Origin of the sequence: Luteolibacter sp. SL250, assembly GCF_026625605.1 — a bacterium.
GTDB lineage: Bacteria > Verrucomicrobiota > Verrucomicrobiia > Verrucomicrobiales > Akkermansiaceae > Luteolibacter.
In genome coordinates this window covers 1,196,589-1,311,931 of sequence record NZ_CP113054.1, presented here as the reverse complement: position 1 = coordinate 1,311,931, position 115,343 = coordinate 1,196,589, and the positions used below count along the sequence as shown (strand labels likewise).

General features: G+C 62.2%; 94 protein-coding genes (2 of these 94 cut by a window edge). 46 read left to right on the top strand and 48 right to left on the bottom strand.

Annotated features, from left to right (window positions below; all coding sequences use genetic code 11):
- From OVA24_RS05775 to OVA24_RS05760, 4 genes are all read right to left on the bottom strand, one after another.
- Window positions 1-3,131 carry the 5' portion of a right-handed parallel beta-helix repeat-containing protein gene (locus OVA24_RS05775; protein ID WP_267674242.1) on the bottom strand. Its footprint begins 85 nt before the window's first position, so only the first 3,131 of its 3,216 coding nucleotides appear in the window; its start codon is at window positions 3,129-3,131; its stop codon lies beyond the left edge, outside the window.
- A gap of 364 nt (window positions 3,132-3,495) precedes the next feature.
- On the bottom strand, window positions 3,496-4,749 hold the full coding sequence (locus tag OVA24_RS05770; protein ID WP_267674241.1) for a hypothetical protein: 1,254 nt from the start codon (window positions 4,747-4,749) through the stop codon (window positions 3,496-3,498).
- 5 nt (window positions 4,750-4,754) lie between these two features.
- Complete coding sequence (locus tag OVA24_RS05765) at window positions 4,755-5,390, bottom strand: response regulator (protein ID WP_267674240.1); 636 nt, start codon at window positions 5,388-5,390, stop codon at window positions 4,755-4,757.
- A complete protein-coding gene (locus OVA24_RS05760) occupies window positions 5,387-7,423 on the bottom strand; it encodes a histidine kinase (RefSeq protein ID WP_267674239.1) in 2,037 nt (678 codons plus the stop codon). The genes OVA24_RS05765 and OVA24_RS05760 overlap by 4 nt, the downstream gene beginning before the upstream one ends.
- Before the next feature lie 274 nt (window positions 7,424-7,697).
- Between OVA24_RS05760 and OVA24_RS05755 the strand changes: the two genes are divergently transcribed.
- The 5 genes from OVA24_RS05755 (at window position 7,698) to OVA24_RS05735 (ending at window position 16,195) form a co-directional block, all read left to right on the top strand.
- The gene (locus OVA24_RS05755) at window positions 7,698-9,137 is read left to right on the top strand and encodes a beta-galactosidase (protein WP_267674238.1); all 1,440 of its coding nucleotides are present in this window, start codon (window positions 7,698-7,700) and stop codon (window positions 9,135-9,137) included.
- Between the two features lie 50 nt (window positions 9,138-9,187).
- Window positions 9,188-10,033: a PEP-CTERM sorting domain-containing protein gene (locus tag OVA24_RS05750; RefSeq protein WP_267674237.1), complete on the top strand. Its 846-nt coding sequence runs from the start codon at window positions 9,188-9,190 to the stop codon at window positions 10,031-10,033.
- A gap of 111 nt (window positions 10,034-10,144) precedes the next feature.
- A complete protein-coding gene (locus OVA24_RS05745; protein WP_267674236.1) occupies window positions 10,145-12,019 on the top strand; it encodes a PSD1 and planctomycete cytochrome C domain-containing protein in 1,875 nt (624 codons plus the stop codon).
- Window positions 12,020-12,035: 16 nt separating this feature from the next.
- Window positions 12,036-13,499 (top strand): DUF1501 domain-containing protein, encoded by a 1,464-nt coding sequence (locus OVA24_RS05740; protein ID WP_267674235.1) that lies wholly within the window; start codon window positions 12,036-12,038, stop codon window positions 13,497-13,499.
- A 1,124-nt stretch (window positions 13,500-14,623) separates the two neighbouring features.
- Complete coding sequence (locus tag OVA24_RS05735; RefSeq protein WP_267675272.1) at window positions 14,624-16,195, top strand: sensor histidine kinase; 1,572 nt, start codon at window positions 14,624-14,626, stop codon at window positions 16,193-16,195.
- Between the two features lie 6 nt (window positions 16,196-16,201).
- Here the strand turns inward: OVA24_RS05735 and OVA24_RS05730 are convergent, their stop codons facing one another.
- A complete protein-coding gene (locus OVA24_RS05730) occupies window positions 16,202-16,834 on the bottom strand; it encodes a response regulator (protein WP_267674234.1) in 633 nt (210 codons plus the stop codon).
- 131 nt (window positions 16,835-16,965) lie between these two features.
- Between OVA24_RS05730 and OVA24_RS05725 the strand changes: the two genes are divergently transcribed.
- Window positions 16,966-19,533 carry a DUF7133 domain-containing protein gene (locus tag OVA24_RS05725; protein ID WP_267674233.1) on the top strand — a complete coding sequence of 856 codons (2,568 nt, stop codon included), beginning with the start codon at window positions 16,966-16,968 and terminating at the stop codon, window positions 19,531-19,533.
- A gap of 145 nt (window positions 19,534-19,678) precedes the next feature.
- Here OVA24_RS05725 and OVA24_RS05720 read toward each other — a convergent pair whose 3' ends face one another.
- Complete coding sequence (locus OVA24_RS05720) at window positions 19,679-20,380, bottom strand: PEP-CTERM sorting domain-containing protein (protein WP_267674232.1); 702 nt, start codon at window positions 20,378-20,380, stop codon at window positions 19,679-19,681.
- Window positions 20,381-20,626: 246 nt separating this feature from the next.
- On the opposite strand from OVA24_RS05720, the gene OVA24_RS05715 reads away from it, so the two are divergent.
- The 3 genes from OVA24_RS05715 (at window position 20,627) to OVA24_RS05705 (ending at window position 25,855) form a co-directional block, all read left to right on the top strand.
- A complete protein-coding gene (locus tag OVA24_RS05715) occupies window positions 20,627-22,384 on the top strand; it encodes a right-handed parallel beta-helix repeat-containing protein (protein ID WP_267674231.1) in 1,758 nt (585 codons plus the stop codon).
- Window positions 22,385-22,516: 132 nt separating this feature from the next.
- Window positions 22,517-23,167: a c-type cytochrome domain-containing protein gene (locus OVA24_RS05710; RefSeq protein WP_267674230.1), complete on the top strand. Its 651-nt coding sequence runs from the start codon at window positions 22,517-22,519 to the stop codon at window positions 23,165-23,167.
- 90 nt (window positions 23,168-23,257) lie between these two features.
- On the top strand, window positions 23,258-25,855 hold the full coding sequence (locus tag OVA24_RS05705) for an ATP-binding protein (RefSeq protein ID WP_267675271.1): 2,598 nt from the start codon (window positions 23,258-23,260) through the stop codon (window positions 25,853-25,855).
- On the opposite strand, the gene OVA24_RS05700 is transcribed toward OVA24_RS05705, so the two are convergent.
- The 7 genes from OVA24_RS05700 to OVA24_RS05670 form a co-directional block, all read right to left on the bottom strand.
- Window positions 25,839-27,269: a glycosyltransferase family 2 protein gene (locus OVA24_RS05700; RefSeq protein ID WP_267674229.1), complete on the bottom strand. Its 1,431-nt coding sequence runs from the start codon at window positions 27,267-27,269 to the stop codon at window positions 25,839-25,841. The genes OVA24_RS05705 and OVA24_RS05700 overlap by 17 nt on opposite strands.
- 4 nt (window positions 27,270-27,273) lie before the next feature.
- A complete protein-coding gene (locus OVA24_RS05695; protein ID WP_267674228.1) occupies window positions 27,274-28,320 on the bottom strand; it encodes a HEAT repeat domain-containing protein in 1,047 nt (348 codons plus the stop codon).
- A gap of 16 nt (window positions 28,321-28,336) precedes the next feature.
- Window positions 28,337-29,623 (bottom strand): tetratricopeptide repeat protein, encoded by a 1,287-nt coding sequence (locus OVA24_RS05690; RefSeq protein ID WP_267674227.1) that lies wholly within the window; start codon window positions 29,621-29,623, stop codon window positions 28,337-28,339.
- The gene (locus tag OVA24_RS05685) at window positions 29,620-30,000 is read right to left on the bottom strand and encodes a response regulator transcription factor (RefSeq protein ID WP_267674226.1); all 381 of its coding nucleotides are present in this window, start codon (window positions 29,998-30,000) and stop codon (window positions 29,620-29,622) included. Before OVA24_RS05685 ends, OVA24_RS05690 begins: the two co-directional genes overlap by 4 nt.
- Window positions 30,001-30,098: 98 nt before the next feature.
- Window positions 30,099-31,538 carry a translocation/assembly module TamB domain-containing protein gene (locus tag OVA24_RS05680; protein ID WP_267674225.1) on the bottom strand — a complete coding sequence of 480 codons (1,440 nt, stop codon included), beginning with the start codon at window positions 31,536-31,538 and terminating at the stop codon, window positions 30,099-30,101.
- A 91-nt stretch (window positions 31,539-31,629) separates the two neighbouring features.
- Complete coding sequence (locus OVA24_RS05675) at window positions 31,630-32,235, bottom strand: DUF4126 domain-containing protein (protein ID WP_267674224.1); 606 nt, start codon at window positions 32,233-32,235, stop codon at window positions 31,630-31,632.
- 126 nt (window positions 32,236-32,361) lie between these two features.
- The gene (locus OVA24_RS05670) at window positions 32,362-33,930 is read right to left on the bottom strand and encodes a thiamine pyrophosphate-binding protein (protein WP_267674223.1); all 1,569 of its coding nucleotides are present in this window, start codon (window positions 33,928-33,930) and stop codon (window positions 32,362-32,364) included.
- 132 nt (window positions 33,931-34,062) lie between these two features.
- Between OVA24_RS05670 and OVA24_RS05665 the strand changes: the two genes are divergently transcribed.
- From OVA24_RS05665 to OVA24_RS05650, 4 genes are all read left to right on the top strand, one after another.
- Window positions 34,063-36,543, top strand: a complete 2,481-nt coding sequence (locus OVA24_RS05665; protein WP_267674222.1) for a heavy metal translocating P-type ATPase — start codon at window positions 34,063-34,065, stop codon at window positions 36,541-36,543.
- Window positions 36,540-37,022, top strand: a complete 483-nt coding sequence (gene cueR, locus OVA24_RS05660; protein WP_267674221.1) for a Cu(I)-responsive transcriptional regulator — start codon at window positions 36,540-36,542, stop codon at window positions 37,020-37,022. The genes OVA24_RS05665 and cueR overlap by 4 nt, the downstream gene beginning before the upstream one ends.
- Before the next feature lie 134 nt (window positions 37,023-37,156).
- The gene (locus tag OVA24_RS05655) at window positions 37,157-37,807 is read left to right on the top strand and encodes a lamin tail domain-containing protein (protein ID WP_267674220.1); all 651 of its coding nucleotides are present in this window, start codon (window positions 37,157-37,159) and stop codon (window positions 37,805-37,807) included.
- 77 nt (window positions 37,808-37,884) lie between these two features.
- Window positions 37,885-40,650, top strand: a complete 2,766-nt coding sequence (locus tag OVA24_RS05650) for a phosphoenolpyruvate carboxylase (RefSeq protein ID WP_267674219.1) — start codon at window positions 37,885-37,887, stop codon at window positions 40,648-40,650.
- Between the two features lie 216 nt (window positions 40,651-40,866).
- Here the strand turns inward: OVA24_RS05650 and OVA24_RS05645 are convergent, their stop codons facing one another.
- The 5 genes from OVA24_RS05645 to OVA24_RS05625 form a co-directional block, all read right to left on the bottom strand.
- Window positions 40,867-41,595 carry a superoxide dismutase gene (locus OVA24_RS05645; protein WP_267674218.1) on the bottom strand — a complete coding sequence of 243 codons (729 nt, stop codon included), beginning with the start codon at window positions 41,593-41,595 and terminating at the stop codon, window positions 40,867-40,869.
- Window positions 41,596-41,652: 57 nt separating this feature from the next.
- On the bottom strand, window positions 41,653-42,600 hold the full coding sequence (locus OVA24_RS05640) for an ROK family protein (protein WP_267674217.1): 948 nt from the start codon (window positions 42,598-42,600) through the stop codon (window positions 41,653-41,655).
- A gap of 50 nt (window positions 42,601-42,650) precedes the next feature.
- On the bottom strand, window positions 42,651-43,388 hold the full coding sequence (locus OVA24_RS05635; RefSeq protein WP_267674216.1) for a type III pantothenate kinase: 738 nt from the start codon (window positions 43,386-43,388) through the stop codon (window positions 42,651-42,653).
- A 6-nt stretch (window positions 43,389-43,394) separates the two neighbouring features.
- Window positions 43,395-43,844 (bottom strand): hypothetical protein, encoded by a 450-nt coding sequence (locus OVA24_RS05630; protein WP_267674215.1) that lies wholly within the window; start codon window positions 43,842-43,844, stop codon window positions 43,395-43,397.
- A gap of 98 nt (window positions 43,845-43,942) precedes the next feature.
- On the bottom strand, window positions 43,943-45,445 hold the full coding sequence (locus OVA24_RS05625) for an ammonium transporter (protein ID WP_267674214.1): 1,503 nt from the start codon (window positions 45,443-45,445) through the stop codon (window positions 43,943-43,945).
- 351 nt (window positions 45,446-45,796) lie between these two features.
- Here OVA24_RS05625 and OVA24_RS05620 point away from each other — a divergent pair, with 351 nt between their 5' ends.
- Window positions 45,797-46,507, top strand: a complete 711-nt coding sequence (locus OVA24_RS05620; RefSeq protein ID WP_267674213.1) for a TorF family putative porin — start codon at window positions 45,797-45,799, stop codon at window positions 46,505-46,507.
- Window positions 46,508-46,644: 137 nt separating this feature from the next.
- On the top strand, window positions 46,645-48,192 hold the full coding sequence (locus tag OVA24_RS05615; RefSeq protein WP_267674212.1) for a xylulokinase: 1,548 nt from the start codon (window positions 46,645-46,647) through the stop codon (window positions 48,190-48,192).
- A 3-nt stretch (window positions 48,193-48,195) separates the two neighbouring features.
- Here OVA24_RS05615 and OVA24_RS05610 read toward each other — a convergent pair whose 3' ends face one another.
- Entirely contained in the window at window positions 48,196-48,990 is a 795-nt protein-coding gene (locus OVA24_RS05610; RefSeq protein WP_267674211.1) for a histidinol-phosphatase, read from the bottom strand.
- A gap of 91 nt (window positions 48,991-49,081) precedes the next feature.
- Here OVA24_RS05610 and OVA24_RS05605 point away from each other — a divergent pair, with 91 nt between their 5' ends.
- The 4 genes from OVA24_RS05605 (at window position 49,082) to OVA24_RS05590 (ending at window position 53,356) form a co-directional block, all read left to right on the top strand.
- The gene (locus OVA24_RS05605) at window positions 49,082-50,155 is read left to right on the top strand and encodes a phosphate acyltransferase (RefSeq protein WP_267674210.1); all 1,074 of its coding nucleotides are present in this window, start codon (window positions 49,082-49,084) and stop codon (window positions 50,153-50,155) included.
- Between the two features lie 65 nt (window positions 50,156-50,220).
- The gene (locus OVA24_RS05600; RefSeq protein ID WP_267674209.1) at window positions 50,221-51,087 is read left to right on the top strand and encodes a hypothetical protein; all 867 of its coding nucleotides are present in this window, start codon (window positions 50,221-50,223) and stop codon (window positions 51,085-51,087) included.
- Window positions 51,088-51,230: 143 nt separating this feature from the next.
- Window positions 51,231-51,824: an N-acetylmuramoyl-L-alanine amidase family protein gene (locus OVA24_RS05595; protein WP_267674208.1), complete on the top strand. Its 594-nt coding sequence runs from the start codon at window positions 51,231-51,233 to the stop codon at window positions 51,822-51,824.
- Window positions 51,825-51,844: 20 nt separating this feature from the next.
- Entirely contained in the window at window positions 51,845-53,356 is a 1,512-nt protein-coding gene (locus OVA24_RS05590; protein ID WP_267674207.1) for an NAD(P)H-hydrate dehydratase, read from the top strand.
- A 55-nt stretch (window positions 53,357-53,411) separates the two neighbouring features.
- On the opposite strand, the gene OVA24_RS05585 is transcribed toward OVA24_RS05590, so the two are convergent.
- The gene (locus OVA24_RS05585) at window positions 53,412-53,756 is read right to left on the bottom strand and encodes a DUF3817 domain-containing protein (RefSeq protein WP_267674206.1); all 345 of its coding nucleotides are present in this window, start codon (window positions 53,754-53,756) and stop codon (window positions 53,412-53,414) included.
- Between the two features lie 151 nt (window positions 53,757-53,907).
- Entirely contained in the window at window positions 53,908-54,255 is a 348-nt protein-coding gene (locus OVA24_RS05580) for a P-II family nitrogen regulator (protein ID WP_267674205.1), read from the bottom strand.
- 238 nt (window positions 54,256-54,493) lie between these two features.
- Between OVA24_RS05580 and OVA24_RS05575 the strand changes: the two genes are divergently transcribed.
- Window positions 54,494-54,931, top strand: coding sequence for a plastocyanin/azurin family copper-binding protein (locus OVA24_RS05575; protein WP_267674204.1), 438 nt, complete (start codon window positions 54,494-54,496; stop codon window positions 54,929-54,931).
- 82 nt (window positions 54,932-55,013) lie between these two features.
- On the opposite strand, the gene OVA24_RS05570 is transcribed toward OVA24_RS05575, so the two are convergent.
- The 5 genes from OVA24_RS05570 to OVA24_RS05550 all read right to left on the bottom strand — a co-directional run bounded on the left by OVA24_RS05570 (window position 55,014) and on the right by OVA24_RS05550 (window position 61,087).
- On the bottom strand, window positions 55,014-55,472 hold the full coding sequence (locus tag OVA24_RS05570) for an ACT domain-containing protein (RefSeq protein WP_267674203.1): 459 nt from the start codon (window positions 55,470-55,472) through the stop codon (window positions 55,014-55,016).
- Between the two features lie 11 nt (window positions 55,473-55,483).
- Complete coding sequence (locus OVA24_RS05565) at window positions 55,484-57,037, bottom strand: ankyrin repeat domain-containing protein (RefSeq protein ID WP_267674202.1); 1,554 nt, start codon at window positions 57,035-57,037, stop codon at window positions 55,484-55,486.
- Window positions 57,038-57,061: 24 nt separating this feature from the next.
- Complete coding sequence (gene tsaA / locus OVA24_RS05560) at window positions 57,062-57,766, bottom strand: tRNA (N6-threonylcarbamoyladenosine(37)-N6)-methyltransferase TrmO (RefSeq protein ID WP_267674201.1); 705 nt, start codon at window positions 57,764-57,766, stop codon at window positions 57,062-57,064.
- Window positions 57,767-57,792: 26 nt separating this feature from the next.
- Window positions 57,793-60,138 (bottom strand): hypothetical protein, encoded by a 2,346-nt coding sequence (locus tag OVA24_RS05555; RefSeq protein WP_267674200.1) that lies wholly within the window; start codon window positions 60,136-60,138, stop codon window positions 57,793-57,795.
- A 154-nt stretch (window positions 60,139-60,292) separates the two neighbouring features.
- Window positions 60,293-61,087 carry a 3-keto-disaccharide hydrolase gene (locus tag OVA24_RS05550; RefSeq protein ID WP_267674199.1) on the bottom strand — a complete coding sequence of 265 codons (795 nt, stop codon included), beginning with the start codon at window positions 61,085-61,087 and terminating at the stop codon, window positions 60,293-60,295.
- A gap of 109 nt (window positions 61,088-61,196) precedes the next feature.
- On the opposite strand from OVA24_RS05550, the gene OVA24_RS05545 reads away from it, so the two are divergent.
- Both OVA24_RS05545 and OVA24_RS05540 read left to right on the top strand, forming a co-directional pair.
- Window positions 61,197-62,204: a polyprenyl synthetase family protein gene (locus OVA24_RS05545; protein WP_267674198.1), complete on the top strand. Its 1,008-nt coding sequence runs from the start codon at window positions 61,197-61,199 to the stop codon at window positions 62,202-62,204.
- 107 nt (window positions 62,205-62,311) lie between these two features.
- Window positions 62,312-63,646: an NAD(P)/FAD-dependent oxidoreductase gene (locus tag OVA24_RS05540; RefSeq protein WP_267674197.1), complete on the top strand. Its 1,335-nt coding sequence runs from the start codon at window positions 62,312-62,314 to the stop codon at window positions 63,644-63,646.
- A gap of 162 nt (window positions 63,647-63,808) precedes the next feature.
- Here OVA24_RS05540 and OVA24_RS05535 read toward each other — a convergent pair whose 3' ends face one another.
- The 4 genes from OVA24_RS05535 to OVA24_RS05520 form a co-directional block, all read right to left on the bottom strand.
- Window positions 63,809-65,248, bottom strand: a complete 1,440-nt coding sequence (locus OVA24_RS05535) for a DUF1501 domain-containing protein (protein WP_267674196.1) — start codon at window positions 65,246-65,248, stop codon at window positions 63,809-63,811.
- Entirely contained in the window at window positions 65,248-68,037 is a 2,790-nt protein-coding gene (locus OVA24_RS05530; RefSeq protein ID WP_267674195.1) for a DUF1549 and DUF1553 domain-containing protein, read from the bottom strand. The genes OVA24_RS05535 and OVA24_RS05530 overlap by 1 nt, the downstream gene beginning before the upstream one ends.
- Window positions 68,038-68,167: 130 nt before the next feature.
- Window positions 68,168-68,503: a hypothetical protein gene (locus OVA24_RS05525; RefSeq protein WP_267674194.1), complete on the bottom strand. Its 336-nt coding sequence runs from the start codon at window positions 68,501-68,503 to the stop codon at window positions 68,168-68,170.
- A gap of 3 nt (window positions 68,504-68,506) precedes the next feature.
- Complete coding sequence (locus OVA24_RS05520; RefSeq protein ID WP_267674193.1) at window positions 68,507-68,935, bottom strand: hypothetical protein; 429 nt, start codon at window positions 68,933-68,935, stop codon at window positions 68,507-68,509.
- Window positions 68,936-69,169: 234 nt separating this feature from the next.
- Between OVA24_RS05520 and OVA24_RS05515 the strand changes: the two genes are divergently transcribed.
- Genes OVA24_RS05515 through OVA24_RS05505 form a run of 3 tightly spaced genes read left to right on the top strand, consistent with a single transcriptional unit; the run spans window position 69,170 to window position 70,062 of the window.
- Entirely contained in the window at window positions 69,170-69,412 is a 243-nt protein-coding gene (locus OVA24_RS05515; protein ID WP_267674192.1) for a hypothetical protein, read from the top strand.
- Window positions 69,402-69,884 (top strand): hypothetical protein, encoded by a 483-nt coding sequence (locus tag OVA24_RS05510; protein WP_267674191.1) that lies wholly within the window; start codon window positions 69,402-69,404, stop codon window positions 69,882-69,884. The genes OVA24_RS05515 and OVA24_RS05510 overlap by 11 nt, the downstream gene beginning before the upstream one ends.
- A 25-nt stretch (window positions 69,885-69,909) precedes the next feature.
- A complete protein-coding gene (locus OVA24_RS05505) occupies window positions 69,910-70,062 on the top strand; it encodes a hypothetical protein (protein ID WP_267674190.1) in 153 nt (50 codons plus the stop codon).
- Between the two features lie 8 nt (window positions 70,063-70,070).
- Here the strand turns inward: OVA24_RS05505 and OVA24_RS05500 are convergent, their stop codons facing one another.
- The 6 genes from OVA24_RS05500 to OVA24_RS05475 all read right to left on the bottom strand — a co-directional run bounded on the left by OVA24_RS05500 (window position 70,071) and on the right by OVA24_RS05475 (window position 80,037).
- Window positions 70,071-71,762: a serine hydrolase gene (locus OVA24_RS05500; RefSeq protein WP_267674189.1), complete on the bottom strand. Its 1,692-nt coding sequence runs from the start codon at window positions 71,760-71,762 to the stop codon at window positions 70,071-70,073.
- A 269-nt stretch (window positions 71,763-72,031) separates the two neighbouring features.
- Complete coding sequence (locus OVA24_RS05495) at window positions 72,032-74,440, bottom strand: hypothetical protein (protein ID WP_267674188.1); 2,409 nt, start codon at window positions 74,438-74,440, stop codon at window positions 72,032-72,034.
- Between the two features lie 33 nt (window positions 74,441-74,473).
- Window positions 74,474-75,205 carry a hypothetical protein gene (locus OVA24_RS05490; protein ID WP_267674187.1) on the bottom strand — a complete coding sequence of 244 codons (732 nt, stop codon included), beginning with the start codon at window positions 75,203-75,205 and terminating at the stop codon, window positions 74,474-74,476.
- Window positions 75,206-75,235: 30 nt separating this feature from the next.
- A complete protein-coding gene (locus OVA24_RS05485) occupies window positions 75,236-77,641 on the bottom strand; it encodes a hypothetical protein (RefSeq protein ID WP_267674186.1) in 2,406 nt (801 codons plus the stop codon).
- Window positions 77,642-77,842: 201 nt separating this feature from the next.
- A complete protein-coding gene (locus OVA24_RS05480) occupies window positions 77,843-79,375 on the bottom strand; it encodes a LamG-like jellyroll fold domain-containing protein (protein WP_267674185.1) in 1,533 nt (510 codons plus the stop codon).
- Window positions 79,372-80,037 carry an RNA polymerase sigma factor gene (locus OVA24_RS05475; RefSeq protein ID WP_267674184.1) on the bottom strand — a complete coding sequence of 222 codons (666 nt, stop codon included), beginning with the start codon at window positions 80,035-80,037 and terminating at the stop codon, window positions 79,372-79,374. The genes OVA24_RS05480 and OVA24_RS05475 overlap by 4 nt, the downstream gene beginning before the upstream one ends.
- A gap of 194 nt (window positions 80,038-80,231) precedes the next feature.
- Between OVA24_RS05475 and ispD the strand changes: the two genes are divergently transcribed.
- The 4 genes from ispD (at window position 80,232) to OVA24_RS05455 (ending at window position 84,603) form a co-directional block, all read left to right on the top strand.
- Complete coding sequence (gene ispD / locus OVA24_RS05470) at window positions 80,232-80,912, top strand: 2-C-methyl-D-erythritol 4-phosphate cytidylyltransferase (RefSeq protein ID WP_267674183.1); 681 nt, start codon at window positions 80,232-80,234, stop codon at window positions 80,910-80,912.
- Window positions 80,913-81,261: 349 nt separating this feature from the next.
- Entirely contained in the window at window positions 81,262-82,497 is a 1,236-nt protein-coding gene (locus tag OVA24_RS05465; protein WP_267674182.1) for a M16 family metallopeptidase, read from the top strand.
- A gap of 130 nt (window positions 82,498-82,627) precedes the next feature.
- Window positions 82,628-83,326: a YwaF family protein gene (locus tag OVA24_RS05460; RefSeq protein ID WP_267674181.1), complete on the top strand. Its 699-nt coding sequence runs from the start codon at window positions 82,628-82,630 to the stop codon at window positions 83,324-83,326.
- Between the two features lie 38 nt (window positions 83,327-83,364).
- The gene (locus OVA24_RS05455) at window positions 83,365-84,603 is read left to right on the top strand and encodes a 4-hydroxy-3-methylbut-2-enyl diphosphate reductase (protein ID WP_267674180.1); all 1,239 of its coding nucleotides are present in this window, start codon (window positions 83,365-83,367) and stop codon (window positions 84,601-84,603) included.
- Between the two features lie 257 nt (window positions 84,604-84,860).
- Here the strand turns inward: OVA24_RS05455 and OVA24_RS05450 are convergent, their stop codons facing one another.
- A complete protein-coding gene (locus OVA24_RS05450) occupies window positions 84,861-86,723 on the bottom strand; it encodes an acyl-CoA thioesterase (RefSeq protein WP_267674179.1) in 1,863 nt (620 codons plus the stop codon).
- Window positions 86,724-86,909: 186 nt separating this feature from the next.
- Here OVA24_RS05450 and OVA24_RS05445 point away from each other — a divergent pair, with 186 nt between their 5' ends.
- On the top strand, window positions 86,910-87,557 hold the full coding sequence (locus tag OVA24_RS05445; protein WP_267674178.1) for an RDD family protein: 648 nt from the start codon (window positions 86,910-86,912) through the stop codon (window positions 87,555-87,557).
- 141 nt (window positions 87,558-87,698) lie between these two features.
- Here the strand turns inward: OVA24_RS05445 and OVA24_RS05440 are convergent, their stop codons facing one another.
- Window positions 87,699-88,325 carry a 3-keto-alpha-glucoside-1,2-lyase-like domain-containing protein gene (locus OVA24_RS05440; RefSeq protein ID WP_267674177.1) on the bottom strand — a complete coding sequence of 209 codons (627 nt, stop codon included), beginning with the start codon at window positions 88,323-88,325 and terminating at the stop codon, window positions 87,699-87,701.
- A 41-nt stretch (window positions 88,326-88,366) separates the two neighbouring features.
- Here OVA24_RS05440 and OVA24_RS05435 point away from each other — a divergent pair, with 41 nt between their 5' ends.
- From OVA24_RS05435 to OVA24_RS05410, 6 genes are all read left to right on the top strand, one after another.
- The gene (locus OVA24_RS05435) at window positions 88,367-89,056 is read left to right on the top strand and encodes a glycoside hydrolase family 95 protein (RefSeq protein ID WP_267674176.1); all 690 of its coding nucleotides are present in this window, start codon (window positions 88,367-88,369) and stop codon (window positions 89,054-89,056) included.
- A 105-nt stretch (window positions 89,057-89,161) separates the two neighbouring features.
- Window positions 89,162-90,823: a peptidylprolyl isomerase gene (locus tag OVA24_RS05430; RefSeq protein ID WP_267674175.1), complete on the top strand. Its 1,662-nt coding sequence runs from the start codon at window positions 89,162-89,164 to the stop codon at window positions 90,821-90,823.
- A gap of 34 nt (window positions 90,824-90,857) precedes the next feature.
- Window positions 90,858-91,202: a tetratricopeptide repeat protein gene (locus OVA24_RS05425; RefSeq protein ID WP_267674174.1), complete on the top strand. Its 345-nt coding sequence runs from the start codon at window positions 90,858-90,860 to the stop codon at window positions 91,200-91,202.
- A 27-nt stretch (window positions 91,203-91,229) separates the two neighbouring features.
- Complete coding sequence (gene metG, locus OVA24_RS05420; RefSeq protein ID WP_267674173.1) at window positions 91,230-92,822, top strand: methionine--tRNA ligase; 1,593 nt, start codon at window positions 91,230-91,232, stop codon at window positions 92,820-92,822.
- A 540-nt stretch (window positions 92,823-93,362) separates the two neighbouring features.
- A complete protein-coding gene (locus tag OVA24_RS05415; protein WP_267674172.1) occupies window positions 93,363-94,256 on the top strand; it encodes a LysR family transcriptional regulator in 894 nt (297 codons plus the stop codon).
- Window positions 94,249-95,181 carry a LysR family transcriptional regulator gene (locus tag OVA24_RS05410; RefSeq protein WP_267674171.1) on the top strand — a complete coding sequence of 311 codons (933 nt, stop codon included), beginning with the start codon at window positions 94,249-94,251 and terminating at the stop codon, window positions 95,179-95,181. Before OVA24_RS05415 ends, OVA24_RS05410 begins: the two co-directional genes overlap by 8 nt.
- Before the next feature lie 5 nt (window positions 95,182-95,186).
- Here OVA24_RS05410 and OVA24_RS05405 read toward each other — a convergent pair whose 3' ends face one another.
- From OVA24_RS05405 to cysE, 4 genes are all read right to left on the bottom strand, one after another.
- Entirely contained in the window at window positions 95,187-101,210 is a 6,024-nt protein-coding gene (locus tag OVA24_RS05405; RefSeq protein ID WP_267674170.1) for an alpha-2-macroglobulin family protein, read from the bottom strand.
- Between the two features lie 179 nt (window positions 101,211-101,389).
- Window positions 101,390-101,695 carry a type II toxin-antitoxin system RelE/ParE family toxin gene (locus tag OVA24_RS05400; RefSeq protein WP_267674169.1) on the bottom strand — a complete coding sequence of 102 codons (306 nt, stop codon included), beginning with the start codon at window positions 101,693-101,695 and terminating at the stop codon, window positions 101,390-101,392.
- A 421-nt stretch (window positions 101,696-102,116) separates the two neighbouring features.
- Entirely contained in the window at window positions 102,117-103,091 is a 975-nt protein-coding gene (locus OVA24_RS05395) for a hypothetical protein (protein WP_267674168.1), read from the bottom strand.
- Between the two features lie 4 nt (window positions 103,092-103,095).
- Entirely contained in the window at window positions 103,096-103,935 is an 840-nt protein-coding gene (cysE, locus tag OVA24_RS05390; protein WP_267674167.1) for a serine O-acetyltransferase, read from the bottom strand.
- Here cysE and OVA24_RS05385 point away from each other — a divergent pair.
- The 3 genes from OVA24_RS05385 to OVA24_RS05375 all read left to right on the top strand — a co-directional run bounded on the left by OVA24_RS05385 (window position 103,934) and on the right by OVA24_RS05375 (window position 105,428).
- The gene (locus OVA24_RS05385) at window positions 103,934-104,347 is read left to right on the top strand and encodes an RrF2 family transcriptional regulator (RefSeq protein WP_267674166.1); all 414 of its coding nucleotides are present in this window, start codon (window positions 103,934-103,936) and stop codon (window positions 104,345-104,347) included. The two genes, cysE and OVA24_RS05385, sit on opposite strands and share 2 nt — an antisense overlap.
- A 115-nt stretch (window positions 104,348-104,462) precedes the next feature.
- Entirely contained in the window at window positions 104,463-105,083 is a 621-nt protein-coding gene (locus OVA24_RS05380) for a hypothetical protein (RefSeq protein WP_267674165.1), read from the top strand.
- A gap of 12 nt (window positions 105,084-105,095) precedes the next feature.
- Entirely contained in the window at window positions 105,096-105,428 is a 333-nt protein-coding gene (locus tag OVA24_RS05375; RefSeq protein ID WP_267674164.1) for a hypothetical protein, read from the top strand.
- A 37-nt stretch (window positions 105,429-105,465) separates the two neighbouring features.
- On the opposite strand, the gene OVA24_RS05370 is transcribed toward OVA24_RS05375, so the two are convergent.
- Window positions 105,466-105,765: an MGMT family protein gene (locus OVA24_RS05370; protein WP_267674163.1), complete on the bottom strand. Its 300-nt coding sequence runs from the start codon at window positions 105,763-105,765 to the stop codon at window positions 105,466-105,468.
- A 49-nt stretch (window positions 105,766-105,814) separates the two neighbouring features.
- On the opposite strand from OVA24_RS05370, the gene OVA24_RS05365 reads away from it, so the two are divergent.
- A complete protein-coding gene (locus OVA24_RS05365; RefSeq protein WP_267674162.1) occupies window positions 105,815-106,747 on the top strand; it encodes a DUF6268 family outer membrane beta-barrel protein in 933 nt (310 codons plus the stop codon).
- Between the two features lie 83 nt (window positions 106,748-106,830).
- Window positions 106,831-107,385, top strand: coding sequence for a GNAT family N-acetyltransferase (locus OVA24_RS05360; RefSeq protein WP_267674161.1), 555 nt, complete (start codon window positions 106,831-106,833; stop codon window positions 107,383-107,385).
- 84 nt (window positions 107,386-107,469) lie between these two features.
- On the opposite strand, the gene OVA24_RS05355 is transcribed toward OVA24_RS05360, so the two are convergent.
- Together OVA24_RS05355 and OVA24_RS05350 are read right to left on the bottom strand one after the other, a co-directional pair.
- Complete coding sequence (locus tag OVA24_RS05355; protein WP_267674160.1) at window positions 107,470-108,036, bottom strand: SET domain-containing protein; 567 nt, start codon at window positions 108,034-108,036, stop codon at window positions 107,470-107,472.
- Between the two features lie 12 nt (window positions 108,037-108,048).
- Entirely contained in the window at window positions 108,049-108,675 is a 627-nt protein-coding gene (locus OVA24_RS05350) for a hypothetical protein (protein ID WP_267674159.1), read from the bottom strand.
- 131 nt (window positions 108,676-108,806) lie between these two features.
- On the opposite strand from OVA24_RS05350, the gene OVA24_RS05345 reads away from it, so the two are divergent.
- The 3 genes from OVA24_RS05345 (at window position 108,807) to OVA24_RS05335 (ending at window position 112,245) form a co-directional block, all read left to right on the top strand.
- Window positions 108,807-109,718 (top strand): ParB/RepB/Spo0J family partition protein, encoded by a 912-nt coding sequence (locus OVA24_RS05345; protein WP_267674158.1) that lies wholly within the window; start codon window positions 108,807-108,809, stop codon window positions 109,716-109,718.
- Window positions 109,719-109,817: 99 nt separating this feature from the next.
- The gene (locus OVA24_RS05340; RefSeq protein WP_267674157.1) at window positions 109,818-111,392 is read left to right on the top strand and encodes an ABC transporter permease; all 1,575 of its coding nucleotides are present in this window, start codon (window positions 109,818-109,820) and stop codon (window positions 111,390-111,392) included.
- A 4-nt stretch (window positions 111,393-111,396) separates the two neighbouring features.
- Complete coding sequence (locus OVA24_RS05335; RefSeq protein WP_267674156.1) at window positions 111,397-112,245, top strand: RDD family protein; 849 nt, start codon at window positions 111,397-111,399, stop codon at window positions 112,243-112,245.
- Here OVA24_RS05335 and OVA24_RS05330 read toward each other — a convergent pair.
- Together OVA24_RS05330 and OVA24_RS05325 are read right to left on the bottom strand one after the other, a co-directional pair.
- Window positions 112,190-112,711 (bottom strand): dihydrofolate reductase, encoded by a 522-nt coding sequence (locus OVA24_RS05330; RefSeq protein WP_267674155.1) that lies wholly within the window; start codon window positions 112,709-112,711, stop codon window positions 112,190-112,192. The two genes, OVA24_RS05335 and OVA24_RS05330, sit on opposite strands and share 56 nt — an antisense overlap.
- Window positions 112,712-112,722: 11 nt before the next feature.
- On the bottom strand, window positions 112,723-113,535 hold the full coding sequence (locus tag OVA24_RS05325; protein WP_267674154.1) for a thymidylate synthase: 813 nt from the start codon (window positions 113,533-113,535) through the stop codon (window positions 112,723-112,725).
- Window positions 113,536-113,882: 347 nt separating this feature from the next.
- On the opposite strand from OVA24_RS05325, the gene fabG reads away from it, so the two are divergent.
- Together fabG and OVA24_RS05315 are read left to right on the top strand one after the other, a co-directional pair.
- Window positions 113,883-114,629, top strand: coding sequence for a 3-oxoacyl-[acyl-carrier-protein] reductase (fabG, locus tag OVA24_RS05320; protein WP_267674153.1), 747 nt, complete (start codon window positions 113,883-113,885; stop codon window positions 114,627-114,629).
- Between the two features lie 25 nt (window positions 114,630-114,654).
- Complete coding sequence (locus tag OVA24_RS05315; RefSeq protein WP_267674152.1) at window positions 114,655-115,131, top strand: SixA phosphatase family protein; 477 nt, start codon at window positions 114,655-114,657, stop codon at window positions 115,129-115,131.
- A 6-nt stretch (window positions 115,132-115,137) separates the two neighbouring features.
- Here the strand turns inward: OVA24_RS05315 and OVA24_RS05310 are convergent, their stop codons facing one another.
- On the bottom strand, window positions 115,138-115,343 hold the final stretch of the coding sequence (locus OVA24_RS05310) for a PA14 domain-containing protein (protein ID WP_267674151.1). 586 nt of this gene lie beyond the right edge of the window; the window shows 206 of its 792 coding nt (coding positions 587-792); its start codon lies off the right edge, out of view; its stop codon occupies window positions 115,138-115,140.

The following is a 115,343-nucleotide window of genomic DNA, read 5'->3' as shown; positions in this document are numbered from 1 at the left end:
TTGAGAATTTCCTCAATTACTCCGGCATCGGTCCAACTCCCCTCGGTCAGCGTTGCACTCCATTGCACAGTGTCCGTCATTTCTCGGGCAGCGGATTTTCTTCTCGTATAGATGAATTCTACTGTCTCGTCCGAAAGACGCAGAAGCGGCAGGGTGCGGGCAGCATTTTGCCCGACAGGATCCCGTCCAAGGAAGTACTCGAGCAGATTCACCAGCCCGTCCCGGTTCGTGTCGGCGAAGGCACCGCTGACATCCGGATCGCTAAGCTGCTCGCTATCGAATACTTCGTGACGCCAAGCATCAAAGGTGGTGGCGGGAATACCAGCAAGACCGCTGGATTGCGAAGGCATTTCCCCTCCTGTCGGTGCCCTCAACATCGTCACTGACAACTGGGTATCGTCTCCTGTGGCATCTCCTTTCGAATCGATGACGAAGTCCACCGGAATGGACTCATAAACCACCCCAAGATTGACATCGAATTCGTAAACCTCCGCAGTCGTGATGTCATGGGACCATTTCAAGATTCCGCCCAAAAACAGGTAAATTTTGGTGCGGTTCCCCGTGCCTCCAAAGGTCTGCACGCGTCCTTTGGCGCGCGTGCTAGCCGTAGAGGGCGAAACCCAACGACGAACCACAGCGCGGGAATCACTCGGCTGGAGGTCGTATCTGCCCAAATTCGGAATTGTCCCCTCCCGCCAACGGCCGCCGCTTTGAGTGGCAAACTGCTGGAACATCGATGCGTAATAGATTCCGTTCCGCACCGACACACCATCCGCCGAACCGTAGCGCCATCCCTGATCCCCTTGAACTCCTTCCAACCACCAGCCGGTGTTGGAATCCGCAACGGGTTCCAACTGCTGGAGGCCGTCGATCCAGATGTTCTTACCGAGAGGGCCCACCCGAACATCCTCTCCACCGGGATTGTTCCACATAACCTTGTTACCAGCCACGTTCGCGTTCGCCACGACCGAGAGAAAAATCGCGTCACCGAAGCTGGCTCCGTATTCACTCTCGGACACTACAGGACGCGTCCAGTTGACAGGAATGTTACGGATGGAAAGGGTGTTGTTCAGGATGTTTACGCGGTCCACCTGCATCACCTTGATCGTGTTTTCCACATAGTTATTGCGGATCGTGATGTCATTGACCGGTCGGTGACGGTGAGTGCGCGGTACGCCCCTCGCATTCAATTCGACCTGGATGCCCGGCATGTCGACAAGCCTGTTGTTCTCGATCACGGTCCCGCTCGGAAACTGTCCTTCCATGTATCGCCACGTCTCCATACCCATATTGATGCCCCCACTGTGCACGCGCTCGAAGGTATTGCCGGTGATGAGCCCCGAAGGGGAACCGTTGACGAGAAACGCTCGGTTGAAAGTACTGTGAAAATAGGAGTCTTTCACGACGAAGCCCTCACAGACGTTCTGACGGTGTTCGATGAGGTCCAGATCCCCGGCGTCAACATCACCGTCAAGAATGACATCATAGACGGCTGGTGAATAATCCGACACGGTACCGCTTCTCGCCTCCGCGATCTGTGCCGGGTCTGTGACGCGAGAGGACTGTATCACCGAGGCGAACCCCAAATGTTCGAGTGAATACTCATCCCAGAAATCCAGGCGAGTTCCGACCGTGTAAGGACTTCCCAGCACCCGAAACGTGCGGCTGTTCACCCGTTCCGCCACCTGTCCAAAAGTCCCGTGTATGTTGATCAAATCATCCGAAGTATACGCTACCTCACAATCCTCGATCCGCGGGCCGATTCCAGTGTTTGTCATATGGAGTCCATCAGCCCCGAAGCAATGCAGCCGATTGGTTCCAGGGCGGCGCGTAGCCTTTAATCGACGGTAGACGTTCCCACCCTGTCCCCCATTCTCGGTCACCGCCATCCCCGCAAAACTCCACATATTGACGTCTTGCACCAACATGTTCGAGCATGACTTGAACACGAGGAACTGCGCGGTACGCTGGGATATCACCATGTAGTCCCCCACATTGACGTCGGCGAGATTTACGGTGGTTACCCGGATTGATCGACCACTTATGATTGCGGCTTTTCCGTTGATCGGGCCCCGCTTGATGAACGTCCCGTCCGGACGGTAAAAAATGGTCGCCCGGTTCGAACCCAGGGTGGGCATCTGATATCCGTCCATCACTGTCATGTCCACCGTTCCTGCTACGCGATCAAGGGCCGTGATGCGCCCCTGCGCATGTGGCTGAGGATCGCAATCGAGAGTCAAACCTATGATTTCGATGTTGCTACATCCCCAGAATTCCCATCCGTAGGTTTGGGGTGAATCCCACCAGAAGGTGGCCCCAGTCCCAACAATTCGTAGATGATGCAGATTCTGCATGACGGGGTTGCTTCCGGAGGCTCCGCTGAACCTGTAATCGCCCGGGGGGATGGTGAACGTCCCCGCTCCGTTCGAAGCTGCGGAGCGTATTTGACTGAGAATTGCGCTTCCAGCAGCCCGTTGTGAGATCTTTTCTTCGGCGGTGAACTGGGGCCCGATCGGGTCCGTCGGCGACCAACTTGTTCCGGCGGAAACCTGAATGTTATCCAACCGGAGGCTGCTGCCGGAACCCTGATCCGGAATCCTAAAACGAATTTTGACGGACCACTGGTTCTCTATCCCAGCCAGGCTTGATAGGTCCAACGAGTAGCCGAAGAAACTGTTCGTCGACGGCATCCCCGTCAGCGTGAGGTTCACCTGCGCGGGTGCAAAGGTTGCGCCGCCGTCTATGCTATAATCTATCCCTTCGAACGCCGTGGTCCGACCTGTTCCCGCCGACCGAACATCCATACGCACGGCGAGGTTTGTTAGACCGCTCATATTGAACGAAAGCGTCATTGAATTGGTCACCGATCCGGGGTTCCACGCAAAGCAGTGTCCAGGGGTCGAATTCGTTCCCGAACCTGTCCAGATCATCCCCTGGAAATCGGTGAACGAAGTCGCGCCGCCAGTGTTCGTAATTGAGGTTCCTGCGCGCTCGACCGACGGTCGCATATGAAAAGACGCGGCTGTAAGTTCACCGGATGGCTGACCGTCAAGCCCCTGACCCGACCAAAATGCATGGCGCGTCAAAGCGAACGCTTGCCCCGCCATGCAGAGCAACAGGCCCAAAGCCATATTTGCAATGCAAGAAGACCCGTTGTGGCTTGATAGATGTAACCGTTTCATGTTCGTCGTCGAGTTCTTGAAAAGTCATGACTTTAAGACCGACCGGCAACAGGGCGGTTACCTAAAGGAATGCGTGCCAACGCAGATGGCTATGTTTGGATGATATCCCTCGGCCCTCCAATGCGTCTCTCCCTCTTTGGAGGCAGGGATGGACCCGATCGACGCGTTGTCGGCCCCTTCGCTTATCCGCTACCACTGCGTCGGCCGACTTACGTTCCTCCGTTGTCCACGCGTGGCACTTAAACCAACGACCTCGGCCGCCTGATCTTCGCCACATGAATATTTTGCTCGTTTCAGGGGAAATATGGACGATCTAATTTCGTTCCCGATATACTGCCGTGACGCGGACCGATTTTCGGAGGTGGGAGGCGTTGGGAATTGTGACGGTGATACTGTCCAAAGTACCCACCTCGTTTACCGAGGAAGTCGAACCGTCCGGCCATACCTCATCTCCCGCACCCATGATATAATGCCGCTTGGCAACGCCGGAAGCATCGGCCCCTCCATCCACCGTCACCGACACCAAAAGACGCTCAACTTCGGAAGCGTCCGAGCGCCTGAAAGTGACCAGGAGATTGTTTCCATGGGTGGTGACCGAAGGCGCGACAGTCGAGCTGTCGTCGACGGTGGGGTCTCCACCGCTCACGAATTCCATCAGGTTGCTCAACCCGTCTCCATCGGAATCCGCGGTGGGATCGGTATCGGTGAAGGGGTTAACGAACGGTCCGATTGCCCACTGCAGATACGGCTGGCTGAGGATTCCAAGTTTGATCCCATAATCATCAATCCGGACTAATGCATCCTTCCCCGCCAACGAATAACAATCCGCATACCATCCGTAACCGCTGATTTCGTCCGATCCGTTGAGAGGAGTGGAGGGGTTATCGGTCAAATTGGTATCCACCGCGCCCTCCGCGGTCAACACACCGGAGATCCACTCATGGGTCGCCGGGTTAATCACGTGTTTCTCAAATGCCTCTGGATTGATTTGCTTGAAAAACAGTTTACTCGCATACCAGTTGCCATCCACCCGGATTGCGAAGCGCATGACAGTGTGAATGCTGGCCGCCCTGACGCGAAGCGATAATTCCTCAATCTCCCGCACCTTGAGGCCTACGAGAGCTCCTTTTCCGCTAACCAACCAGTCACGTTTGTTTTCCGTCCGTATGTGATCCGCAACTCCGAGATGCAGGGTATGGAGCATCATCGCCCTTGGAGTATAACCCTCCATAGGCGAAGCGAACAGAAATCCGGCACGACTGGGTTGTGTCGATGAAGTGTGTTCACCGGAGAATGACGTAGGTCCGGCATCAATTCCCACCGACAACTGTTCCCCATCTGCGGGGGCTTCCCCGACTGACTTTCCACTGGCAACTGCGGCCACCCATCGGTAATCGGACGCATGAAGCACAGTTGCCCCACCGGTCCCGGGAAGATCAAAGGACGCACGGAAATGCGTGAGTGGCTGAGCATGAGCTGAACCCGCCAAGACCCACACCCAGATTCGCGCATACCAAACGAAGTAGTTGGCGGAGGATCCCCGGAACTCGTGTGCAATGGATTTCATGAAATTCATGTTTCGGGAAGATGAATGATACCTCGACGAAGTGCCACGGTAACCGCTTCGGTCCGGTCGCGGGCTTGGAGCTTGGGAAGAATGTTGCGTAGGTGGGATTTCACCGTCTGCTCGGTGATACCCAAGCGATCCCCTATCTCCTTGTTCGCCTCGCCGAGCATGATCAGATGGACAATCTCACGCTCCCGCGAGGTGAGAACTCCCGCCGCGACCCGATGCCGCAGCTGATCGCTGACGTCCATGGGAATCCATTCGTTCCCCTCCGCGACCGAACGGATTGCCGGAACGATTTCATGAATCGAACTGTGTTTGAAAATGTAACCCATTGCGCCCGAATCCAAGGCTAGATGAATGTCCTCATCACCGATCGAGTTGCTCAGCACCAAAATTTTCGCCCCCGGGTGTTTGTTCCTGATGATGCCTATGGCTTCCACTCCACCAAGAACGGGCATCCGCAGATCCATTATCGTAACGTCTGGCAAAAGCCGATCATATGCTTCGATCGCTTCCGCTCCGTTGGATGCAGCGCCGACGACCCCGAAACCTGGTTCCGCGCAGATTATACTGATGAGCCCTTCACGGACGACCGAGTGATCGTCCACCACAAGAATGTGAATGCCTTTGGATTTCATAAAAGTGGGTCTGGTTTTGCGTCGACTGAAAGAGGCACCTCGACACTCACCGTGCAACCGCCCTCCGGATCGCGCGTGATCGTCAGGAAACCGCCAATCCGTTCCGCTCGTTCCTTCATTCCCAGCAATCCGAAATGACCCGGTTTCACCTCGAAGTCAGGGCTGACTATCCCGTCATCGGTGACCGTCAGTGTCGCCGATGTCGATGTTGTTCGGAGATGGATGGTCAGATGTGTGGGACTCGCGTGCTTAATCGCGTTGGTCAGAGCTTCTTGACCGATTCTCAATAAATTGTCCTCGATCGGCTGTGGAATTTTCACAGGGCACCGTTGCTGCGAGATCTCCACCACGGTGCTGGAACCAACTACCAGCGATTGGGCAATTCGCGCCAGGGCATCCAACAGATCAAACTCCTCCAGCGCCGGCGATCTGAGATCCCATATGGATTGCCGCATCTCGTTGTGACACTGGAGCACAAGCGAGCGCACCAGATCCAAGCGCTTGCGGTTCTCAGCGGCGGCATCCATCGCATCGGGGCGGATGCAATGCAACTGCATCTGGATGCCAGTGAGGCCTTGTTCCAGAGTATCATGGAGGTCCCGGGCGAGACGATTCCGCTCGGCGGAGACTGCCCTTCGCTCGCCGATTTCCTCTCTCAGATGCATGTTGCGGCGCGCTCCGAAGTAAGCATATACCGATGCGACCAGAAGGACGACCAACGTGAAAACAAGCAGCAGGAGAAGCCGCCGGAAGGTGAAAAAACCCGCTCCCCGCAACAAACGGATCTGAGAATTACCGGGAACCAGGATCTTGAACCCGGTGGTATCCCCGGTGGCATTGGTGGCCATCACGCACACACCACTGACTTCCAGAAGACTCCCCGGTTCCAACCCCGCAATATCATTATGGTCCGGACCACCCATGATCTCGGCGGAGAATATACCCTCCGACGAACGTAGCATGAGCATGTGGGAAGACCCTGACAGACCTGCGCTCTGCATCCGGTCGACCAACTCGCCGGTGACTGTTACATAGGCGGCATGTTGCAGTCCCTTCACCAGCTCGCCCACAGTCCGCTTCACCGGGATGATGGGAACCGCAATCGGCTGGGTTGCGATCAGTTCCGAATCGGTCAACAACGGCGCGTAGTTCTCGATGTCCATGAAGCCTATGGCCTCTGCCCAATCCCCGGGTTCGAATTCCGGGACGTTGCTCCCCCGGATGGCCAGCCCCGCCGTTCCGTCGTGAAGATAAATGGTTTCCCCCGAGCGATAGAGCACCTTGCCGGCGACATGGAGCCGGTCGCCGCGGGTCTGCCCCGGCCTGAAGCTGAAAGCCCTCGACAACGGCACCACGGGCGCAAACCAAGGGTTTCTCGCCTCACGTTCGATGATGTTGCAGAATGACGGCGACGTTAGCACCCGAACATCGACCAACTGGCGGGTTCCGCCGCGCGGCTTGACGGGCGTGGCCACCCCGATCGCCACCATCCGGGTTGCCACCAGCTCTTCCGCAATCAGCCCCCCTGAGTCAGTGATCCTTATCGTAATTCTGGCTCCCCCGGATCCAATAACCACCGATAACAAATGCGGATCGATCCGCTCCGCCGCACGCACCCAACCATCCAGCCGCACCCTTTCGCAGCTGTAGCCTCCATTGAGAAGAACATCTCCGGAAACAAACTTGGGTTCAGGCAATTCCGCCTGGCCCGATCTTTCGTAGATGGCGTCACGGATATTTGGCGAGAACTCGCCCCGGGCAAGTTTACCGGTGACGGTTACCACATCACCGATACGCGGGTGTTCGGACTCCTCAAGTGGCAAAATTTGAATCCCCCCTGTCGCGTCCTGAATGTAGAATTCCGCTCCCACGGCGGCATCCACCCACGTCACCACTCCGGTCACTTTCACGTTCATGGTTTGGAACGAGTGGGCCAGGGTCTTCCGCTTCATTTCATGGATCGGAAGCTCCCCGTACGCCATCGACGATGACACAGCAAGAAAGCCGCCGGCAGCCAGAATGCCGGCGAACAAGTGTCTGATACAGAGGGCCAAACGACTCACCATCGCACCCTAGACAACTCCATCAGCAAGTCCAGCTGTCCCTCCTTTCTGTGTCTAAAGAGGGATGGATCGCGCCATGAGCGGATGACATTGTTCACGTGATTGGCCTCCGCGACCCTCAAACTGAATCAATCCCCGCTTCCCGTCCCTTCATAGCCCGCACTCTCGGTCTTTTCATTCAATGCATCGATATTTCACAACGCTCGGCGTCCTCCTCATCACCTGCGCAACCTCCCTGGCGGAAATGCAGACCGTCACACCCAGGGAAGATCTGGAGGTGGTTCTGAGCAATCCCGACATGGGCTGGATCCTGTATGAAAACTACCCTCTCGATCCCCGTCCCGACGGATCATCGACGATGCTCAACCTCCCGGAAACAAGCTTCGATGGGTGCGATCATGTCGCAGTGATGTTCGCTTGGTCAGATGTCGAGAAATCGGAAGGTCGCTACGACTGGAGCAAGGTTGACAAGGCTTGGGACCACTGGACGGCCCGCGGTAAATCGATACAATTGAGGATGAGCACCGAGCCCCTGTTCGGGTGGTCGCGCCTCAGACCGGCGGGCGGACTTGGGATACCCGAGTGGCTTCTGGCGGGAATCCCCGAGGAGCAGAAGCAGCTCCGCAAGGACGAGCAGGGAAACTTCGGTTGGCATGTGGACGCGAGAAATGCCCTCTACCGCGAAAGACTGAAGGTCTTCCTAACGGAAACCCGCGCCCACCTCACGGGACCACGTAGGCCGACCTTGGTGGATCTCCGCGGCTTCGGCCGTTGGGGCGAGTGGCATACCGGTTTCCAGTATCCGACCGTTGAAGATCGGCGAGAGGCCCTGGCCATCCTGCTCGATCTGTGGACGGAGGTTTTCAACGACCAGATGTTGGCCTTGAGCTATTCCTACGATCCCGATGGGCCGGCCGCGCTCAACGGCGGCCCCAAGAACCGATACGATCCGGCATTCACAGCGAACTACCAGGAGTTTCTCCACTACAGCGCCTTCGATCTCGCGCTCTTGAAACCCAACATCACGCTTCGCCGGGACGGAGTTGGAGGTGCCGTCAGTTCGAATGAGCGGAAACTTTCCAAGCAAGTCTATCAGGAACTCCACCGCGCGCCGCAAGTAAGTGAATTCGTTGGCAGCTATGCAAAGACGCGCCAAGGGGGGCCGGATCATCTTTCGTGGGCCGTCGACGATGCACTGAGCCTCCACCCCAATTACATCAATCTCCTCGGTTATGGCTCCAAGGACGCCTTCAGCTTCATGCGTGACCGCCCGGATCTGGTGGCCCGAGGTATGCGGGGGATGGGCTACCGCATTGTTCCCCTCAAGATCAAATTGCCAAAGGTGATACGCGCGGGTGAGGCATTCGCAATGGACATCCAATGGACGAATCGAGCCGCAGGCAGAGCCCTTCGGGATTTCCGGATGAAAGTCCGGCTTGTCGACAAAAACAGCAACATCCTAGCAGAAACCGATGCGGGATCAGTCCCGACCAGCCGCTGGCTTCAGAACGAAAAGCACATTACCCGCGGCCGGATTATTTTTCCTGACATAAAGGGAAGCGGGACCGCCGCCCTCCAAATTTCACTCTTCGATGCCGCAACAGGCAAGGCGATCAACCTTCCTCTGGTGCCGACCGCCGGGAAGGGGTTCCACGTCATCTCGAACGTTGAGGTCGAACAGTGACCAGGTCGTAACAACGGAAAAAAACGCTAACCATCATCCAGTAAACTCTTATGAAATACCCACAACCATACAAAACCCTGATCGCATTCCTGGCACTGCCTATGTTCACCTCAATCGCATCGGCGGCTTCAATCATGTTCGACTTCGGTCCTACGACGGTAAGCGGTGGTTCATTGACCAACAGCCCCTATCACGCCCTCGGCGGCTCCTCGGCGGATAACGCGTGGAATCAAGTCCAACTGGCCGACATCAACTCCGGTTTGATTTTATCGAATGGAGCGGCCGCGGCGGGCGTAACATTGAATCTCGGTGTCAGCAGCGGCACCACCATCGGATTGTCCACGCAACCGGTCAACAGTAGCGCACTCGGGAGTGTTACGAACTTTTCCGGTGGCATCTATGCGTCACCGTCGGCAGGCAGGGACGCAATCTTCGCGTCCAGCACGACCGTGCGCTACGTCGGCTTGCAGATCGGCGGCCTCGCGAGCGGAACCTACGACATATTCATCGCCTCACGGAACACCAACACGGCCGCCGCCCACTCCCAATTCGGTTTTGTTGGAAAAAGCGCCGCCGCGGGCGATTTCGATGTCACAAGTTACCTCACGGGCCTCAGCCTCATCCCCCAAACCCCTGTGGATGGCGATATTCCTGGAAACGGCGCACAGGCTTCCTGGCAAGAGAACGTGAACTACACCCGTTTCAGCATTACCCTCGCGGAGGGCGAATTTCTGAACATCGCGGCAAATGGGGGCAACGGAATCACGGGGGCTGGCGGGCCGGAAGCGAGGGGCTTCCTGAACGCTGTCCAGATCATGCAGGTTCCGGAGCCCTCATCCGCTCTGATCCTTGCAAGTGCTCTCGCATTCGGTCTGGCGCGCAGACGGAGACCGTAACCTGAGAAGGTATACTCCAGAAACGGAGACGCCCTTTAGGAGCGGGCCGCGCAATCCCCACGCCAGGCCCGCTCCCCTTTCTAGCAATCTCAAAACGATCCAAATGATCTGATGCGTTTTATCTATCTTCAATGCTTGTTCTTTCTCGTCGCTTCGTACCGCAGCTCAGGCGAGACCGACTTTGTCCACAGGGTGGTTCCCATTTTGCACAAACACTGCGGAAAATGTCATATCGGAGAAGCTAAGAAGGGTGGATTATCTCTCAACACCCGCGAATCGATTCTCAATGGTTCCAAAGCCGGCGAGATCGTCACCCTTGGAAGGCCAGAGGAAAGTCGTCTGATGGATGTCATCCTCTCTCACGATGAGGACATAATGATGCCCCCCGAAGGCAAACGACTCAGTTCTCAGGAGGCCGCGATTATCAGTGAATGGATCAAAGAGGGCATGAAGTGGGAACCAGGTATCGCTCTTGGGACCGAGTCCTACACGCCCGCATTAAAGCCCCGCCGCCCGCCGATCCCTCCAGGCCGCGATGGACGGGACCATCCATTGGACAGGATAATTGACGAATATCACCAGGCCAGGAACATCCAACAACCACGCCTTCTGAGTGATCGCGAATTCGCCCGGCGCTTATCCCTCGATCTCATCGGGATGCTTCCCAGTCCCGAGATTCTGGAGGCATTCGCAAAAGACAGGAATCCATCCAAACGTTCAGAACTCGCAGAGCGTTTTCTCTCGGACAACATGGGATATGCGGAACACTGGATCTCATTTTGGAATGATCTTTTGAGGAACGACTATCAGGGCACCGGATACATCGATGGGGGTCGCACACCTATAACGGAGTGGCTCTACAACGCGCTACTCGAAAACAAGCCCTACAACCAGTTTGCGAAAGAACTGATCGCGCCGACAACTCGACAATCGGAGGGCTTTATTCGGGGGATAAAATGGCGTGGGCGTGTCAACGCAAGCCAGACAACTGAGATTCAGTTCGCCCAATCGATCAGCCAGACGTTCCTCGGTCTGAATATGAAATGTGCTTCCTGTCACGACAGTTTCGTGGACAACTGGAAGCTCGACGATGCTTACGGCCTCGCCGCAATTTATGCGGAGACGCCTTTGGAGATCGCACGCTGCGACAAACCAACGGATCGCATTGCGACGCCGAGATGGATTTACCCTGAACTTGGTGAGGTGGATGCAACCGCATCACGTCAAGAACGCCTGAAGCAACTATCCGGGTTGATGACACACCCCGAAAACGGACGCTTTACCCGCACGATCGTCAATCGGCTTTGGGAACGATTGCTGGGAAGGGGCATTGTCCATCCCGTGGATTCAATGGATTCGGAACCTTGGAGCGAGGACGTCCTCGATTATCTCGCGACACGCTTTGCTGATGACGGCTATGACCTAAAGAAATCGCTCTTGTTCATCGTCTCGTCGCGCACATACCAATCCGCGTCGGTGCCAAGGGACAAGGTAACCCACCGGGAATTCCGAGGCCCGATCGCCAAACGGATGACCGCAGAGCAATTCGTGGATGCCGTCTGGACACTAACCGGGACCGCGCCAGATAGCCCTCACAGGTCGATTGTCCGCCCGCGAGATCCCGGAAGGAAGGTTAGAGCATCATTGGTGGAATCAGATCCCCTCATGCGCGCGCTTGGACGGCCAAACAGAGAGCAGATCGTGAGCATGCGCCCGGACAATATTACAACACTCGAAGCTATAGACATGGCCAACGGCGAGATTCTCGCGGGACTGCTAAGTAAAGGCGCCATTAAACTGTCATCAGAGTTGCAATCTGAGAACGAGGTAATCGAATCAATCTACCTGCGGGCGCTGAGCAGAATGCCCTCGGATATCGAGCTCGAAACACTGCTCGGGCTGATCGACAAAAACCTCTCGCCTCACACCATCGAAGACTTGCTGTGGATCGTCCTCCTGTTGCCGGAGTTTCAATTTGTCCGCTAGACAATCGCCAACGCCCATGCCCGTTCATTCCTCACTACCCTTCGATGTTTCAGATACCGGGATTGCCCGGCGCTCATTTCTCAAGGCCCTCTCTGCGTCCGCCCTCGCAGCGTCGATGTCGGGCGTCCCGCGCACGATGGCCGAGAAGGTGTCCCATCCCGAATCAACTGCAGATTGTTGTATCTTGTTGTGGATGGCGGGTGGTATGGCATCGCCCGAAACTTTCGATCCGAAAGCGTATCAACCGTTTGAGAAAGGATTACCTGTCCGAAAGGTTCTCAGCACATTTCCTGCCATTAACACCTCAGTAGACGGCCTGAAAATCAGCCGCGGTCTGGACGAGATCGCCAAACTGATGGACCGGGCCACTTTGATCCGCTCCCATGTCCAACCCGATCTCGGCACGATTCTACATTCTCGCCATCAATACCACTGGCACACGGGCTACGTGCCTCCGCAGACAGTCGCTGCACCCCATATCGGGGCATGGATGGCCCGCGTGCTGGGTCCCAGGAATCCGGCCATGCCCGCATTCATCAACGTAGGTCAGCGTCTGGAGGGAATCGGCGAAAGCGAGGAACTGAAAGCTTTCACAACAGGGGGCTTCTTAGGTGCCGAGTTCGGTCCGTTCAACCTGCCCTATCCTGACGAAGCGGGGCGATCCGTGAGCCCTCCAAACGGCATGACTGCAGGCAGATTCTCAAATCGGTATGCTGCGTATAAGAGGCTGGTCGACAAAAGCCCTCACCGCGAGTTCATGAGTGATTACCAACAGGAATCGATGCTGAACGCACTTGAGAACGCTCATCGTCTGCTCGGGTCCCCGGAGAGGAAAGCCTTCGACATTTTTCAAGAATCCGGTGAAACTCTCGAAGAATATGGTCACAGCCGGTTCGGCCGCGGATGCCTGTTGGCACGACGGCTTGCGGAGAAAGGAGCGAGATTCGTGGAAGTGACCACGGAATATGTGCCGTTTCTAAACTGGGACACCCATGAGAATGGACATGAGACGGCGGCACGGCTCAAAGCTGAGATTGACCGTCCTATCGCCCGGCTGATTCGTGATCTCGAAGAGCGGAACATGTTGGAACGCACGCTTGTGGTCGTCGCCAGTGAGTTTAGCCGAGACATGATGATCGAAGGCACACCGGGGTCGGACGCGGCGGACCAGTCCCGCGCAAAATCGGAAACGTTGCAGGAGATGAAACATTTTGGCCTGCATCGTCACTTCACGGGTGGTTCTTCGGTTCTGATGTTTGGCGGAGGAATGAAAAGAGGTCACGTTCACGGTGCGACCGCTGATGACAGGCCCCTTGTTGCGGTGAAGGATCCGGTGTCGATCATGGACTTGCATGCGACTATATTCACCGCCATGGGGGTGAGCCCGAAAAGCGCTTTCAATGTGGAAAAGCGTCCTTTTTACGCCACGGAAGATGGCAAGGGAGATCCGGTCCGCACGCTCTTCCATTTGACACGTTAGATAGCCCGGACAAAGAATGGGTCCGCCATTAATATAGCTCATCTTCGTGAGTTTCGAATACAGAGCAGGCACAGAAACTTGACGAAATCCAACTCGCTCATCGAACGCTATCAGGTGTCGAATCCCGCTGGTTTTCGCTGGCTCGTCCGCCGACTTCTAAGCAGCCCGACAGGTTTGTTCTCGATCACGAAATTCTCCGCCGATCTAAAATCCCAAGGAATCGGAGTCAGCTGAGAACATCTTTGCGACTACCTCGCTCACCTTCAGAACGCATTTCTTCACCACACCGTCCCGATCGCAACCGTCTCGGGTAGACGCCACCAAGTGAATCCTAGAAAAGTATACCCCACTGATACCGCGCTCATCCCGGCATTCGACCGCAGCGGCAAGTCAAATATCGGCCATGCTCTTGAAACTTCCGTAATGATCCAGTTCCTCCGTTGTCATGCTCAAATCCCCGCCTGGCAGTGGATCCTTGCGGACGAATCTCAGCTATCTTCCCTGTAATTTCCTCAATCAGGGAATTAGGGAATTTCCCTCCTACTCCATTGAAAACTGGGGGATGAACCGACGCGAGACGTGCTCAGAACCGCGAAAATTTCGATTTCTTCCAAAATCTCCCTATTAATTCAGCAGATCAGGGAATCCCGAGAGATCAGTTCGATCTGAGATTACTCCACCGCCACTTTCAAGCTCAACCCTTCCATTCAGCCTTCAAAGGCGGCTTGAGCATCACCCACCTGCCGAGCCAACGAGAGGGATGAGAACCCTGTTGAGCGAAGCGAAACGGTTCGAGTGCCCTGCGAGCGCTAGCGAGCTTTTATCTAACCCGCGAAGCCCAATCCGCACGGGTTTGCACAGCAAACCAATCCCTCTCGTTCCGCCACTTTCGGTTCGCCCTTTCCTATCCACTTTCAAAGGCGGTTTGAGCGTTAACCACTCTGAAAGCAACGGCACGGATGGGAACCCTGTTGAGGATGGTCAAACTGTTTGAGCGCCACACGAGCATCGGTCCAAACCAGAGAGGATGAGCCGATCCCGGATTTCTTTGTTCCAACTTGCCGCTGCCCCATCCAAACGGATATCTGAATTTCCTTATGTGCCGCAACCGGGTCCAAGCCGTGATGCTCCTTCTGTCCGCCCAGGTGGGGTTCGCTTCCCCTCTGCGGACCACCATAGAAGTCGGCGTCGATGGCGGACCCTCCTCCGGGCGCCGTTCCGAGATTCCCTACGATTCGTCGCAGATCCGGTTTGAAGTGAAGCCCCGTCCGGGGTTCATCCGGCATCGCCTTGTCGGTTACGAGACGGATTGGAGCGAACGGACCGGGGAGATGTATTTTCTCGTTCGCTTCCTTGATTCCACCGGTGACCAGATCGCCCAGCAGTCGTTCCTGGTGAAAGGGAAGAGCACAGGCTGGAAAGGTTCCGAAGCCAATTCCGCCGCGACCGACCGCCGCGAATCGATCGTAGTGCCTCCAGACGCCCGCAATGTGGCTGTCACCATCTCATCGGCGGGACCTGCTGCAGCAGTTGGGATCTTCGCCATCAGCCATCTCAACGTAACGGCACGGAACGATGCTGCGGCACCGCGGGTGCTGATAGGCGCCGATGTGTCCACCGACTGGGCAAAGGGGGGAACGCGTCCTTCCATGGCATCGCTCCGCCACGACCGGGAAGGCACTCCGGTCTACTGCATCACCGATGACGACGTCAACGGACACGCGGACTGGAAGACGGTCGTCAACCCTTCCTCCCGGATCTCACCCGGCGAAACTCTCGAATTCACCTGGAAGGAAGTCTTCTGTACCGGGATGGGGGATCCCTTCAAGGTCCAGTATGGGAAACTTCCCCCGGGAGACTACCGCTTTGAGGTCGAATCGCTCGGCATCTCGGGCATTTCCCCGGATGGACTTGCCGTTTTCGAAGTCCGGGTGGCGTCGCCGTATTGGAGAAACCCCTGGTATTTGGCCGCATTCTTACTGGGTGCTGCCGGGATCTCCACTCTCGTGGCCCGACATCTCGTCCGGAAAAAGATTCAGATGCACTTGCGGGAGGCACGCATGATCGCGGACGAGCGGCTCCGGATCGCACGCGACCTCCACGACGATCTCGGGGCCCGGCTTTCGCACATTTCCCTTCTGGGCGCCCATGCGATGAGCACCGCCCCAACCCCCGAGGCAATGCGCAATTTCGGTGAGATCGCGTCCATGTCGCGGGAACTTGTCACTTCGCTTTCCGAGTCGGTCTGGATGCTCAACTCAAAAAACGACCGACTCGGTTCCCTCACCGACTATCTCTGCCGGATGGTCGGCGGGTTATGCCGTCCGCTGGACATCAGTTGCCGTATCGACGCGCCCCCACCTGCGGACGAGGATCTGCCTGTCACAGGCGAGCTCCGTCACAACGTGACCATGGCGGTCAAGGAAGCGGTGAACAATGCGCTCAAACATTCGGAAGCCACCGAGATCCGCCTCAAGGTGGACGCCGATGACCGAGATCTGGAAATACGCGTTTCAGACAATGGCAAGGGGCTTCATGAACCCATCGGCGCGGGCAATGGGCTCGAGAACATCAGGCAGAGGATGAACCAGATAGGTGGATCAGTCGAGATCGGAACAAACGGAGGATGTGGGACGGCCATCCTTCTGCGGGCGCCCCTCGAACATAAGGCCGTCCGGAAAGCTCCCTATCCGTGATCCCGATCATGAACGGTATTTGAGGATGGCTTCAACCTTGCTGCGGACCTGCAGCTTCACGCAGATTCTCTTCACATACGTGCGGACCGTTTCGACCGTTATGTCCAGCTTGTCCGCCACTTCCTTGTAGATATAGCCACCAGCCAACATTTCCAGCACCTCGCGTTCGCGGGTGGAAAGCCTCGCGTTCTCATCCTCCGTTTTTTTCTCCGCTCGGAAATATTGTACAACCTTCCGTGCAATGTGGCTGGAAAAAGGGGCACCGCCATTCTGGACGTCGCGGATCGCATCATAGATTTCCCGCGGATCGCTCGATTTGATGAGGTATCCGCTTGCTCCGGCCTTGAGCGCACGGAAGAGATTATCCTCCTCTTCGTAGGCGGTCAGCATCACGATTTCCAATCCTGGAAGCTTCCGTTTCAGTTCCGGGATGCAGTCGATGCCGGAAGCCCCGGGGAGATTGATGTCCATCAGGATGACGTCAGGGGGATGGGATGGTATTTTTTCCAGCGCCTCCTCCGCCGATGAAACGGCATAGAGGCATTCTATGTCATGGGAGCAGGACAGGATTTCGATGAGCTGCTTCTGCAGACGGACATCATCCTCCACCAGCACGACTGTTTTCGTTGGTTCGCTCATCGATGCCCTGACCATCGCAGATACCGGGATTTCAACAACCACGTTGTCCGTCGCATATCGTCCCCGTTTGCGGGGACATGCGTCCCTTTTCCTTGCGAACCCACGGCGACCGGCCCTATTCCGGAAGTTCCATGAGAATCCACCTGCTCATTCCGCCCCTCACCGCGCTCTCCGTCTGTCTCGGTCAGGACGCAAACTTCCCGGCGATGCCTCCCGTGGAAGCGCTGTCGCCCCAGGAAGCGGCAAGCTCTTTCGAAGTGCCTGATGGTTACCGGATGCAGCTCATGCTTTCCGAGCCGCAAATCGCCGAGCCGGTGGCCACCGTGTTCGATGGGAACGGGCGTATGTTCGTGGCGGAAATGCGGACCTACATGCAGGACATCGATGGCAACGGCCAGATGGAGAAAACCAGCAGGATTTCCATGCATGCCGACGAGGATGGAGACGGAACGTTCGAGAAGCACACGGTTTTCGCCGAAGGTCTGCTGCTTCCCCGCATGATGCTGCCACTCGGAAAAGGGCAGCTCGTCATCAATGAAACCAACAGCAACGATCTGTTCCTGCTCACGGACGAGAACGGCGACGGAGTGGCGGACAAAAAGGAAATCTGGTACCGGGGCGGACCCCGTGGAGGGAATCTCGAACACCAGCCGAGCGGCTTGGTCTGGGCCCTCGATAACGCCATCTATACCACGCTCAACAGCATCCGCCTCAGGTGGACTCCCGATGGAATCAAGAAAGAGGAAACGAAACCGAACGGCGGGCAATGGGGACTTGGCCAGGATGACCTGGGCAACCTCTGGTTTGTGAACGCCAGCGGTGAACGCGGTCCAAACACGTTCCAGGCATCACCTGTCTATGGAATGTTCAATCCGCCCGAGCAATTCGACATTGGTTTCAAGGAGGTCTTCCCCTTGGTCGGGGCGCGCGACTTCCAAGGTGGGCCCAGCCGGGTCCGGGAGCCGGATGGAACTCTCACCGGCTTCACAGCTTGCGCGGGCATCGACGTTTATCGCGGCGATCAGCTTCCAAGGGAGCTTCTGGGCAATGTCTTCTTCGGCGAGCCGGTGGGGCGTCTCGTCCGCCGGACTGTCGTCACCAACGATGGCGGCTTGAAAGTCCTCTCAAATCCCTACCAGAGGACGAAGTCCGAGTTCCTGCGTTCCACTGACCTCTGCTTCCGTCCGGTGAATTTCACCAACGCTCCCGATGGCACGCTGTACATCACGGACATGTATCGCGGCATCATCCAGGAGGGAAACTGGGTCAGGCCGGGCAGTTATCTGAGAAAAGCGGTCGAACAATATCAGTTCGACAAGGTTTCCGGTCACGGCCGGATCTGGCGCTTGGAACACAAGGACACCCGTCCCGTGAAACAACCGCGCATGTATGACGAGACTTCCGCCCAACTCACCGCCCACCTCTCGCATCCCAATGGCTGGTGGCGGGACACCGCGCAGCGACTCCTTGTCCTGAGGCAGGACAAGACGGTCGTCCCGGTGCTGGAGAACATCGTCCGGAGTGAGGGAAATCCATTCGCGCGCATCCACGCGCTCTGGACCCTCCAGGGTCTGGGTGCGCTCACCCCGCAAATCATCCGCGGGCAGATGGCGGACGCGGACCCACAGATACGTACGAATGCGATTCGCGTCAGCGAAACCCTTTTCCTCAACGGAGACTCTTCTTTCCAGAAGGACATTCAGAATCTCGCCAAGGATCCGGATCCGGCCGTGACTCTCCAGGGCATCCTGACAGCGAAATATCTCGCGTGGCCCGACCACATGAAATTCATCCAGGAAACGGTTGAAGGTTCTTCAGCCAAAGGCGTCACCCAGATCGGAAGACACCTTCTCCAAGGCGGCCAAAATCAGGCGGGAATGTCCGACCAACAACGTCTGGTCATGAAGAAGGGCCAGGAGATCTACAATTCCGTCTGCGCGGCGTGCCATGGCATGGATGGCAAAGGGAGTGAGATTGCGGGACTGAAGGGAGCGATGCTCGCGCCTCCTTTTGTCGGCTCCAAGATCGTGAACAACAATCCAAACGGCGGGATCTACGTCCTTCTAAAGGGTCTCGAAGGTGAGATCGAAGGGAAGAAATACGAAGGCCTGATGATCCCGATGGGCGGGGATGACGACGAATGGATCGCGTCCGTCATGAGTTACATCCGCAACAGCTTCGGCAACCGGGGGAGCTTCATCCAGCATGCCGACGTCGCACAGGCACGGAAGGACACCGCTTCCCGGACCACACCTTGGACCTACCAGGAACTCATGGACCGGCTGCCCCAATATATGCCGGCATCACAAATCAAGGTCAGCGCTTCGGAGAAGAGCGGCGACGCGGTCCGCGCCGTCGATGAAAGTGCCGGATCCCGCTACACCACCGGCAAGTTCATGCTTCCCGGCATGTGGTTCCAGGTGGAGCTGACAAAGCCAGTCAAGGCATCCGGGATCATCCTGGACACCCGCGGTTCGGTGAACGACTACCCGCGCGGCACCGAAGTTTCGATCTCCGACGATGGCAAAACGTGGAGGGTCATCGCCAGGAAGCCGGAGGAAAGGAATCCTCTGACGGAAATCTCCTTCACCCCAGTCACCACGAGATTCATCCGTGTGACCCAGCTTGGATCAGCCAAAGGGAACTTCTGGTCCATCCATGACCTGAAGGTGCTGCAAGCACCGGCCAAGCGGCCCTGAGGTTTCCGCCTGCCGCACCGGCCGCTGGCCATCCGCGCCAGCAGCCGGGTAACGGAAGGTCAGACCGGATCGGTCAACCGGCACGCCCCCCCTGATCCTCCCGGAGATGTCCGGCAAGATCGGGGCTGTGGCCGGAAAGGAGAAATCATTTCCTCCGGCGGCCGAGGAGAACGCCTGCGGTTCCCACAACGAAAAGCGCCGCGGAGCCGGGCTCCGGGATGACGCTTCCTTGGACGTTGATCATATCAATCCGTGCGCTCGAGCTCCCCGTGGCCGTCGAGTCGATCGGCTGGGTGACGTTGATCCGGAATGTCACCCCGGAGGTGAAGCTGCTGAAGTCGATACCGGAAAGATCCGCCGTTCGGGTGACGATCGTCGAATTGACCTGTGCCGTATTCGGGGAGAGGGAAAGGTTCATGAAGCCGGAAGGGTCCGAGGCACTCCCGTACTGCAGCGTGTAGTTCGCGCCGCTCGCCTGCGCCGTGGCGAGGTTCGTGAGGAAGGAAAGCGAGGTCAGTGAGATGATCTGTCCCGGACTCGCAGCACCGATGGTGAAGGAGATGTAGGTTCTTGCCGCGGCTCCCGATACCGGCGGGCTTTCTTTGCCGATGTTTCCAAAGGTCACCGCCAGCGTCCCTCCCCCGGTCACTCCGGTTAGATCGGAGCCGGATCGGACAAATGTTCCGGTAGGTGAGACGGCGGACACGTTCACTCCACTGCCGGTGGTTGTCGGAGAGTAGTCAGGGACGCCGTCGGCGCCTCCGTTGAAATTATACTCCACCAGCGTGGCACCGCTGCCGAGGGCTGTCGAGATTGCGAGGATTCCTCCGATGATCGAAATTTTCATGGTCTGGGAAGGGTTGCGATCTCAGGATTCCGGATGCGCTCCAATGCGCCCGCAGAAGACGGATCGCCACAATCATGATTCCGTAGTGACCCGAAAGATAGTCCCCGAAAATGGGGACAGCGGCCTGGCGACCGGCATGCCCAACGCAGATAAACTGGTGCGGGCGGAGCCGGGCCTGTCCCCTATTTAAGGACTCGTGGCCTGACACCGGCCTGCTTACGCTCCCCGACTCCCAGTGCAAGTCTCATGATGAATCGTCTGCTTCCGCCCACACTCGCCGCGCCGCTTCTCCTTCTCGCGTTCTGTCCACCTCTCAGTGCGGCTGGGGCTAAAACGCCTTTCACGACCGTGGAGGCGGAGTCAGGAAATCCCGGCGGAGGCGCCGCGGTGAAGCGCTTCATCATCGGCAGCCCGGTGCCGACGGTATCCACCAAGGAACTCGAGGCATCAGGGGGGGCATACGTCACCCTGTCCCGCACGGGCGATTCCATCTCCTGGAGGAATCCGGTCGCAGGCGCGAACACCATCGTCATCCGGAGCTGCATCCCAGATACGGACGACGGCAGTGGCCAGGAGTCCACCATCAACCTCTACGTGGACGGCAAATTCCGGCAAGCCATCACAGTGAGTTCCCGACAATCCTGGGTCTATAGAAAGGCAGCTCCCGTTATCAACAATCCGCAAGGCGGGGGCATGCCCTATCACTTCTACAACGAGGATCGCGCGATCCTGGCCGGTCCGCCCATCCCAGCGAATGCAACGGTCGAACTCCGCAAGGACGCTGCGAACGGAGCCGAATACTACGATATCGATTGCATTGATTTCGAGAAGATCGCCCCACCGCTGCCTCGACCGGAAAATTCCCTGTCCGTCCTGGACTTCGGCGCGGATCCCGCGTTCCAGGCTGACTCCACCGAAGCGATCGCCAGATGCATCGATACGGCGCGGGCTGAGGGCAAGTCCGTCTGGATTCCCGCCGGAAAGTTCATGCTGAATTCCCTCAAGGGGGGCGGCCTGAATCTCACCGGAGTAACGGTGAACGGCGCGGGCATGTGGCACACGATGCTTTACCGCAACATCCCTCTTCCTCCTCCGAAACTGCCGTGGCGCTCGAACATCTCGCTCGGGACCGGTTCGGTGCTCCGCGATGTTTCGATCGGGTCGAACGCGATCTACAAGGCCATCGGTGGTGTAAGCGGCGACGACTATGGAGTCACATCATCCGGAGAGAACTGGCTGATCGAAAGAATCTGGGTCCAGCATTGCGACGCCCAATGGCTCAGTGGAAGCAATGGGGTCATCCGTGACAGCCGCGTGGCGGACAGTTGGGCGGACGGCATCAACGTCAACAACGGCAACACCCCCAGCCCGAACAAGCGCGGGATGAATCTCACGGTGCAAAACAACTTCGTCCGCGGCGCGGGCGATGATGGGATCGCCGCATTCTCCGATGCCGGAAGCAAGGGAGACAATTCGCAGATGGATGGCACGAGGATCCTGAACAACACCACCGTAGCCACCTGGTGGGCGAACGGACTGAGGATCGCCGGAGGGAAGAATGTCGTCGTGAAGGACAATCTGATCATGGACGTCGCCGCGAACAACGGCATGGAGATCTCGATCTTCGGTGACACCAGCCAGCCTCTGGAGTCCGCGACAATCACCGGCAATGTGATCCACCGCGGCGGAGGATGGAACACGATCCGCCACGGCATCAACATCGGTGGCGGGGAGAACGTCCAGGCCAGGATAGTCTTCAGTGACAATGTCATCATTGATTCCCGCCGAATGGGGGTGAAAGTGGGCGGCAAGCTGTTGGATCTGACCTTCCGGAACAACGTGATACGTGGCTCTGCCTCGACGGGAATTCTTATCGGGAAAGGCATGACGGGACGCGGCATATTCAGTTCCAACCGGATTATCGAACAACGGGACAGCCTGCCGGAATTCACCAATGAATCCCCTTCCACCTTTCGCGCCGAACTCTCCAACAACGCTTGGTAACCGCGAGCCGATCCGGAGCCAGCAGGAGCCGATGAACATCCCAAGTGGCACGCCGAAAACTGGTGCCAACCCCATCATCCCGCCCACCCCCACCCTTTACACCCGCCCGGGTTGGGCGTAGATGGAGCCACGATGAAACCCATCATCCTCCTCACGCTGCTTGCCACGCCGTGCCTGGCGCTGGACTACAAGCGGGACGTCCTGCCCATCTTCGAGAAGAAGTGCTTCGACTGCCACAGTGCGGGAGCGGAGGAACTGAAGGGCGGGCTGCGGCTGGATGACGAGGAGCATTTCTTCAAGCGCTTCGCGAAGAACGATGTGGTGGTGCCGGGCGATTGGGATGCGAGCTACCTGTTCGTGACCGTGGTGATCCCGCCAGGAGAAAAGGGAACGATGCCGCCGAAGAACAAGGGAGAACGGCTGACGGAGCAGGAGATCATGACGGTGGCGAAGTGGATCCATGAGGGCGCGAAGATCGGCCGGGAAAAGGGCGAGAAGGGCTCCGATGAGATGGAGCCGTCGAAAATCCTGAAATTCCACAACGGCCAGCTCCTTAGGGAAGGCGAGGAGGCTCCGGTCGCGGAGGCGATGCCGGAGTGGGAGGAGTGGACGAACCGCGATGGCCAGAAGATCACCGCGAAGTTCATCAAGGTGGCGAATGGGAAGGTGAGCTTCGAGCTGAAGGGGGAGAAGAAGGTGGACTACCCGCTGGAGCAACTGTCGGAGGAAAGCCGGAACCGGATCCTGCAACGGGTGGAACCCGACATGACACCGATGCGGTGAGCCCCCCCGGGGCGGGGACCGTGTATTTAGCTGCGATTTCTTTACTATCCCGAGAGGCGTATCAGATGCTAGATTCGCCCGGTGAAATCAATGACCCCACCGGCGGAAGCGCGATTCAGCAGGATCAGTGTTCCGCTGATCACGTCCCTGATCGTCGCTCTCTGTGGGTTGCTCTATTGGCAGGCAGGACAGCTCCGCAGCCACCACCGGTGGGTTTCACACAGCTATCAGGTCCGCCTTGAGATCGAGGAACTGGACCGCAACATGCGTGAGGCGGAGAGCATCCAGCGGGCAATGTTGCTTACAGGCAGCCAGTCATCGGTATTGAGGGAGAATTTCGACAAGCTTCTGGAGTCGGTGCGCGCCCACCACGCCAACCTCCGGCAGTTGGTCACGGACAACAAGGAGCAGTCCGCTTTGGTCGATGCCGTGACCCCGTTTCTGTTCTCGCGGCTGGAGACCCTGGACCGCAACTCGAATGATCTCCGGAACCTCAACGGGAGCGGACGGTCGGAACGGATTCTCGCCGGTGTCGCGGAGACGGACCGCATCGAAGATCTCCTCGAGGAGATCCGCAAACTGGAGGACGGACTTCTCACGGAAAGGGCGGACGCCACGCACTCTGCGGGCTCACGGCTGCTGATGCTTGCAACCGGTGGATCCGCGCTCGGTGTCGTGGTGATGATCATCGCCATGTTCCAGGAGGCACGCAACCGGAAGCAGCGCCGCCAGTACCAGGACCGCCTGGCGGAGGCACGGGACACGGCGCTCGATTCGGTGAAGGCGACTTCCGTTTTCGTCGCATCCGTCAGCCATGAGATCCGGACGCCCATGAACGGGGTGCTGGGGGCCGCGGACCTGCTGCGTCGTGACGACCGGCTGGACCGCCGCCAGATCGAACTGGTCGACACCATCCGCTATTCCGGGGAGGCGCTGCTGGATCTGGTCAACGACATCCTGGACCTGTCGAAGCTCCAGGCCGGGAAGATGGAGTTCATCCGCGAGGACTTTTCCCTGGCGGAAGTGCTGGACGAAAGCCTGGCGCTGTTCGCCGACGCAGCGGGCAAGAAGCACCTGGAGCTGGCCCACCGCATCAACAGCGAGCTGCCACGCCACCTGCGCGGGGATCCACGCCGCGTCCGCCAGGTGCTCATCAACCTCGTCGGCAACGCGGTGAAGTTCACGGAGAAAGGCAGCGTTTCCATCGAGGTCACCTCACGCGGCCAGGAGGAGGACGACCGCCCGGTGCTGTTGTTCCGCATCACGGACACCGGACCGGGTGTGTCAAAGGAGGAGCAGCAGCATCTTTTCCAGGCGTTCACCCAGGTGAACATCAAGCTGAACCGCCGCCACTCCGGGACCGGGCTGGGGCTGGCGATCTCCCGGGAGATCGTCGAACGGATGGGCGGCACCATGGGGGTGGAGAGCGTGCCGGGGCAGGGCAGCACCTTCTGGTTCACCGCCAGGTTCGACCGCGCGACGGTGGCGGAAGACCAGAGCGAGCGGCTCTGCGACGGCGGCACCCTGCTGCTGATCGAGAGCCGGGAAATCACCGCCACATCGGTCGCCCAGCATGTCGATGCGTGGGGGATGCGGGTGACCACCGCCGATGATGCGCCCACGCTGGACGGCATCGGCGTCATCCCGGATCTCGCCGCCGTGGTCATCGGCCAGCCGCACAGCGAGAGCTGGGAGGAAGTGGCCACGAAGATCCGCGAGCGGGCCGACGCCGCGGGCAAGCCGATGTTCCTCCTCAACCACGGCGCGGAGGAACCTTCCCCGGCCGCGCTCGCACGGGCCGGGATCGGTGCCTGCCTGCGGTTCCCTTTCCGTCCATCGGACCTTTACAACCTGCTCACCACCGACAACGGGCCGACATCGACGGCACCCCATGATGATGAGAATCCCCTGCCCGCGGCGCGCATCCTGCTGGTGGAGGACAACCCCATCAATCAGCGGATCTTCGGACGCCAGCTCGAGGTGCTGGGCATGGAGGTGGAGTTCCGCGGCGACGGTGGCGATGGAGTGGCGGCGAGGCAGCAGGAAACCTTCGACCTGATCCTGATGGACTGCCAGTTGCCGACGATGGACGGCTTTGAGGCGACGCAGAGGATCCGCGAATGGGAAGCCGGCACCGGCAGCCCGCGGGTGCCCATCATCGCCATCACCGCCCACGTCATGATCGGCGATGCGGAGGCCTGCTACCAGGCGGGGATGGACGACTACCTGCCTAAGCCGTTCGACCTGACGAAGCTGAAAGCGAAGCTGGGGCGCTGGCTTGTCACTCAGGAGACAGAGGATCAAGCGTCAGCCCCTGCGGAGGAAACGATGCCCGTGCTTGATGCCACCCAGCTCACCGGATGCCTGACCGGGGATGCGGCACTGGACGAGAGCCTCTTGTCCGACTCCCTGGAAGAGATCCACCGGGGGCTGGACAGGATGAAGGGCGCGATCGACACCACCGAGGATGCCGTCTGGCGCAGCGCCGCGCACCGCGCGCTCGGCACGGCCGCCGTGCTGGGCTTCGCCGAACTGGCCTCCCTGCTCCGCTCCGCCGAACATGACGACGGTGACTGGACCAAGCGGGCCGCCGGATTCCGCCTGTTCCAACCTGCGGTCGCCAGGGTACGCGTGGCGCTCGGGCAAGCCGGCCATCTCCCGGCGGAGGGAACTATGCGTTCGGCCTGACCTGGAATCCCTTGCGCTGCATGTCCCCCCATCCCTGCTTGCCCTTGAGGAACTGCCAGATCCCCATCACCCGCCAGAAACTGTTGAGCTGCCGGTAGCCCAGATTCTCCACGATGGCGCCCAAGCCCATCCACCAGAGATCGACGGCGCGGCCATGGCGGCGCAGCACGAACTCCGACAGGACGAACGAACCGAGGCTGAGGCTGATGCCGAACCCGAACACCACCGCGCAGTAGGCGAAAAAGAACTCGATGCTCAGGATGCCCGCCAGCGTGCAGAGGGGCACCAGCAAGAGCCCCACCATTTCAAGTACCGGACTGACCACGTCAAAGAACAGGAACTGCGGCATCGAACTCATGCCGACCGATCCATAGCGCGGAGAACCGATCATGGTGCGGTGGCGCCACAACGTTTCACAGAGCCCCCGCTGCCAGCGGGTTCTCTGGCGCGCCAGAATTTTCAGGGAGTCCGGGGCCTCCGTCCAGCAGACCGGGTCGGGCACATGCCAGACCCGCATCGGGGCGCCGGTTTCCGAGGCGTGGCGGTACATCCTCACCACCAGCTCCATGTCCTCCCCCACGGTGCCGTGGGCGTAGCCGCCCATTTGAAGGAGCCTGTGACGGTTGAAAACGCCGAACGCACCGGAGATGATGGTGACCGTGCGGCTGCGCGTCCATGCCATCCGCGCCATCAGGAACGCCCGCACGTACTCGACGGACTGGAAAAGTTCGACCCACCCGCGGGGCGCCCTCACTTCCTCGACCTGCCCCGCCCTCACGCGGCTCCCGTTCACCACCCGGATCGTGCCGCCGACCGCCACCGTTTCCTCCGGCTCGTCGATGAACGGGCGGACGGCCCGCAGCAGCGCTTCGGAATCGAGCAGCGAATCCGCATCCACGGAACACACCAACGGGTGCTTCGCCACATCGAGCGCGGCATTCAGCGCATCGGCCTTTCCGCCGTTCTCCTTGTCGATGACGATGAGGCCCGGCAACCGGGGCGTGCCGTAGATGCCACGCACCGGCTTGTAACCGACCCGCCGGGGCAGGGCCTTGGGCAATGGTGACAGCTCGAACGCTTCGATCAGGCGCTGGAGCGTTCCGTCCTTCGACCCGTCGTTGACCACGATGATCTCAAGCTCCGGATACTGGAGCGTCAGCAGGGAGCGGACGCTTTCCACGATGGTCTCCTGCTCGTTGTATCCTGGAACCAGCAATGTCACGGGCGGGGTGACATCCGAGGTCAGCAACCACCACTCCCGCAACCGCGACGACCTTCTCCTCGCCCGCAGGAACTCGGGGACCGCACCGAACAACTGGACGATGTAGATGCCATTCTGGAAGGTCTGGAGGGTCAGGATCAACAATCCGACGGTCCATACGAAAGCTTCAAATCCGGGGTACAAGAGTTCCATGGTTTCAAGATGAACTGGAGGCGAGCAGGCCGGCCTCTTTGAAAAGTTCGTGCTGCCATGGGTCCGCGGGCTCCCTGCCCTGCAGCCTTGCCCGCCCGCCGAGCTTGAGGATCCCATCCATGGCCGCCCGCCTTACGTCGAAAGATTCATCCAGCAGGAGATCTTCGAGCACCGGAATGACACGTCCGGGGTCCCCGCACACGACCAGCGTTCTCACTGCCTGCTCCCTGACGGACTCCATGTCATGGCGGGAAGCGGCTTCCGCCGCGGCGGCGCCGTCCGGGTCCCCGCTTTCCTGGAGCGCCATCAGGGCCGTGGTGGCGACGCCAGGTGACGGATGACGGACCAGTGGCACGACCAGCGGCGTCCATTCACCCCGTGCGGCGGTGCCAGCCGCCTCCAGCAGGAGGGTCCATCCTTCCTCGCTCCAGCGTTCCGCCAGGAGGGTGGACCAGTCCCGCGTCGCCGTACGCCCCCACTGCCTCATCACATCCCGGGCAAGCAATGATCTGGCCGCCCCGCTCCGGCAAAGCGCGCGCACCACCGGGACGATGTCCTCCACCGCGCCGCGCCTGACCAACGCGGCCGCCGCCTCCAGCACCACCCGCGGATCCCCGTCCTCCAGCGTCCGGTGGAGCTGCCCATCCAGTTCCGCGGAAGGCCCGCACCACGCCAGCAGGGCACATCCCCGGATGCGTTGTTCGGCACCACGCCTGCGCACCAACCGCAGGCCGAAGTCCGCCGCCCGGATCTGCGTCAGCACGGAACTCATACGGCCGCCATACGAACCGCGGAAACGCTCGCCGAACTCCCGCAGGAGGCCGATGACAGCCTCCATCTCCGCCTTGGACCCGGGAATGGGCAGACTTTCCACGGGTTCCGCCCCATCCAGCACATCCAGCAGCCGCTCCATCCAGACGTCGTGCCACCCCGCGTCCAGCCGGTCGCGCCGTTTCGCCGACGAATGGACGACGAGGAGAACGATCCAGAGGATGACCGCACACGTCACCAGTATGGCGGCGATGATCCAGATGACATGGAGCACGAGCATCGGGTCCCTTTCCGTGTCAAAAGCGATGGTGGAAACCGATCGACAGCCCCCGCCGGTCCGTCCCCCCATCGACATCCTCAAATTCGATATCCGCCCGGTATCCCCAGCTCCTGCCGATCGGGCCGCTGATGCCGGCGAACCAGGTCCGCGATCTGAGCACGTCGTTTTCCAACGTCTGCCCGTCGAGGGATTCCGCACCGCTCGCGGCCCCGACCCGCCAGCCGAATCCACTGTCGTAGGTCTTTCCCAGGGAAAGGATCCATCCGTTGGTCGGTGTTCCGTTCTCGAAATCCTGGTGGATCCAGCGGGCGGAGGATTTCCAGCCGCCGCCGAACTCGAAATCCAGTCCGGTCCTGAAGGTGAGCACCCCGCGCGGCACGTACTCCGCATGGCGGATCTCGCCGACCAGGGCCGGCCACTTTTCGAGAGGCTTCCAGGCCAGGCCGCCCTCGCCATACCACTCCGGCGCCCAGCTTGCGTCGGGCGACCCTCCGAGCAACAGGCGCGCTGTCAATCCATCGGCAGGAGTTCCCTCCCAGCCAGCCTCCAGCACAGTGTCCATGCCTCCGAAACGCTCTCCCTGTTCGATCCTGCCCCAGAATCCGCCGAGCGATGTGTCCCAGCCCACCTGCGTCCAGACCGACCACCAGTCCGACCGGGAGGAGCCGTCGAAGGTGCTTCCAGTGACTCCGAAATCCACACGGCGTGTCTTCTCCTCCTCCAGTTCCTGCAGCTTGCGGCGCGCATCCGGTGACGGATCCACCGCAATCGCCGCTTCATAGTATCTGCGGGCCTCCGCACGGTTCTTCCGCTGTCGCTCCAGGTCCCCCAACCCCGTCAGCGCATCGACCTGCACGGGATTTCTGGAAATGACCCGCAGATACAATACCTCCGCTTCATCCGGACGGTCACGCCAACCGGCAATGCGGCCCTGCATCACCACCACGTCATCATCCGCCGGGTTCCTGAGTGCGAGCTTTTCCAGCTCTGCCGACGCCCGATCATAGTCTCCCTGCCAGGCCAGCACGCGGGCCCGTGCCACCTGCAGATCATAGTCGTCCGGTGCGATCGCCAGTCCCTTGTCGAACGCCGCCAACGCCTCGGCATGACGTTCCTGCCACGCCAGCACCGTTCCATAGTGGAACCACGCCTCAACCTGTTCCGGCTTTTCCCTGACCGCCGCGGACAGGCTCTTCTCAGCTTCGCTGAAATTGCCAGCCGTCTTCAGCTCCAGCCCACGTTCGTAGTTCCCCGCCTCGGCGAGCAACGGCCACAGGCCCATCGCAATGATCGCCAGTTTCATGGATTTTCGACACCATCGGAGCACATCAACCGTTTCACCCGTGCAATCAGCTCCGCCGGACTGAACGGTTTCGTGAGGTAATCCACCGCTCCCTCCCCGAGAGCGCCAACCACGTCTCCCTCGCGATTCCTCGCCGTGAGCATGACCACCGGGATATTCCGCAGACTCTCGCGTGCTTTCCACTCACGCAGCACTGCGAATCCGTCCAGCTCGGGCATCATTCCGTCAAGGATCAGCAGATCCGGACGGCTCCGCTCCGCCATCTCCAGCGCTTCACGACCATTGTAGGCCGACTCCACCGAAATTCCCTCCCGCCCCAACTGGTGCGCCAGGATCCGGTGCATGATGCTGTCGTCATCCGCGAGTAAAATTTTCATTTTCCCGGAATTTACAGAACAGCAACAGATCTGGATATCTTCTTTTTTAAAAAATCCACTTATTTTCCAGTACACCCCGGTCCCGGAACCGCCTCTGCTTACTTCCCGAAGATTCCCTTGAGGAGGTCGCGGGTCTCCCTCACGGCCTTCTCCGCCTCGTCGAAGTTTTCGATGCCCTTGCGGATCACTTCCTCCGGCTCGGCACCGAGGTAGCGCTGCGAGTATTTCAGCACCTTGTCCCCGCCGGGCAACTCCTCGAGAATCCTCACCCCGGCAGCAGCGATGAGGCGTTCGCTCAGGTCTTCCTCCGGGTCATCGACGGTGCCGCTGATCTTCACGCGGGTCCAGACCAGCCCCCTCTCCCCCGGGGTGAAGATGGCGGTCTCCGTGCCCCTGATGATGGACAGGACCGCCGGGGCCAGGCCGACCATCAGCTCACCATCCAGTTCCTCGCCACGGATGTCGAGCCGGCCCTGGATGTGGAGGAGGCCTTCGCTGGCGACGACCACATCCGTCAGGCTGACCACGTCGTCTTTCCACGCCCAATCGGAACGCGCTTCCGTGAGAACCAGTTCGCGGAACCTGCGGGTGTCCGCATAGGCGGCCAGGACATCCAGCACAGGCAGGGCGGTCAGCTTTCCGTCGGTGATTCCCAGCGTGCCCCTCGCCACCGTCCCCCCGGTTCCGCCGACCACCGTGAAATCAGATGCCACTTTCCCCGTGATGCGCTTCGACCAGTTCTCCCGCACCAGGTGCTCCAGCCCCACGTCCTGGACCTCCCCCTCAAAGGCGTGGCTCCGCGCCTGCCTGTCCCACTCGCCGGATGCGCGCAACCTGCCGTCACCCCACAGGGTGGCATCCGCGGAGGTGACGAACAGCACGCCCTCCTGGTAGCGGGCTTTCACCCTGCCGATGGCGAGCTGCGGCAGCAACCCATCCGGCAGGCCCAGCGTGCCGCCGCGGATCTCCCCGGAGTAGCTGCCCTTCGTCCGGCCCGCCTCCGCACGGACGGAGATGTCCTCGAGCAGCAGCACCTTCCCGTCCTTCAGCGTCGCGCGGATGTCCGCCTCCCCGATGTCGAATCCGCGCAGCTCCACCTCGTTCGGGTACCATGGCTTCGGGCGCTCTTTCTTCGTGACCGGCGCATCGATTTCCGGCGTCTCCTTTTCCTCCTCTGTCCGGGAGGCGAGGATCTCCGCCTCCAGACGCCGCACGCTGGTGCCCTTGAGTTCCCACACGCCGCGGCTCACTCCACCGAAGCCGATCTCCGTGTGCAGTCCGTCCGCCCGCAAGCGCGCCAGCCGCCCGGTGCCCGTACCCTCAAAAGAGTCCGTATCCACCGCCAGTCCGTCCCAGCGGAAGGAGGAAAACTCACCCTCCACCCCTGCCGCACGGCTCACCTTGGTGGAGAGGAATTTCCTGAAACCCTCGCTGTGAAGATAGTTGCGGAGCGTCAGATAGGCACCGCCGAGGGCCAGTACGCCCGCCACAACCAGCACGATCACCGCACGCCCGAACCAGGCACCGCGTCCTGCCATCCCCCGTCTGCGTGATCTCCCGGTCATCCGGCGAGCCTATTGCGCTCCCCATCTTCTGCAAGCAGGGAACCACGCGAGATCCGCGCGGGGATCAGGCGGTTGCGAGTTCTTCACCACGGCGTTTCCGCCTGCGGAAAATCTTCTTCCAGAGCCAGATCGCAAAGGCCGCGCACAGCACGGCGATGACGAGAAAGACGACGAACGCGACCGCCGGGAAAAGGCCGATCAGCCCCAGGCCGCCGAGCACCAATCCGTCTTCCGTGACGCTTGCCACGGAGTTCGACACCGGTTCTGGTGAGAGATTGAGGAGCGCCCTCACCCCCGCCTTCGTGCCATGGGTGGCGAGCGAGGCACCACCCGCCAGCAACGCGCCGACGGTGAGGACCGCAGGGTCCATTTTCCCAAGCGCCGCCAGCGCGATCAACACACCGCCCACCGGGCGGATGACGGTGTGGACCGCATCCCACAGGGAGTCCAGCCACGGCACCTTGTCCGCGAAAAACTGGATCACGAACATGACTCCGGCCACGCCCAGCACCCAGTCGTTGCCCAGCACGGAGAGTTGCTCATAGGAAGAGGACAGGCCGATCCAGTCGAAGCGGATGGCCAGCCCCGCCACCAGCACGGTCAGGTAAAGGTTCACTCCCGCAAGGGTCGCCAGTCCCAGCGCCACGCCAAGTTGATCGATCACGCTCACGGAGGGAGCTTATACCAGAACCGGGCCGGTCTCTCCACTTGAAATGAGGGTGCTATTTCCAACCGTGGCTGTCGCGCCCCGCGGCAGGCTGTGGTTGCGCCGGGACGGCGCAGCTACAGCCATCACTCACTGCGGCGGATGCTGGTCCCATTTTCCCCAGAACGCCTTCGTCTGTCCGGCGTCCGGAATGATCTCCAGGAGCAGCATCTTGTCCCGTGGTTCAAACCGGTCGAAATCATCCACCGTCGTGATCCGGAGGTGATCCATGCCCCACAGTTGCGCCCAGCCCGCGAGGTCGGCGGTCTGGGGATTGGTCATGCAGTCGGCGGCGCGCGGACTCATCGACGCCAGCCTTGGCAGGCGCTCGAAGATTTTCCCGCCGCCGTTGTTGATGACCACCAGCACGCGGCCTTCCCCCACGATCTGGTCCAGGACGAACGGTCCGGCGAGGTCATAGAGAGCGGTGAGGTCCCCCACCACGGCCCACGCATCCCCCAGCTCCGCCGTCCAGCCCAGCCAGGTGCTGACCTGGCCGTCGATGCCGTTCACACCCCGGTTCGCGCGCACGCTGCGGATGGGGCGGTCCCGCTGGGAAAAAAGGTTCCACTCCCGGATGGGCATGCTGTTCCCCAGGAACAGGCTGCTGCCGGTGGAGACGTAGTGGGAAAGCGTGCGGAGCAGTCCCGGCTCGCTGTCCGGGTAGGCCTCCAGCAGCTCGTCGATCACGGCGGCGCTGCGGGACGCACCCTGGAAATAGTCCATGGCGTCCTCCGCCGGTTCCATCTCGCCCAGCGCCCGGAGCACCCGGTCCACCGCACCACGCACGACGCCCGACTCCCTGGCGAGACCCGGCAGACCATTCCGGCAAACGGACCACACGGAAACGTCCGGCAGGTTCTCCAGATCCCGCCAGAAGCGCCCGCTGGGCACCTCCCCCAGGCGCAGGATCTTCCCGGGTGGGTTCGCCCGCAACTGGCGGTCGCCATCCGGCAGGGAGAGCATCTGCAGGGCCTCACGCAGCCCGCTGGTCGCCTCCGCCATCACCGGCACTTCCAGGGTCCGGCAGAAATGGAACACTTCCTCCCGCTCCTCCGGTTCCAGGCCGCCGATCATCACCACCAGACCGCGGTAAAGTCCCTCGCGGAGCCAGCGGGCGAGCGCCGCCACATCCAGCCGGTCCTTGGCAGGCTCGAAATTGCCAGAGGCGCCGCCCGTGAAATCCTCATCCCCGGGGACGAATTCCTCCTCAAACTCCACGTTCCAGTGCAGCGGGCCTTTTCCGTCCCATCCCTCCGGAGAACCGGCGAACGCATGGCCGCCGAAGATCCCGGTCTGGTCGATGGACTGCGGCGCACCGGTACCACGGAAGGCCGCAGGCCGGTCCGCCGTCAGGGCGACCAACGGGCGGGCTTGGTAGGATGCCTCCACCACCGCCGGAAGGAGTTCCGCCACGGCGGTGCCGCTGGTGGTGACCACCGCGCAGGGCAGCCCGGTCTCCATCATCCGGCCGAGGGCGAAAAAGCCCGCGCTCCTTTCCTCGAAATGCCGCCAGAGCCTCACATGCCCAGCCTTCTCAGCCCTCGCCAGCGCCTCGATCAGGGCGGCGTTCCGCGCCCCGGCACAAACCACGAACTCGGAGATGCCCGTGCGGATGCAGGTTTCCACCACCTCGACTGCCTTTGTCCATGAACTCACGCGGCTTTGCTAGCCGGTCCAAGGAGCTTCCGTCGATCCTTATCCGCCGGTCCGGCAAAAGGTGAAATCTTTCCTTTGACCTTCCAACGATGGGAAGGATTACGGTCCCCATAGAAGCAACCTGCCCAGACCATGAAGACCCCATCCCAAGCGGAAGCCACCACCCTGCATTCCATCTCCATCGAGGGCATGAGCTGCGTCTCCTGCGTGGGCCGCGTGGAGAGGGCGCTCACCGCCGTGCCCGGCGTCATCCGGGCGAACGTGAACCTCGCCACCGAACGGGCGGATGTTTCCGCCACGCCAACCACCGGCAGGGAGGAGCTGGTGAAGGCCATCGAAGCTGCCGGATACGCCGTCCCTTCCGTCTCCGGCGTGGAGCTGTCCATCCGGGGCATGAGCTGTGCCTCCTGTGTGGGAAAGGTGGAGAAAGCCCTCACCGCCGTACCGGGCGTGGAGTCCGCGACCGTGAACCCCGCCACGGCGACGGCTACCATCCTCCTCACCGGGAGCGTGGAAATCCCGACCCTCATCCGGGCGGTGGAAAACGCCGGCTACACGGCGGTGGAACTGGACCGGAATGAACGGAGTGAGGCGGGACGGGACGGGGAAATGCGGAAACTCCGGCGGGATCTCATCCTCGCGGCGTCCCTTGCGGCTCCCGTTTTCATCCTGGAGATGGGATCCCATGTCATCCCTGGCATGCACCATCTCATCATGGCCACCGTGGGCAAGGCGAGCTGGTGGCTCCAGTTCGCGCTGACCACGCTGGTCCTCTTCCTCCCCGGCATCCGCTTCTTCAAAAAAGGACTGCCGGCCCTGTGGCGGCGCGCTCCGGACATGAACTCACTGGTCGCCGTGGGCACCCTCGCGGCCTATGGCTATTCGCTGGTGGCGACCTTCGTGCCCTCCTGGCTCCCGCCGGGAACGGTGAATGTCTATTACGAAGCGGCCGCTGTCATCGTCGCGCTGATCCTGCTGGGCCGCTATCTGGAGGCGAAGGCGAAAGACCGCACCTCGGAAGCGATCAAGAGGCTGGTGGGACTGCAACCCCGCACGGCACGTGTCCGCAGGGACGGAAAGATCACCGAGGTTCCCGCGGCGGAGCTTTCTCCCGGGGATATCGTGGAAATCCGCCCGGGGGAGAGGATCCCCGTGGATGGCCGGGTCAGCGGGGGCACCAGCTACGTGGATGAGTCCATGATCACCGGTGAACCCGTGCCGGTGGAGAAAATCACCGGCAGCGGCGTGGTCGGCGGGACCGTGAACCAGACCGGCGCCCTGGTGGTGGAGGCGGAGGCCGTGGGCGGGGCCACCGTGCTGGCCCGGATCATCCGGATGGTGGAGCAGGCGCAGGGTTCGAAACTCCCCATCCAGGCGGTGGTGGACCGGGTCACCATGTGGTTCGTCCCGGTGGTGATGGGCCTTGCCCTCCTGACCTTCCTGGTCTGGTTCTTCCTCGGCCCGGACCCGGCGCTCACGCTGGGGCTGGTGAACGCCGTGGCGGTGCTCATCATCGCCTGCCCGTGCGCCATGGGACTGGCCACGCCGACGTCCATCATGGTGGGAACCGGCCGTGGTGCGGAACTGGGAATCCTGTTCCGCCGCGGCGAAGCGCTCCAGCTTCTGAAACAGGCGGATGTCGTCGCGGTGGACAAGACCGGCACACTGACCGAGGGGAAACCCGCCCTCACCGACCTCATCCCCGCGGATGGATTCACCCGGGCCGGCGTCCTGGCCATGGTCGCCGCGGTGGAGGCGAAATCCGAACACCCGATCGCCCGCGCCATCGTCGAAGCGGCGGAGCGGGAGGCCATACCCCTCCCCGCCGTGGAGGCTTTCGCATCTGTCACGGGCTACGGCGTCCGTGCCAATGCGGGAGGAGTGCGCGTCGAGATCGGAGCGGACCGCTACATGACGGAGCTTGGGCTTTCACCGGAGATATTCCAGAACGCGGCGGCGAAGCTGGGCGACGACGGAAAAACCCCGCTCTACGCCGCCATCGGCGGGCGGCTCGCGGCGGTCATCGCCGTTTCGGACCCCATCAAGGAAACCACCCGCGGAGCGATACGCACCCTGCATGGACTGGGCCTGAAGGTCGCGATGATCACCGGCGACAACCGCCGCACCGCGGACGCGGTCGCACGGCAGCTCGGCATTGACGAGGTGATCGCCGAAGTGCTGCCCGACGGCAAGGTGGACGCCGTCCGGCGACTGAAGGAACAATACGGCAGCCTCGCCTACGTGGGGGATGGCATCAATGACGCACCAGCCCTCGCGGAGGCGGACGTGGGCCTCGCGATCGGCACCGGAACGGACATCGCCATCGAGGCGGCGGATGTGGTATTGATGTCCGGCAACCTCGAGGGCGTACCGAACGCCATTGCCCTTTCGAAAGCCACCATGAGCAACATCCGTCAGAATCTGTTCTGGGCATTTGCCTACAATGCGGCCCTGATCCCCGTCGCCGCCGGAGTTCTCCATCCCTCCAGCGGGGTGCTGCTGTCGCCCGTTTTCGCTGCGGGAGCGATGGCGCTTTCCTCCGTCTTCGTCCTTGGGAACGCCCTCCGTCTCAAGCGGTTCCGCCCTCCCTTCCAAACCGTCGGCAAACCATGAACATCGGCCAGACCGCAAAGGCATCCGGCATTTCCGCCAAGATGATCCGCTACTACGAAAGCGTGGGCCTCATCACCCCGGCGGACCGCAGTGGAGCGGGCTACCGGATCTACTCCGCCCGGGACGTGCAGGTCCTCAACTTCATCCGGCGGTCCCGCGATCTCGGCTTCAAGGTCGAGGACATCCGGGACCTGCTGCAACTCTGGCGCGACCGGAGCCGGAAGAGCGCCAGCGTGAAAAAGATGGTGCTGGGCCACATCCGCACCCTGGAACAGAAGGTCGTGGAACTCCAGGAAATGTTGGATACCCTGCGGACGCTGGCTGACTCCTGCTCCGGCGACCAGACACCAGCCTGCCCGATCATTGACACGCTGGAAGCCGGGGTTTCCACCGCCGGAAACGGGCCGGAGGAGATCCCGCAAGGCCAGGCAAGGCACCGGAAAGGAAGGGAGTTCCGCGAAGGCCGTTCCGGAGTCTGACGGACCGGCACGATCCACCCACCCGCACCGCCATCCCCGGCTCCGCTGCCCCGAGGTTCCCCGCCAGCTTGCGTCTCTGTGATCTGGACAAATCCGGAGATTCGCTCACAAAGCATGCTGTACGTTTGAAACCCATGAAATCCATCATCCCGATCCTTGCCCTGCTGGCATCCGCCGTCCCGGGTGGCGCGGCCATCATCATCACCGAGGTCATGAGTTCCTCCCTCCACCCCAGCGGAGGCAGCAACAATGGTGACTGGTTCGAGATCACCAACACCGGCAGCTCCGCCGTGGATCTCACCGGCTGGACCTGGGACGACAGCTCCAGGACTCCGGGCAGTTCGAACTTCGGCTCGCTGACGGTCCTCGGTGCGGGCCAGTCCGCCGTCATCTGTGAGGAACCCATCGGCTCGGAAAGCACCTGGCTTTCCGACTGGGGCATCACCGGCGTGATCGTTTCCAACATCGGCGGGTCATCCTTCCAAGGTCTGGGTGCCGGCGGGGACGAGGTGAACATTTACGACGCGTCACAGACACTGGTGACGAGGGCGACCTTCGGCTCCGCCACCGGGGGTGCCAGCTTCGAGTGGAACACGGCGGGGACTTCGCTGGGAACCAGCGTCATCGGAGAGAACGGAGCCTTCCGGGCCGCCTCCGACGGCATCGGAGGGGCGGGCCAGGATGTCGGCAGCCCGGGATTCGCCCTGGTGCCGGAGCCCGGAACCACGGGTCTTGCCCTGGCCGCCGGTCTGGTCGCTCTGGCCCGCAGGAACCGGCGCGGCTGAAATATCCCCAAGTATTTGGAAATTCGTGGCAATCCCCTTTCCGATTCGGCGCGGATTGTGCTTATTTCGCGCCACGCATGACAGAGACGGCCGGCAACCCCACCCGCGAACAGCTTCGCCTCGAAGGATTTGAACTGATTGATGACACGCTGGGCTACCTGCTGGGCTGCCTGAAGGATGCGCTGCAGAGCACCGGGGAGACCGAGCTGCTGCCCTACATGCCGTGGTCCGGCGTTGAACCGGCCCCGGGATCCGCTCCGGAGGGACTTCCCCAGCTTTACTCCATCGGCTTCCAGCTCCTGAACATGGTGGAGGAACGCGTCGCGGCGGAGATCCGCCGGGAGCGGGAAAAGGTGCTCGGCCCGGAATCCATCCGCGGCCTGTGGCCAAAGGCGCTCAGCGAGCTGCGCGGCATGGGCCTGTCCGCGGAGCAGATCCTGGACGTGCTGAAGGACGTGCGCGTGGAGCCGGTGCTGACCGCCCACCCGACGGAAGCGAAGCGCTCCAGCATCCGCGAGCGGCACCGCGCCCTCTACGACGAGATGGTGCGCAACGAATATCCGAAATACACGCCGCGCGAGCGCCGCAACATCCGCGAACGGGTCGTCACCGTGCTGGAAACCCTGTGGCGCACGGCGGAGATCCACCTGGTCCGCCCGGACATCTACAGTGAGCTGCGGAACTCCATCCACTACCTCCGCGACCTTTTCCCGTCCGCCGTCAACCGCCTGGACCAGCACTTCACGGATGCGTGGCAGGACTCCGGGCTGCCGCTGGAAATCCTGCGCTCGGCAGGCAGCGTGCCGCGCCTGACCTTCGGCACCTGGATCGGCGGGGACCGTGACGGCCACCCGCTGGTCACGCCGGAGGTCACGGAACGCTCGCTGGCGGAACTGCGCCAGGCGGCCTTCCAGCTCCTCCACCGGGAACTCAGCGCGCTGGCGAACCAGCTCACGCTTTCCCGCCAGCTCACGGAGGTGCAGGAGGAACTGCAGGCCCGCATCGACGAGCTTTCCTTCCTCATCACCACGGAGGAAGAGGTGAAACAACTTCTCGACCGCAACGCGGAGGAACCGTGGCGGCAGCTCGCGGACCTGATGGCGCTCGTCGTCAGGCAACAGTCCCATGGCAAGCCGGGCTACAAGTCCCCCGCCGGACTGGCGAAGGACCTGGACCTGCTTTCCCACACCCTCGCGGAGGCCGGATGCCAACTCCTGGACGAGCAGGCCATCCGCCCGCTGAAGCATAAGCTCGAGATGTTCGGCTTCCACCTGGCGAACCTCGACATCCGCCAGAACTCCGAGTTCCACGACAAGGCCATCTCCCAACTGCTCATCGCCGCAGGCGTGGAGGACGGCGCGTCCTACGCGGACTGGGATGAGGAAAAGCGCATCGCCTTCCTGAGCAACGAACTCACCTCCACCCGGCCGTTCCTGCACAATGACCTGCGCATCGGCGAGGAAGCGGACAACGTGCTGGACACCTACCGCGTGCTGGTCCGCCACCGCCAGGAATGGGGCAACGCGGGTCTCGGCTCGCTCATCGTCTCCATGACGCGGAAGCTCTCCGACCTGCTGGGCGTCTATCTGCTCGCCCGCGAGGCCGGGCTGATGGACCTCACCCCCGGCGGCCTGGTCTGCCCGCTGCAGGTGGTCCCGCTTTTCGAAACGATGGATGACCTGGACCGCTCACCCGGCATCCTTTCCGCCTACCTCGTCCACCCCGTTTCCCTGGCCTCCCGCAAGGCCCGCGTGGCAAACGGGGAGCCGGACAGCCAGCAGGTCATGCTGGGATACTCCGACTCCAACAAGGACTGCGGCATCCTCGCCGCCCAGATCGCCCTCCACAACGCGCAGGGCGCGCTGACCAAGGTGGGCCAGGAGCACCAGGTGAACCTTTGTTTCTTCCACGGCCGTGGCGGCACCATCTCCCGCGGCGCGGGTCCCACCCACTGGTTCATGGCCGCGCTGCCGCACGGTGCCATGGGCGGCGGCTTCCGCATGACGGAGCAGGGCGAAACCATCGCCCAGAAATACGCAAACCTGGCCAACGCGACCTTCAACCTGGAGCTGCTCCTCGCCGGAGCGGCGGTGACCACCGCCCGCCACCGCCACAGCGCCCCCGTGGAGGACCCGTGCGAAGCGTTCATGCCGCAGCTCGCCACCTGGAGCCAAGAAGCCTACCAGAAGTTCCTCAAGGCGGACGGCTTCATCGAGTTCTTCCGCCAGGCCACGCCCATCGACGCGCTGGAGAACTCCCGCATCGGTTCCCGCCCCGCGCGCCGCACCGGCAAGAAGGGCTTCTCCATCGGTGACCTCCGCGCCATCCCGTGGGTGTTCTCCTGGACCCAGGCCCGCTTCTACCTCCCCGGCTGGTTCGGCGTCGGCTCCGCGCTGGAGAAACTGAAGGCGACCGACCCCGCCGGATTCGCCGCGCTGAAGAAGGCGCTCCCCTCCTCCACCTTCATGAGCTACGTCCTCACCAACGTGGAGACCAACCTCGCCTCCGCCAACCTGGACCTGATGAAGGACTACTCCTCCCTCGTGGAGGACAAGGAACTGAAGAAAAAATTCCTCGGCATGGCCGTGGATGAGTTCAACAAGACCCGCGAACTGCTGGCCGATCTCTTCGAAGGTGAAATGGCGGACCGCCGCCCTCGCATGGCGAAGACCCTGGACATCCGCGAAGCCCCGCTGCGCGTGCTCCACCAGCAACAGATCGACCTCCTCCGCCAGTGGCGTAACCACCTCGCCCACGACCGCAAGACCAAGGCCGACGCCCTGCTGCCTAAGCTGCTGCTCTCCATCAACGCCATCGCCTCCGGCCTGCGGACAACGGGTTGAGCGTTCGCCGTCGTGGGGTAGCGAAGCTCGTGAGAGCTTCGGCGGGGTGGACTCCACCCATCCCACGACGATGGACTCCCCTTGATGCCCTGTCCGCCGGATACGGAGCGGGAGGGTCCTGGCAACTCCTCCCAGCCGAACCTCTCACGAGGTTCGCTACACAAAAAAGCGCCGGTATCGCTACCGGCGCTTTCTTTGAAAACAGATCCTGCGTGCTTACTTCGCGCCGAAGCGCTTTCCGGCCTCTTCCCAGTTCACGACGTTCCACCAGGCGGCCACGTAGTCAGGGCGCTTGTTCTGGTAGTTGAGGTAGTAGGCGTGTTCCCACACATCGAGGCCGATGATCGGGGTGCCGAGATCGGAATCCGGGACGATGCCCTTCATCAGCGGGTTGTCCTGGTTGGCGGTGCTGACGATCTTCAGCTTGCCGTTCTGGGAAATGAGCCACGCCCAGCCGGAGCCGAATCGCTTCGCGGCGGCCGCGCCGAACGCGTTCTTGAACTCGTCATAGGAACCAAAGGCCTCGTCGATGGCTTTGGCCAGATCTCCGGATGGCTTGCCGGACTTGTCCGCCGGGGTGAGGATCTTCCAGAAGAAGTCATGGTTCCAGTGGCCGCCGCCATTGTTGCGGATGGTGGTGCGGGCCGCTTCATCGCTGATGGAGGGCAGGTCCGCCACCAGATCCGCCAGGGACTTTTCAGCCAGCTTGGCATCCTTCGCCAGCGCGTCGTTCAGGTTCTTGATGTAGGCGGCGTGGTGCTTGCCGTGGTGGATCTCCATCGTCTTCGCGTCGATGTGCGGCGCGAGCGCGTCGAACGCATACGGGAGCGGGTCCAGCTTGTAAGCCTCCGCGGCTCCGGCGGCAGCCGGAAGCACGGCGGCGGTCGCGGCGAGCGCACTGAGCTTCACGAAAGTCCGGCGATCAAGAGGGTTGTGAGGTTTCATGGTCTGGGTAGTTAGAGCCGCAGCCGCGGGAATGCAAAAAGGAAATTGTATCAGATATCAGCCCGGATGTCCGGCCGTCTCCAGCGCCAGCACCGCCGCGCCCACGATGCCGGCCTCATTCCCGAAGCGTGCCGGGACGATCTTCAGGTCATCCTTGAACGGACCGGAAAGCTGCTCGTGCAGGTGTTTGGTGATCGGGTCGAACACCAGCTTGCCCGCCTTCGCCACGCCGCCGCCGATGATGATGGCGTCCGGATTCAGCAACCAGCAGCAGTTCATCGCCGCCGTGGCGATCATGCGGCCCACGTCGTCCCAGATCTTCAGCGCGATGGGGTCCCCCGCGTTCGCCGCCGCCGCCAGGGCCGCCGGGCTGCACTGCTCCGCACCCTTCGGGTCACCCGCCGCCTCATAGGCCACGCGGGCGCTCGCCGTGATCTCATTGTTGCCGACGTAGTCCTCCAGCGCGCCGAGGTTGCCATAGGCACCCGGGCGGCCCTGGTAGTCGATGGACGTCTGGCCGATCTCCCCCGCGCCGTGGCGCGCCCCACGCACCAACTGGCCGTTGGCGATGACCGCACCGCCCACGCCCGTGCCCAGCGTCATGCAGATCAGGTGCTGGAAACCACGGCCCGCGCCCTGCTTCCACTCCGCGAAGGCCATGCAGTTCGCGTCATTCTCCACGGTCACCGGCAGGCCGGTCTTCGCCTCCAGCAGCGCCTTCAGGCCGATGTTCGTCCAGCCGCGCACGTTCGTGAGATTATAAACCGTGCCCGTCTCGAAGTTCACGAAGCCGGGCATGCCGACGCCGATGGCCTTCACGCCGGGGTGCCGCGCGCGCAGGTCCTCCACCGTCCGGGCGATCGCGTCGATCAATTCCTCCGGGCCTTCAAACTCGGGGGTCGCGATGGGTGGCGCATGGTCGATGACTTCGCTGCCATCCACCACTCCGGTCTTCACCGAGGTGCCGCCAAAATCGATTCCAATCGCAAGAGGTGTGTCACTCATTTCCGCGCCCATCCCTAACGGATCACCGGGGAATGGCACGTGTTTTTTCTTCAGGAAAACACCCTCGCCGCGACTCGCCGCAGGCCATCCAGCGTCAGCTCCGCGTCCACCTGCTGGATCTCCGGCAGCCCCTGCGCGATGAGGGCCGCATCCCCGCCTGTGGCGATGATCTTCAGCTCCCCGGGCAGCTCCTCCCGCAGCCGCTCCAGGATGCCCCTCACCAGCCCCCGGTAGCCGAAGACAGCCCCCGCCTGCATGGCATGCACCGTGGATTTCCCGATGGCGGACGGCGGTTCCTCCAGCTCGATCTCCGGCAGCAGCGCCGTTTTCCGGCTCAGGTAGCCGGACATGGCGCCCAGCCCGGGGGCGATCACCCCCCCGCAGTAGGCGGGCTCCCCGGAAACGATGTCGAAGGTCACCGCCGTGCCGAAGTCGATGACGATGGCGGGCGCCCCGTGCCGCCCATGCACGCCCACCGCATTCGCCAGACGGTCCGCACCGATCTGCTGCGGCAGCGGGTAGTCGATGGCGATGCCCAGCGGACTCCGCCAGCCCAGCAGGTGCGTCGGTGCCCGGCCTGCGAAAAATTCCTCCAGGATGGCCGCCTTTGCCGGAACCACAGAGCCGATGAGCACCGCGTCATAGGAAATCCCGGCCACCACCTCCGCGAGGGACGCCGGGAAAATCTCCGCTGTCGGGATCACCCCGCGCCACTCCAGCAGGCCGGAGGCATCCCCCAGCGCGAACTTGGTGCGGGTGTTCGAGTTGTCGATCAACAGCCAGGCCATGGGAAATTACCAGCGGGGATTGGAGAAAGTCCTCATCATCCCGTCGTGGATCGGCGGCATGCCTTCGGTGGTTTTGACGGTGAGGACGCCGTCGTTGATCTTCAGGTGCAGTGGGTTGGCCGCCTCCGACTCCGAGACCCAGAACTTGTACCACATCTCCGTGAAGCCGGATTCCGCATTCCCCTGGAAGGTGACATCGGCGGGCTCCAGCGACTTCAGGGTGCCCAGTTGGAGGCGCACCGGCTTCATGAGATCGTGGTTCTCCGCCCCCCCTTTTTTCAGATGGACGGTGATCCAGTAGTAGGAGCGGTCCCGCTTCGCCTGCACCGCCGCGATCTTGAAGCGCGCCTTCGGATCCGGCCCCCACTCGTAGGGAAGGATGAACGCCGCCGCCGCGAACAACGCGGAAACCCCGAGGAGGATGAACAGGAAGATCCGGAAACGGCTGTGCTTCACGGGGAAAGAGGAACCCGCCGCCAGTCCCACTGCAAACGAAAACGGGCGGACCTTTCCAGGTCCGCCCGCAGGGATTCACGTATCAGGAAGATACAGGATCAGTGGCCTTCGTAGCCTTGTTCGCCGTGGTCCACCAGATCGAGGCCGGTTTCCTCGTCTTCCGCACTCGGACGGAGACCGAAGACCGCCTTCACGACGTAGGCGATGACCACCGTGGCAACCACGCTCCAGACGATCGTCAGACCGACCGCTTTGAACTGGGCCATGAGCAGGCCATCGGCGAGGTTCATATCCTTGATGACCGGATGGACATCCGCACTGGCGAAGACACCGGTGAGGATCGCACCCAAGGTGCCGCCCACACCGTGGACACCGAAGGTGTCGAGGGCGTCGTCATAACCGATCGCCTTCTTGAGGTAGGCAACCGCGAGGAAGGGGACGATACCACCGAGGACACCCATGATCATCGCGGAGCTGGCGGAGACGAAGCCGGCGGCAGGAGTGATGACCACCAGACCGGCGACGATGCCGGAGCAGAAACCGAGCACGCTTGGCTTGCCCTTGAAGATCCACTCGGTGAGGGCCCAGAAGAGACCGGCGGTGGCGGCGCAGAGCGTCGTGGTGACGAAGGCGTTGGAAGCGACGGAGTCAGCACCCAGGGCGGATCCGGCGTTGAAGCCATACCAGCCGACCCAGAGCATGCCGGTGCCGACCATGCAGAGCACCATGCTGTGCGGAGGCATCGGCTCCTTGCCGAAGCCGCGGCGCTTGCCGAGGATGAGGCAGAGGACCAGGGCGCTCCATCCGGAGGTCATGTGAACCACGGTGCCACCGGCGAAGTCGATCGCCTTGATGCCCGCTTCAGCGTTGAGAGGACCGCACATCAGGCCCGTTCCGGACCACACCATGTGGGCGAAGGGAAAGTAGACCGCGAACATCCAGAGGATGATGAACGCCATGAGGGAGACGAATTTCATGCGCTCGGCGATGGCACCCACGATGAGGGCGGGGGTGATGATCGCGAAGGTGAGCTGGAACATCGCCCACATGCTGTCGGAGATCCAGACGAAGCCGGCGCCGACATTGCCCGGCTCGACACCCTTGAAGAAGGCATAGGTGAAGTCACCGAACAGGGCGTTGCCCGCACCGAAGCAGAGCGAGTAACCGCAGACGAACCAGATCGGGGTGATCACGCAGGCACAGGCGAGGCACTGGGCGAGAACGGAAAGGACGTTCTTCTTGCGGACCAGACCACCGTAGAACAGCGCGAGACCCGGCAGCGTCATGAACAGGACCAGCGCGGTGCTGACCATCTGCCAGGCGTTGTGTCCCGGTCCCGGACCGGCGACCAATGAATCCGCACCACTTTCCTTGTCCGGCCGTGGCACGTTGTTCATATACGCTTCGATGTCCGCGAGCCGCTCCTCTACGGTTGGCGTTGCCGCAGCGGCGGGGGCTGCCGCAGGTGCAGCCGGAGCCTCAACAGGGGGAGCCGCAGGCGGCGTTTCTTGCGCGTGGGACGGAGCAACCATCGGCATGGCGATCAGGGCGATCGCCGCGGCCGTGGTGGCCCGCAGTTTGTTCAGGTAATGACTGGTCATGGTGGTCAGGGTTGATCGGATGATTCTCCGCCTCGACTTGAGGACGGCGACCCGACAAAAGCATGGCCCATGCCAACTTTTCCGGTTCATCCCCCTTCCATCCTCCGCAAAACATTCAGCCCATTCCTCTTGCGCTGCCCAACCTAACCATCTAACCCTCGGTTGCGACGGCGTAAGCCGCATGCCTAAAAGCTGCTGGACAAATCGTTAGGAAAAGCTAAATAGCTCTTCCAAGATGTCTTCCCGCAGGCCTCCGGCACGCGTGTTTCCATCCGTCTGCCCCCTCTCTCCGGGATCACCAACAGGATCACGGAGAGGGAGCAGCAGCAACCCACACAACCAACAAACAAGATGCGCAACTACAGCAAACTCATCGGCGCCCTGGCAGCTGTGTCCGCTCTCGCGGCCGGCAACGCTTCGGCGATCGACCTCAGCTACAACCTCCACGCAGGCTACACCAGCGAGTATATCTTCCGCGGCCAGAACCTGGGTGCGGACCTTATCGAAACTGGTTTCGATGTCTCCACCGAAGCTGCCGGACTCGCCCTGAGCGCCGGTGCTTGGTACGGTTCCTTCGACACCCCGGGCAACGGCAGCGCCGATGAGCTCGACCTGTACGGCAAGGCCACCAAGGACTTCGGCTTCCTCGAAGCTTCCGTCGGCTACATCTGGTACCACAACTTCGACCGCGCCGGCGTGGATGACGCACAGGAAGTGACCTTCGGCATCGCCAAGGACCTCGGCTTCCTCACCGCGTCCCTCACCTACTTCTGGGACATCGAGACCGACAACGACGGTTACGCACAACTTGACCTCAGCAAGAGCTGGGAGCTCAACTCCTGCCTCGACCTGAACGTCGGAACCGCCCTCGGTTACTACGCGGAGCACGGCCAACTTGCCCACGTGACCACCAAGGTCTCGCTCGACTACGAATTCGTGGAGAACGCCAAGCTCACCCCGTTCGCGGCCTACACCTGGTCCCTCAGCGACGATGTTGATACCCTCAACGCCGGCCTTGAGAACGAGTTCGTCGGCGGCGCGATGATCAGCGTCAGCTTCTGATTCCTTCCGGAATTCGAACGATTACAGGAGCGGTCGCGCGAGCGACCGCTCTTTTTTTGTGCCGCGCCGAAAAAAACGTGTCCACGATCTCTTCCATCGACCCCGCACCACGCCGCTGCTCTCATCCACATCATCCCATGTTCCTCGGCCTCGACTCCTCCACCCAATCCCTCACCGCGGTCATCATCGATCCCGCCAGCGGCGCCATCACCTGCCAGATGGCGGTGAACTTCGGAAAGGATCTCCCCCATTTCCAGAGTCCCAGCGGCTTCATCCCCGACGGCCCGCACGGCGAGGTCCATGCGAACCCGCTGATGTGGGTGGAGGCGCTCGATCTCCTGTTCACCCGGCTCTCCTCGGCCACCGACCTTTCCCTCATCCGTGCCATCGGCGGTTCCGGCCAGCAGCATGGTTCCGTCTATCTGGACGCCACCTTCGACCAGCGGCTCGCGGACCTCGATCCCACAAAGGCCCTCTCTCCGCAGGTCGCCCCGGCCCTAAGCCGCGCCACCTCCCCCATCTGGATGGATACCTCCACCGGGACGGAATGCCGTGAAATCGCCAGGGCCGCCGGCGGCAACAAGAAACTCTGCCAGATCTCCGGCTCGAATGCGACCGAACGCTTCACCGGCCCGCAGATCCGCCGGTTCTCGAAAGCGGATCCTCTCGCATGGTCCCACACGGCGCGCATCCATCTGGTCAGCTCGTTCATCGCATCCATCCTCGCCGGAGAATCCATGCCCATCGACTTCGGCGACGGCGCGGGGATGAACCTCCTGAATCTGGCCGACCTGCGCTGGGACCCCCGGCTTCTCGAAATCACCGCCCCGGACCTCGCTCCGAAGCTGCTGCCTCCGCAGTCAGCCACCGACTTCCGCGGCACCATCAGCCGCTATTTCACGGAGAAATTCCGCCTGCCGGCGGACTGCCGCATCTGCCCCTTCACCGGGGACAATCCGGCCTCGCTGGTCGGCATGGGGGCAAGCACACCCGGCAACGTCGTCATCTCCCTCGGCACCAGCGACACCCTCTTCGCCGCCATGCCGGATCCCCTCACGGACCCCAACGGCTTCGGCCATGTCTTCGGAAACCCGGCGGGCGGCTTCATGTCCATCATCGTCTTCCGCAACGGTTCGCTCGCCCGCGAGGCGCTGCGGGACGCGCTCGGCCTCGACTGGTCCGCGTTCGACAAGGAAGCGTTGTCCACCACGAAGGCCTCCGCCGGGATGAACCTCATGCTGCCCTTCTTCGGCCCGGAGATCACCCCCCGGTTCGACTTCGAGGAGCCGTTCATGGACTTCCAGGAAGAGCCCACACCGGACCTGGAAGTCCGCGCCCTGCTGGAAGGCCAGTTCCTCAACATGCGGCTCCACTCCGAATGGATGGGAGTCAAACCCAACCGTCTCCTGCTCACCGGCGGGGCCTCGAAGAACGACGGCATCGCCCAGGTGGCGGCGGACGTTTTCCAGACACCGGTGGAGCGCATCGACGTCTCGAACTCCGCCGCTCTCGGTGCCGCCCTTATCGCCGCAACCGCCGCCGGACACGACCTTGCCACCCTCCAGGAAACCTTCTGCAGGGTGAGTGGCCCCAGCCTCCAGCCGGACCGCTCCCTGGAAGATCTCTACGAAGACACGCTCGATGACTTCTCCGACCTGCTCGATGAAATGACCGGCGTGAAGTGACCCCTACAACGGCTCGAAGCTCCGCCGCCGTCCTTCGAACAGCACCGTCTCCGTAAAGCCCGCCGCCTTGGCCATCTCCACGGCACGGGCACGATCCCGCGCCACCTCGGATGGCGCATGCGCGTCCGAGGAAATCACCAGGCCGATGCCTGCGGAACAGGCCAGTTCCAGGAAACGCGGCGACGGATACGCCTCCGCACACGGCTTGTGCCAGCCCGCGGTGTTCAGCTCGATGACGCTGCCCGACGCGGCGATGGCGTCGATGACCGGCTCATAGAACCGGTCGAGGTCGCCACCCGGCACATGGGAGAATTTCTTCACCAGGTCAGGATGTCCCAGGATGTCGAAGATCCCGGCTTCCGCCATTTCCGCGTAGGTCTTCCAGTAGTGGGACCACACCGCCTCCACGTCACTCTCCGCCCACCGGCCGAGCCACTTCGGGTTGTCGAAATCCCAGTCTCCCAGGTAGTGCACGGAACCGATGAGGTAGTCCCAATCGTGCCTGGAGGAAAGGTCCGCGATCCACGGCCCGCACCCGGCAAGCCAGTCGCACTCCAGGCCGGAACGGATGGCGATGCGTCCGTCGGCACGTGCTTTCGCACGGTTGATCCAGTGGAAGTACTCCGGCAACTCCCTTTCCGACATCCGCCAATCGTCGAATGGCTCCGGGATGGCCGGGGCATGGTCGGAGATGCCATATTCGGTGAGTCCGGCCGCGATGGCGGCCTCCACGTAGTCTTCCGGCTCCCCCTCCGCATGGCGGCAGAGAGGCGTGTGGGTATGGTAATCTGCGGGCACGGCAGTCTATCAGAATGATCGGGTGGAAACAGGTTGAATGCCGCGGAGCTTTTATCCAGATTCATTCCACGGCGCAAGAGCCGGAGTCCCAATGACCGATTTCCCGAAAGACCCAGCACCCAACGGAACCGTCACCAAACAACTGATCGAACAGCTCCGCCGGCACCCGAAACGGGTCGTGTTCACGGAGGGTGAGGATCTGCGGGTGATCCAGGCAGCCGCACGGCTGGTGGAAATGGAGGCCGTCGCCCCCATCCTCCTCGGGAACCGGGAGCGCATCCGCAACATCGCGAAGGAGCATGAAGTCTCCATGCGCTTCATCCACACCATCGACCCTCCGCTCTCCACGGACTTCAAGCTTTTCTGCCAGCGCGTGGAGAACATGGCCCGCTACCGCAACGTCCAGCTCGCCTCCCCGGAGGAGCTCGTGTCGAAGCCCCACTACTACGGCGCGCTGATGGTCCAGTACGGGCAGGCGGACGCGGTCGTGGGAGGCAACATGGCCCTCCCGGCGTTCTATTTCCGTGCGCTGATCAACACGATCAAGCCCCTCTCTTCCGTTCCGAAGATCTTCGGCACCACCATGCTGGAGGGCACCCACCTGCGCCACCTCGGCGGCAGCGGCGTGCTTTTCCTGGCGGACACCGGCCTGGTGCCGAACCCGGACATCCAGCAACTCGCCGCCATCGCGATCGAGACCGGCAAGCTCGCCCACCACTTCCTCGGCAGGAAGGTCCACGTCGCCATGCTGAGCCACTCCACCAAGGGCTCCGCAGGTACTCCGGACGCCCGGAAAATGGCCGCAGCCGCCACGCTCGCGCGGGAGATCGCCCTGAGCAAATTCCTCGACATCGAGATCGAGGGCGAAATCCAGGCGGATGTCGCGCTGGATCCGGTCGCCTCCGAAGTGAAGCTCCCCGGTGCGGATCAACGCCAGACCGCCGACGTGCTGGTATTCCCGAACCTGGACGCCGCCCACATCTCGCTGAAGCTCCTCCAGCACGTCGCCGGAGCGCAGAACTACGGCCAGCTCATCCTCGGACTGGCACGCCCCGCCGCCCAGATCCCCCGGACTGCCAGCGTCGAAACCATCTTCGGCACCGCGGCGGCAGTGGCGGTGGAGGCCATCAAATACCACCAACTCTACCCGGATGGCGACGAATGAGGCAATTCTCCGCTTCCGTTAGATTGACGGGCGCGTGAGTCTCCGGTAATGGTCCGAGCCTGATGATGTCCGGATTTCTTCGCTTCCTCCTCCCCATCGCCCTTCTTGCGGGCGCGGCACATGGCCAGCTCGTCACCTCACTGCGTCTCGCGAAGACGCAACACGTTGCGGGAGAACCGGTCATCGCGATCGTCACGATCACCAACCACTCCGGCCGGGACCTGGTGCTGCAGAATGACAACCGCCAGCAGTGGCTGGATTTCCTGATCCGCAACCTCAACGGCCAGCCAGTCAGTTCACCACGCCGCACCACCTTCGGCGCATTGAAAATCGGCGCCGGCCAGTCAATGGCGCGGGAAGTCGACCTGACGCAGCATTTCTACCTGGTGGAGCCGGGGAACTTTTCCGTCGCCGCGGTCGTCCGGATGCCGGGCCAGGAGGGCGACACCGCCACCAACCGCGCCATCTTCAACCTGGATCCCGGCCGCCTTTACTGGAGCCAGAAAGTCGGCATCCCGAACCGCCCCGGCCATACCCGGGAGTTCCGTGTCATCAATTTCAATGGCCGTCAGGCCGCCCAGATCTACGCCCAGGTCGTTGACAACCGGACCGGCATGCCACTGCGGACCTTCCCCATGGGTGACTGCCTTTCCATCCGGAAGCCCACCGTCACCGTGGACCGCAACCAACGTCTCCACGTCCTGTTCCTCTCCACCCCCACCATGTATGTTCACTGTGAGGTGGACAGCGATGGCCGGATGACCCGCCGCGAGATCCACCAACGCGGCCCGCAGGGGGATCCCATGCTTCTGACCTCCGCCACCGGACAGGTGATGGTTGGCAACAGTATCCCTTACGATCCCCAAGCGGCGGCAGCCGCCAAAGCGAAAGCACGCAAGGCGTCCGACCGCCCCGCCTTTCTCTACGAATAAAATTTTATCCGAACCGTCGGATCCGTCTGCGGAGGGGATCTTCCTCCCATACGCCGGAAAATTCTTTCACGCTTCCGAAATAAAACTTTACAAGTTTTAAAAAATATCAATAAATCTTAACAGTTTTCACCTTTTCCCGAGCCATGCGCACCTTCCTCAAAACTCTGACTGTATTGGCGTTCTTTGCCTTTGGAGTTTCCGCAGACGCCAAATTCCGCACCGTGGTGATTGATCCAGGCCACGGTGGACATGACAAAGGCGGCCAATGGGGCCGGGTCTATGAGAAGCATCTGGCCCTCGACACCGCGATGAGGCTGGAGGGTCATCTCAAGAACATGGGTTACAAGACCATCGTCACCCGCCGCAGCGACTACTTCATCTCCCTGCCGCAGCGGGTGGCCATCGCCAACCGCCAGAAGAACGCCATCTTCGTCAGCGTCCACTACAACTACACCTGGAAGCAGGACGTGAGCGGACTGGAGACCTTCTACAACCGCTCCGACAGCTCCCGCCTGTCCAGCCTGGTGCAGAGCAGCATCCTGAAGCGCGTGCGTGCCGTGAACCGCGGTTCGAAGTACGCCCGCTACTACGTCATCCGGCACACGAACATCCCGTCCATCCTCGTGGAGTGCGGGTTCGTGAGCTGCAAGAGCGAGCGCGACCGCATGAAGTCCGCCTGGTTCCGTGACTCCCTCGCCCGCGGCATCGCGGAGGGCATCCACCGCTACAACGACTGAAGCCCATCCGTCTTCCACGGATGAAGGCGCTGACCGTCCGCGAAATGCGCTCCATCGAGGCGGCGGCACTCGCCGGTCCATGGACGGAATCCACCCTCATGCAGGCTGCCGGAGAGCGTCTTGCCTGCTCGATTTCCAGAATTTTCCCCAAGCCCGGGACCATCGTAGCGTATCTGGGCAAGGGACATAATGCCGGTGACGCATTCGTGGCGCTGCGCACGCTCAGCATGTTCCACGGCTGGCGCATCATGATGCGCTGCGCCCATCCCCGGGACCGTTGGGCACCGCTGACGTTGGAGAAACTTTCCCTGCTGGAGACCGCCGGAGTCATTGGAGAACCCGGCCCGCTCCCTGACATCCTGGAAGTGATCCAGGCGGACCAACCGCTGGTGCTGCTCGATGCCTTGGTTGGCATCGGTGCCAACGGAGCGTTGCGGGAACCTCTGCTTTCGCTCGCACGGGAAATGGAGGAAATCAGGAACCACTTCGGCGCGAAAGTCATTGCCCTGGACCTTCCATCCGGGGTGGATCCGGACACCGGAGAAGTTCATCCAGGTGCTGTCACCGCGGATGCCACCTTCATGATCGGCGCTCCGAAACAAGGACTGCTCTTCGAACATGCGGCGGATGCGGTCGGCGCGCTCCACCTCGTTCCGGTCGATGCCCTCGCCCCTGTGGACACCGGCGGCCACCAGTTGGCCGGACCTCACTCGATCCGCTCCATCCACGAGCCACGTCCGTTCAATTTCCACAAAGGAAAAGCCGGCCGGGTGGGCATCCTGGCAGGTTCCCGCGAATACAGCGGCGCAGCCGTGCTCGCCTCCATGGGCGCGCTCGCCGGAGGCGCGGGTCTGGTCACCCTCCACCTGCCGCAGGAAGCCATCCCCTTCGTGAGCGGGCGGCTCCCCCCTGAAATCATTCTCCGGACCTGCAAGGATCCCCGGGAGATCCTCTCGCAGCGCTACGACGCCCTCGTCATCGGCTGCGGACTCCACTCGACCGATCCGGGGTACCACCGCTCCCTGCGGGAAGCGATTCTGGCCTCTCCGCTGCCCACGGTGATCGATGCGGAGGCCCTCAACCTCCTCTCTCCCGGGGATCCCACCCTCCTCCGGGAAAACCATCTTCTCACCCCCCACCCCGGCGAGTTCAGGCGGCTGGCCCCGGATCTGGTGAGGTTGCCACGCGAGGACGCCGCCCGCACCTTCGCGGACCGCACCTCCGCCACCGTGCTCCTCAAAGGCTGCAGGACGGTGGTGACCCGGAAAGAAAGACCACTCTGGTTCAATCCTACGGGCACCCCGGGGATGGCAACCGGTGGCCAGGGAGATCTGCTCTCCGGCGTGGTGGGTGCCCTGCTTGCCATTGGCAATCCAACACTGGAAGCCGCCTCCATCGGTGCCTGGATCTGCGGCAGGGCGGCGGAAAGAGCCATGCTTGATCCGGAAATTTCCGCGCAATCACTCCTCCCCACGCACGTACACGCTTGCATCGGCGGCGCGTTCCGGGACTGGGCGGAACGCACCCGCTAGGACGTTCACCCCTATGCGGAGGTAGTTCGCGGAACAACGTGTCCTCAGACCCGGCTCAGGCAGCGCCGCCGGATTCCTTTTCTTCTTCCGCGGCTTCCGCCCTTTCATCCTCCGCCAGCTTGCCGTCGATGAGGAACGGGCCGAACGGGATCAGCGACGCGACGAACGCCAGCGCCGACTTCTTGACCGTGAGCTTCCGATCCAGCCAAGCGAGCAGGATGAGCAGCACGTAGAGAATGAACAGGACTCCATGTGCCATCCCCACGTAGCGGACCGCCATCGGCAGATCCATCAGGTATTTCAGCGGCATCGCCACAAACAGGAGCAGCAGGAATGAGGCTCCCTCGAGCAGTCCACAGAGGCGGACACGGCCAACGGCATGGGAAAGATTGAATTTCATCGTCGGAGTCGCGGGGATGATTGGCCCATGGACAGCCGGCGGCCATTATAAAATCCGGCGGGATTCAACCGCTGTCCCGCTCCCCAAGGGATAAAAAAACCGGCGGTTCCCGTGGAACCGCCGGCTCAGAAAAACGCTATCCCAAAAGGGCTCAGTTCACGGCGACGGCGGAGGAACCGGTCTCACCGGTCCGGATACGGATCGCTTCCTCGACAGTCGAGATGAAGACCTTGCCGTCACCGATCTTGCCGGTGTTGGCGCTCTTGACGATGGCGGAGGCGACGCCGCCGGCCTGGGCATCGTCAACGACGATCTCGATCTTCACCTTGGGAAGGAAATCCACGGTATATTCGGAACCACGATAGATTTCGGTATGGCCTTTCTGGCGGCCGAAGCCTTTGACTTCGGTGACGGTCATTCCCTGAACGCCCACTTCGGCAAGGGCTTCTTTCACTTCTTCGAGTTTGAACGGCTTGATGATCGCTTCGATTTTTTTCATGGTTCAGGCGGATTGGTGCGGAATACAGAGCAAACCCCGTGCCAAGTCGCCTTCGGTTTCGCTCAATATCCGGCCAAAGGATAGTCAGGGGCACCCGATTTGACGAGGGGAAAAATCCTTGGAAACCATGAAGTTCCGGGAAAAATCGAACCTCCGGATATTTCCATGGAAAATCGTTCTCTTTGGGTTGCGGGGGCAGGTTATCTCGCCATAATTGCCAGGTCACAACGAACTACCTATGAAGAAACTCTCATTGATCTTCGCTGCCCTGATCGCCGCCCCATCCGCCTTCGCGGAAACCAAGCTTGAGCTTACGGGCAACGACCAGATGCAGTTCAATGCCAAGACCCTCGAAGCAAAAGCAGGCGAGAGCGTCACCCTTTCCTTCAAGCACATCGGCACCCTTCCGGTGGTCGCCATGGGTCACAACGTGGTCATCCTGAAGCCAGGCACCTCCGTGCCGGCCTTCGCCGCGAAGTGCGCATCGGCCAAGGACAACGGCTACCTGCCGACGGATGAAGAGTCCAAGGCGGCGGTTGTCGCCCACACCAAGCTGCTCGGTGGCGGCCAGTCGGACGAGATCAAGTTCACCCCGACCGAGCCGGGCGCGTATCCTTACATCTGCACCTTCCCAGGTCACTTCGCCATCATGCAGGGCGTCCTGACCGTGAAGTGATCCGCAGGGATACCCCGCAGATTCCAAATTCCAACGCCTCCGCACGATCCCGTGTGCGGGGGCGTTTTTTTTCCTTCACGCCTCAGCGGCTCAAGTCTTCCTGGTACATCAGCTTGAACCCGCTCTGGTGCAGGACGGAGATGGCGAACTCATAGTCCTCCACGTGCATGGCCAGCAGGGCCTGCCCGTCCTGCGAGGGCATGAGGCTGTAGGCGAAATCGATGTTGGTCTCCGCCACCATCAGGGTGTCCAGACACTGGAGCAGCCCGGGGCCGGATTCCCGCATGGCGATCACGACCACCTCGCACATGGTGTAGGGGATGCCCTTCTCCATGAAGATATGCTCGGAGCTCTCCGGGTCCGACACGACGATCCGGGCGATGGTGGCATCCCGGGAGTCCTGCACGCTGACACCGATGACCTCGATGGCGGAGGTCCGCAGCAATTTGACCAGCGCGGCGAACGCGCCCGCCCGGTTCGGCAGCATGACGGAGAACTGGCGCACCGGCGCGCCGTGATCGATGACAAGGTTGGTATCCATTTGTGAAAAATTCAGCCGCGGGGTCCTACCAGCGGCACGGTGACCACCGATCCGTCCGTCAGGCTCTCAATGACGATCTGGTTCGGCCGCACATCCGTGACGACAAATTCCCCGCCATCCGCGGACTTGAACTTCTGCCCGGGCCGGGCGGTGTAGCGCGCGCCCGTTGCGGGATCCTCGACCAAAGCGATGGGGTCATGGGCGGTGGAGGGCCGCCCGGAAATCCACTCGCGGGTCTGGCCGGACCGGCGGTCCTCGACCTCCACGACGGCGATCTCCATGGGATGGCCGTCGGTGACCTTGCTCTCCTCCATGCGGCGTTTGACGCGCACGACATAGAGGCCACCGGTTCCGGAAATCTCCTGCCCCGCTTTCACGGTGATTTCCCTCCGGCTGCCCGCCGCGACCCTCAGTGTGGCGGAGTCCCCGCTGACACCGGCGACTTCCAGCGGCACATCGGTCTCACGATAGTGGCGCATGATGACCGGCGGGCGGGAAACCTTGGTCCGCGCATCCGCGGATCCAGGCGCGTCATCCCCAGGGTTTCCCTCCACCACCAGACCGCCACCGCCCTGCCGGGCACCCAGAACCGCCCCGTCGATCGGGCGGGAAGGACGTTTGTCCGGAGCCGGAATCGTCAGATCCCCCGGAGCCTCCACGCCCGCATCACCTCCCGGAGCCGCTCTGTATCCTGACTGCGGGGGGGCATCCCCTTCCGCCGCGGCGACGAATTCATCCATCTCCGCCGAAATTTGTTCCGGAGCCTCCAGGGCAAGCTCGGCCGGCGCCGGCTCCCGGTTGATCAGCGCGACAATCTCCGCATGGCCCGCCTCCTCCGCCAGATTGGCAGCGGTCCTTCCCTGCTCATCCGTGGTGTAGCGGCTTGCGCCGATCTCCAGCAGCAGGTTCACGGCCTCCTTGTGGCCGTTCTCCGCGGCGATCATCAGCGGCGTCCGTCCGTCATCCTCCATCCGGGCATAGACGGAGGCTCCATAATTCGTCAGTGAGTCGATGACCGCCGTTTTCCCCAGCAGGGATGCCAGCAGCAGGGCCGCGTCCAGATCCTCACGGTCATATGATGCCAGCTCCGCAACGGATCCCGCGCTGCCATCACGCACCGCGAGCATCAGCGCCTTGAAATTCTCCTCGTCCTTCAGCTTCGGGTCAGCCCCCTGGCGGAGCAGCCATTTCACCATCTTCGGCTTGTCGGCGACCACGGCCGCCATCAACGGCGTCCTGCCCGTCTGCCCCCGGACATCCACCGGCACGCCCTTGTCGAGGAGGTACTTTGCCGCATTCTCAGCTCCCGCCACAGCCGCCACATGGAGCGCGGTGTTCCCATTTCCATCCCTGGCGTCCTTTGAGAAGCCACCGGCCAGGAAACGCTTCATCACCTCCACGTTGTCCTCCTGGCAGGCCCTGAACCAATCCGCGTCCGTCATCTGGAAACCCGCATCCTGGAGGTCCGTGCTGAGGGTGGTCTTCCGGTCCCGGCAGGATGGCACCGCAACGACCACCATGAGAGCGGATGCCACAGCCAGCAGCCTCTGACGGGAACAGGACATGCCGCGGAGATTACTCAGGAAAACTTAATCATTCAACCCCGAACCCATTTCCGGTTTGATTTCCAGAATCCTGCAAACGCCGTCCACGACCTGGAACCGCACGTTCATGCCGCACAGCGTGGCACCATGGGCGCGCCCTTCCTCTTTCCTCACCGCCGGTCTGGGGTCCAGGGCAAGCACCTCGGCGATGACCGCCTTCGATCTTTCCGGGATGACGGCAAATGCGGCCTCCGCCTGCGCATCCACCACCACGGTGAGCAGCTCCGGCTTTTCCGGAGCATATCCGGACACCGCATCCGGGATGGAGTCGGAATAGGCGAGGTACGGCTTGATGTCGAAAACGGGTGTCCCATCCACCAGATCAACCCCACCCAGCCTGAGGACCGGTCCTTCCGGATGCTCCAGATCGATGCCCTCCAGCCGGACGGCGGAGAGACCCAGCCCGTTCGGTCGGTAGGTGGAGCGGCTGGCGAACACGCCCACCCGCTCATCCCCACCGAGACGCGGAGGACGGACGGTGGGACGCCAGCCTTCCTCCACGGTCTGGTGGAAGCCGAAGATCAGCCACAGGTGGGAAAAGCCTTCCAGCCCCCGCACCGCTTCCCGGCTGCGGTAGCGTTCATGGAAAATCAACTCCCCCCAGGCGGCGGGCGACAGCCCCGGCTGGCGGGGCACTCCGAACTTCCCGGCGAAGCATGACCTGACCACGGCGATCGGATCACACTTCATCGGGAGGTGGCTCGACGGATTTCCGTTCAACGGGTCTTGAAGTGGACGCTGGTGCGGACCACATCGCCATCGCGGTTGCTGCGGACGGTCAGGGAGTCGAAGTCATCCAGCGCGTCGATCGCCCGGGTGATGTCCTCCTTGTTGTCCTGATATTCGGCGGCGTTGCCCGCGAGGATGGCGTCCGCATTCGCATCCAACACCTTCTGCATCTCACGGGCGTAGGACTGCATGGCCACGAAGTTCGCCTTCAGGACGAGGCCCTTCTTGTCCGACCCGCCCTTCTCCGCCTGCGCGGCGAGGTCCAGCGCGTGGTTCTTGGAAGTGGAGGCGACGAACCATTTGTCCCCGACGGTGACGGAAGGCAGGAAGTCATCGTTGAAGAACGGCATGGAGAAGAACCAGGTGGTCATTCCGTTTTTCTCGGAACTCATCGGCTTCTGCATCGGGAACTCCGAGCCGCTCATCTCATTGACCTTCGCCAGGATGCTGGTGGCACTCTGGTTGATCTTGTCCCATGAGGAGGCGACCTTCGCACGGTCCACCACCGGGGTGATCACGGAAACGCGCGGGAATTTCCCTTGGTCCACGACGGCCTGCGGGATGCCGGGAATCGCCGGGACGGTCCCTTTGAAGTCCACGACAAACGCGCTCTCATGGCCGAGGCCCTCGGCGAAATCCCCCTTCACCGCACTCCAGATGCCGAGCGCGTCCGTGCGGAAGTTCTCGTCGAACATCTTGAAGCCGCCCTTGAACGGGGCCAGGTCCGGATTTTCACCCGGCAGTTGGGCGACTTTCTGGGTGATGGCATAGGCGGTTTCGAAAATGGCCTCCACGAACTCCGTCGATGCCTTGTCATAGCTGGCATCCATCGTCGCGTTGGCGAACAGCACCACATCCGCCGAGTCACCGAGATGGGAGAGCTTGGGCTCAGCCTTCCAGTCCAGGGCACCCTGGTCCACACCACCGGAGGATTCGACCTTGAGGCCATCTTCATAGAAGGCGACGGTGCCGCTGTCATCCACGCGGGAAAGTTTGCGGAGCGCCTCTTCACGCTCCACCACCACCTGGATGAGGGATTCGATCTCACGGGTATCCCCCAGCCCCCCGTCACCGGTGATGCCGTCGCGGATGCCCTTCGCCGTATCGGCAAGGCCGGACGCATTGTCCATGAGGGTCTTCAGGGAATCCTTCGCGCCGTAGGCCAGCGCCATCAGGTCCTTCGAAAGATACTCATCCGCGAACTTCAGCGAATCAGCCGCGGCCAGCGAGTCCTTCGCATCCGCCGCCAGTTCGAACTGGCTTTCCGAGCCGCCCAGGAACAGCACCACGTATTCGCCGATGGTGCCGGTGAGGATCACGATGTCTTTCTTGGCGATGGAGGCGAAAAGCCGGTCCAGCTTCTCAGCCTCGATGGTTTCCTCCAGACTTGCGCGCTCGCCCTGCATCACTTCGGCCAGCTTGGCGCCTTTCAGCTTGTAGCCGGAGAACTTCGCGCCCGCCTTCTCGACTTCCACCGGCTCGGCGAACTCGGAAAGGCTGCCGACGATCCCGAGGGATGAGGCGATCTCCTCCGCGGCCTTCTGACGGTTCGCGGCATCCACTTTGCTTGCAAGGTAGATGGATGGGAACGCCACCTTTTCCAGCGTGCCCACTCCCCCTTCCGGATCATTCAGCAGATCGACGACGAGCTGCATGTAGTCGGCGGCCATGGCATCCGCATCCACATCAGCCTCCGCGCTCTTTGCCTGGGCCAGTAGGGCCTTTGTGGTCTGCCGCATCTGGAAGTAGCTGAAACGGCGGTAAAGATGGAGAAGATGGCCGAGCTGCTCCCCGCTGCCTCCTCCGAGTGCGATGGTGACTTCATCCGCCCAAAGTGCCTTCGGGTCGAATGCGGCCGGCTCCGCAGCGGCCTCCTCCGGGGCTGGCGTCGGGGTGGCCGCGACACCCGCCTCGGTGGCAGGTACGGCGGCGGCATCCGTGGCGCCCTCCGCCGGAGCGGCGGCACCTTCGAGAGGAGGCTCAGCGGCCCCGTCGGGCAGCACTTCGGTTCCCATTTCATCCTCGATCAGTTTCCAGAGCTTGAGCGCCTTCGCTTTCTCCGCGGTCTTGGCGGCTCCATAGACGGTGAAGAGGGACTCGGTGTTCTTCGGCAGATGCTTGACGAAGCCGAGCTTGGCCGCGCGCTCCTCGGGGGATGCCGCTTTCTGCGGGATCACCTCCGCGACCGCGTCCTTCACCTTCTCGACCGCCTTCTCAACGACGCCCTTCTGCTCGGCGGGGGTATCCGTCGTGGAAGGGGCTGCTTCCTTTTTGCAGGCTCCCAGACCCAGGGCGAAAGCGGGAACGACGATCCATTTCAAACGCGTTTTCATTTCCCCGGAGTCTATGCCACCCTTTTCTCCAATCAAGGAGGATTCAAAACGAATCAGGCAACCCTCCACGACAAAGGGGATCGGAACGGGTCCGATCCCCTTGTTATCTAACTGCTGATAGAAACGGAAGCGTTCCCCGGATGGGAAAAAGCCATCAGGGCTTCGCAGGCTGGTCACGCTGACCGAGCGGGCGGACCCAGATGTTGCGGAACTCCATCGGGTCGTTGTGATCCTGGATGCGGATCGGGCCGGTTTCCGGGTGCTTGGCCGGATAGGAGGCGAGTTTCTTGTGCTGGGTGGTGCCCAGGTAGGCCTCACCATTCTGCACCACCACGCCGTTGTGGAAGATGGTGATGCGGGCCGGGGACTCCACCTTGCCATCCTTGTAGACCGGCGGCACGAAGGTGACGTCATAGCTGTTCCACTCACCCTGCGGGGAGGTGGCGTTCACCAGCGGCGGGAGCTGGCCGTAGAGGGATCCCGCCTGGCCGTCCGGATAGGTCGGGTTGTTGTTGCTCTGGAGGACCTGCACTTCATACATGCCCATCAGGAAGAAACCGCTGTTGCCGCCCTTCTGGCCGTCCACCTTGCGGTCCGCCGGCAGGCGCCATTCGAAGTGGAGCTGCACCGCGCCGAAGGATTCCTTCGTCTGGATGTCCTTTTTGCCCACCACCATCACGCCGTCCTTGATCTCCCACGGGGCTGGGCCGCCGTTCTGGGTCCAGGCGTCGAGGTTCTTCCCGTCAAAAAGCACGGTCGCATCGGACGGTGGCTTCACCACCACCGCTCCGGCGGTCTCCACCACACGGGGCTGCGGGCGGTCCGGATCATGGACACCCCAAGGCACGCCCGGGAGCTTTTCCGTGTCCTTGTAGCCATGAATCTGGCCCATCGCCATATTTGCAGCTCCGGTCATCATACCGGCCAACATCCATCGGTTGAGTTTCATCACAACTTGAAAACGCCATGCGCCGCCCGGTCTTTCAAGCTCTTCCTGCAATATCCGGGTTGCGGGAAATCCCGGACTGTGAATGCTTGTCGGAGCCCTCTCCCGCCCCATGGCAGCCAGCAATCCCACTCCAGCCCGCAGCGATCTCTTCCCCTTCGAACTCGTCCGTCCGCAGTTGGAGAAGGTGGAAGCCGCGATCCGCGAGCAAGTCAGGGCCTTCGACCCGGCGGTCGAACCCTACGTCACCTACGTGTGCAACACCTCCGGCAAGAGGATCCGCCCCGCCCTGTCCATCCTGGCGGGCGGCGCCGTCGGGGAAGTGTCCGACGACCACCTGAAACTGGGCGTCATCCTGGAACTCATCCACATGGCGACGCTGGTGCACGACGACATCATGGACGGGGCGAACACCCGCCGCATGGTGCCCACCGCGAACGCGAAGTGGGGCAACGCACTCTCCGTCCTGCTCGGCGACGCCCTTTTCTCCCACGCGCTGACCCTCGCCACGGACTTCGACAGCATCGACGTCTGCCGCAAGGTCGGCCTCGCCGCCCGTGAGGTCTGCCAGGGGGAAATCATCCAGACCCAGCGGCGCTTCGACCTTTCACTCTCCAAGCCGGACTATTTCCGCATCATTGAGATGAAGACCGGCGCCCTTTTCGCCGCCGCCACCGGTCTGGCCGGGCGGCTTTCCGGTGTGAGCGAGGAAACCGAGGCCCACCTCTACAGCTATGGCATGAAGCTGGGGACCGCCTACCAGATCTATGATGACTGCCTCGACCTCGTGGGGTCAGAGGAAGTGGTCGGCAAGACCCTGCGCACCGATCTGGCGAAGGGAAAACTCACCCTCCCCATCCTGAACCTGCTGGAAAATTCCTCCGAAGCGCAGCGCACCAAACTGAACAAGCGCATCCTGGCCCAGGAAGATCTCGATCTCCCCGTCCTCGTCGGCATCGCCGAATACGAAGGAGCCATCGAAAGTGCCGTGGACACCGCCCTGAAGCTGCTGGACCAGTGCCGCGCGGATGTGGCCACCCTCGGCGCATCCGTTCACTCGGACGCTCTCGTCCAGATCACGCATTTCCTTGGCAGCCTGCTGGAAAAATGCAGGAAGTGATTTCCTGAGAATTTTGGCTAATTGTTGATAACCAATCCAATATGAGCTTGTGAAAATTTTCACAAGCTCGCATTGCCACCTTGGCAGGGAGATGTCATACTCCGGGCATGCCCACCCACGGTGTCACTGAAGGTAATCAAAAGCGTAAGGTTCTCATCATCGGCGGAGGATTCGCCGGACTCGAATGCGCCCTGACCCTCTCCAACGACGACCGGTTTGACGTCACGTTGGTGGACCGGACAAACCACCATCTTTTCCAGCCCCTTCTCTACCAGGTGGCAACCGCCTCGCTGACCGGGCCGGACATTGCCCGCTCGATCCGCCAGGTACTGGCGAAAGCGAAAAACGTGACCGTCCTGATGGACGAGATTACCGGGATCGACACCGCCACCCGCGCGGCCAGCGGAAAATCGGGCCACCGTTACGAGTATGACTACTTGCTGCTCGCAGCCGGCGCCCGGACCGGTTACTTCGGCAACGACCACTGGGCGGACTACACCCTGGGCCTGAAATCACTGGCGGACGCGCAGGCCATCCGCCGCAAGGTCCTCTCGAACCTGGAGCGGGCGGAACTGACGACCAGCGAAAGCGAGCGGACGAAGCTGATGACCGTCGCCATCGTCGGCGGCGGCCCGACCGGGGTCGAACTCGCGGGTGCCTTCGCGGACCTGGTCCACCGCTCGCTGAAGTCGAACTTCCGCCGGATCGACACCTCGAAACTCCGGATCATCCTGATCGAGGGCTTCAAGAACCTGCTGGAACCCTACGACGCCAACCAGCGCGACTACGCCCGCCGCCACTTGGAGTCGATCGGTGTGGAGGTCCGCACGGAGACGAAGGTCACCGACATCCGCCCGGGCGTCCTGGAGTTCGGGGACAGCACCAACCTCGAAGCCGCGGCCATCATCTGGGCGGCCGGAGTCGCCGCCAACCCGCTGACGAAAGCGCTGGGGGTCGAGACCGACCGCGGCGGTCGCATCACCCCGAACCCGGACCTTTCGGTCCCCGGACATCCCGAGATCTTCGTCGCCGGAGATCTCGTGGCGATGAAGGACAACGAAGGGAAAGTCGTCCCGGGTGTGGCTCCCGCCGCCTCGCAGATGGGCCGTCACATCGCCAGGGTCCTCAAGGAGGAACTGAGGCTGGAGAAAGGCCGCTTCGCCGACCGCAAGCACGACCTGCGTCCGACCTTCCGCTACTGGGACAAAGGGATGATGGCCATCATCGGAAAAAACCACGCCGTGGTGAAGGCCGGCAAGGCGCTGCGCCTGCAGGGCTTCATCGCCTGGATGGCGTGGCTTTTCATCCACATCCTCTTCCTCATCGGCTTCCGCAACAAGCTGGCCGTGCTGCTGGGCTGGGCCACTGCCTACCTCAAGAACACCCCGGAGGCGCGCATCATCATGCACCCGCCGAAGGAGTACGAGGCGGCGTCTCTCTGAGGCTGCCGTAGCGGGATGGCTGCGCCATCACGGTTGGGTGGATGTGTGTCACCCGCCGATGCCGATCCATCACGGCCAGCACGTTTTCCATGCGGAGCCTTTGGGGGAAAGGGCGGATTCCCCCAGCCGTCATGGCGCAGCCATGACGCTACCCCAGTTCCGTCAGGCGAGGATGTCCTGCACCACGTGGCCGTGCACGTCGGTGAGGCGGAAGTCGCGGCCGGAGTAGTGGTAGGTGAGGCGTTCGTGGTCGAAGCCGAGCTGGTGGAGCAGCGTCGCGTGCAGGTCGTGGACGTGGACGGGTTTTTCGACCGCCCCGAAACCGAACTGGTCGGTCGCGCCGTGGACGTGGCCACCTTTCACACCGCCGCCGGCCAGCCACATGGAGAAGCCGAAGTGGTTGTGGTCCCGGCCTTTCATCACCCCGGCGTTCGATCCCGCCTTCGGCAGCTCAACAACGGGCGTCCGGCCGAATTCACCGCCCCAGACAACGAGAGTCTCATCCAGCAGGCCGCGCATCTTCAGGTCGGTGAGGAACGCGCCGATGGCCTGGTCGCACTGCTCGGCGAGCTTGCGGTGGTCCTCGATGTTGTCGTGGCTGTCCCACGGCTGGCCATTGCCGTGCCAGAGCTGGATGAAGCGCACGCCGCGCTCCAGGAGACGTCGGGCCATGATGCACTGGCGGGCGTAGTTGCCCTTGCCATACATTTCGTGGATGTAGGCGGGTTCCTTGGAAATGTCGAAGGCATCGGTCGCCTCCGACTGCATGCGGTAGGCCAGTTCGAAGCTGCGGATGCGGGCCTCCATCTTCGGGTCGTGCTCGCGGGCGGCCATGTGGCGCTCGTTCACCTTGCGGAGGAACTCGAGCTGCTTCGCCTGCCGCTCGTCACGTACGTTCGCATTGCTGAGATTCTCGATCATCTTGTCGATCTCCTGGATCGAAGTATCGAGGTAGGTTCCCTGGTAGCTGCCGGGGAGGAAGGAGGAGCGCCAGTTCTCCGCGCGCTTGATCGGCATCCCGCCGGGGCACATGGAGATATAGGCTGGGAGGTTTTCGTTCTCGCTTCCGAGGCCGTAGGTGACCCATGAGCCGAAGGACGGGCGGGAAAGCCGTGCTTCCCCGCAGTTCATCAGCATCAGGGACGGCTCGTGGTTCGGCACGTCCGCCTTCATGGAGCGGATGACGCAGAGGTCGTCCGCGTGCTGGGCGGTGTGCTTGAACAGCTCGCTCACCTCGAGGCCGGACTGGCCGTATTTCGAGAAGGAGAACGGGGAACGCAGCGCGGCGCCGGTGGGGCGCTCGGTCTTCATGCCTTCCAGCGGCAGCGGCTTGCCGTGGTATTTGTCCAGCTCCGGCTTCGGGTCGAAGGTGTCCACCTGGGAAGGACCACCGTTCATGAAAAGATGCACCACCCGCTTCGCCTTCGGCGCGTGGTGGGGTGTGAGCATCGGATACTTCGGAGCGGAGGGCGCACCGGCGGCGGAGGCGACTCCGCCCCCGAACATGCTGCCGAGCGCGAGGCTGCCGAAGCCCATGCCGCAGCGCTTCAGGAAGTCGCGGCGGTCGAGGATCAGGTCGTTGGCGGTGAGCTTGTGGTGCATCAGTCGATGAAGTGGAATTCGTTGGAGGACCAGAGCATCTGGACCAGGTCAGCCCATGGGCTGTCGGGAACGATCACCGGGGGCGGTGAGGTGGAGGTGGGGAACTGTTTCTTGAGGTTGGAAACCTCCGTGGCCACGGCTTCCGGCTTTTCACGGCCGACGATGCGGATGTCCCAGCCGGTGCCACCGAAGTGTTCCCCTTCCGGCGCGCGGTAGGCGAAATCCACGGTATCACCCGCGTTCACGTCGATCCATTTGCTGTCGATGGGCTGGTCCTTGGTGGCCGGCATCAGTTTTCCCTCGGCCAGCATCTCGGTGTTCCTGCCGATGATGTTGTAGACGAGCGGAGCGCCATCGCCCGCCTTGGAGCCGCGGCTGAGCTTGCCGGTCATCTTCACCTGGCCGCTGCCGGTGGCGCGCCAGCGGAGGACGAGAACGTGGCCCTTCGAGGGATGACCGCCATCAGGACCCGCGCTCAGGTAGCGGATGGGCGCCTTCGCCAGATCAGATCCGGTCTTCCAGGTCTTCTTTTCGTAGAGCGGGAAGGGCAGCAGCTCGCCGAGCGGGAATCCGGCGTCCGGCGTGTGTCGGATCTCCCATACTCCGCCGATGCGTGGCAGGTAGTCCTTCGGATCCGTGCTGTTCACCCAGTCGATGGCGTCGTTCACCTCCGCATTGGAAGGCTCACGGTCAAAGATCCGGTTGTAGATCCAGCGGACCTTCGCGGCTTTATCGGTGAGTTTCCCGAAGTCCTGGCTCTTCACCATCTTCTCCGCCTGGCGGGTGACGAGCGGGCCGTTGAGGAAGTAGAGCGCCTGTTGCGGGACGGTGGTCTCCGCCCGCCGCGGCGCGTGGTGGTCCGGGTGCGGCAGGTCGAAGGAAACGAAGGTGCCCGGCAGTGCGTAGCGGTCCACAAAGGCATAGAGGCTGCGGCGGCTATCCGCCTTGTCGCTGTCCAGCGGGATAGAACGGCCACCGGTGGTGGTGGTGTCCAGCGCACCGGCACTGGCGAGCAGGCGGTCGCGCATGGACTCGAAGTCGGCACGGGGCCGGTTCCATTTCCAGAACAGCGTGTTCGCCTCGTCGATGGTCTTGTTTTCCTCCGGGCCTTCGGCATCGAGGCGGAAGGCGTTCGAAGTGAGGAGCAGGCGGTGCATCTCCTTGATGGAGCCGCCCTTCTCATTGAAGCGCAGGGCCAGCCAATCCAGCAGCGGACGCAGCACTGGCATCGGCTGTTGCGGGCCGAAGTCCGCAGGATCGGTGAGGGCCTCACCGAAGTGCCAGCCCCACAAGCGGTTGACGATCACCCGTGCGGTCATCGGGTTGGCTGGATCGGCGATTTTCTCGGCCAGCGAGAGGCGCGGGCTCTTGCCTTCGGGGAATTTTCCACCGCCGAGGAAACTGAGCCACTCGCGGGGGAACGGATCACTGCGGCTGCCGGGGTTGCCCCGGATGTAGACCTGGGCGGGGCCCCACTTGGGCTTGTCGCTGAGGCTCATCGCCCGCGGGGCCGCACCCGGATGCTCGATGTTGAGCTTGGTCATCTGGGAATCCCGTTCGCGGCGGGCGTCGCCGTCCTTCTGGTCCATGATGCCGTTGATCTGTTCCAGATTCAGGGAAAGCGGGCAGCGTCCGTCGGTCTTGAACTTCGCAAGGTCCCCTTCAGTTGCTCCCGACCATTCGGTGGCCAGCGCGGCACAGAGGGCTTTCCGCCCGGCGTCGTCCGCCTTCAGCATCTCCTGGTGCCACTGGCCCAGACGGGCGGCGGGCTTGTCATTCCAAGCGACCTTGTCGAAAAACGACTTCCAGCGGTTCACGCCGTTCAGACGGTAGCGCCCGCGCTTGAAGGACTCCGCGGAGGTCTTTCCGGTGTCCCACTTCTCCTGGTTGGCCAGCCAGGCAAGTTCCAGATAAACCGCGAAGGACTCCGGCTGGTGGAGCTGGTCGAGGATCTCTTGCCGCGCGACGCGGTCCTTTTCCTGCATCTCCGACAGCTTCGCGGAGTATTCCTGGTAGGCCACTTCGTCGGAGGGCTTGCCGATCACCGGCTTGTCGCCCGGTTCCACCGCATTCTCCAGGATGGAGTAGAGGGAGTAGAAATCCTTCGTGGAGATGGGGTCCGTCTTGTGGTCATGGCAGCGCGCGCAGGACACGGTGCTGGAAAGGAAGCCGCGGGTGATGACGTCCACCCGGTCGTCGATCATCTCGATCTGCCCGGCCCGGGGGCCGACAGTGAGGAAACCCAGCGCCGCCAGATCCGGGTGATCCGGCTTGTCGGTCATCAGGTCCGCCGCGATCTGCAGCTTCACGAACTGCGCGTAGGGCATGTCCGCGTTGAAGGATTTGATGAGCCAATCCCGGTAGGTGTAGGCGAACGGATAGCGGTTGTCCTTGTCGAAATTGTAACCCTGGGTGTCCGCATAGCGGGCGACGTCCATCCAGTGGCGGGCCCAGCGCTCGCCATAGGCCGGGCTGGCCAGCAGTTCGTCGATCAACGCCTTCCAGGTGGCCTCGTCGGGATTCTTCTCAATCCGCTCGATCTGCTGGCGGGACGGTGGCAGGCCGGTGAGGGTGTAGGCGGCACGCTCGATCCAACGGCGCGGAGAGGCCATCTTCGCGGGCTTCACGCCGGCTTTCGCACGGGCCTCCGCCAAAAAAGCGTCCACCGGATGTTGCGCGGCGTCACCGGGCGGCTTGCTGTCCACCGGGGGCAGGTACGCCCAGTGGTCTCCGGCGTTCAATTTAACGACGAAGGAAGCGAGGAGGAGGATCGACAGGCGGAAAACCATGGGATGATGAACAAGACGCGGCAAAACCCCTGATTCTTTCAGCCTTCGGAAGGACTGAAGGGAAAACGCCGCGCGCGGAATGTAGCACGATTTCCGCCAATTTCCATCCCCCGATGGTGGGTGTGCCCGATCAATATTCCCGCGGATTGGCGTCGGGCGGGATCACCACCACCGGACGCGCGGATTTTTTCTGGAGGATCTCACAGAGCTTCGCCGCCCCATAGGCCAGCAGAGCCGGAGGCGCGAGGGCGGAAACCAGCTTCACGTTCGCCACCAGGATGGACCGGACCGGCAGGCGGTGGAGAAGGCAGCCCACCGCGACGGCTCCGAGCACCGCCTCCTTGGGATTTTTCCGGATGCATTCCTCCCAACGCTCCAGGCAATCGAGCGTCTTCTCCTTACCGGAGTGGAGAACGGAGCGGATGCCATCATCGACGGATGGCACGGAATCAGGGTCGGTTGTCATAACTTACCAGAATTTGAGTCGGTTGCAGATTCGATTCAGTGATCCGGAAATGGAGTCCAGAACATCCCTCGCCGGGAGGTCGTGGAGGTAGCCGGAGGCTTTCCCGGCACCGGTGGATGCCATCTCCACCCCATCGTGGAACAGGGAGGAAATCCGTCCCGGCGCATGGCTGAGCCGACGGCCGAATGCCTCCGTTTCCCGAACGAGGCGATCAGGCAAGCTGAGATGTTCCCGCCTGGAATAGACGAGATAGCCGACGGCCGCACCGAAGACCAAGGCCCCGAAGACCGTCGGGATCGGGTTGCGGGTCACCATTTCCTTCGCCCGGTGACAGGCGGTCGAACATGGTTCGCTCGCGGTGGCTTTGACCTTTTCCAGCACCTGCTCAGGCATTTCCTGGAGGTCGATTTCATCGTGGTGGGCTGCTTTCATGGTGAAAGCACCCACCGCAGATCCCGCGCCGCACCACAGAATCGCCGGAAAACCCCTATATCAGAAGGACTGGCAGCGGATGGCCTGATCCTCCTCCGTATTTTATCCGGGCGAAATGCATGGTCTGATTGCACGATTGACTCATATTTTCCGGTTATGGCCCGCCGGAACCCGTGCAGATGCGTTGGGAACACTTCCAGCTAGAATGAATGGAACAACCAACCCATCCCGATCATGCCACTGGACCCAGTAGAACTTGCAGGCGGAGATTCCCCACGGAACACCCCGGAATACATCGACGAAAATCCCAACCGCGATTTGATCCTCGAAGGGATGGAAGTCTCCGAGGATGAGCGGCGGGAAGCTGCGGCGGACGTTTATGGAGAAGACCCTTCACTGCCGGTCTCCGACGAAGACGAAGATGAATTCGCCCCCGAGATCTCCGCCATCCACGGAGAGAAAGCCGATGACTCCTGAGCAGATCAGCTCCCATCTCAGATCCTACCGCGAGCGGCTGGACCGCATCGCTTCGCAAGAACGCGAGCGCGAGGAAAAGGAGGCCGAACAATACCGCGAGAACCAGACGAAATGCCGCCGGGCCCTGGTGGAAGTGGCGGAGCCGCTGCTGCGGCGCCTTTCCGTCCTGCTGGCGGAGGCCGGGCACGAAAGCATGGTCCATCCCGTCCAGGAAACCGAACACACCACCCGCCGGACAAACCTCCGCTCGACTGAATACGCCACCGCCATATCGATCGAGCAGCCGAAAGGACCGCTGACCCTGCGGGTGGTGGCGAGGCCGGACTCGATGCGGGTCTCCTCCCTCATCGGCGTGCCGCACGGGACCTGCAGCTCCGTTTTCCATGTGACCGACGGCCCCCTCAATGAAACCGGAGAGGTGACGGACCGGGGCATCGCCGATTTCGTGACCGCCGCATTCCCCCTGCGCTGAACAACCCCTTTCCCCAACCGCAGCCATGAACAACGACCCGCTGAAACCGAAACAGGCCGATCCCGATGGAACCCCGAAAATTCCCGGAGAAGTGGTGGGAGACGGTTTCCCTCCGGAGAAGGATGTGTCCACCCCTCCGCCGGGGACGGATCAGGACCAAGACAAAGACGAGGACTGATCAATCACCTAGCGTTTGCCTGCCTGGTGCTTCCCGCCCTGGTGGAGTGTCAGTCCGGTGACTTTTCCCTCCGCATCTTTCTGGAACTCCAGTGCGGCCTTCACCACATCCAGCTCGAAGTAATCCGCCTTCGTCTGGAAGACAGGGAGTGCAGGCTGGCCGGTGAGCTGGGCATACATGGTGTCCGCTTTCACCGTGATGGTGAGGATCTTCTTCGGGGTCAGTTCATACTCGCCGGTGTAGGCGGCCAGCTCCGCAGCAGTAGGAAATAGGATGGTCGGCAAGGGTGCATCCTTGCGCCGGGCGGGCAACTCCCGGCCATTCTGGAAGAGGATGAGGGATTTCACCGCGCCGGCTTCTTTCACGAACTGGAGTTCCGCCGCCACCACCTCATACCGGAAGCGGTCGTTGCCCATGCTTTTCACCGGAAAGAAAGGCTGCCCGGTGAGCCGCGCATGGAGGGAGGCCCCACGACGGAGAATGGTGAAACCCGCACCCGGCCCCATCTCATAGACTCCGGTGTAGGTGTCGAGCTCCACCTCCGTGAGCGCAACTTCCTCCGTCACCACCGGCTTCCTGTCCTCCCTCACCGCTCTCAGCAGCGCCTCCGCCGGGAGGTTGTCATTGTTGATGAGGATGATCCGGACGGACTTTTTCGACGGGATGACCTGGAGCGCGGTACGGTAGCCGCCGGTGCCACCGGTGTGCATGTAGTCCCGTTCCCCATCGAGCTTGCCGATCATGATACCCAGGCCGACTTCCCCTCCCGCATCCGGGTAGGATGCGTGGACCTGCATCATGTCACGGATGGCATCCGCAATGGGGGTCTTCTCCGGCTCGATCATTGCCTGCGCGAAGATCATCAGATCCGCCGCCGTGGAGCGCAGCGCACCCGCGCCCGCCATCGCCCGGAAGGTCCATTCATGGCCCGGGACCTTGTCGTGATACGGAGGGGAGAGACGTTTCCTCAGATCCTCATCAGGGACCATCATGGTGTCCTTCATGCCCAGGGGGCCGGTGACTTTCTCCTTCACCAGCAGGTCCCACGTCGATCCATGAACCAGGGCCAACATTTCTCCGAGCAATCCGACGCCGAGATTGGAATAGGAGGCGTCGTAGGGAGGCCCGCCCTTGAGCCTGACCCTGCCCAGGTATTCCTTCAATTTCGCCAGATCGTAGCGCGAGTAGGGATCCGGATTCGCATCAGGGTCCGGCCCCATGTTCCCTGGCAGACGCGGCAGTCCACTGGTGTGGGTGGAGAGCTGGATCAGCGTGATCTTCCCCACCCTTTCGTCGGCGAATTTGAAATCCGGACCCAGAAGTTCCGCCAGGGTGGAATCCAGCCGTGCCTTTTTCTCGATGACCGTCCGCGCGAGCAGGACGCCGGTGATGACCTTGGTGATCGAGCCGATCTCGAAGGCCCGCCGCTCCGGAGGGACGCCGTCCGGCTCCGCCTTTCCGACCACGGAATATGTGACCTGACCGTCGCGAAGTTCACCGGTGACGATGCAGCCTGCGGGAACCCGGTCCTTGAAGGCGAGTGCCGCTTCCGCGAGCGACTTGTCGGCACGGGCGGTTCCCAGGGTACCCGAGACGGCGAGCAAGGTGAGCATGAGATTCCGGAGCATGGCCGCATGTTGCCGGTGCATTGAAGCCGGTGCCAGACCGAACTGCCCGAAGTAGCGGCATGGCTGCGCCATGACGGCGGGGAAATCCAACCTCTTCGCCACGGCTCCGCATGGAAAAAGGCGCCATCCATCATCAACCGGAGTCGCAGTGTCGCATCCGTCCACCCAGCCGTCATGGCGCAGCCATGACGCTACGAAAAGCTAAATGCATGACATCCCCTCCCCCTCTGATTCCAATGGGCGGAGAAAGTCGTCGCCGGACTGCTGGGACACAATGAGGCCCTCGACGCAGGCGTCCTTTCGGTGCTGCGCGAGGGCCTGGAGAGACTCCGTGCGGAGGATCAGCGGTAGCTCAGTTGCGCGGTCGCTTTCGCGTCCTTGTCCGAGGTGAAGCGGATCCAGTAGGCGGAGAACTCCGCTGGGAACTCATGGTTGTAAGCGGTGCCGGATTTTACCTCCACCTTGTCCGTGACAACCCATGATCCGTTGCCGGAGATGTCCACCTCGATGGTCACGGTCGCGTCCTTGTCAGAGGACAGCGTCAGCGACTTCTTGTCGTAGGCGGTCATCAGGTAAGGGTCGGAAACTTCGCCCGCCTTCACGGCGGTGTCCTTCCACGGACCACCCTCGCCGCGCGGCTTGCCGAGCTTCCAGATATCGTCGATGGCGCCGACCCAGAGGGAGGTCTTGCCGTCGTCGGACTTGATGATGCGGCCGGTGTCCGCCGGTGCGTCGGTGGAGATGCCGGAGATGACGAACAGACCGCGGTAGGAGCAGAAGTCATGCACCATGAGGTTGTGGGTCGCGACAGGGCGCACGCGGGAGAAGCCACCGGCATTGCGTGCGGGCAATTCGAAGAAGGTGCCGTTCGAGTTGAACAGGTCACGCTCCGTCGCCACCTCACGGGCCACGCGGTAGTTGCCGAAGGTGCCGCCTTTTTCGAAGGCAGGGTCTCCCTTTGGCAGGCGCCATTTCTTACCATCGTCATCGGTGAAGATGACGGAGGCGGCGTCGCTGGTCAGCACGTTGGCGGGGATGGCGGTGTGTTCCTTCTGGTAGGCCAGGGCGGCGGCGTCATCCTTCTTCACGAGCTTCAGGTCGGCATCCAGTTCATAGTAGCCGATGTCCGAACCGTCCGGGGTGGCGGCGGAGAAGCCGAGCACCTTGCGGTCCTTTGGCAGCGCGCGGACGAGACCGCCGGTGACGGTGGTTGCGCCCGGCTTGCCGATGCCAGCGAACGCGGCGTCCTGTGCCTCCGTGCGCTTGTCCTCGTTGCGGTAGGTGAAGACGGCGTTCGCCTTCTTGACGTCCGCGGACGCTTTCAGGCGGACCCAGGTGCCGGTCTGCTCCTTGGTGAAGACATGGAAAAGTTCCTTCCCGGCCGGGACGGTCAGCTTCGCCAGCGGTTCCCACTTGCCATTGCCGGCCTTGTCCACTTCCAGTTCCACGACGACTTCCTTGTCCCCGTCCTGCGTCAGATGCAGGCCGCGGTGATCGTAGCCGCTGAACATGTAGGGATCCGACGCTTCTCCCGCTTTCACAGGTTCGTTCGCCCACACGGCGCCACGGCCAATGACAACGCCGAGCTGGTCGAGCTTCGCCGGATCGACGAACCAGAGGTTCGACTGCGACTGCGGAGCGGCGATCTTGCCCTTCGCCTTGCGGGTGTTGAGGAACTCGGCGGCGGCGGTGTCATCGCAGCCGAAGACGATGCGGTCGTTCCACTTGGCGAAGTCACCAATGACCTTGAGGTAATTCGAACGCGGCGCGATGCCCGCGGAATTTTCCGGGGTGAAGGTGAGCGGGAACTTCCAGAAGGTCCCATGCATGGTCATGAGCAGGTCGTTGCCTTCGCCGATTTCGCGGATGCGCGGCCACTCGGTGTTCCAGCCGTGGGCACCATCATAGGAGTGGGAACCCTTCGGCAGGCGGTAGGGATGCCACTCACCCTTGAAGCGGCACATGAGGATGAGGGAGCGATGGTCCCAGCCGACGGCCCAGATGGGGTCGTTGGCGGCGTCCGGATTTCCGGTGATGCCGCCGGGGCCGGTCACTTCGGTGAACTGGTTGCGGCGGACGATCTTCCACTTGTCCGCCTTGCCGTCCCACTCCGCGAGGACGCCGGACGGGGTTTCCGGTTTGGTGTGGGCCGCGTTGCCGTATTCGCCGTTGTTCGAGTAGATCAGCACACCCTGTCCGGAGTAGAGGCCCTTGCCGTGGTATCCGGGAAGATCCGCCAGACGCGAGTCGCTTTTGACATGGGTATCCCGCCAGAGTTCCTTCACCTCCAGCGATTTCACATCCACCTCATAGATGCCTTCCTCCATGGTCGCCTGATAGATCTTTCCTGACGGATCGAACAGGTGGCGCGCATTACCGGTCGGGCGGCCGTGCATCGTCTTGTAGGGGATGGTCCTGACCTTGCCCTCGCCGTCGATGGCATGGGGTCCGATGAAAAGCTGGTTGGACTCCTTGTGGATCATCCGGTTCGCAGGGGTGCCGCCGATGCTCTCCGGACGGATGATGAGCTTGAGATCCGGGGTGATCTCATAGAGCTTGTCCGAGGAGCCGCCGGGCTTGTGCGGGGCATAGGTGACCACCCACAGGCGGTCCGCCCATGGCACGACCGCGCCGGTGCCACACTCGCCTTCCTGGTTGAAGTAGGTCAGGCTCGGGTAGATGCCGGAGATTTCCACGGGAGCTGCGGTCGCAAGCGCGGCGCCGAGGAACAGATAGCTGAGGATACGCATTGGTGTATGGTTGCTAGGTTTCGGTGACAAAATTCAAATGGCGCGTGAACGGCGCATGAAAAGGGGCGCGGCGGCCAGGGCCAGAAACAGGGCGGATGGCTCCGGAATCACGGTTCCGGAGACGACGAGGTTGTCGATGTCGAAGCCGGGATTGTTGCCGTACCGGCTGTTGAAGATGAACGATCTCACGGTGGCCGTGTTGATGTTGCCGGCCTGCCTTGTCGTCAGTCCGGTGACCGTGCTGCTGGTCACCCCATCACTGATGGTGATGTTGTAGGTCGCTCCGTTGCTCCCCCAGCCCACGGTTTCAAGCGTCATGTGATACCAGGAGTTTGCCGTGACCGCCATGAGACCCGAGAGGGTCACGAAGGAGGTCCCGTTGTGGACCTGCCAGTTCGATCCGGTATAGATCAGGTTGATGGCAGCGTCATTCCCATTCGGAGTCGTGGAGTAGGTGGAGACGTTCAGGTTGAACTGGCGGTCGGTGCCTTTCAGGCGGAAATCCACATCAAGCATCATCGAGGCGACACCTCCATCGGAGAATACCTTGCCCAAGCCCCCCCAGTTCTGGCCGTTGGTGACAGGATCATACGGCCCGATCGCCGCGTAGTTGGTGGAGCCCACGGGGCCTCCAGCGGTGACGGTCGCATTCTTGTTCACCGACCAATCCGTGGAAACACTTCCGGATTCGAAATTGTCGGTGAGAAGGGTGGCTCCGGAAGCGATGCCTCCGGAAAACAGCGCAAGCAGCAGGGAAAATTTCATTTTCATCATCTTTCAATTCAAGGGATAGCTTCACTCATACGCCAGTTGTGCGGTCACCTTTGCATCCGCGCTGGTGGTGAAGCGGCACCAGTAGGCGGAGAACGCGTCAGGGAACACGTGTTCCAGCGGCTGTCCTGCCTTCACCTCGAAACGCTTGTGGTTCACCCACGTTCCGTTTCCGGCGATGTCCACCTCCATACGGATGATGATGTCCTTGTCCGCGGTGAGGGTGAGCGTCTTCTTGTCATACGCGGTCATCAAATAGGGATCGGACGCCTCGCCGCGCTTGGCGGCGGTGTCTTTCCACGGACCGCCCTTGCCGCGTGGCTTCCCGAGCTTCCAGAGGTCATCCACATTTCCGGCCCAGAGGGCGGCCTTGCCGTCGTCGGAGCGGATGATGTGCTTGTTGTCAGCGGACGCATCGGTGGCGACCCCGGAGGCGACAAACAGCCCGCGGTAGGAGCAGAAGTCATGCACCGCGCGGTTGTGCGTGGCGACCGGACGGACGCGGGAGAAGCTGCCCGCGTTGCGGGATGGCAGTTCGTAGAAGGTTCCGTAGGCATTGAACAGGTCGCGCTCCGTCGCCACCTCACGGGCGATGCGGTTGCCGCCGAAGCTGCCGCCGTTTTCATAGCCTTCCGCATTCTTCGGCAGGCGCCATTTCTTGCCCTCGTCATCGGAGAAGATCACGGACGCCGCGTCCTCCGTCAGCATGCCGGTGGGGATGACGGTGTTCTTCTTGTGGAAATCCAGTTCTTGCGGATTCTCCGTTCGGACGAGTTCCAGCTTCTCGTTGAGCAGGTAGAAACCGATGTCCTTGCCATCCGGTGACACGGCGGCGAAGGCGAGGTCACGCTTTTCCCCATCACGCGCCCGGACGAGGCCGCCGGTCAGATCCTTTGACCCTGAGGCGGCGATGCCATTGAAGATCGCGTCGCTTTTCTCCGTCCGGGCATCCTTGTCGCGGAAGATGAAGGAGATGTTCCCCTTCGCCACATCCTCGGAAACTTTCACGCGCACCCAGGCACCAGCCTGGTCATCCGTGAAGGTGTGGAAGGTTTCCATGTTCGGCCCCACGGGCAGCTTCAGCAGCGGCTCCCAGGTTCCGGTGCCGTTCTTGTCCACCTCGAACTCGAAGATCACCTCCCCCTTACCGTCATGGGAAAGGTGGACGCCACGCAGGTCATAGCCGGAGAAAAGGAACGGGTCGGTCGGTTCGCCTTTCTTCAGCGGATCATCGACTGCCAGAGCGCCACGGCCGAGCAACGGTCCGATGTCGTCGATTTTCTCCGGCTGCATGAACCAGAGGTTCGACTGGGATTGAGGCGAGGCGATCTTGCCCTTTGCCTGGCGCACGTTGGCGAACTCGGAGCGCGCGGTATCATCACAGCCGAAGACGAGGCAGCCGTTCCACTTGGCGAAGTCGCCGATGACCTTGAGGTAGTTCGAGCGCGGCACGATGCCGCCGGACTTGGCCGGGGTGAAGTCCTTCGGGAACTTGTAGAAGGTCCCGTGCATGGTCATGAGGAGATCATTCCCCTCTCCGATCTCCCGGATACGGGGCCACTCCGTGTTGTGGCCATGCGCACCGTCGTAGGAGTGGGAGCCTTTCGGCAGGCGGTAGGAATGCCACTCACCCTTGTCCAGCACCATCAGGATGAGGGAGCGGTGGTCCCAGCCGGTGGTCCAGATGGGATCGGTGTCCGGGTTCTCATTTCCATAGATGCCGCCCGGGCCGGTCACCTCGCAGAACTGGTTGCGGCGGACCATGTGCCACTTGTCGGCCTTGCCGTCCCACTCCGCGAGCGCGCCGGATGCGGATTCAGGGAAGCGGTTCTGGCGTCCCCGCTCGCCGTTGTTGGCGTAGATGAGGCGGCCATGGCCGGTGTAGAGGCCCTTTCCATGGTAGCCGGCCATTTCCATCCGGCGGGCGTCGCCGGGAACCTCCTCGTCGCGGAACAGCTCGGTGACATTGAGGGTGTGGACGTCCACCTCATAGATCCCTTCCTCCATGGTGGCGTAGTAGATCTTTCCAGCCGGATCGAAAAGATGCCGTGCGTTGCCCGTGGGGCGGCCGGTCATCTTCGAATACTGGATGGTCCGTACATGGCGGTTCTTGTCGATGGCATACGGCCCGATGAAAAGCTGGTTGGACTCCTTGTGGATCATCCGGTTCGCCGGGGTGCCGCCGATGCTCTCCTGGCGGACGATCAGTTGCAGATCGTTGGTGATCTCATAGAGCTTGTCCGTGGATCCCTTGGGCGAATGCGGCGCGTAGGTGATGGCCCACAGGCGGTCACCCCACGGCACGACCGCGCCGGTGCCGCACTCCCGTTCGTCATTGAAGAAGGAAAGGTGCGGATAGATTCCGGAAAGCTCGACGGGAGCCGCGGAGGCGATGGCCGCTGACAGGAAAAGGTAGCTGATGGCGCGCATGGGGTTTCTGTTGGGTTTCGGGTTCCCATGATGTTGTCGGCACGGATACGGCATGACACATCTCCGTGAAAAAATTTCGGAGAAAGTGAAGGCTGCTTCCCTGGAAATTGGACCGCGGAATTCATTCCGCTTGGCTTCGCAAGAACTGGATTCTCCGGGGCGGAATAAATTCCGCGGTCCCAGAGGACCCATCCCGACGGATCAATCAATCCGGCCGGTCTTCATCAAGGACTGGATCTCTTTCTGCGAGAGAGCGGCGGGGCAGAGGGTGACTTCATCGATGCCGCCGCGGAAGGTATGCTTCGGCATGCGCGCACCGGCGGAACGCACCGCGGAATTTTTCCCGAAGGCCACGCGCTGCGCCAGCGGGCCGGTGATGTCCGTGTTGATCCTGCGGATGCTTTTCCGTGCGGCGGGTTCCAGACGGCCATCGACGTAGAGGAGGATGTGGATGGCCACATTCGCCGGGCGGCCTTCGTAAAGCACGGCGGCCAGGTGGTGCCAGGCGCCGTCGCGCAGATCCGTGGCCCCCACCACTTCGCCTTCATGGGTACCCACCCGCAGCGAACCGACTGGGCCATCTTCCGCATCCGGGTTGATGGAGACCTGCCAGGTATCCCCCGGAGAACTGTGTGCGCCCCAACTGACAAGCGCGTAGCCCTCCGTCGCCTTCAGGTCCTGCGGCACCTTCACCCACAGGGAAACGGTCCGTGCGGAGGATCCGCCGAAGCCGGGAAACTCCGTCTGAATGTAGTCATCCTGGCCGCTGAAGGAAATGGCGGAGCCATTCACCCCATCCATCCACTGTGGCACGGTCGAGCCGCCGGGCAGAGAGGTGAGCGTCCCGGTGGCCTGTTCCGGAGACGCCACGCCGCGGACATCCGCACGGGCCCCCAAGCCGGAGCCTTCATCGAAGGCCCAGTGGAGGTAGTCGATTGGCGAGGCACCATGCTTCGGCGGCAGGGCGGTCAGGAAATTCCCGGGCGCGGCCACCAGGCTGGCGACGCCGTTTTTCCCGATGAGCGCGGCTTTGTCCTCTTTCAGCGAGACGGTACGGTGGCCCTGCGCCTTCGCTTCCACTTCCCCCTTGAGGACGTGGACCTCCATCTGGTCGCCCGCGGTCTTCACCGCGAACTCGGTGCCGATGTCCACGACCTTTCCTCCCGGGCCGTCGATGGTGAAGCCATGGGCGGACTCCGGCACGTTCGCCACGGCGCTGCCTTTCAAGAGCTTCGCACGGTTCGTGCCGAGAAACTGGAGCTGTGCATCCCCCTCGATGACGACCTCCGCACCGTCCTTGAAGCGGACGGAGACGAAGCCTTCCCGGAAGGAGAGGATCTCGCCCTTGCGGAAAGACTTTTCGGCGGGGATGCCGTCCGCGCCGGTGCTGCCGGTGATCTCCGCCACCGGTCCTTGCGAAAGCGGATGGAAGACTGCGTCCGCCACCCATCCCGCCACCGCCACGGTGGCCACTGCCGCCCAGACCTTCGGACGGAGGAAGAACGGCACCACCTTACGGACAGGAAGCATTTCCCTCCTGACTTCTCCGGGGAAGTCCGCCAGACCGACGACGCGGTGCTCCAAAAGTCGATCCAGCACCACCTGGTCCGCCGCGGCGTCCAGCAGGTCCGGGCGGGATTCCAGCGCGGCTTTCAGGGCTGAAAGTTCCGCATCGGTGAGAGTGTCCCCGTCGATCCAGCGCGCCAGCAGTTTCTCGGTCTCGAAGTCGGTCATGGCGTGGGGGCGGTCTGGTTGCGGATGCACTCCGCCAGCGCGGCGCGCAGACGATGGAGCTGCATGGTCACGGTCGAGTGGTTGCGCTGCGACTCCGCCGCGATGTCCTGCACCGCCGCATCATCATGGTAGCGGCGGTGGAGAAGCTGGCGGGCGGCTGGATCGAGTTTTTCCATGCAGTCGTCTAGGATGGAGAAAAGGTTGGCTTCCTGGAGCGGGGCGTAGCGTTCGGAGATTTTCGCGTCGATCAGGCCGGCGAGCTCGGTTTCCGCGCCGACGGCGATGGGGCGGTTCTTTTTCTGGAAGTTGCGCAGCAGGTTGAAGGCGATGCCGCGCAGCCACGGCCCGAGCGGGAGCTTCGTGTCGAAGTCCGCGAGCTTCTGGAAAGCGGTGATGAATGTGTCCTGGGCAAGGTCTTCTGCGTCGTGCGGGTTCTTCAGGCGGATGACCAGACAGGCGCGGATGTTCTGCTCATAGCGCCTGACCAGCTCGCCGAATGCGTCCGCATCCCCCGCGCGGGCCGCAGTCACGACCGCGGATTCTTCGGTGGATTCGGAGACGTCCGACACGGGGAAATTGTCACGAGGCGCGGCCATTGACACACGGACGGCGGAAATTTTTTCCAGCTCCGCGCCCGGCCTCCAGACTCCGGCATTTTCCATGGCGGGATCAAGGAAAGATCGCCTCCGTTCAAGCCCCTCAGGGCTAGGAGGATGAATGACCACTGATTTCACTGATTCCACTGATTTCCAGAAAAGAGAACGGGACATTCTGAATCTGTGTAATCAGTGCAATCAGTGGTAATCCCAATCGGAAAGAAATGGACGGCACCGCACCAGCCCATGAAACTCCGCACGTGTCCACCGCCAGCATCCCCGTCTGCACCGCGATCATCGTCGCCGCCGGCTCCAGCCGCCGGATGGGTTTTGACAAGCTGTCCGCGCCGCTCTGCGGGGTGCCGGTGCTGCGGCGGACGCTGGATGCTTTCCTCACGGCGGACGCCATCTCATCGATCATCATCGTCTGCCCGGAGGAACGCTGGGAGTTGCTGGGGGAGGCCGCGCGTTTCACGAAGCCCGTCGTCCGCGTCGATGGAGGGAAGGACCGGCAGGACTCCGTCGCCCAGGGCCTCGCCGCGCTGCCGGATGGCACGGAACTCGTCGCCGTCCACGATGGCGCGCGCCCGCTGGTCCATCCAGATGACATCGCCCGCTGCGTGGCGGAGGCCGCCGTCCACCAGGCCGCCACCCTCGCCCGCCGGGTGACCGAAACCCTGAAGCGGTCCGACGAGGACGCCTTCTGCACCGGCGCGGTTTCACGCGAAAACCTCTGGTTCATGGAGACCCCGCAGATTTTCTCAGCCGAGCTTCTGAGACAGGCCTACGCGAAAGTGGAGGAAGAAAATCTGACCATCACCGACGAAGTCTCCGCCGCCGAGGCACTGGGAGTAAAAGTGAAATTCGTGGAATCGAAGCACCCGAACCTGAAGGTAACGACCCCCGCGGATCTCGGGTTGGCGGAAGCGTTGATCCAATAGCGTCGTGCTTAGAAATGGACCGTGGCTGCGGCGTCCCGCCGCAGGCCGTGATTGTGGCGTCCCGCCGCAATTCTTCCCCGGAGAACACGAGCCATCTCTTTGGACATTCGGTTGGACGTCATAACTTTCCGCTTGTGGAAGCATATCGGTCAATGGTCACCTCGAAAACGACGGCGGGACGCCGTCGCCACGGCCTGCGGCGGGACGCCACAGCCACATCCTGGCGCCCGCCAGGCGGCAGCTAACCCCCTATCCCCGCCATCCCACTTTCCATTGACTCCCCCGGCCCCCGTGCTTTCCTTCGGCGGCCCTCTCCGGAACGAACCGGGGGAAGGCGCGAACTTTCACGATGAGCAAAGCGATATACGAGTGGCGGCGGATCCCGGACGGGCCGCGTCTGGCCGTGGCGACCATCGCGGATTCCGAATGCGCGGCGCTTTCCATCTACATTCCGGTGGGCAGCCGGGATGAGGCGGAGCTGCCGGCGGGGCTGGCGCACTTCGTGGAGCACATGGTTTTCAAGGGCACCACCCGCCGCACGGCGAAGCAGATCAGCTATGAGATCGAGGACGCGGGCGGGCAGATCAATGCCTGCACCTCCGAAGACCAGACGGTCTATGAAGGCCGCGGGGAGGCGGACCTGATGCCGGTGCTGGTGGATGTGCTGTCGGACATGGTCTGGCACGCCACGTTCCCCGAAGCGGAGATCGACCTGGAGCGCGAAGTCATCGGCGAGGAAATCACGATGTACCGGGAGTCCCCGTCCGACCACATCGGCGACCTTATCTCCTCCGCGCTCTGGGGAGAGCATCCGCTGGGCAACGCGATCTCCGGCTCCGAGGAGTCCATCCACGCCATCGACCGGGAAACGCTGGTCAAGTTCCGCGACCTCCACCATTTCCGGGATGACATCGTCATCGCCGCCGCCGGTCCGTTCACCGCGGATCAGGTGATGGAGATGCTGGCACCTCATCTGCCCACGGAGTTCCACCCCGGCACGCCGCCGCTGCCATTCAATGTGGAGGAGGCCCCGCTGCGGAAGATCACCGACCTGCGGGAGTCCGACCAGCTCCAGCTTTCGCTGGCCTGGCACACGCCGGGCAGGCGCTCGGAGAGCCGCCACGCGCTGCGCCTGCTGAGCATGATGCTGGGGGAAATCTCCAGCTCCCGCCTGTTCCTGGAACTGCGGGAGGAACGCGGGCTCTGTTACCAGATCGGCAGCGATGTGACGTTTTTCGACGAAACCGGATCGTTCGAGGTCAATGCCGGCCTTGATCCGGAATCACGGGAGGAAGCGCTGGAGTGCATCCACCGTGAGATCGCGGACCTGGTGGAAAATGGCCCGCGCCCCGGCGAACTGGACCGCGCGAAGCGGCTGATGATCGCCCAGAGCAAGCTGGCGTTCGAGTCCACCGGCTCCCACGCCGCGTGGGCCGGGGAGGGCTTGCTGGATTTCGATGAGATCCCCTCGCCCGCCGCCTGGCGCGAGAAGATCCTGGCCGTGACGGATGAGGATGTGCGGAGCATCGCGAGGGAGGTTTTTATGGACCAGCAGCCTGCGATGGCGGAGATCGGGGTGGGTTGAGGACCGGCAAAAGCGATCCGTTTGACTCAGTGCCCCGGACTGGCTAGCGTGCGGACCATGCCATGGTGAACCGGATTCTCCGGGTTCCTGTTGCAGCCGGTGGACAGGAGTGTCCACCCTCCTTACTCTCATGCCACGTGCTTTCCAACCCTTCACGCCGGAACACTACTATGCGGTGCTCGTTGGTGCGGTGGTCATCACCATCCTAATCCTGCTCGGGAGGATGGGTGGGCGGCGGCGGCTGTTCGCCACCTGGGTGCTGGCATTCACCAACCTGGCGGCCTACCCGCTGGGACAGGCGGCGTGGCTGTCGCTGAGTGCGGACAAGAGTCTGGACAACCTGATCCCTTTCCACCTGTGCGACATCGCGGCCATCACCGGTGGCTTCGCGCTGCTGACGCGGAACCACCTGCTGGCGACCCTGACGTATTTCTGGGGACTGGCCGCCACCATGCAGGGGCTGCTGACGCCGGCCATCACCGTCGGCTTTCCGGAGTGGCCGTTCATCATGTTCTTCGTCCACCACTTCGTCATCGTGGGCACGGCGTTCTACCTGCCCATCGTGGAGGGCTGGAGGCCGAAGACGCCGCTGTGGCGCAGCCCGGTGGAGGTTTTCCTATGGTCGCTGGCTTACCTCGCCTTCGCCATGACGGTGAACAAAGTCCTGGGAACCAACTTCGGTTTTGCCGCGGGACCTCCGCCGAATCCCAGCCTGATCGACCACCTCGGTCCATGGCCGTGGTACCTGCTGGCGATGGCGGGCTTGGCACTGGTGCTCTATTTCCTGCTGGCGTTGCCGTTCGCGGGCGCGGCACGGCGGGGAAAATGAGTTGGTCGGCCTGCCATCCCGGTTTATAGGTGGAGCAGATGAGCGACGCCGCCGCAGATCCCGCCCAGAAAACGAAACGCCCGCGCGTGAACGTCCGCCGTCCGGATGTCATGGAGCGCGTGGCCGCGGAGGTGGCGGTGCATTTCCACTCCTCCATCGTGGAGAAGCTGAAGGACCGCGGCGGAAAGATCACCATCGGCAACACGACGGTGCTGCTCGCCCAGCAGTTCGGCTTCTGTTACGGGGTGGAGCGGGCGATCGACCTGGCCTACGCCTCGCGGCGTGTTTTCCCGGAGAACCGCATCTTCCTGATCGGCGAGATCATCCACAACCCGGAGGTCAACCGCCAGCTCCGGGAGATGAACATCGTCTCCCTGCCATGGCAGGAACTCACGGAGGACTATGACGATCTCACGGAGGATGATGTGGTCATCGTCCCGGCCTTCGGCGCACCCACCCACTTCATGAAAAAGGTGGAGGAGCGCGGCAGCTATGTGGTGGACACCACCTGCGGGGATGTGATGAAGGTCTGGCGGCGCGTCCGCGGCTACGCGAAGGACGGCGTGACCTCCATCATCCACGGCAAGTCGAACCACGAAGAAACCCGCGCCACCGCGTCCCGCGCGCTCGGCGAGGACGGCACCGGCCACTACCTCGTCATCCTGACTCTGGCGGACACGGACTACGTCGGCAACTACATCAAGGGCCACGGCAACAAGGCGGACTTCATGAAGCGCTTCGGCAACTGCGTGTCCGATGGCTTCGATCCTGACATCCACCTCCAGCGCATCGGCGTGGCGAACCAGACGACCATGCTGAAAAGCGAGACGCAGGAGATCCAGACACGCCTGCTGGCCGCCGTGATCGAGCGGGACCACAACGGCGCGAATTTCCAGGTGTTCGACACCATCTGCGGGGCCACCCAGGAGCGGCAGGACGCCCTGTTCGAGATGCTGCGCGTGAAAATGGACATGCTGCTGGTCGTGGGCGGCTACAACAGTTCCAACACGCAGCATCTCGTCGAAATCGGCGAAAAGGAACTGCCGACGTTCTTCATCCGGGACGCCTCCTGCATCAGGTCGCTGGAGGAAATCGTCCACTTCGACCTCCACAAGCACGAGGAGACGACCAGTTACTCAAGGATCCTCGCGGGGGACGCGCCCGCCGTCATCGGCATCACCGCCGGAGCTTCCTGCCCGAACAACCTGATCGAGGAGACGGTCTTCAAGGTGTTCGAGCTTCGGGGGATCGGCCGTGAGGCGGTGGCCGGGGCGTAGAGGCTCACCGGCGGTGTTGACGAACCCTAGGGGATCTACCGCAAAGTTGCCAAGGCCGCGAAGCTACGCAAAGGAAGAGGGAAGGTGGATGGGTTGGGCTACTGCCCCGATTTCCTTTTTGTTATGGAGAAAAGAAGGCTGGCCGCGAATCGGGCGAATCTTGAAGCCTCCTTTCTTACCTTTGCGGCTTTTGAGACTTTGCGGCAGGCCCTTCCTGATTCGCCAATGCCGCCGGAGGACAGGAGTGTCCTCCCTCCTTACAGGTAAGGCAGGAAGGCCTTGTGCATCTCCGGCGGGATGTCCAACAGGCTGTAGTCCTTCGAGGAAACGAACAGCAGGCTCTGCTGCCCCTTGCCCAAAAGCTGGTTCTCCGAGCCGAAGATCTGGTGCTCCAGGGTGCAGAACTTCCGGTTGAAGTCCGCCACGCGGATTTTCACGGTGATGGTGTCGAACTCCCGCGCCTCGCGCACGAACTTGTGCTCGAACGAGCGGGTCAGGATGAAGAATTTGGTGGTCTTCAGGTCGAAGTCCGGCATCGCCTTGGCGAAGAAAAGCTCGCGGGTTTTCCCGACGTACATGCCATACATGCCGAAATAGACGTTCCCCACGGAGTTGGTGTCCGCGTAGGTGGCGATCATGGAATAGACGAACCACTTGCCCTCGAAGTGGCCGCCAAGCGCATGGGCGTCCGCAGGCTGGACCACGGCGGAAGCGGCCGCCGGAGAAGCCGGCGCGACGGTTTTCGCGATGGCCTTGATGGCCGCCACGTCGGAAGTGGAGGCTTTCTCCATCACCTCGCCCGCCTTTTCCGTGACGACGCGCAGGAGGTCGGTGTTGACCACCAGCCAGATGACGTAGGCCAACGGCAGGACCGAGCCGAGGATGAGCAGGGAGGTCTCCGCCTTGAAGTAACCGAAGGCGAAGATGACCATGGACATGCTGGCCATGGAGAACATGCGGATCTGCGGCAGCGGTTGCTGGGAGTTCGGCACGAAGCAGCGGGCGATGGCCAGCGAGGCGTAACCGACGAAGAACGAGGCGTAGAACACCATGAAATACTCCAGCTTCACCAGGTCCGCCTTGCCGTAGAGCCAGTTCGCCAGGATACCGGAGAGCGTGATGAACGCGACGAGCAGGAAGCTGGGGATGGGGGAAGCGATGAACTGCTTCGGAACCATCGACAGGAGCACGTTCTGGCTTTTTTCGACATTCCTGCCGAGGAACCACTTCAGGGCCACATAGCCGCTGTCCAGGGTGGTGACCGCGCAGATGATCAGGAAGGAGAAGTAGGCCACCGGGATCACGCTGCCGTCGGCGAAGCGCGACTGCATGTAGCGGGTGACCAGGTCATGGGCGTAGGTGAAGCCGTCCACGGCCTTCATCATGGCCACCGCCTCCGCGCCCTTGCCCATCACCCACATCGCCATGAAGCCGTGGAAGAGGAGGAGCAGGAAAAAGATCACGCCGCCGATGATGTAGCTGCCGCTGACGGAGGTCTTCTCACGGTGGATCTGGATCGCGCGCTGCCAGTGCTGGAGATCCAGCCACGGGCCCACCAGCAGGCCGACCAGCAGCGGGATGGTGTAGCCCAGTAGACTGGGACCACCCCACACCGGGGTGTAGGGGGACTTCCACTGGACGGAGCCGGACGTGGCGGCTCCGGTGCCGAACAACAGGATACCGATGCAGACGAGCAGGCCGAACCCGGCCATGGCATGACCGTACTTGATCTTCCCGATGCCGAACTCCTCCCCGAAAAGACAGCCCGCCGCCAGGACCACGAATACCACCAGGCAGAGGAACATGCCCACCAGCGGCCCGGGGGCCAGGTTCAGCGGGACGAACAGGTAGCTCGCCAGTGCGAACACCGTGAGGGACAGGGCGATGATCTGGTAGAGATAGAACGCCAGCCGGAACGGCCGGGAAAATTTGTCGAAGAAATCCGCGAGCGATTCAGGTCCGCGGCCGTGCCGTTTCGCCACGATCTGGGTGAGCACACCGAACAGGGCCAAGCCCACCGCATTCGGGACGGCAAAGGTCAGCAGCCCCTGGAGACCGAACATGAATGTCATCTGGACGCTGAAAAACAGCCCCAGCCCCCACATCCATGACAGAGCCACGGAATTTCCCCAAAGGATCGCATTCAGCCAACGGAAATTCATCTCCGGACAAGGGAAACGCTAATGCCCGCGACAGCAAGCCGAGATTGCTGGAGGGCAAGGCACCGTCAGCCAAAAGCAATCCTCGCTCGGCTTTTCCCGATTGTCATTCCACACCGCCCGTGAAGATACTCCTTCCTCCCCTCCATGGCCGCCGGAAACCCCTACCAGCCTCCAGCCAGTGACTCCTCACTCCCTGAGGAGATCCCGGAGGCGCAGGAACTGGCTCCGCTGGGCGACCGCTTTGGAGCATCCATCGTGGATGGCATCATCATCGGTGCCCTGCCGTTGCTGTTTGGAGCGGCCTTCGCAATCTTCCTGGAAAAGCACCTGCCTGATGTCGCCGGAGCCTGGATCAGGAGAATGGAGGAGTCCGATTTTTGGAGCGGCTTCATCGACACGATGGTCAGCTTCGTCATCTTCGTCGGGGTCCAGGGTCACTTTCTGGCAAAAAACGGTCAGACCATCGGCAAGAAGCTGCTCGGCATCAAAATCGTCACCATGGAGGGAAAGAAGCCCCGGATGGAAGCGCTCCTTCTGCTCCGCATGCTGGTGCCCGTGCTGTTGGCCACCATCCCCGTCGCCGGTCCGTATATCTATCTGGCGGGCATCCTCATCATCTTCACGCGCCCGAGGCGGTGTTTCCATGACTACATCGCAGGGACGAAGGTGGTGCAGGCGACCGTGCTGCCGAGGGGAGTGGCGGGAGCCGGGAGGACAGCGCGGAGACTTGGGAAAAAGGAAGAGATGGCTTCAGTTCCCGGGGAAGAGGAGAGGACGGATCGCGACTGTTAAAATCTGAAGAAGGCCATTTTCGGTTGTTCCTTCTTTGCGGTCTTTGGGTCTTTGCGGTGAATTTTCACTGGCATGCTGTTGCAGCCGGAGGACAGGAATGGAAGCGAAGCGGACATAGCGGCGCAGCCGCAATGTCATCCCTTACTCTCCCACAATGCGGACGTTGCGGAAGGAACCGAGGTCATCGAATGAGCCGAGGCCGATTGCGCCCTTGCCGAGCGTCTTGTCGGTGGCGGAGAGCACCTCCTTGCCATCGAACCAGACCTTGATGGAACCTTCCGCGGCATTCCTGGTGACCTTCACCTGATGCCAGGTTTCCGGTTTCCATGGGAGGGTCTCCGCGCCTTGCTTGGTGATGGCCTTGCGGTCCGCGTCGTTGACGAGGTGGAGCTGGAGGTGCACCGCATCTGACTTTTCCCCGAGGTGGGCGTAGTAAAATTTCGTGTCGCTCTCCTTTGAGAAGGCGATGCAGACGTCGTTGTTGCCCTTGTTGAACAGGTCCAGCCGGACCTCCGCGGTGAGGGTGAAGGAATCCCACTCACCGCCGGTGAACCAGGCGAGATTGAAGGGACTGCGGACCTTCGGCTTGAAGTCCGACTGTTTCTTCAGCGAAAGGACGGTGTCATCCCCGGCACCGGTCCATTCCCATGCGGTCTGGTCACCGTAGATCCACTTTTCCTTCCCAGCGAGTGGCTTGGTCTGCCCGAAGGCGGCTCCTGCACATAGCGGAACCAGGACCAGGCCGCGGAGATTGAAGAATCCAGTCATCGGTGCCAGAATCCATCAGATCCCCGACGGATCAAGTCCGCATGCTCCGCATCCTGTCCATCTTTCCGTGCCTGCTCTGCCTGGCCAGCGCCGCCCCTCTGCCACTCGGGCAGGGTCCGTCGGCCACCATGGTGGAAGATACCCCGGCCAGGACCACCGTGAACGCGATCCCGGACGGGCGGAACCAAGGCCCTGCGGGAGACCTTCCTCTGGCCGTCCTGAGGATCGACTGGCTCAACAACGAACCCACGCCGAAGGATTTCGAGGTGACGGTTACGGACAAGCAGAAGGTCATCACCACGACCTACAGGCAGGGCGCCACCGGGATCACCCGCACGCTTCTCGCCACCCCGGAGATCATTTTCCTGCATTTCGTGGCGGACCAGCCGGGGGCCATTTCATTCAAAACCACGCTCGGCTCCCCACGGGACGGGACAACCGCCGTCCAGAACCGGAACGAACTGACATGGACTTCCGCCCGGGCCCCCGCCATGAAAGCCTATGCCCGGGTGATCCCCTTCGAGTCCGACGTGGAGACGGAGGGAGACTCCATTGTCCTCCGCGGAGAGGGTGAGTGCATGGTCATATTCAGTTTCACCCGGCTGGATGACGCCGCGAAACCGCTTTCCGGCACCTGGAAACGCCTCGCCGCCGCCCTGGATCCCGGCGCGGAACACCCGGACCCGGTGAAAATCTGGCAGACGATCCTGGCCCACGGAGGCGCTCCCTGAAAAAATCCCACTTTCCCCCATTTCCAGCCTCGCAATTCTTCCATTGCCCGGCAGCTTTTCCCCCTCTTTACTCGCCCCGTTCCACGGGCCAGCCCCGCAAATTTCATGATCGAGCAAATCCGCAAATACTCCGGCCTGATGATCGTCGTTCTGGTGGTCGTCTTCATCAGCTTCTTCTTCATGGACACCAACTCCATGCGGGGCCCGATCGGTTCGCCCACCGTCATGCGGATCGACGGGCGCGGCTACAGCGAAAAGGACTTCCGCCGCCTGGGTGCCAGCAGCTATGAAGCCATCATCGGCATCGCACGGGGCGGTGATTTCGGACTTTACCAGGCTTTCATGCCACTTTTCGGCCGGGGCGGCGGGGATGACATCCCGAAGCAGCTCTTCATCAACCGCGTTCTCCTGCAACAGGCGAAGGACAAGTTCGGCATCCACCCGAGCGACGAGGAAGTTTCCAGCTACATCCGGAAAATGCGCGCTTTCAGCGGCCAGGACGGCAGCTTCGACCCGGAGATCTACGGCAAATTCGTCGAACAGGGGATGAGCCGCCTGGGTCTCGCCGAGCATGACCTCCGTGACATCGCCTCCGACGCCATCGCCGCGCAGAAACTCCAGTCCATCCTCAGCGCCGGGCTCAGCACCGACCGTGACGCGATCGCACGGGAAACCGCCCTGGATTCCCAGCAGATCACCGTCGAGCTCGGTCGCCTGGACCTCGACACCTATCAGGACAAGATCGACCCGAAGGAAGAGGAGATCAAAGCCTACTGGGAAGGCATCCAGGACTCCTTCAAGACGGAGCCGCTCAAGAAGTTCACCTACGTGATCGTCACTCCGGAAGCTGTTGCGGAGTCAGCTCCCGAGGCACCGGCCGCCCCGCTGGCCGCCGATGCGACGGAAGAAGCGAAAGCCGCCGCAAAGAAAGCGGAGGAAGACAAGAAGGCGGCCGCCGCCGCGAAGACCGCCGAGGCACGCCGTGAGAACCAGAACAAGGTGGACGGCCTTGTCGATGATTTCAGCTTTTCCCTGATGGAACAGCATGGCGCCGGTTTCGAGGACCTCGCCAAGAAGAACGGCTGGGAAGTCAAAACCACCGACCTCTTTGCCCAGAGCGCGCCACCGGCTGACCTGAACATCGACCTCCGCTCCTCCAGCCAGGGCGGCAAGGCGGTGGATCTCCTGTTCCGCATGACCGCAGGCAAGGACGCGGCCTCCCGCATCTCCGAGCCGATCGCCGTCGGTGAGGGCCAGTGGCTCGTCGCCCGCCTGGACGGCGAGGAAGCCTCCCGGGTGAAAACCTACGCGGAAGCCCGTGCGGATGCCCGTGCCCAATACATTTCCGAAAAGGGGATCGAGGCGATGAAAGCCGCCGTCGAAGCGGCCTCCACCAAGATCAAGGAAGGCCTGGCCGCGAAGAAGTCCTTCGCGGACGCCGCCAAGGAAGCCGGCATCGCCGAAGTCAAGACGGTTGAGAAAGTGACCCGCACCTACCGCCCGGATGCCCTCAGCGAACCACAGGGCCTCTTCCAGGAAGCCCGTGCGACCGATCCCGGCGCCCTCACCAACACCATCGTGGAGTCCGACCGCGCGTTCGTGGTGCATGTGGTGAAGCGTGAGGTGGTCAAGGAAGAGAACGCCGCCGCCCGCCTGGACGCCGAAGTGTCCAACAGCGCCGCCGGCAACGCCTTCGCCGCCTTCCACTCCTGGCTCTCCGCGGAAACCGAAGCCGCCAAGGTGGAGGACCTCTACGCCAAGCAGTAACACGCCTTCCGGCGGCCCACGCCGCGCAGAGCCGATGCAAGGGAACCCCGAAGCCGAAGAACTCTTCGACGAAGCCAACGGCCATCTCGCCCTGGGCGAGCTCGATGAAGCCATCGCACTCTACCGCCGCTGCGTCGCGCTGGATCCCGGGTTTTTCGACGGCTGGCACGCGCTGGCCATGGCCCTGCTGAAAACCGGACAGACCAAGGAGGCGATCGGCTGCGGCCTGCAGGCGGTCACCCTCCGGCCGAACGACCTGCTCGCCTGGACCGGTCTCTCCCAGATGTATGTCCGGGACGGCAACATCCCGGAAGCGGAAGCCGCCAAGGGCAATGCCCGCATCCTGTCACTGGGCGGCAAAGTCGTCCGGGACGCCTGACTTTTTCCCATCAAATTTTTTCCGACCATGTTCTATCTCACCACCGCCATCGACTACACCAACGGCTCGCCCCACATCGGCCATGCCTATGAGAAGGTGCTGGCGGACGTCATCGCCCGCTACCGCCGCCTGCGCGGGGACGAGGTCTATTTCCTCACCGGCGTGGACCAGCATGGCCAGAAGGTGCAACAGACCGCGGAAAAGGAAGGGGTCCATCCCGCCACCTACGTGAAGCGCACCACGAAGAAATTCTCCAATCTGTGGGAGAAGCTGGGCGTGCGCTACGACGGCTGGGCGGAAACCACCGACGACCGCCACAAGGCCTGCGTCGGTGCCATCCTCTCCAGCCTCAAGGAAAGCGGCCAGCTCTACAAGAAGTCCAAGAAGGACCTCTACTCCGTCCGCCAGGAGCAGTTCCTCACCGACCGTGACCGCAACGAACAGGGGGAGTTCGGCCCGGAGTGGGGTGAGGTCATCGAGATTGAAGAGGAGAACTGGTATTTCCGCCTCAGCGACCATGCGGATTGGCTGGTGTCCTTCATCGAAAGAACGGAGGACTTCGTGCTCCCCGCGTTCCGTCGGAACGAGGTGCTCAACGCGCTCCAGCGCTCCCCCGGCCTGGACCTCTGCATTTCCCGTCCGAAGTCCCGCCTGCGCTGGGGCATCGAATTTCCTTTCGATCCGGAATACGTCACCTACGTCTGGTTCGACGCCCTCATCAACTACATCTCCTTCGCCGGCTACCAGTCCGGCAGCGGGGATCTGCCGGACTTCGGCAAGCTGTGGTCGGAGAACGACCGCCGCCCCGTCCACATCATCGGCAAGGACATCCTCGTCCCCGCCCATGGCATCTACTGGCTGATCATGCTCCATGCCATGGGCTTCCCGGACGACCAGATCCCGCAACTGCTCGTCCATGGCTTCTGGAACGGCCTGCGTGGTGAGAAGATGTCAAAATCGCTCGGCAATATCGTCGATCCTTCGGAACTGGCGGACAAATTCGGCGTCGATGCCGTGCGTTACTACCTGGTCCGCGACATCACCACCGGCAAGGACTCCGACTTCGACCTGGACCGGTTGTTGATGCTCTTCAACACCGAACTGGCGAACGCGCTGGGCAACCTCTGCAACCGGGCGCTCAACATGAGCCAGAACTTCACCGGCGGCGTCATCACCACGACCGGCGAACTGACGGCGGATGACCTGGCTCTGCGCGAGTCTCTTGCCACCTCTCTGGCGGACTACCGTGCTGCCATGGATGAATATGACATCTCCCGCGGCCTGGAGGCGATCAACCGCCATGTCGTCCACTGCAACGGCTATGCCGAGCGCATGAAGCCTTGGGAAATGAACAAGGAGTGGAAGACCAGCAATGATCCCGCGCTGAAAGCGAGGATTGCCACCGTGCTGTACCATTTGGCCGAAAGCGTGGCCCACGCGGCGGTGCTGCTCTCCCCGGTGCTGCCGGAAGCCTCCGCCAAGCTGGCGGCCCAGCTTTCCCTGCCAGGCCTGGAAGATATCAAGCTTCCGGCGCTGGCCTGGGGTCTGATCCCGGACGGACACGCCATTGGCAAACCGAAGCCGGTTTTCCCACGCATCGCCCCCCCGGAACAGGAATAAGATATCCCAAGGCTCCGGCTTCAGGAAGGTCCGCCACATGTGGACGGTCCACGCACTACGGAGGAAAATACACGGTTCCGCCGGCTCCCCCCCGATGGAGACGTCCTTCGGGCGTCCGGAACCGTTCATTGATGGCGTGAGCGGCCGCTGCAACTGGACGCAAGGAGTCCAAGGGAATTTCGTACCCATTCCACGGTCAGAATCCATGCCAACCTCGATACTACCACGGGTGGATCGCAAATTTGGTAATGACCCTACAAGCAGCAAACCGAGCATTATTCATATCCAAATTATCAACTTGTTTAATTTTTGACCATTTTTTGAAGATCAACCAATTTGACTCCGCACAGTTTCGGATAAAACCCGTCCAAATTGTGATACCCCCATAAGCAGTTCCCTCAATCACGAGTCCCAATTATTTCACATATGTGAGATAACTGCCCCCGATAGCATTTTGCCCCCCTTGCCCAAAGCGGATGAAACAGTCGTTAGTTCCCCTCCAGAAAATTGAGTCAAAAAATCCACCCCGAGGAGTGCCTCATGGATGAAATCCCCCCAACCGCGGAGAGAACCGGCGATCCGGTTCTCCCCGAATTGCGCCATCTGGCGGCATTCCAACAGGTCTATGTCGCCCGCGACTATACCGCGGCGGCCCATGATCTGAATCTGGACCGGAAGGGCATCCTCCGGATGATGGACCGGCTGGAGCAAGCGTTCCGCAATCCGCTTTTCACGGAGCCACGCCGTGGTGTGCTGGTTCCGAGCCCGTTCGCGGACCGCCTCTTCAATGATCTGAGACCGTTGAATGCCGCCCGGGAGGCTCTGCACAAAGAACTGGAGGACATCCGCAACCACGGACGTCCCGTCCGGATCGGAGGATCTCCGACCGTCTTCCGCTCCAGCATTTTCAGGAGCTTGTTCCGGGATCTCCAGATCTCCGGAAAGATCCGCGCATCCTACGTCCCCGTGCCTGCGGAAGAAGCGATCAAGGCCCTGACCGGAGGTATCTGTGATCTCCATATCGGATGTGTTCCCACCACCGGCCCACGCTTTCTCTCCCATCTGCTGGGACACCTCCGGTTCCGGATGCTGGAGCGGAAAGGAGCCAGCCCGAACACGCCGCGGAGCCGCCCATGGATCGTGACATCTGAAGAAATGCGGGTGGAGCCCCTGGTTGGAGAAATTACGGGATACCGGCCGCTGGATGAGGCACGGTTCCTGCATTGGCTGGATCATCCGGAAGAGTGTCCTGCAGGAACGCTTGTCTTCGCCCCTGAGATTCCCGTCTCCCCATCCCACTGGGCATCCGTGGATTCCAGCCCCCCGGCGTTCACCGGCGTCCACCTGCGCTACCTCCGGCAGCACCCCTACGAGTTTCTCCCCGCGTTGGTCAACGGCATCAAAATCCCATTCCCCCCCCACGATCATGCCTGAAATCCGTGAGATCCAAGTGTTTCTCACACTGACACAGTCGGGAAGTTTCTCCGCAGCGGCAAAGGAACTGGGAATCACCCAGCCTGCGGTGAGCGCACATATCTCCAAGCTGGAGCAGTTGATGGGCTTCCTGTTGTTCCACCGTTCGCCGGAAGGGGCGACCATGACGGAGCAAGGGAAATCAATCCTGCCCCATCTGGAACGCCTCAACCAGGAATACGTCGATCTCCTGAGGCGGGCGGACTATTGGAACCGCTTCCAGTCCCACGAGGTGAAGATCTGGACGGATGGCAGCTATCTGTCCCAGGAACTGAAAGGAGCGCGCACCCCCAGGGCGGATCTCTCCGTGATGGAAATATGGAAAGACATGGAGGCCAAGGCGGGCTGGGTGGATGCCCTGAAAAATTTCGAGACGGACATCGTGATCACCGGTTCATTCCTGAAGGCCGGTGACTGTCCGGAAATCCGGGTCTCCACGGTGGCCGCGGAAGCGGGACTCACGGTCGCGTGGAATCCGGACTACTACGCCTTCGACACGGATGGGTTCAGCTTCCCGGACACCTTTTCCTCGAGCGTCATCCTTCCGACGGAATCCCTCGCCGCCGGATTCCGCCAATTCCTTTCCAGTTGGTGCGAGACGACCTACGGCATCCACATCATGGAAATGATGGAGTTCAGATCCGAACACGAAGCGGTGGAAGCCTGCCGCCTGGGGCTTGGCGTGCTGATCTTTCCGGGAGAGGCGGCATCCAGGCTGCGGCTCGGCCAGCTCGGGCTGGCAACGCATCCAGCGTTCGGGTTCCTGCTTCCGAAGGCATTCAGGTTCGGCATCCGCTGGAGGGCCAATGAAAAGAACCCCGCCATCATCTCCACGGTCCGGAGCCTGCTGGCGAAATTCCCGCCGTCCGGAACCGGCGGGATCTGAAGGAATCACTCCCGGATCCTGAGCCTGAAGTCACCGGAGTTCCCGCGCAGCTCGGGGGCATACATCGCCTCCGCGGTTGCGGGGAGGGCCTTGAAAGTGCCCGGAGTTTCCGCCCGCAGTTGGTAGCGGATGGAATGGGTGCCGCGCGGAAGGGAGCGGATGAAGAAATCCACCGTCCGGTCACGCGGCTCCATGTAGGCCGCCAGCCCGGGTCCGTTGATGTATCCGCTGAGGGCATCCACCGCCTCAAAGCCCGCCGCTTTCGCGTCCGAGAACACCAGATACTCGTAGTCGTTCTTGCTCTCCAGGATCAGCTCCACCTCGATGCGGTCGCCGGATGAGAGCGTCGCACCATCCTCGAGTGGTTTCCGCAGGATACGTTCCTCCTGCTGTGATACCGGCTGCCCTGACCGGCCAACCGTTTCGATTGTCCCACCAGCTTCAGTGATCCTCGAAATCTTGCGGCTCACCTTCACTTCCAGTCCTGCCTCACGCAGACGGTCCTCCAGGCTGAAAACCTCCAGCCAGGCGTTCGCATACACGGTCCCCCCACCGGTGCGCCGGATGCCGATCACATGCCTGCCGGGCGGAACATCCGCGCCGGACAGGGTGAAAGTTCCATCGAAGGAAAAAAGATTGTCCCGGTTGACCTGCACCTTTCCAAGGGACTTCCCATCCACCGTCACCTCCACCTCCATTTCCGGGGCATCCTCTCCGCTCGCCTTCATGTATCCGGCGATCGCCTCGATGGCGTAGGCCGTGTCGCGGGTGGAGGTCCAGTAGTGACTGTTCTTCCGGTTGTTCACCAGATACTTCACCAGCCCGCGGGTGTCCGGGTCCGCCGGTTTCACGGCGGTCAGCAGCTTCAGATACCAGGCGTGTGCCTCCACATCACCACCGTACCAGTGCCACCAGTAGCCGGTGTTCCCGAGATCGAGATGGACGGTCTGGTTCTCCTGGTCCCGGCGGATGAACTGCGAGATCATCTTGAGGATTTCATCCCGCCAGACGGTGTTGTTCAACCGGTGGAGCTCCAGCCCCAGCAGCGCCTGGCCATAGACTGGCAGATCCACCCGATCCCGGTAAAGGAGGGACAGCATTTCGGCATTCTCATCGCCCGCCCGCCCGAGGATCTCACGGACAAAGGCATCCACCGCGTCCGCTTTCGCCTTCTCCGGCAATCCGGACGGCTTCACTTCAGCACCCGCTTTCGTCTTTTCCTCCCGGTCGGCGAATCTCCTGAGGGCCTGGAGCTGTTCGTCCTCATAGGCGGACAGCCAGGCCACACCCGAAGCGAGCATGGCATCATTGATGGTCGCTCCGGCCGCCTTTCCTGTCAGAAGGCCATGCACCACCACCGCGGTGGTGTGCGGGTAGGATCTCTCACCGTGTCCGGAGAACCAGCCCCATCCGCCGTCGCCATTCTGCATGGATGCGAGCTTCCCGATTCCGGCGACCACCATTTCCTTGAGCTTGGCTTCATCGAAAACGGGATTTCCCTGCCACTGCTTCCACCGCCTGGCGCGTTCCTGCGGATCCCCGAGTTCCTGGGGATTGAGGTTCGCGCGCTTGGTCCGGACTTCGGCCAGATTGATGTTCATGTCCTGCAGCACCCGCTGTGCGATCACCGCCGGAATGAAGCGGTTCAGCGTCTGCTCCGTGCAGCCATGCGGATAGTCCGCCAGATAGGGGATGGCATCCATGACCGCTCCAGCCACCGTGGGGGAGAACCGGACGGTCAACCTTGTCTGTTCCGCGCGCAGCTTGTCCGGAACCTCCACCGGAATCTCAAGCGAGGGAACGCCCGGCTCCAGAACGCGGCTCCAGGCATCCTGCCGGGCCATGCCGTGCACGCGCACGGGCAGGTCCCTCTCCACGGCATCCCCGTCCCCCTGGGTTTCCGTCCGCATCCTGATCTTCGCGACACCTTCCGCCCCGGCCTTCACCTTCCATTCCATCCTGGCCTCCCCCTTCGCCGGGATTTTCACCGTCGATGGCTTGCCATCCACCGCTGTCACCGCACCGCCTTCCAGCTCCAGTGAGATTTTCACCTCCTTCGCCGTGGCGTGTTCGTTGTGGACCACGGCGGAAAGGACCGCTTCATCCCGCTCCACCAGGAAACGCGGAGCCTGCAGGCGGACGAGCAGATCCTTCGAAGTGATGATCTCCGTGCTGCCCTCCCCCACGCGGGTGCCGCTGCCCAGCACCCAGACGCGGGCTTTCCAGGTTGTCAGGTTGTCCGGAAACTCCAGCGGCACCTCCGCCGTTCCGGCGGCATCCGTCGTTATCTCGCCGGACCATTTCAGGAGATCCGCGAAGTCCTTCCGCACCGTGACGGCCGGCGCGGCACCACCGTCGCCCGCATTTCCAGCCGCTTCCAGGCTGTCCGCCGGTGCCGCCTGGGCAGGCGCAGGAGGCGATGATTCCTTCTTCATCGGCATGGCGCCGCCCCTTCCTTCCCGGTCATGGAACGCGCTACCCGGCGCATCATCGCCACGGGTCAGCATCTCCATCTCCGGTTGCTTCTGCCGCACCAGGTTCCCCGCCGCGAACGGAACGGAACAGGAACTGCGCGTTCCATAGTAGTTGTTCTTCCAGCCCCAGAAATAGCCCCCGATGGGCGGGCTGTTCGGACCACCGGCGACCGCCTCCAGCGCCTTGTCATAGACCGCGAGGACCGCTTTCCCGACGACGGGATGCCCTCCGGCATCCTTCAGCGTGATCCTGAGCGCGGTCTTTCCACCCGGCTCCAGCCTCGCCGCGGCGGGTTCCACCGTGACGTCGATCATCTTCCCTTCCGGGGGTAGAAGCACTTCACGCGCGACACTGTGGATCCTGGCACCATGGACGGTAACCCCTTCGACGAACATGTTGGGCATGTCCCGGCGGTCGAGCGCCACCTCCACCTCCAGGCTCTTGCCATCCAGCCGGATGCGCCTCGCTTCCCGTCCGCTCGACCCGCCAACGTGGAGGAAAAGCCACACATTGGCGTCCACCTTGTCGCTGTTCACGCGCAGCCGCAGCTTGTCGCCTGCGGCGTACTCCAGCTTGTCCGCGACCAGTTCCAGCGGACCGAATTTCCAGTCGCCCGGCTCCGCGCGGCCCTGTCCATGGACATTCAGGATGGTCGCACCCGCACTGGCGTCACCACCGGCGAGGGAAAGTTCCGCGGCCAGCCGGTACTGCCCGGCTTCAGGCGCGGGGAACTTCTGCGAGATCTGCCCGGCGGCATCTGTTTCCACCGGCCACGAGGAAGCCTCCGTCTCCACCACCTTGCCGTCCGCATCCAGGGACAGGCGGAAAAGTTTCAGCGTCCCCCGTGCACCCTCCACCGGAACCCCGGCCAGCGTCGCCGCGGAAACCTTCGCCTCCACCGTCTCTCCGGGAGCGGTGAAGCCACGATCCGCCCATGTCACCACCTCGAACGGCTTGCGCGCGGCGATCACACTGCCGGTCCCGTGTTCCTCCCGACGGGAGGCATCCACGACGCGAGCCTCGATGGAATAGCGGGCGTCCATGTCGCCGTGGGTTTCGAGCACTTGCGCCGTGTCGATCTCCACGTCCACCGTCCCATCCGCGCCGATCTTCATGGTCCGCCGCAGGACCAGCTCATCCGGTGTCCACCTGCGGTTCACCATCCATGGTGAGGGTGGCGGCTGGCATGACCAACCCGACCAACCCGGGTGCCACGCCGCATCCGTGCCGGGCCACCATGCGCCGCGGCCGTAGAGCCAGTCCCACCGGCCCGCGGGAAACCACCTTTCCGAAAGGGCGGAGCGCTTCACGGTCACCTCCACCTCCGCCTCCCTGACCGGCGCGCCATGGAAGTAGGTGGCCTTCACTTTCGCTGAAAACTTTCCGCCCAGCTTCACCGGCACGGAAGGGGCCTCCACCGTGACTTCGAATTCCGGCTTCCGGAACTCCTCCACCCGGAACGCGATCGATCCGGACATCATCTCCGGGATGGAGAAAACCGCCTGCCAGCCCCCCAGCGGAGCGTCCTTCGGGATGACCATCTCCGTCTCCAGGGTACCCAGTTCATCCGTCCGCAGGCCGGGTATCTTGAGCGCTTCCTCCCCCCGCCCGTTGAAAAGCGAGAGGGTTCCGGTGCGGTTCGCATACTTCGCCTCATCCGGCTCGAAATAGCCGACGTTCCGCAGGAAGAACTTCACGTGCAGCTTGTCCCCCGGCCGGTAGAGGGGCCTGTCCGTGATGCCATAGCTGATGTCACGGTTGCCATTCTCAAACGAAGGCTCGTCGATCATGAATGGCTGGAACCCGAAGAAGGTGGTCGCCCGCCCGGACTTCCGGGAGATCGCCATCCACTCGTAGCCCGGTTCCATGTCGCCCGGTTTCAGGAGGGTCTTCCCATCCACATCGGTGGTCCGGCTGAATGACTTCGTCTGGACATCCATCCTCCGTTCCTGAGGGGTTTTCCGCTCCCGGTTCACCGTGCGGTAGCCGAAGAACTCGATCTCCGCCCCTTCCAAAGGCGCTCCGTCAGCAGCATCCGCCGTCCACCATTGCTTGCTGCCAGCGACATCCCGGTGGACCAGCACATGGTCGACGACCCACACCAGGGTGTGGAACCGGTTCCCGCCCTCCATCTCCGCGCTGATCCACCAGGCCCCGGCTTTGCCAACGGGGACCTCGATCTCCCCCCGGGTGTTGCGATGGCCCTGCGCAGCCGTCAGCGGCACCGTCCATTCGTGCTCCGGGGAACCGACGTATTTCGACTGTTCCTCCCGGATGATCCTGGAAGCGATCGCGGAAGGATTGAGAAGCTCCCACTGCAGTTCGAGCGGGTTGCCCTTCAGGTAGGAAATGGTATCGCCGATCACCGCTTCCATATCGACGGGTGCGGCGGTCAGCTTGACGGAAGCCGCATTCCGGAACACCAGCGGGATCCGCGGATGGACGCCTTTCTCCACCGTCTCCGCGATGCCGAAGCGACCCCAGTTCCCGGTGATCTGTTCCAGCAGCTTTTTCCGGAAATCTTCCGTGCCGGGACCATGGCGGGCGATCAGAGCCTCCAATGCTTCCTCCGCTTTCACGAACTGGCGGCGGTTCAGGTAGGCCTGTGCCAGCGCGAAGCCCGCATCCGCACCGCGGCCGGGAGCCTCCAGAACAGAGCGGTAGAGGGCGATGAAATGCCAGTCCGGCGGCAACTTGAAGCGGCGGACGCCATCTGAAGTTCTCGCCAGCACCTCGTCATCACCCAGGGTTTCGACGGCGAGGATGCCTTTCTCACTCTCCGGGTCGCGGTCGCGCCACCAGCCGAACTCATTGAGGGTATCCACTCCGAACTGCGATTGGGAGAACCGGGCAAGCTCCAGCGTCGCTCTCGCCGCGGTCTCCGGGTTGAGGGCAGCCCATCTGGAGAGTGCGAACCTCCAGCGCTCCCCATCGTTCACGGCGGCTTCCCAGGATTCAGGAATGGCGTACAATACCGGCCCGTCCCCACTCCACGGGGCACCTTCCGTGTTTCCTTGCGGCCCCCGGTCCTCCCACTCAGGGAGTTTTTCCAACGGGGTGAGCAACTGCAGTTTCCACGCCTCATCGGTCTTCAGTTCCGCGGCGAGCTTCGCCCACCCCTCCGCCACCACGGCTTCATCCACCGGGTGTTTCAAAGACTCCAGGAGGAGTTGCATCCTCCGGACACGGTCCCGGTTCTCCGTCCGCAGGAGGATGCCGCCGGTTCCGGCCCAGCCGCGCTCGAAATTCCCTCCGATGATCCGCCCCGCCGGAGGTGCGTTCCGATAAACGTCAGATGCCGCCTGGAGCAGCCATGGGTTCGTCCCATGTCCCGCGACCGCGGTCTCGACCAGCCCATCGAACTCCGCCCATTCGTTCAATCGTCCCAGGGCCGCAACCGCTTTCGCCAGATCCTCTCCGGAGCGGGCGTCGGATACCGGCGAAAGCTTCTCCTTGTAGAAGCTCACGGCGTCCCGCCACAGCCCCCGCTCGATCAGTTGCGCGTATTCCTGGCGGAGTGCCTGTGGTTCCTGGCCCAGCGCGGTCTGGAACACCAATGCAAACACCGCAAAAACCGCAATACCCAACGCCTTCATCTCAACCAATAAGACACGCGAAATCCGGAAGTCTTGGAAGAATTTTATCAATCCTCCGCGACGCCTCGCGATCCGGCGACGTTGGACCCAGTTGAGTTGCAGAAGTGCCGCCTTTGTCCCGCCTCTTTACGAGAGGTTCATCCGTCTCCCAACTCCCGGATGACATCCCTGGAACCATGCAAAATACGGACAATGCTCAATGGGGTGGTGTTCCATTCATAGACCACGAGATACCACGTCCGCACCGGATGAAAGCGGACGGAATCATCGTCATATAGGTCCGCGCGGCGGTGCCCGATGCCGGGATGCCGGGCAAGCAAGGCACAAGCGCGAAGGATGTCCTGCTCCAATTTGTCCGCCGCGATGGGATGGTCATTCGCCACGAACGACCATGCGTCGAACAGATCGGACAAGGCTTCGTCACTGAGAACGAAAACGCTCATTCCCCATTTTTTATTTTCCGCCACATTTCCTTCCGTTCCTCCATCCGGGAGGCAACGTCTTCCGGGGAGTGAACCCTCCCCGCGCGTGCGGATTCGAGTCCTTCACGGATTTTTTCCCGTGCACTGGCCCTCCATGTTCCGTCTTCCCCCGAGCACATCATCGCCAGACTCGCGGCAATGACCTCGTCCGCCGATGCGTAGGCACCCTGCCCGATTTTGTCGCGGACGAACTGTTCGAGCGTGGGAGCGAGGTTCACGTTCATGGAACAGAGTCTCCCCCACGGCCACGAGGAGGTCAAGGCGGCACAGCGGCCCTTGCGGATGGTGTGCGGTGCCTTGTGGCCAAGGGTTCCGGTTGCAGCCGGAGGACAGGAATGGGAGCGCAGCGGACATAGCGGCTCTGCCGCAATGTCCTCCCTCCTTACTGGGGGAGCCACTCACGCTCGACCCGCACGGAGGCGCTGCCCTGCAACTGGCTGGAGAGGCTCTTGCCGTCGCCGGATTTCGCGGTGATGACGGCGTCCCATTCCTCCTTCAGGACCACGGGATGGATCAGTGAAAACCAGAGTTTCCCCGAGCTGATGGAAATCCGTCCCTCCTTCACATCGTCACCCAATAGGCCGCTTCCGGCACTGTCCACGAGTCCGGAAAGGGAAAACGCGCCACAGGGATGGCCTCCCACCGTCTCCGGTCCGATGAATTTCAGGCGGATCTCCCCTTTCGCACCTTGGAAAGCCACCATGCCGAGGTGGGGGCCGGACAGCACCACCTCATCCCCGGGCTGAAGGCGCTTTTTCCCGAACCAGAACGGCCGGGGCATGATGCAGTCGTCCGATAAACCCGGCCCGGGATCCGTACCGGCCGCCGCCATGGAGGAGAAATCCCGCGCGGTCCCGGACGGGGCCCATTTCCCATCCTTCCGCACGTAGTCCTTCCTGTCACCTTTCCGGACGACCTTCTTCGCCTCCTCAGGATCCGTTCCTTCCGGGAGATTCTCCGGAAGGAAGGTGCGATCACGGGAGGTGACGGAGATCATGCCGGAGCGCAGTTCCAGTTCCCGCCGGTTCTCAAACTCACCGGAAATGGGCGCCCCACCGGACCCGAGCAGGCTCGTCTCGAAATACCTCCCCTTGATCCTGGATTTCTCCACCACCCGCACCGTGAGATGGGAAGGAAACGGAAGATCTTTCCTGAAAAGGTAGCCTTCCGCGGTATGGTCCACCAATGCCTGGAGGTCGGCGTCCGGCGGGACCTCCGTCCCCGCGCCGTTCATGCGTTCGGTCAGGTCCGCGCCCACTTCCTCCACCGCCACCTGGGCCTTGGAGGCGATCTCCTTCGCCTTGTCGCAGGAGGGGAGGGACAGGCAGCAGGCCGCCAGAATGAGGGTGCGCTTCATTTTCTCAGATTCCGTATCCGTTCATGCAGTCGAGCCGCTGGTTCATCTCGATCGCGGGGTTTTCCTCGCGGGACTGGCCGACGACCACCGCCGGGACACCGGCGACGGTCTTGTGGGGTGGGACGTCGTTGAGGACCACGCTGCCAGCGCCGACCTTCGCGCCGGTGCCGATCTCCACGCGGCCGAGGATCTTCGCCCCGGCGCCGATGAGAACGCCGGACCGGACGATGGGATGGCGGGCCCCCGTTTGTTTTCCGGTCCCACCCAGCGTCACCTCATGGAGGATGGAGACGTCATCCTCGATGATCGCCGTTTCACCGACGACGAAGGAGGTGGCATGGTCCAGCAGGATGCCGCTGCCGATGGTGGCCGCCGGGTGGATGTCCACGGCGAACGCCTCGCTCGCCAGGCTCTGGAGATACAGCGCAAGCCAGCGCCGTCCGTCCAACCAGAGCTGGTGGGACACCCGGTAGGTGCTGAGGGCCAGGAAGCCCTTGAAGAAAAGCAACGGCTCCAGCGGGGAGAAGCACGCGGGATCCCGCTCGAACATGGCCAGCAGGTCCCGTGAAGCGGCGCAGACCGTGAGCGGATGCTTTTCGAATACCTCCGTCAGCATCGGCTCCATGCTCTGCCTGGGCATGTCCTCCCGGGCCAGCCTGCGGGAAAGCCGCGCGCCCAGGGCAGCCCCCATGCTTTCACGGGAAATGATGACGTCCTCCAGCAAGTGGGCGAGATGCGGCTCGCTCTCCCGGATGACCGCCGCTTCGGACCGGAGGGATTCCCATAGATCATTGACACCGATCGTGCTGGCGGGTGGACCGCCGATGTGTTGGGATTCGCTCATGAAGATCTCGCAGAAATTGGAATACGCATGCAGGGCCCTCGCCCAGCTCGCGAAGGTCCATGACGGGAGGAGTCTTACACGGCTTGAGGAAATGGCGCAACGGGAAGCCGTATCGGGAAATTTCCTCGTGCAGATCCTCAATGACCTGCGCCGTGCCGGACTGGTGGACAGCCGGCGCGGAAAGGCCGGCGGATACCTCCTCGCCCGTCCTGCGGACGCCATTTCCCTGCGCCAGATCGTGGAGGCGGTGGATCCCTCCGTACTCCAGTGCGGGGTTTCCACCGAGGGTGAATCCGGAGCCGCCGTGCGCCTGGCCTGGGAGAATGTCTCGGTGAACCTGCGTGCGTCGCTGGACAAGATCTCACTGGAAAGCATGGTTTCCGGACAGGGCGCGCCGATGTTCTACATCTGAGGGAACGGTTGGCGGAAGGCGACGGAGGCCGATCCTTTAGGTTTCCAGATTATTTCACTGGCCGAAATTGACGATTTGCGGTAAGGACGGGGCTGCCCTCATCCCCTTTCCCGTCATGTCCGCACCCGCAGAACACACCCACCACATCAAACTCCGTTCCACCCAACTGGAGATGCAGTCCGGCAACCAGCGTGTGGATGACTATGACAACAAGCTGAAGGCGGCGGAGGCGGAACTCGGCCGCATCCAGCAGGAACGTGAGGAACTGGAGCGCAAGAAGCGGGAGCTCGAGGAGCTGACCGCCCGCAAGCGTTCGTTCCTGACGCAACAGGTCGAACTGACCGAAAAGCTCTCCAACGCGCTCGTGCTGATCGACCGTGAGCTCTACGCGATCCGCCAGGAGGCGGACGAACTGGAGCAATGCCGCGTCTGCTTCGCCGCGCACCTGGACAAGATCCAGAAGTTCAACCCGGAGAACTGGACCCGGGAGAATCTCGCGGAAAAGCTTGAGCGGGCGACCATGGCCACCGACATCGCGGCGGACGAATACGACCAGGCGGCGGCCCACTTCGAGAATGGCCGCAGCGGCGCCATTTTCGGCCGGGCATCGAAACGCGCCCGCGCCGCCAAGAGCACCTCCTCCGAGTTCAGCGTGAACTTCAAGAACGGCCTCGCCTTCAATCTTCCGGTCGTCGTTCTGGGGGCGCTCGCCCTACTGGCCTATCTGGTGAAGTAATCTTCCGTTTCTATGAAATCGCAAACGCCGTCTCTCTTCAAGGACGAAGCGGAACTGGAAAGCATCCGCGAAAAGCACAAGCTCCTGCTCCAGGCGGAGAAGAAGCTGGCTGGCGTACCGAAGAAACTCCTGAACGAAAAGCTGGAGCAGGAACGCACCATGCCTCCACTCCCAGGACTGGAGGAACGTGAGCGTCTCAACCAGTACGAGCAGACGCTCGCCACGCGCAAGCAGTACCGGAACGTGATGCGGGCTCAGAGCATGAGCCTGGTGTTGCTGTTCATGCTGGTGCTGGCCACCGCGGCCGTCATCGCTTGGTCTCTGCGGCTGCTGGAGGTGATCTAACAGCCCGTCGGGTACACGTGGCTGCTTCGCCAGGCTTCTAACCGGCATCCCGGATGCAAGCGGGGGAGACGCGCCCGTCCGGCAGGAACGTGACGCCTTCCTCCTCCAGCATCCGCCTCTTGTCCTGCAGGCGCGGGCCGGAGGTATGGCCATCGAAACCTCCCAGACTGCCATCCGCCCTCACCACCCGGTGGCAGGGCACCTCCGGCGCGAACGGATTCTTTGACAGGGCGGTGCCTACGGATCTGGCCGTCCCCCGTCCCAACCGTTCCGTGACGCGCCCATAGGTGGTCACGGCGCCGCGCGGGACTTTCCGCACGATTTCATAAACCAACATTTCGAAATCCGTTGGCTTGCGATTCCCTAACATTGGGTGAAACTGCGCTATGCCTCGTAAAACCGCAATCGCCCTGTTGTCCGCCGCGATGGCCTGTACGGCCGCCGCAGGACCCACCTCCTCCACCGTCATCACGGAGTCCCGCTCCGACAGCCCGGCCGGGCCGTTGTTCCCGGGCCTTGATTTCGTCAAAGCTTCCTTCAGCCATGCCGGTGGCATGGATCTGGATGACACCCCCGGTGAACTGGAGACCTTCACGCTCGACGCGCGCAGCGTGCTCTCCGGCCCCATCGAGGTGACCAATGACCTGACCCTGCTGCCGATGATCCAGTACAAGGCGACGCGCCTGAACTGGAAGGACACCCCCGCCGGATTCCCGATCGAGGATGAGGACGTCCACTCCATCGCGCTCAGTTCCTATGTGCTCTACAACCAGGAAGGATCCCCATGGATCTTCGCCGGGTGGGCGCGTGCGGAGCTGGCAACGGATTTCCAACATATCAACGACGATGACGTGACTTTCGATGTGATCGCCGGTGCCGCCTACAAGTTCAGCGACCGCCTCACCTTCGGCCTCGGCGTCGCGGCCATCAACCTCAACAACGATGAGGATTACATGATCGGGCCGGTGCTCGACTGGAAAATCAGCGACACCTTCCGCGTCGGGGTTCTGGGACCGGATGTCACCGCCAGCTACACCCCCGATGAAAACTGGGAGTTCAGCCTGCGGGGCTACGCCGCAGGGGATGAATGGAACATCCGGGATGCCGCAGGAAATTCCACCACGCTGGATCTGGACTCCTATCGCGTGGGCCTGTTCGCGGACCGCCGCCTCGGTGGCGACCTCTGGCTCCGCGTCGGTGGCGGTGTCACCGTGATGAACGAAATCGAGATCAAGAGCCCCAGCGGCAACCGCGCCTACAACGACGACATGGATGAAGGATGGTTCGGCGAAATCGCCCTGCGTCTGAACGTGTGGTGATTTTTTGTTCCGGAATGCGGCGGTGCCCATCCGGGTTCCGCCGCTTTTCATTTCCGGCCCCCAGGCCATTCGTTTTTCCCGCCATGGGCATTCTTACAACACTTCCGCAACAGATCGAAACGGAGCGCCTCATCATCCGGACGGCACGACCGGGGGATGGAGCGGTTTTCAATGCCGCCATCCATGCCTCCATGGAACGCCTTGCTCCTTGGCTGGTGTGGGTGACTCCGCCGCCGACCGTTGAGGAATCCGAGGAAAGCTGCCGCTTGGCCCACGGGAGGTTCCTCCGCAACGAAGACCTGATGGCCCTCGTTTTCCGGAAAGAGTGCGGTTCGCTCGTCGGTGGCAGCGGGTTGCATGACGCGGACTGGAAAGCGGGGAAATTCGAGATCGGCTACTGGGGGCACGCTGCGTTCAGTGGCTGCGGCTACATCACGGAAGCCGTGCGTGCTCTGGCGGACCATGCTCTGGAGAAGCTGGGCGCGAACCGGGTGTTCCTCACCACGGATGACCGGAACACGGCAAGCTGGAAGGTCGCGGAGCGCGCGGGATTCCAGCTTGAAGGAATGCTGCGCAATGAGCGGCTCAATCCCGCCGGACACCTGCGGGACACGAGGGTGTATGCGCGGGTGGCCTAGCCACGGAAGTGGTGGGGACCTCTCCCGGGATTGCCGCCATCAGGTGATGGAGGGTCCGCCCAGCCGAACTTCTCACGAGGTTCGCTACGCCCTGCCCGCCTTTTCCTCCAGCCGCTTCCGCAGGTCCGGCCACTGCGCCTGGGCGACGATGTAGCCGATGCACTCCGCGGAGCCACAGCGGCAGAGGTGGTCCTCGTAGCACTCGATGTCGAAGCCGTAGTCGAAGCTGAGTTCCTCCCCTTTCTGGATGTCCCGGAGGGAGTAGATGAAAATCTTCCGCCCGACGATCCATGCCTCGCAGTTGGGATTGCAGGAATGGTTGATGAGGCGCGCCGTGTTCCAGGGGACGTTGCCGTCGATGTCGTAGTTCTTCGACAAGGTGAAGATATAGACCGCGGCGTCGCCGGACTCGACGGACTTCTCATGCTGTTTCAGGGCGCGCTTCTCGCTCTCATCCTTCCCGATAAGTTCACCGATGTATTCGATGATGCGGGTCTCCTTCTCGATGAAGGTGGAGGCGTAGACGCCCCGGCCATGGATGTCGGAATCCCGCACCTCACAGAGCTTGCTCTGTCCCCGGTTCCATAGTTCGAGGAGCTTTTTGTGGGAGTCGTTGTTCTCCTTCACGGAGTTGGTTTTCTTCTTGGCCATGGAGGTGGAAGGTCAGCGGACTTCCCGTTTCCCGAGCGGGGGCAGCGCGATATCCTGGGGCAGGTTGATGAACAGCTTGCGGAGCTCGCTCTGGGGGAGGCTGGAGCCGTCGATGAAGGTCCAGTCATTCTTGTCCTTGTCGGAGATGGCGGCCTGGAAGCCGGTGCTCTCGATCACCACGGCTTTCTGCGAACCCTTCGGAAAGATCCTGAACTTCGTCAGCGTGGGCACCAGCACCAGCCATTTCGTGTAAATGAGGCTTTCCACCTGCTGCCCGCCGACATTCTCCACTTTCTTGCCAGGGCCTACCTCGTAGGAAGTGGGTTGGCCCTGTGGCTCGAAGGAAATGATGGTGATGCCCTGCTGGATCATCTGTTCGGAAACGCCCGCAAGCTGCTTCTCCAGCGCCTCGATGCCCCCCATGCGTGCAGCCATGCGATCTTTCCAAAGTGGATTCATGCGCTCCACGGCCACCTGGTAGCGGCCCTGGACAACCTGCTCACCCAGTTGGGCGACCGCCGACTGCGCTGCCTGCAGGACCGCCGGAGGGGCGACCTGGGATGCGGCCTCCCCGGCGGGCATGGCGGGCAACGGGGCGACGCCCGGAGGCTGGGCTGTGGCGAGGACGGCGGAAATCATCAGAAATCCGGCGATTTGTCGTGGGCACGATAATTTCACGCCCTCATGGATGCCGTCGCGCCCCCGTTCCGTCAAGTGCGCCCGGAATCCGCTTGGATTTCCCTGACCGTCCTGCTAACCATCCTCCCCCCATGGCGAAACAGGCACTCGGAAAAGGACTCGGCGCTCTCATCAAGAAGCAGGCCGGCGCCCAAGCGGCGGAGAACCCCGCCGCGTCCCCGGATGATGCGAAGAGGGTGCGTGACGTGCCGCTCGACCAGATCGTCCCCAGTCCGCTCCAGCCGCGCACCGTGTTCGTGGAATCCCCGCTGGATGACCTGGTGGAGTCCATCCGCCAGCACGGCATCATCCAACCGCTCATCGTCCGCGTGGTGGACGGGAAATACGAACTCATCGCCGGTGAACGCCGCTGGCGCGCGTCGAAGAAGCTGGGCCTGGCCACCGCACCGATCATCGAGCGGGAGGCGTCCGACCGCGATGTGCTGGAGATGGCCCTCATCGAGAACCTCCAGCGCGAGGGACTCAACCCGATGGAAGAGGCCACCGGCTACGTCCGCCTGGCCAAGGAATTTTCCCTGAAGCAGGAAGAAATCGCCGCCCGCGTGGGCAAGTCCCGCGCCAGTGTGGCGAACGCGATGCGCCTGCTGGACCTGCACAAGGATGTGCAGTCCCTCGTCGCCCAGGCCCGCCTTTCCGTCGGCCACGCGAAGGCCATCCTCGCCATCAAGGACCAGGACAGCCAGCTCCTGGCGTCCGACCAGATCCTGAAGCGCCAGCTCACCGTCCGCGCGGCGGAAAAGCTCGCCCAGTCCTTCCTTGCCGGTGAATCCGCCCCCTCCGGCGACCCGAAGAAACCCGCGGCCCCCACGCCGCGCGAAACGGACATCCACATCCGTGCGATCTCCAACCGGCTGCGTGAGGCGTTCGCCACCCACGTGGCGATCCACCACACGCCGAAGAAAGGCCGCATCGAGATCGAGTATTACGGAGACGACGACCTCCAGCGGATCCTGGACCTGCTGGGACTGCCGGAGGGCGAGTAGGCGCTTGCCCGATGGTCTGGCAGCGTTTAGCTAGACGGCATCAAACGCAAATCCTTCAGCCTCCTCCTGGCACGCCGCTACCTGAACCCGCGGCGGTCGATGCTTTCCTCCTTCACGCTGATCTCGCTTGTCGGCGTGATGCTCGGCGTGCTGGTCCTCGTCGTGGTCATGGCCGTCTATTCCGGCCTGGAGCGCGATGTGAAGAACCGCCTGCTCGGCTTTTCCCCCCATGTCCTGCTGAGTCATCCCGCGCTCGGTGTGGCTGACACCCCACTGGCGGACTGGAACAAGGTCGCGGAAAAGGCCAAGTCCCTTCCCTTTGTCGAATCCGCCGAAGGTTACGTGGCGGACTACGTGCTGCTGGACATCGGCTCGTCCCAACGGCCGGTCTATTTCCACGGGGTGGATACCACCAAGCCCGGACAGATCGAAGGCCTCAAGAACATGCTGGATACCGTGGACTTCCCGGAGTCCTCAGCGGACATGGGCCTGGATGACCGGGTGATCGTTTCCTCCACCCTCATCAACGGCTTCCGCAGCAGTGGCATGGATGTGGGCATCGGCAGCAAGATCAAGCTCTACTCCGCCCGCAACTTCGACCAGGTGATGCACGCCTACAAGGCGACCGACAAGCCGCCGCTGCGCGAGGAACACCCGGAGGAGTGGAAGGTGATCAAAGACGCCTTCACCACCGGTTGGAAGGCCGATGGCGACAAATTCTCCCTTCCCTTCGAGGAATTCCAGAATCTCTACGGCATGCTGGACGGCCTCCGCATGTCAGAGATCCGCGAGCAGGAATCCGCCCTGGTGCAGGACATCATGGTGGCCATGGAAACGGCCGATGGCGGCGAGCAGGCGGGAAAATACACCGTCACGGCCGAAACCAGGGACGCCATCGCCGCGAAGGTCACCGCGCTCGACACCAGCGATGCGGAAAAAATGAACAACGAGGCCTTCAAGAACCTGAAGACCATCGTCATGCCGAAGGAGGCGGAGATCATCGGCGTCTACAAATCCTCGCAGATGGCCAACACGCCGGACGTGTTCGCCCCGCTGCACCTCGCACAGGCGCTGGCCGGACTGGACAACAACGTCCAGGGGATCTCCCTGCGCCTCACGGACGCGAACCTTTCCGACGACGTCGCGCGCGAAGCCATCCGGAACATGGGTGAAGGCTGGCGCGCGGGCACCTGGGGCGAGCAATACGAAGGCTTCTTCCTCCTCATCAACCAGCAGCGCGGGATGATGTATTTCGTGCTGAGCCTGATCGCCGTGATCTCCGCGTTCTCGATGATGGCGGTCATGTTCACCGTGACCATCCAGAAGCGGCGCGAGATCGGCGTGATGAAGGCCCTTGGCGCCACCCCGTCACAAATCATCCGGGTGTTCCTTTACCAAGGCATGATCCTGGGTGTGCTCGGGGCGATCCTCGGCGTCGGCTTCGGACGCCTGATCATCCGCTTCCGGGCGGAGATCCAGTCCGCGCTGCGCAGCGTGGGTTTCGATCCCTTCTCATCCAACTTCACCGGCTTTGACATGCTGCCCGCGCACAACAACCCGGTGGAGCAGGCGATGTTCGCGCTGATGGGCTTCGTCCTCTGCTCGCTCGCCGCGCTGGTGCCCGCGTTCTTCGCCGCCCGCAGCGATGCGGCCAAATCCCTGCGCAACCTCTGACGCCATGGAAATCTGGCTCATCAAGGACGGCGAAAAGTCCGGCCCGTTCCACGACTACGAGATCCGCCGCAGGATCGGCACCGGGGACCTGGAGGCATCCAGCCCGGCATGGCATGAGGGCCTCCCCGCCTGGACCACGCTCTCCGAGATCTCCCTGTTCCGGGATGAGTTCATCAAAAAGCCGGAACCGGTGGAACCAACGCCGCAGCCGGGGCCTCCACCCCTGCCTCCAATCCCGCCGGTCGTCCTTGGGAAACCGCGCATCCTGCGCCGCTTCTGGGCGCGCTGGTTCGACATCTATCTCTATGTCGGCATCTGGTGGTTCCTGATGTGGCTCACCGGCCGCAACATCGAGGCCCTGTTCACCAATCCCATGGTGGCGATGACCCGTCTCGTACCCTGGTTCGTGATCGAGACCCTGCTGATCCACCGCTTTGGCAGGACCCCGGGCAAGTGGCTGCTCGGACTGAAGGTAACCAACCTGGATGGCTCCCACCTCACACTGGGTCAGTCCACCCGCCGCGCGCTCCGGGTGTATTTCATCGGCATCGGCTTCGCCATCCCCTATGTGTTGCTGTTCTGCATGGCGCTGAGCGCATTCACCACGAAACGCATCGGCGCTCCGGTATGGGATCACGTCGGCAAACACCGGGTGGACCCGAAACCGTTCGTGGCATGGAAGGTCGTGACGCTGGTGTGCGCCTTCTTCGGTGCGCTGCAACTCCAGTTCGGCGTGATCAGTCCGGTGGTCATGAAACTGATGGCCAAGGACCTGAACACGGAGCAAGGAAAGCCGCTCAAGGAGATGCTGGAGAAGAATCCCCCGTGGTCGCTGCCCCGGCGGGACCAGTGACGCGGCTCCAGCGCCGCACCTCGAACTCCGGGAAAGTCTCCACGGTTTCCCAAGCGGGAAACTCCGCCTCGAATGGCGCGAGCCGCGTGTCCCCGTCGTAGCTCTCCGCCACATGGCTCACCAGCCAGTCGTCCAGCAACGGGGTGAACGCACGGTAGATCTCCGCCCCGCCGATGACGAACACACGCCCGTCCAGCCCGGGCAGATCCTGTAGTTCCTCTGGGGCATGGATCACCTCCACCCCCTCCGCGGACCATCCGCGGTCCCGGGTGAGGACGATGTTCCGCCGCTTCGGCAGCGGTCTGCCGATGGATTCGTAGGTTTTCCGCCCCATGACGATGGGGTGGCCTGATGTGGTGCGTTTGAAAAATTTCAGGTCCTCCGGCAGGTGCCACGGCAGGGTGCCATCCTTTCCGATGACCCGATCCGCCGTCATCGCCACCACCGCTGTCAGTTGCACGCTCATGGCCTCCATGCTCAGATCGCGACAGGGGCCTTGATCGCCGGATGCGGGTCATAGTTGTCCAGGCGGAAGTCGTCGAAGGTGAACGCATCCAGGTCCGTGATCTCCGGGTTGATCCAGAGCTTCGGCAGCTTCCGCGGCTCGCGGGAAAGCTGGAGCTGCGCCTGCTCCAGGTGGTTCTGATAGACGTGGACGTCGCCGAAGGTGTGGACGAAGTCACGGGCCTCGAAGCCGCAGACGTGCGCGACCATCTCCGTCAGCAGCGCATAGGAGGCGATGTTGAACGGCACGCCGAGGAACAGGTCCGCGCTGCGCTGGTATAGCTGGCAGGACAGGCCGGGCTTTCCGCCATCCACCGGTTCATGGACGTAAAATTGGAAAAGGAGGTGGCACGGTGGCAGGGCCATCTGGTTGAGCTGGCCGACATTCCACGCGGAGACGATGTGGCGGCGGGAGTGCGGGTTGCCTTTCAGGCCGTCCACCAGCATGCGGATCTGATCGACGGTGCGGCCGTCGGCGGTCGGCCAGGATCGCCATTGCCTGCCATACACCGGGCCGAGGTCGCCGTTCTCATCGGCCCACTCGTCCCAGATGGTGACGCCGTTTTCGGTGAGGTAGCGGGTGTTCGTCTCCCCTTTCAGGAACCACAGCAGCTCGTGGATGATGGAGCGCAGGTGGAGCTTCTTGGTCGTCACACAGGGGAAGCCCTCGCGGAGATCATACCTGGCCTGCCTGCCGAAAACCGAGATGGTCCCCGTCCCCGTCCGGTCGGCACGGTGCTCGCCGTTCACCAGGACATCCCGCATGAGTTCCAGATACGCCTTCATGGCGCGCAAGGTAGGCAGGGGCGGGCGGATTGTCCATGACCTACCTTACTCCCGTCAGAGCTACCTAATGCCGGAAGCTCAAACCGGAATTTGAAAAAGGATTATCACAATCGTAGCGCAGCGGAGATAGGCGAACCGGTTTCTGAAGACTGAGCCAAATTGCACTGATTTACTGATGCAGACCGGGAAGTATTGCCAAAAGGCCATCCGTTCCTCTCTTCAAATCAGTGGAATCAGTAAATCAGTGGTTTCAGGATTCTCCGGCAGGAAATCCCGCGTAGTCCCGGCATCCGGGTGAACCCCGCAATGGATTGACACCCCGCGCGGCTCCCCCCCACTCTCGCCGCATGTCACGCTTTGCCAACAAAACCGCCGTTGTCACCGGAGGCGGCCGGGGAATCGGTCAGGAAATCGCCCGCGCGCTCGCCGCGGAAGGCGCGAAGGTCGCGGTGGTCAGCCGCAGTGAATCGAGCTGCGGAAAAGCCGCGGACGAGATCAACGCGGAGTTTCCCGGTTCGGCGAAGGCCTACGCCGTGGACGTGGCGGACCACACCGCCGTCCAGGAACTGGCGAAGAAGATCAGCGAGGACTTCGGCACCGTGAACATTCTGGTCAACAACGCCGGTGTCACCCGTGACGGCCTGCTCATGCGGATGAAGGAAGAGGACTGGGACACCGTGCTGGACACGAACCTGAAGGGCGCCTTCAACACCGTGAAGGGCTTCATGCGCGTGCTGATGAAGGCGGAGGACGCCCGCATCATCAACATCGCCTCCGTCATCGGCCTCATCGGCAACGCGGGCCAGGCGAACTACTCCGCATCGAAGGCCGGCCTCATCGGCTTCACCAAGGCCGTCGCACGGGAACTGGCGGGCCGCCAGGTGACCTGCAACGCCATCGCCCCCGGCTTCATCACCACGGACATGACCGACGAGCTGCCGGAAGCCGTGAAGGAAGCCGTGATCGGCAAGATCCCGCTGGCGACCTTCGGCAACACGAAGGACATCGCGGAAGCGGTGGCCTTCCTCGCCAGTCCGTCCGCACGCTACATCACCGGCCAGGTGCTGGCGGTCGATGGCGGGATGACAATGTGAGGTGGCGGTGCCATATTGGAGGATCATGGAACTCATCATACTGCGCCACGGGAAAGCGGAGGACCACCATCCATCCGGTGACGCAGGACGGGAACTGCTGGAGAAAGGCCGGATCCAGTCACGGGATGCCGGCCACCTCCTGAAATCCTCCGGCATGTTGCCGGAACTGGTGTTGTGCAGCCCGCTGGCGCGTGCCCGCCAGACCGCGGACGAGTTCTGCGCCGCCGCCGGACTGCCCGCACCCACGGTCGTCCCATGGCTGGCGGCGGGCATGCACCCGGACACCGCGCTCAACGAACTGACGGCCTACCGTGAATTCGGGCGAGTGGCCGTCATCGGCCATGAACCCGACCTCTCCGAACTGATCCAGTGGCTGCTGGGCGCCCGCGGCAACGCCATCGAGATGAAGAAAGGCTCGCTCGCCTGTGTCAGGGTCCATCCGCCTTCCAAGCACGGCACGCTCATTTTCCTGGCCCCTCCAGCCATCGTCGGGAATCTCTGAGGCCCCTCACTGGTGGCAGGTCCATGGGACGCCGTCCGTGGTGAACGGAGGATCGTTTTCCTTTGGGGTGATCTGCCGTGGCTTCACCTGGAACACCGGCAGGGCGATCTGCCTGCCGTAGCGGTCATCCACCATGGGGTAGGTGGCTCCCTTTTTCTCGATGAGCAGCCAGGCGGCGAAGATGTTTCCCGGATACTCGCCGATGAGGATGT

Excerpts from the sequence above, each read along its gene's own strand:
- OVA24_RS05770 (WP_267674241.1), bottom strand. The coding sequence starts at position 4,749 with ATGAAATCCATTGCACACGAGTTCCGGGGATCCTCCGCCAACTACTTC.
- OVA24_RS05765 (WP_267674240.1), bottom strand. The coding sequence starts at position 5,390 with ATGAAATCCAAAGGCATTCACATTCTTGTGGTGGACGATCACTCGGTC.
- OVA24_RS05755 (WP_267674238.1), top strand. The coding sequence starts at position 7,698 with ATGCAGACCGTCACACCCAGGGAAGATCTGGAGGTGGTTCTGAGCAAT.
- OVA24_RS05750 (WP_267674237.1), top strand. The coding sequence starts at position 9,188 with ATGAAATACCCACAACCATACAAAACCCTGATCGCATTCCTGGCACTG.
- OVA24_RS05745 (WP_267674236.1), top strand. The coding sequence starts at position 10,145 with ATGCGTTTTATCTATCTTCAATGCTTGTTCTTTCTCGTCGCTTCGTAC.
- OVA24_RS05740 (WP_267674235.1), top strand. The coding sequence starts at position 12,036 with ATGCCCGTTCATTCCTCACTACCCTTCGATGTTTCAGATACCGGGATT.
- OVA24_RS05735 (WP_267675272.1), top strand. The coding sequence starts at position 14,624 with ATGCTCCTTCTGTCCGCCCAGGTGGGGTTCGCTTCCCCTCTGCGGACC.
- OVA24_RS05730 (WP_267674234.1), bottom strand. The coding sequence starts at position 16,834 with ATGAGCGAACCAACGAAAACAGTCGTGCTGGTGGAGGATGATGTCCGT.
- OVA24_RS05725 (WP_267674233.1), top strand. The coding sequence starts at position 16,966 with ATGAGAATCCACCTGCTCATTCCGCCCCTCACCGCGCTCTCCGTCTGT.
- OVA24_RS05720 (WP_267674232.1), bottom strand. The coding sequence starts at position 20,380 with ATGAAAATTTCGATCATCGGAGGAATCCTCGCAATCTCGACAGCCCTC.
- OVA24_RS05715 (WP_267674231.1), top strand. The coding sequence starts at position 20,627 with ATGATGAATCGTCTGCTTCCGCCCACACTCGCCGCGCCGCTTCTCCTT.
- OVA24_RS05710 (WP_267674230.1), top strand. The coding sequence starts at position 22,517 with ATGAAACCCATCATCCTCCTCACGCTGCTTGCCACGCCGTGCCTGGCG.
- OVA24_RS05705 (WP_267675271.1), top strand. The coding sequence starts at position 23,258 with ATGACCCCACCGGCGGAAGCGCGATTCAGCAGGATCAGTGTTCCGCTG.
- OVA24_RS05700 (WP_267674229.1), bottom strand. The coding sequence starts at position 27,269 with ATGGAACTCTTGTACCCCGGATTTGAAGCTTTCGTATGGACCGTCGGA.
- OVA24_RS05695 (WP_267674228.1), bottom strand. The coding sequence starts at position 28,320 with ATGCTCGTGCTCCATGTCATCTGGATCATCGCCGCCATACTGGTGACG.
- OVA24_RS05690 (WP_267674227.1), bottom strand. The coding sequence starts at position 29,623 with ATGAAACTGGCGATCATTGCGATGGGCCTGTGGCCGTTGCTCGCCGAG.
- OVA24_RS05685 (WP_267674226.1), bottom strand. The coding sequence starts at position 30,000 with ATGAAAATTTTACTCGCGGATGACGACAGCATCATGCACCGGATCCTG.
- OVA24_RS05680 (WP_267674225.1), bottom strand. The coding sequence starts at position 31,538 with ATGGCAGGACGCGGTGCCTGGTTCGGGCGTGCGGTGATCGTGCTGGTT.
- OVA24_RS05665 (WP_267674222.1), top strand. The coding sequence starts at position 34,063 with ATGAAGACCCCATCCCAAGCGGAAGCCACCACCCTGCATTCCATCTCC.
- cueR (WP_267674221.1), top strand. The coding sequence starts at position 36,540 with ATGAACATCGGCCAGACCGCAAAGGCATCCGGCATTTCCGCCAAGATG.
- OVA24_RS05655 (WP_267674220.1), top strand. The coding sequence starts at position 37,157 with ATGAAATCCATCATCCCGATCCTTGCCCTGCTGGCATCCGCCGTCCCG.
- OVA24_RS05650 (WP_267674219.1), top strand. The coding sequence starts at position 37,885 with ATGACAGAGACGGCCGGCAACCCCACCCGCGAACAGCTTCGCCTCGAA.
- OVA24_RS05645 (WP_267674218.1), bottom strand. The coding sequence starts at position 41,595 with ATGAAACCTCACAACCCTCTTGATCGCCGGACTTTCGTGAAGCTCAGT.
- OVA24_RS05640 (WP_267674217.1), bottom strand. The coding sequence starts at position 42,600 with ATGAGTGACACACCTCTTGCGATTGGAATCGATTTTGGCGGCACCTCG.
- OVA24_RS05635 (WP_267674216.1), bottom strand. The coding sequence starts at position 43,388 with ATGGCCTGGCTGTTGATCGACAACTCGAACACCCGCACCAAGTTCGCG.
- OVA24_RS05625 (WP_267674214.1), bottom strand. The coding sequence starts at position 45,445 with ATGACCAGTCATTACCTGAACAAACTGCGGGCCACCACGGCCGCGGCG.
- OVA24_RS05620 (WP_267674213.1), top strand. The coding sequence starts at position 45,797 with ATGCGCAACTACAGCAAACTCATCGGCGCCCTGGCAGCTGTGTCCGCT.
- OVA24_RS05615 (WP_267674212.1), top strand. The coding sequence starts at position 46,645 with ATGTTCCTCGGCCTCGACTCCTCCACCCAATCCCTCACCGCGGTCATC.
- OVA24_RS05605 (WP_267674210.1), top strand. The coding sequence starts at position 49,082 with ATGACCGATTTCCCGAAAGACCCAGCACCCAACGGAACCGTCACCAAA.
- OVA24_RS05600 (WP_267674209.1), top strand. The coding sequence starts at position 50,221 with ATGTCCGGATTTCTTCGCTTCCTCCTCCCCATCGCCCTTCTTGCGGGC.
- OVA24_RS05595 (WP_267674208.1), top strand. The coding sequence starts at position 51,231 with ATGCGCACCTTCCTCAAAACTCTGACTGTATTGGCGTTCTTTGCCTTT.
- OVA24_RS05590 (WP_267674207.1), top strand. The coding sequence starts at position 51,845 with ATGAAGGCGCTGACCGTCCGCGAAATGCGCTCCATCGAGGCGGCGGCA.
- OVA24_RS05585 (WP_267674206.1), bottom strand. The coding sequence starts at position 53,756 with ATGAAATTCAATCTTTCCCATGCCGTTGGCCGTGTCCGCCTCTGTGGA.
- OVA24_RS05580 (WP_267674205.1), bottom strand. The coding sequence starts at position 54,255 with ATGAAAAAAATCGAAGCGATCATCAAGCCGTTCAAACTCGAAGAAGTG.
- OVA24_RS05575 (WP_267674204.1), top strand. The coding sequence starts at position 54,494 with ATGAAGAAACTCTCATTGATCTTCGCTGCCCTGATCGCCGCCCCATCC.
- OVA24_RS05570 (WP_267674203.1), bottom strand. The coding sequence starts at position 55,472 with ATGGATACCAACCTTGTCATCGATCACGGCGCGCCGGTGCGCCAGTTC.
- OVA24_RS05565 (WP_267674202.1), bottom strand. The coding sequence starts at position 57,037 with ATGTCCTGTTCCCGTCAGAGGCTGCTGGCTGTGGCATCCGCTCTCATG.
- tsaA (WP_267674201.1), bottom strand. The coding sequence starts at position 57,766 with ATGAAGTGTGATCCGATCGCCGTGGTCAGGTCATGCTTCGCCGGGAAG.
- OVA24_RS05555 (WP_267674200.1), bottom strand. The coding sequence starts at position 60,138 with ATGAAAACGCGTTTGAAATGGATCGTCGTTCCCGCTTTCGCCCTGGGT.
- OVA24_RS05550 (WP_267674199.1), bottom strand. The coding sequence starts at position 61,087 with ATGAAACTCAACCGATGGATGTTGGCCGGTATGATGACCGGAGCTGCA.
- OVA24_RS05545 (WP_267674198.1), top strand. The coding sequence starts at position 61,197 with ATGGCAGCCAGCAATCCCACTCCAGCCCGCAGCGATCTCTTCCCCTTC.
- OVA24_RS05540 (WP_267674197.1), top strand. The coding sequence starts at position 62,312 with ATGCCCACCCACGGTGTCACTGAAGGTAATCAAAAGCGTAAGGTTCTC.
- OVA24_RS05535 (WP_267674196.1), bottom strand. The coding sequence starts at position 65,248 with ATGCACCACAAGCTCACCGCCAACGACCTGATCCTCGACCGCCGCGAC.
- OVA24_RS05530 (WP_267674195.1), bottom strand. The coding sequence starts at position 68,037 with ATGGTTTTCCGCCTGTCGATCCTCCTCCTCGCTTCCTTCGTCGTTAAA.
- OVA24_RS05525 (WP_267674194.1), bottom strand. The coding sequence starts at position 68,503 with ATGACAACCGACCCTGATTCCGTGCCATCCGTCGATGATGGCATCCGC.
- OVA24_RS05520 (WP_267674193.1), bottom strand. The coding sequence starts at position 68,935 with ATGAAAGCAGCCCACCACGATGAAATCGACCTCCAGGAAATGCCTGAG.
- OVA24_RS05515 (WP_267674192.1), top strand. The coding sequence starts at position 69,170 with ATGCCACTGGACCCAGTAGAACTTGCAGGCGGAGATTCCCCACGGAAC.
- OVA24_RS05510 (WP_267674191.1), top strand. The coding sequence starts at position 69,402 with ATGACTCCTGAGCAGATCAGCTCCCATCTCAGATCCTACCGCGAGCGG.
- OVA24_RS05505 (WP_267674190.1), top strand. The coding sequence starts at position 69,910 with ATGAACAACGACCCGCTGAAACCGAAACAGGCCGATCCCGATGGAACC.
- OVA24_RS05500 (WP_267674189.1), bottom strand. The coding sequence starts at position 71,762 with ATGGCGCAGCCATGCCGCTACTTCGGGCAGTTCGGTCTGGCACCGGCT.
- OVA24_RS05495 (WP_267674188.1), bottom strand. The coding sequence starts at position 74,440 with ATGCGTATCCTCAGCTATCTGTTCCTCGGCGCCGCGCTTGCGACCGCA.
- OVA24_RS05490 (WP_267674187.1), bottom strand. The coding sequence starts at position 75,205 with ATGAAATTTTCCCTGCTGCTTGCGCTGTTTTCCGGAGGCATCGCTTCC.
- OVA24_RS05485 (WP_267674186.1), bottom strand. The coding sequence starts at position 77,641 with ATGCGCGCCATCAGCTACCTTTTCCTGTCAGCGGCCATCGCCTCCGCG.
- OVA24_RS05480 (WP_267674185.1), bottom strand. The coding sequence starts at position 79,375 with ATGACCGACTTCGAGACCGAGAAACTGCTGGCGCGCTGGATCGACGGG.
- OVA24_RS05475 (WP_267674184.1), bottom strand. The coding sequence starts at position 80,037 with ATGGAAAATGCCGGAGTCTGGAGGCCGGGCGCGGAGCTGGAAAAAATT.
- OVA24_RS05465 (WP_267674182.1), top strand. The coding sequence starts at position 81,262 with ATGAGCAAAGCGATATACGAGTGGCGGCGGATCCCGGACGGGCCGCGT.
- OVA24_RS05460 (WP_267674181.1), top strand. The coding sequence starts at position 82,628 with ATGCCACGTGCTTTCCAACCCTTCACGCCGGAACACTACTATGCGGTG.
- OVA24_RS05455 (WP_267674180.1), top strand. The coding sequence starts at position 83,365 with ATGAGCGACGCCGCCGCAGATCCCGCCCAGAAAACGAAACGCCCGCGC.
- OVA24_RS05445 (WP_267674178.1), top strand. The coding sequence starts at position 86,910 with ATGGCCGCCGGAAACCCCTACCAGCCTCCAGCCAGTGACTCCTCACTC.
- OVA24_RS05440 (WP_267674177.1), bottom strand. The coding sequence starts at position 88,325 with ATGACTGGATTCTTCAATCTCCGCGGCCTGGTCCTGGTTCCGCTATGT.
- OVA24_RS05435 (WP_267674176.1), top strand. The coding sequence starts at position 88,367 with ATGCTCCGCATCCTGTCCATCTTTCCGTGCCTGCTCTGCCTGGCCAGC.
- OVA24_RS05430 (WP_267674175.1), top strand. The coding sequence starts at position 89,162 with ATGATCGAGCAAATCCGCAAATACTCCGGCCTGATGATCGTCGTTCTG.
- OVA24_RS05425 (WP_267674174.1), top strand. The coding sequence starts at position 90,858 with ATGCAAGGGAACCCCGAAGCCGAAGAACTCTTCGACGAAGCCAACGGC.
- metG (WP_267674173.1), top strand. The coding sequence starts at position 91,230 with ATGTTCTATCTCACCACCGCCATCGACTACACCAACGGCTCGCCCCAC.
- OVA24_RS05415 (WP_267674172.1), top strand. The coding sequence starts at position 93,363 with ATGGATGAAATCCCCCCAACCGCGGAGAGAACCGGCGATCCGGTTCTC.
- OVA24_RS05410 (WP_267674171.1), top strand. The coding sequence starts at position 94,249 with ATGCCTGAAATCCGTGAGATCCAAGTGTTTCTCACACTGACACAGTCG.
- OVA24_RS05400 (WP_267674169.1), bottom strand. The coding sequence starts at position 101,695 with ATGAGCGTTTTCGTTCTCAGTGACGAAGCCTTGTCCGATCTGTTCGAC.
- OVA24_RS05395 (WP_267674168.1), bottom strand. The coding sequence starts at position 103,091 with ATGAAGCGCACCCTCATTCTGGCGGCCTGCTGCCTGTCCCTCCCCTCC.
- OVA24_RS05385 (WP_267674166.1), top strand. The coding sequence starts at position 103,934 with ATGAAGATCTCGCAGAAATTGGAATACGCATGCAGGGCCCTCGCCCAG.
- cysE (WP_267674167.1), bottom strand. The coding sequence starts at position 103,935 with ATGAGCGAATCCCAACACATCGGCGGTCCACCCGCCAGCACGATCGGT.
- OVA24_RS05380 (WP_267674165.1), top strand. The coding sequence starts at position 104,463 with ATGTCCGCACCCGCAGAACACACCCACCACATCAAACTCCGTTCCACC.
- OVA24_RS05375 (WP_267674164.1), top strand. The coding sequence starts at position 105,096 with ATGAAATCGCAAACGCCGTCTCTCTTCAAGGACGAAGCGGAACTGGAA.
- OVA24_RS05370 (WP_267674163.1), bottom strand. The coding sequence starts at position 105,765 with ATGTTGGTTTATGAAATCGTGCGGAAAGTCCCGCGCGGCGCCGTGACC.
- OVA24_RS05365 (WP_267674162.1), top strand. The coding sequence starts at position 105,815 with ATGCCTCGTAAAACCGCAATCGCCCTGTTGTCCGCCGCGATGGCCTGT.
- OVA24_RS05360 (WP_267674161.1), top strand. The coding sequence starts at position 106,831 with ATGGGCATTCTTACAACACTTCCGCAACAGATCGAAACGGAGCGCCTC.
- OVA24_RS05355 (WP_267674160.1), bottom strand. The coding sequence starts at position 108,036 with ATGGCCAAGAAGAAAACCAACTCCGTGAAGGAGAACAACGACTCCCAC.
- OVA24_RS05350 (WP_267674159.1), bottom strand. The coding sequence starts at position 108,675 with ATGATTTCCGCCGTCCTCGCCACAGCCCAGCCTCCGGGCGTCGCCCCG.
- OVA24_RS05345 (WP_267674158.1), top strand. The coding sequence starts at position 108,807 with ATGGCGAAACAGGCACTCGGAAAAGGACTCGGCGCTCTCATCAAGAAG.
- OVA24_RS05340 (WP_267674157.1), top strand. The coding sequence starts at position 109,818 with ATGCTTTCCTCCTTCACGCTGATCTCGCTTGTCGGCGTGATGCTCGGC.
- OVA24_RS05335 (WP_267674156.1), top strand. The coding sequence starts at position 111,397 with ATGGAAATCTGGCTCATCAAGGACGGCGAAAAGTCCGGCCCGTTCCAC.
- OVA24_RS05330 (WP_267674155.1), bottom strand. The coding sequence starts at position 112,711 with ATGAGCGTGCAACTGACAGCGGTGGTGGCGATGACGGCGGATCGGGTC.
- OVA24_RS05325 (WP_267674154.1), bottom strand. The coding sequence starts at position 113,535 with ATGAAGGCGTATCTGGAACTCATGCGGGATGTCCTGGTGAACGGCGAG.
- fabG (WP_267674153.1), top strand. The coding sequence starts at position 113,883 with ATGTCACGCTTTGCCAACAAAACCGCCGTTGTCACCGGAGGCGGCCGG.
- OVA24_RS05315 (WP_267674152.1), top strand. The coding sequence starts at position 114,655 with ATGGAACTCATCATACTGCGCCACGGGAAAGCGGAGGACCACCATCCA.